This window comes from Streptomyces sp. NPDC049627, from assembly GCF_044465645.1.
In the GTDB taxonomy this organism is placed as follows: domain Bacteria; phylum Actinomycetota; class Actinomycetes; order Streptomycetales; family Streptomycetaceae; genus Streptomyces.
The window spans coordinates 282302-396262 of sequence record NZ_JBITLW010000009.1; the positions used below are offsets into that span (position 1 = coordinate 282302).

Here is a 113961-nt window from a genome sequence, read left to right on the forward strand (position 1 = left end):
TTGCCGCCGTCGATGAGGTAACCGACGTTGGTGATGCGTGGGATGTCCGGGTGGATGACCGCGTGGAGTTCGCCGTGGACCTGGACGTCGAAGCCGGCGGCCGTGAAGGTGTCGCCGTGGCCGACGGTGTGCACACGGCCCGGGAAGGCGGAGGAGATCTTCTCCGCGACCGACTCGAGGGTCCAGATCTCGGCGGCCGGGTTGTTCTCCATGGCGGCGCGCAGGCGCAGTTCGTCGAAGTGGTCGGGGTGCTCGTGCGTGACGAGGATCGCATCCGCGCCGAGCGCGGCGTCCTCCTCGCTGAATCCTCCGGGGTCCAGGACGAGCGTCTGCCCGTCCTTTTCCAGGCGGATGCAGGCGTGCGACTTCTTCGTGAGCTTCATGGGTCCATCCTGGCAAGCGCCCGTTGCGGATGCTCACTCCGGCGGCTTGCGGATGCTCACTCCTCGGGCGTGGTCTCTTCCCTTATGACCTTCTGGGCGACCTTGAACGCGCTGTTCGCCGCCGGGACGCCGCAGTAGACGGCCGCCTGCAGCAGCACTTCCTTGATCTCGTTCGGGGTGAGGCCGTTGCGCAGGGCCGCGCGGGTGTGGAAGGCGAGTTCGTCCGTGTGGCCGCCCGCGACCAGGGCGGTGAGGGTGACACAGCTGCGGGAGCGCCGGTCGAGGCCGGGTCTGTCCCAGATCTCGCCCCAGGCGTACCGGGTGATGAAGTCCTGGAAGTCCCCCGAGAACTCGTCCGCCTGCTCCAGCGCGCGGTCGACGTGTGCGTCGCCGAGCACCTCGCGACGGACCTTGATCCCGGCGTCGTACGGGTCCCGTCGTCCCGTCGGCTGCGGCGGCACGGCGGCCGGGGCTATCTCGGCGACGGGCGCGGGCTGCGGGGGCGCGGCCAGGACCGGCTTGACGGGGGCGGCCTGGATGGCGGCCATCTGGCCGGTGGTCGCGTCGTAGGCGGGCTGCTGCCAGGCGGTGGAGAAGTGCCGGACCAGCAGGTCGGTGACGGCGGCGGGCTGCTCGACCGGCACGAGGTGGGAGGCGCCGGGGACGACGGCGAGGCGGGCGTCCGGTATGCCGGCGACCAGGGTGCGGGCCTCGGCGGGGCCGGTGACCTGGTCGTCCGAGCCGACGAGGACGAGGGTGGGCACGGTGACGCCGCCCAGTCGGGGCCGTACGTCGAAGGCGGCGAGTGCCTCGCAGGCGGCGATGTAGCAGCCGGGGTCGGTGGTGCGGACCATCTGCACGGCCCACTCGGTGATGGCGGGCTGGGCGGCGGCGAAGCCGGAGGTGAACCAGCGGTCGGGCGAGGTGCGGGCGATCGGGTCGAGGCCGTTCGTGCGCACGATCACACCCCGCTGCCGGAACTCGTCGGCCGTGCCGAAGCGGGGCGAGGCGGCGATCAGGGCGAGCGAGGCGAGGCGCTCGGGGTGACGCAGGGCCAGTTCGATACCGAGGGCGCCGCCGAGCGCGCAGCCCGCATAGCCGAAGCGCTGCACGCCGAGGCCGTCGAGGGTGGCGAGCAGCCGATCGGCGAGATCGGCGACGGAGCCCGCCGGGTACGCGGGCGCCCCGCCGTGTCCCGGCAGGTCGAACCGGAAGACACGCCACTGCTGGGCCAGCTCGGGGACCTGCCGGTCCCACATGTGCCAGGTGGTCCCCAGAGAAGGCCCCAGGATCAGGACGGGCGCCTCTTCTGGCCCGTCAAAGCGGTATTGCAGGGTGTTCGACGGTGTCTCACTCACGCCTCAGACCCTCTCACGTATCACGGACGCCCCTATAGCGGGGGGACGCTGGCTACCGTCTTGACCAGATTTTGGAGACCTCTCGGGCGGCCTGTCGCTTGAGGCGTCGGAGCATCTCACGCCGGGCCTTGCCCTCCTGGGTGCGGCGTGCGCAGTACGCCCGGGTGCGCGGGTCGCAGCGCGACCGGGGGAACACGATGCGGTGCAGGGCCACGTTGGCCTGACGGTCGCCGCCGTGGTGAACCGGCGCGAGGTCCGACGGCGACCTGAGTTGACTCTTCGATCGACCCGCGCCGGGGCGAACCTCATCCAGTGGAACGGCACCGGAGCGCAGAACCAGCGCCGGCGAACTGGCGCGCGACGCGGAGGCGCTTTCCATCCCATGTTTCGACACGATGTCTACCCATCATGGGGCAGTTGCACTATGTTCCCGTCCGAAAAGCCGCCGATACATGTGATGACTGGCGGGCTTCCTAGTCAAGGAACGGGATCGTGGACATCACCAGAAGACAGCCCGATCGCCTCGCCGTCCTGGGCAGCGGGGCGATCGTGTTGCCGGGCCCGCTGCCGGCGAGCCGGGGCGGCGACGGCCGTACCTCCGGCCGGCACATGGGGGGATCGGGGCGACGGCACCTACGTAAACCCGATCCCTCCGGGCGACTTCAGCGACTGGGGCTGTGTCCGGGTCGGTTGGGCAGCTCCATGGTGGTGAACATCGGCAGCGGCCTGCACATCGAGGTCGCGGGCTCCACCGCCCAGGGAGCGGCGGTCGGCCAGGAGTTCGGCGGAAGCGCGAGCGTGAACAGCGAGACCCGCCCCCTCTCCTGACCGCGCGCCCGGCGGCCACCCCATCGAGCGGGCCGCCGGGGCACACACCCCTACGGGGGACACCTCAAGGGGCGGGTGCGGACCGCGACGTCGTCCGCTCGTCTGCCACGTGGTCATGGACGACACGTCGGCTGTCCTCGCGTCCAGTGCGGCGGCGAGGTGAAAGCGTGCCCCGGCCCGCAGGCGAAGACACCGACAACGAACCCCGCATGGGCCACCCCGTCCCCCGTCCTGTGCTTTGTCGAGCAGACGAGTGCCACGACGCGGGCACGATCCGCCGCTCTCCGGCGGCCGAACACCCCCTCAGCAGACCAAGGAGATTGCGTAATGGACCACTCCATGGACCGCAGGCGCTTCCTGACCGCCGCCGCACTGACCGCCGGAGCGGCCGCCCTCCCCGGCGGTCTCCTCCCGGAGCAGGCCGCGGCCGCCGTCCCACCGCAGATCACGGTCCCCGACCGCGGCATCTACGACACCTCCCCCGCCTCCTCCTGGACCGACGGCTTCCTCACCGGCAACGGCGCATACGGAGCCATCCTCCACGGGGCGGCCACGCTGGAGAAGGTGGTCTTCAACCACCACCGGCTGGTGTTGCCGAACGGAACCCGCACCGTGGAACCCCCCGTGATCTCCGGCCGCCTGGAGGGCGTGCGCGACAAGGCACTCGCCGGCGACTACTCCGGCGCCAACAGAGACTTCGCCTCCGGATGGTCACTGCGCTGGACGCAGACCTACCACCCCGCGTACGAACTGCGCATCGACACCCCGGGCATGACCACGGTCAACGACTACGGCCGGGTCAACGACTTCCGCACCGGCGAGGTCAGCTCCAGCTGGACCGACCAGTACGGCACCTGGACCCGCAGGGCCTTCGTCTCCCGCGCCGACAACGTGATCGTCCACGAGCTGACCCCCGCCCCCGGCCGTACGGTCGACACCACGCTGAGCGTCAACACCGCGCTCGACGGAGTGCCCACGAGCCTCAGCTTCGCCACCCGCGCCACCGTCAGCAACGGCAACGGCTACCTGAACCTGCGCGGCACCTACCCCTCCGGGCGAGGCGCCTTCGGCTACGAGGGCGTCACCCGGGTCGTCGCCTCCGGCTCAGGCGCCTCCGTCAGCGTCAGCGGCTCCACCCTCGTGGTGGCCAGGGCGACCAGAGTGATCCTGCTGACCAAGCTGGACCGCTACGAGTCCTCCACCGCGTGGGATTCCGAGCCGCTGCACGCCGAGCTGGCCGCGCTCGGCACCGACTACGCGACGCTGCGCTCCGCGCACACCGCCCTCCACACCGCACTGTACGACCGCTCCCGCCTCGACCTGGGGGTGTCCGACGCCGACCGCAAGCTCTCCGTCAGCGAGCTGATAGCCCGCCAGAACGCGGACCGGAGCGTCATCGACCTCGCCCTGCTGGAGCGGCTCTACGACTCCGGCCGCTACCTCTTCATCAGCTCCAGCGGCATCCTGCCGCCCCGGCTCACCGGCATCTGGACGGGGTCCTGGAACGGCGCCTGGGCCGACGACTTCACCACCGACGCCAACGTCAACCTCCAGGTCGCGGGCGGCAACATCCTCGACACCACCGACGTCATGAAGGGCTACTTCAGCCTGATCCTGGGCCAGCTCGACGACTGGCGCACCAACGCCACCAATCTCTACGGCGCCCGCGGCTTCCTGGCCCCGTCCCGCACCGACGGGGAGTACGGCCACATGCTCCACTTCAACAACAGCTCGTTCCCGGGCCACTGCTGGACCGGCGGTGCGGACTGGCTCCTCCACCCGTTGCTCGAGTACTACGAGGTCACCGGCGATCAGGCCTTCCTGCGCGACAAGCTCGGTCCCGCCCTGATGGAACTGGCCCTGTTCTACGAGGACTTCCTCACCCGCACCGACTCGGCCGGCAAGGCGGTCTTCGTGCCGTCCTTCTCCATGGAGAACTCCCCCGGCAACACAGGCGTGTGCCTGTCGATCAACGCCACCGGCGACATCATGGCCGGCAAGCACGCCCTGCAGGCCGCCATCGACGCAGCCAACACCCTCGGTGTGGAACAGGGCAGCGGCCAGGGAGTCGCCCGCTGGACCGCCCTGCTGCGCAAGCTCCCCGCCTACCGCGTCAACGGCGACGGCGCGCTCGCCGAATGGTCCTGGCCCACCTTGACCGACCGCTACAACCACCGGCACATCCAGCATCTGTACGGCGCCTGGCCGCTGCACGAGATCAACCCCGAGGAGGAACCCTCCCTCGTCCGCCCGGCGCTCAAGGCCCTGGAGAACCGCGGCGACCAGAACATCTCCGCCCATGGCAGCCTGCACCGCGCCCTGGCCGGAGCCCGGCTGAAGGACGGCGGCAAGGTCTACGACAACCTGAAGAAGATCATCGGCAACAACATGGTCTTCAAGTCGCTGATGACCTCCCACAACCCGAACCTGGACATCTACAACGCCGACGCCGCCCACGCCCTCCCCGGCGTACTCGCCGAGGCCCTGATCTACTCCCGCCCCGGCGTCCTGGAAATCCTCCCGGCCCTGCCCGACCAACTGGCCAAGGGCTCCATCACGGGCGTACGGGCACGTGGCCGCATCCGTATCCACACCTTCAGCTGGGACCTGTCGGCCCGCACCGCCACCCTGTCCGTCACCTCCGCCGTCAACCAGGACGTCACCCTCGTCAGCCGCCGGGGCATGACGGCGGTGACCACATCGGCGGCCGTCGTCTCCTCCTCACTGGGCACCCACGCGCGTAAGGTCTCGCTGGTCGCCGGGCAGCGCACGGACATCACCGTCTCCCTGCTCAGCGGCTGGTTCCGGCTGGTCAACCGGCGTAGCGGCAAGGTCCTGGACGTCTCCGGCGGCGGCACTGCCGACGGCGGGAAGATCATCCAGTACACATCGTCGGGCGCCGCCAACCAGCAGTGGCGGTTCCTGCCCAACGCCGACGGTTCCTTCCGCCTCGCCGCCCGCCACAGCGGCAAAGTCCTCGACAGCCCCGGCGGCTCCGGCCAGGGCGCCCAGCTCGTCCAATGGCAGGACACGGGTGCCGACAACCAGCGGTGGAAGCTCGTCGACGCGGGCAGCGGCTCCTACCGGCTCGTCAACGTCCGCAACGGCTGGTGCGCGGACGTCGAAGGCGGATCGGCGGCCGACGGCGCCCGCGTCATCCAGTGGCCCGCCGATACCGGAACCAACCAGCAGTGGCAGCTCGACGCGCTGTGACGCGACGGCGCGACGCGGTGATTCTTCCCGCCGGGCGGGGTCCGGTTCTTCCCGCAAGGCGGGGTCAAGCGCTTCGATGACCGAGCGGCCCTCCAGCTCGTCGGCAGCCAGAGCGCGCTCAATCTACTGGTTGTTGCGGCAGGGTTACATTCGAAGCGCTTCGATAATACGGTGTGTGCCCCAAGTCGAACGTGTGTCACGGAAGGGAGCGCAGGTGCAGGCACCGCTGTTACGCATCCTGGGGCCGATCGAGATCAGCGGCGGCGCACACTCCGGGCCGCTTCGCGGCGTCAAGCCGTGCGCACTGCTCACCGCGCTGCTGCTCAGGCCGGGGAGCGTGGTGTCCCTGGAGAACCTGATGGAGGCCCTGTGGGCGGGCGAGCCGCCGCGTTCCGCCGTCGCGAACCTGCGCTCGTACGCGCATCTCCTGCGCCGACGGCTCCCGGTGTCCACTCCGCTGATCAGCCACCAGGGCGGTTATGAACTCCGGGTCGCGCCGGACGCCGTCGACCACCTGGTGTTCGAGCGGCTCGCCGACCGGGGCCGCAGCGCGGTCACCGACGACCCGCCCCGGGCCGTCGAGCTGCTCAACGCCGCCCTGGCACTGTGGAGTTCGGACCACGCGGCCCCCGGCGTCGAGCGGTACGGCATGCTCGACGGCCCGCTGCGCACGCTGGACGCCGAGCGCATCCGCGCCACCGAGGATCTGGCCGATGCCTGGCTCGGCGTCGGCCAGCCGCACTCCGCACTGCGTACGGCGGGGCAGGTGCTCGCCGCGGAGCCGCTGCGCATCCGCAGCTGGCTGCTCGTCCTGAACGCCCACCACCACCTCGGCGAACCAGGACGTGTGACCGACGCGTTCGAGTCGGCGCGGACCGTCTTCCGCCGCGAGCTCGGCACCGAACCCGATGCCTGTCTGGGGCGGCTGCATCAGCAGCTGCTCGCGGGGTGAACGCCATGGCCGCCGCCTTCTCGACGGTCTGCCACATTCTGCTCGCCGTCGTCCTCGCCGCATCCGCCGTGGGCAAGGCACGGCCCGCCGGATTCCGTGCCTTCCTCACCACGCTCGCCGACATGGGCCTCGGTACCCCGGGCCTGCGCCGCCCGCTGGCCTACGCGACCGTCACGGCCGAAGGCGTGGCCGCGGGCCTGCTGTTGCTGCCCGGCACGCGGGCCGGTGTGATCGGGCTCCTCCTCTCCTCGCTGGTCCTTGCCGCGCTCACCCTTGGCGTGGCGCGGGCGGTACGGGGCGGGGGTCCGCCCGTGACCTGCGCCTGTTTCGGGCGGACCGGGCGCCCCCTCGGCGTACTCCATCTGGTCAGGAACACCGGACTGCTGCTGGCCGCCGTCGGCGCCCTGGTCGTCACCGGCTCCGGCCCGGTGCGAGCGGCGGGCGGCGAGCTGGTCGTGTCCGTGGCCGCGGGTGCGGTGCTGGCCGTCGTCGTGATCGGCCTGGACGACATCGCCGATCTGTTCACCGCGCCCACCGCCTCCACCACCCGCGCCGCCGACCGCCCGTAGGAGTCCCTGTGTCCCTCGGTCTCTCCGTACTCGGCCTGCTCCTCGGCCTGTTCAATCTCCTTCTCCTGTACGGCGTCATCCGCCGGCTCAAAGAGATCGAGGCCCGCCCGGCCGACGCGGCGCCCGCCCCGGTCACCGGCATCACCGACGCCCACCGGATGACCGCCGGCGCCATGGTGGACGTACCGGACGGCACCCGGCCCACGCTCGTCGCCTTCTTCGCACCGGGCTGCGAGCCCTGCGAGCAGTTGCTGCCGCTGGTCGTCACGAGCGCCATGGACGAGCCCGGGGGCAGCGACCGTGTCGTCGCCGTCCTCTCCGAGGGCACCGACGACGACAACGCGCGCTTCAGGAAGGCCCTGGAACCGGTGGCCCGGGTCATCGTCGGCGCCCCGAAGGATCCCTGGGTCGAGCCGTGGATCACCACGTTCCGGGTGGACGGGCTGCCCCTGGTCTGCGGTCTCGACGACACCGGCGACGGTGTGGCGATCCGCTGGTCGGCGGTGAGCGCGCCGGAGCTCATCGCCAAAGCGGGGATCGTGGGCCGGCCGGTCGTATGACGCACCCGGCACAGGACCAGGCACAGCCCCCCGTGTCCCGGCCCCGGGTCGCGGCCACGGCGCTGCGACTCGCGCTCGGCGCGCACCGCCGTGCCCTCGCGGCGACCCTGCTGCTCGCCGTCGTCGAGGCCACCGGCCCGGTCGTGGTGGCCTGGCTGACCAAGCGGCTGATCGACTCGCTCACCGGGCACGGGGCGCGCGAGGTCACCGCGACCGCCGCGGCTCTGGCCGCGATCGGCGTGCTGCTCGCGCTCCTGCCGTACGTCGACGATCTCTGCCAGGGCGTGCTCACCCGGGCCGTGGCGCTGACCGCGCAGGACCGGCTGTTCCGTGCGGTCAACGCCCACCCGGGCCTGGACCTCTACGAGGATCCGGTACGGCTCGACCGGCTCCGGCTCGCCCAGCAGTCCGGCCAGGACACCCCCGTACAGCTGGTGCAGTGCGCGCTGATCGTGCTGCGGGCGGGGTGGACGCTGGTGGGGTTCGCCGGGGTGCTGGCCGCCGTCAGTCCGGTCCTCGCGGGACTGGTGCTGCTCGGTGCCGTACCGAAGCTGGTCGCGGAGCTGCGGCTGGCCCGGGCGACGGCCGCGGCGTTCGCGGGCGTCACGGCCGGCGAGCGCCGCGAGGCGTTCTTCTCGACGCTGCTCGGCGGTACGACGGCGGCCAAGGAGATACGGCTGTTCGGCATCGGGGATGTGCTGCGGGAGCGCATGCTCGTCGAGCGGCGGGCCGTCAACCGGATCCGGCACCGGCTCGACGTGCGCCGTCTGAGCGTCAATTCCCTGCCCACTCTTCTCGCTTCGGGCATCGCGGGCGGGGGACTGCTGTGGGCCGTGGGACGGGTGTCGGCCGGGACCCTGACCGTCGGGGACCTGTCCGTGTTCCTCGCGGCGTTGGCCTCGGTCCAGGGCGGACTCGGCTCGGCGGTCACGGCGGTGGCCAACGGCCATCAGCATCTGCTGGTGTTCGCCGAGTACGTGGCCGTGGCCGAGGGCGGCGCACGGCCCGGCCCGGCGCGGCGGGTCGCGGGCCCCCTGCGCGACCGGATCGTCCTCGACGACGTGTGGTTCCGTTATGCCCCGGATCTGCCGTGGGTGCTGCGGGGCGTGACGCTGACGGTACGCGCCGGGGAGAGCGTGGGTCTCGTCGGCGTGAACGGGGCCGGCAAGAGCACGCTGGTCAAACTGCTCTGCCGGTTCTACGACCCCGAACGGGGGCGGATCCTGTGGGACGGGACGGATCTGCGGGAGTTCACGCCCGAGTCGCTGCGGGACCGGCTCAGTGTCGTCTTCCAGGACTTCGTCGCGTACGAGATGACGGCGGCGGAGAACATCGCGCTCGGCGATCCGGCGGTGGCCGTTCGCGCTCCCGACGGCGCACCCGGCCCGGAGGTCGTCGAGGCCGCGCGCGAGGCGGGTGTGCACCAGGTCCTCGCGGGTCTCCCGGCCGGGTACGACACGATGCTGACCCGGGGGTTCTTCGGGGCCAACGACCGGGACAGCGGTGTCGTGCTCTCCGGCGGACAGTGGCAACGGGTCGCACTGGCCCGGGCGTTGCTGCGGGCGGACCGGGACCTGTTCGTGCTTGATGAACCGACGTCAGGGCTCGATCCGGATGCTCAGGCCGAGGTGGCCGGTGTGATCCGGGGGTTGGGGCGGGGACGGGCCCGGCTGCTGATCTCGCACCGGCTCAGCGAGGTTCGTTCCGCGGACCGGATCGTGCTCCTCGACGGGGGTGCGGTGCGGGAGGAGGGATCGCATGAGGAGCTGATGAGGTTGCCGTCGGGACGGTACGCCGAGCTGTTCCGGGGGCAGGCGGCGGGGTTCTGGGAGGACTCGCCGGGGACGGAGCAGGAGGTGGCGGGGGCTGCGGGGGGCGGACCCGGCCGGGAGCAGGAGGTCGCGGGGTGAGGCGGGTGCTCGGCAGGTGGCTGATGCTCGTGACCGTCCGGGGGCACAGCATGGAGCCCGGCCTGCGGGACGGGGCGGTGGTCCTGGCCCGTCGGATCGGAGGCCGTACGGACGCAGGCGGGCGGCTTCCGGGGCGGCGCGGTGGCTCGGCGGGCCGACGGTTGCGCGTGGGCCAGGTGGTCGTCCTGCCGGTGCAGCTGCCGGACGGCGCCCGTGTGGTGGGGCCGGTCGCGGACGGGGACGGGCTGTGGGTGAAACGGGTCGCGGCGTTGCCGGGCGACCCGGTTCCGGCCGGGGTCCCCGGGTGTCCGGGCCGGGTGCCGCCCGGGCGGATGGCGGTGCTCGGCGACAACGCGGCGTTGAGCACCGACTCGCGGACCGTCGGCCTCGTACCCGTGGACGTGGTGGTCGCGGTGGTGCTCGGCACAAAGGCCCGGCCCCCCGCCGCGGGGTGCGACGAGGGGCCGGGCGCGACGGATGCCGCGGCGAGGCACCTGGGACAGCGGGAACCGCGTCAGTAACAGCAGGAGTAGAGCGTCCACGCGGTGCAGTTCGTGCCCGGCGACTGGCAGGTGCGGCGCCAGTTCCCCTTGGCGGAGGGGTACTGGGGACCGCAGCTCGTGTCGCGGCGGCACCAGTACTCGGTGGTGCTCGCCTCGGCCTCGGCGCGCGGTACGAGCCGGCCGAGGACCGAGTCCGCGAGTCGGTTCAGAGTGCGCATGACCAAACCCCCAATCGTGGCCGTCGCCCGTCACGACGGCGTTCGTCCATGACGCTACGGGGACGGCATACGCCTGCCATACATCGCCGATACGCGGACCGCGTACGCCCCTCCGTCGGCCGCGCCCCGATCTCAGACCCCGCTGCCCGCCACCTCACCGAGGCGCCCGTCCCGCACCCGCAGCACGTCCGTGCAGCGTTCCGCCACCGCCATGTCATGCGTGGCCACCACCAGCGTGCAGCCGTACTCGGCGGCCAACTCCGCTACCAGGTCCATGAGTTGCTCTCCGGTCGCCGAGTCCAGGCTCCCGGTGGGTTCGTCGGCGAGCAGCAGCCGAGGCCGGGCGATCAGCGCCCGCGCCACCGCGACCCGCTGCTGCTGGCCGCCGGACAGCTGCGAGGGCAGCGCCGACTCCCGTCCCTGAAGGCCCACCGCCGCGAGCAGTTCGCGGGCGCGTGCGTCCCGGTCGAAGCCGGCCCTGCGGGGCAGCACGGGAGCCAGCACGTTGTCCAGCGCGCTCAGGCCCGGCAGCAGATGGAACCGCTGGAACACGAACCCCACCGTGCGCCGGTACGCGGCGGCGGCCCGCCGCCCCAGCGCGGTGACGTCCTGGCCGTCCACCCACACCCGTCCCGCATCGGCCCGTTCGATGGCCCCGATGAGGTGCAGCAGTGTGGATTTGCCGGATCCGGAGGCGCCGACGAGGGCGACGCGGTGTCCGGCCGGGATGTCCAGGCTGATGCCGTCGACGGCCTTGATCAGCCCGTCACCGGTGCCGAAGCTCTTGTGCAGGTCCTCCACCAGGACCGACGCACCGTCCCCCATCGTGTCCTCTCCCTCTCCGTGTCCCTGTCCGTCCTTCTTGGTTCATCCCTCTTCGGCCAGCGGCCCCGCCGGCGACCGCCGTACCGCGAGGCCGGCCGCGACGACGCTGCCCGCCACGGCCGCCACCACTCCCGCCGCCGCGACCACGCTCACCGCCACCGGCAGCCCCGCCGGAATCGAGCCGGTGAAGGCCACGGTCAGTGCGAGCCCCGACGCGGCGCCGGGCACCGCGCCCGCGACGGCGATCACCGCACCCTGCGCGACGACCAGTCGCATGACCTCGGTGTCGGCCCAGCCACAGGCCCGCAGCATGGCGAACTCCCCGTCCCGTTCACAGCTGTCGAGATAGAGGACATCGGCCAGGGCGAACACCCCCAGGGCCGCGGTGAGTACGGCCGCGGCCACATCGACCCCGCGCACCTCGAGGGAGACCGCCTCGCCGAGGAGCGTGCCCTGGACCTCGCCCTGGAACGTCCACATGACCGCCGTGACCAGGGAGACCGCGGCCACCCCCACCGCGAGCGCCAGCGCGCCGAGCACCGAACGGGACGGCGTACGCAGCGCCCCGCTCACCGCGAGCCCGAGCACCGTACGTCCGCGCCCGGCGCGCCGGGCCCGCCGCGGCCCGGCAACCCCGCCCCGCAGCGCCTGTGCGGGATACGGCCGACCCGCACGCATCGCCGGAAGCGCCCCGGCCAGCAGAGCCGTGGCCACCACCAGCGGTACCGCCAACAGCGCGCGCCCCACGGTGACGTCGAGGCCGAAGGCCCAGCCCAGCGGAAACGAGGCCCCGGCCCCGGCGGCCCCCGCCACGGCTGCCACCAGGGCGACCTCACCGAGGACGAGTCCCGCGAGGCGGGCGCCCGTCCAGCCGGTGCAGGCGAGGACGGCCAGTTCGCGCTGCCGGGTGCGTACGGAGGCGGCCACGGCGTTGCCGAGGAACAGCGCGCACACGCCGAGTACCAGGCCGAAGAGCAGCACACTCTTGCGGTCGGCGGCCTCGACGAGTGCGACGGCCGTGCCCTTGGCGGTCCAGTTCTCCGTCAGCGCGAGCGCGGGCCGCCCGAACTTGCCCTTTCCCAGTGCCACTTGCTGCGGCGCCGGCGAGGAACCTGCCGTGATGTCCACGTCGAGCCCGGTGCGGGTGGTGATCGCCTCGGCGACCGCGCGAATACGCTCCCGGGACGCCTTGTCCGTTCCGTGCACACCGGCGACCCTGACCCGCACCGCGGAGATCGGGTCCTTCGCATGCGGGGAGTCGGGGCCGGTGACGGCCTGAACCGACTGGAGGGTGGTGAGCAGTTGCGGCGGGGTGGCGAGGTAGCCGCCCGGGTTGCTGTTGGGGGCGAGCGCCTGGCCGCCGAGTGCGGCGCGGGCGGCCTCGTCGGCGGCACGGGCGGCGGGCGGCCGATAGGTCTCCAGGGGCACTTCGGACAGTTTCGAGAAGCCCTTCAGGCGCTCGACGGCGTAGGTGCCGACCACCTTGAACTGCGGGAAGTGGTCCTGGCTCGCGTCGGTTCCGGGCAGCCTGGTCACCGGCCGGAACGCGGTGTCCTGAACGAACCACGCCGGCAGATCACCGCCGTACGTCGATTGCCGCCACAGCTCGGCGCTGTCCGACGCGACGGGCGCGGGCCGCAGCACTCCCCCGCCGGACGCATAGCGGGGGGCTCCGGACTGGAGGACGACGAAGGGGTTGACGTCGATCGTGCCGTCCGCGACCGACCGCCGGAACACGGTGTCGGCGTCGGCGCGCGTGGTCGCCCCGGGGCTGACGGGCAGCCCGGCCAGCAGACCGCGCAGTTCCTTCCCGCCACGCCCGGAGAGCTTCGGAAGCGCTCCCGTGACGCGTGAGACCGACGTGCTCAACTGCTCGTCCAGATAGGGCCGGTCGGTACTGATCAGCGGGATGTCCTCGGACCGCGACCCGCCCTGCGCGTCCATGGCGGGCTTCTCACCGTCCTTCAGATACCGGCCGGAGGCCATCGCCCGGTCCACCCCGACCAGCCGGGCCTCCTGCTCGGGATCGACGGCGGCGAGCAGCAGCGTCATCGACCAGTCGATGTCGACCACCGCACGGCGGGAGGTGGTGCGGTTGTGCACGTCCGTCCCGCTGGTGAAGGTGCCGTCCGCATGCCGCCGCACGACGACGAGTTCGCTGCGCTGGGCGGGGTCGAGCTGGTCATTGACCGCGCCACCGTCGGACGAGGAGACCGTACGAAGGGCACACAGCGGCTCGAACTTCCCCCCGGGCAGCACCTCCAGCGGAGGCATCTCACCCTCGTCGCAGGGGCTGTCTCCCTGGCTCAGCGCGTCACCGGCCTCGGTCAGGTGCCGTCCGCGGTACGTGTACAGACTCCTCCAGCTCGAGTCCTTGGCCGTCGATGCGGCATCCGGCAGCACGACCGGGTTGCTGGTGACATAGACGTACACCGAACCCGGGTCCTGGGCCTTGCTCAGCGACCGGTCCGTGGTCCAGGTATTGCGCAGCCGCAACAGCTGCCGGTCGGCCGCGGGGTCGAGCTGCCCGGTCACATCGACCTGGGCGTGCGTCCCGGCCTGCACATAGCCGAGCATCGCCACAGGAGCGGCGATCTCCACCCCGCGCAGGCCGGCGATCTCCCGCCACTGACCGGGAGTTATCCCACCGAACTGCCCGGACAGGAAATTGGGCCGCACCTGCCCGACGGACTCCTCGCGCCCGGTCCGCGCACCGGCGGGCCGCACGAGAATGTCGTACGCGGCACGGAAGTTGGCGTCGGCGGACGCCTTCACCGTCAGCCGTGAGGTCTCCACGGACCCGGTCAGCAGGGTGAACCCGGCCGTGGCCACCAGCACACCGACCAGCAACGTCAGCGTCCGCACGGACTGCCTGCGCAGCTGACCGGTGATCATTCCCCACATGGCGCCTCCATCGGCGCCACGCTAGGGAGCGGCCATACATGGGCGATACACGACGCCGGCAGCGAGCACGGCCTTCACGGGGTGCCGGTCGGGCTCAGCCCCGGACGGTGACCCCGAAGCGGGTGCGCATCCGCCGCATCTCCCACAGCGAGACGGCCGTCACCGACAGCGGGCCGCCCAGCAGGGAGCAGAACTGGAACACCGGCGGGCCCTTCGGCATGCCGCTGTCGATCAGGTTGAAGATCGCGAGCACCCACACCAGGACTCCGGTGATCACCGGCGGCAGCATCGGGTGGACGTGGGCGGTGTTGAAGGCGCTGCGGGCCGAGTACAGCGACGCCATGAAGAAGAAGGGAAACCCCCACACGATCACGGCCAGCGCCACGAGGGCGATGGCGTAGCCGAACCAGTCCCTCCGGTTGTCGAGTGCGCTCTGGGCCGCCACGTAGAGGACCCCCGCGATGACGACCACCGTCAGCACGTACCAGCCGACCGCCTTGAGCGGGGCGTGGAGCCGGGAGCGCAGCTGCGGCCGCAGGTGCGGGGGCGCGTAGAGGATGAACCCGAGGATGACCAGCGGTCCGGCGAGGATCAGCAGGACCGGGGTGATGACGAGGTTGGCGACGCTGTTCTCCCCCGCGTCCTGCCAGCGGTCCGCCTCCACGCCGTAGACCAGGACCAGTGCGAGGGTGGCGACGATGCCGAGCACCGTGCGGGCGGCTTGGACCCGGTCCACGGTGCGGTCCTCGATCCGGCCGTCGCCCTCCTGCACGAAGAGCCGGGTGGCGACGCGGTGTGCGGAGCGGATGACGGCGGCGACGAGGTAGGGCGCCGAGAAGAACCACAGGCGGCTGCGGCGGCGCCGAGCGGGGGCCGCGGGCGGGGGGCCGTAGGGGTATGGATTCGGGTACTGATTCGGATTCGGGTTCGGGTATGGATTCTGATTCGGATACGGGCTCGGAGCCGGTGCGGGCGGACCGTAGGGGCCGCCTTGCGGCTGACCGTACGGAGCGCCCCAGCCCTGGCCTCCGGGTCCGTTGCCGCCGGGTTGTCCCGGGCCGGTTCCTGGACCCCATCCCCCCGTTGCCATGCCTCTCCCGCCGTTGGTTTCAAGCCAGTTGCTGCGTCGCGTGGCGACTTCGCGGCAGTGTAGTTGCTCATGGGGCGCCCTCACCCCCCTCCGGCGAGGCACCGAGGCCTGTCAGGGCGCCCACCGGGTCGAGGTCGGGGGTGCCGCGGGGCCACCAGTCGTCGTGGCCCGGTTCCGACTCGTACGGATACCAGAGGCCGTCGCGGCCCAGGCGGAGCTGGACATGGCCGCGGGGGTGGGTGAGGCGGTTGCGCCAGGGGCGGAACGCGGGGAGGTCGGCCGCGAGAAGCAGGGGGCGGGCGCGGTCGAAGCGGCCGGCGGGCGGGTCCCAGGGGTCTTCGAGGACGGCGAGACCCTCCGGGCCGCCCTGGCGCCAGGCGGCGACCGCTCGCGCCAGCTCGGCGGGAGTGCGGTCGGCGGCGGAGGCGAGGGAGGAGTACAGCGCGCGGGTGGCGGCGGTGAGGCCGGAACCGGGGCGGGCGGCGGCGATCCGTACCGCGTCCTGCCACAGGGTCAGTTCGGCGACCGGGTCGCGCCCCGTGCTGAGCAGGGCGTGGGCGCGGGCGGCGGCGTCGGTCGCCAACTGGTCCAGTGCGAAGGGGTCGGGACCGCCCGGCGCCGCCGGGTAGACCGGGGGCTGTTCGGGATGGGCGGGTACCGGCAACGGGGCTGGGAGGGGCGGGAGTCGGCGCTCCAGCGCGAGGGCCTCGGTGGCCCGTACCCCCGGCAGCGGAGCCGGTCCCTGCTCCTGGGCGGCACGCGCGGCGCGGGCGGCGTTACGGCGGGAGAGAGCGTCGAGCAGCTCGCGTTCACCCCGGCCGCGCAGCAGGAGCAGCACGAAGGGGTCGGCGTCCAGCAGGCGTGCGGTCTGGTAGCACAGGGCGGCGGCGTGCTTGCAGGGGTGGCCGCGGTCGGGGCAGCTGCAGTGGGGGTCGAGGTCGCCGGGGCCGGGCAGGAGAGGGACGCCGCAGTCGGCGAGCGACTGGGGCATCTCCTTGTCGAGCAACGCGGCGATGTGGCCCGGCCTGTCGGCAGCGGCGTCCAGGAACCGCGCCCAGTCGGCGTCGTCGAGCGTCCGCAACCGCACCTGCACGCGGTACGGCCGCGGCCGGCTGCCCCGCACATACGCCAGGACGAGCCCCGGCGTCACCGTGATGGCCTCGACGTGCCCCTGCTCCGCGTAACCGCGTCCACGGGCGAGCCGCTTGGGATCGAGGGCACCCTCTTCCAGGGCCGTCACCCAGGCGTTCCCCCACCAGGTCTGGGCGAAGGGGGCGTCGTCCGACGACTGGGGCGATACGACGGGGAAGGCCGGGAAAGTGCGGCGGAGTTCACCGTCACGCCCCGGAGCCGCCATGGAGCGGGGCACGCGCGGAGTCGCGGCCGCGGGTGTGGTCGTGGGTGTGGTCGTGGGTCCTGTGTCGGTGAGGGGCGCGGGTGAGGGGTCGGGGCGTGTGGGCTCGGGGGGCGAGGAGTGGGTGTCCGCGGACGCTGCGGGCGCCGGGTGCGCCGAGAACTCCCGGGCCGCCGAAGACGCCGAGGACGGTGCGGAGGACGAGCCCGAGATGTCGGAGGCGCGCGACGCCCGTGGCGAGGAACCGGCGCCCTTGGGTGCCGAGGACGACGGTGGGTTCCGGCGCGGCCGAGCTGGAGCAGGCGTCGACGGGTCGTCTCGGTCCGGCGCGTCGTCCTCCGGCATCCGGAACGCGCCCGCGATCAGCTCCCGCACGGAACGCACCCGAAGATCGGCAGCGCGTCGCCGTACGCCGCTGCCGGCACCGGAACCGGCCGACGCCGGCCGCCCGGCCCCTGGCGTACCTTCAACTCCCCCACTCGTCTGGTGCGTCCGTGACTGCCGCGCCTCCTCACGGGCGGCCCGCAGCGCCTGGCGCGCGGCATCGGCGGGGCGGGCGCCGAGTCGACCCACCGCGGGATCATGGACGGCCGGTGCGGCCGTCTCGGCCCCTTCCGAGGGGTCCGCACCGGAGGCACCATCTGCACGGGAAGCACCGGAGGCACGGTAAGCACCGGCCGACGCCTCTCGCTCCCCGCCGCCCCCACCCGTCGACGTGCCGCCGGTCGATGCGGACGCCCCGGCCTCGGAGCCCGCAGCCTCCTTGCGTCCGTCCCCGGCCTCCGCCGGATCGCCCCGCCTGGCGGTCACCGCGCGCCGCAGCGCCGCCCGGGCCGCGTCGCCCGGTCGAGGTTCCGGGCGCGTGGGCCCGTCCGGTCGCGTCTCCTCCGGCTGTGGCTCCTCCTGCTGTGGCTCCTCCTGCCCGGGCGTCTCGGGCTCGGACACCGGGCTCGCCGGATCGCCCGGCCCCCGCCCATGACTCACGCCGCTCCCCGGCACGCCTTCCCGCCGGTCCCGCGCAGCCCGAAGGGCCCGGCGGGCCGCGTCGGCCGGTCGAGGTTCACCGAACCCCGCAGCCTCGCCACCGGCCGCACTCCCCCGCTCCACCGGCACGGTCATGATTCCCTCCGCAACGACACGAGGTCCGACAGCTCACGGTCCGTCAGTTCCGTGAGGGCCGACTCGCCGGAGCCGAGGATCGCGTCGGCCAGGGCCCGCTTGGACTCGAGCATCTCCGCGATGCGGTCCTCGACCGTGCCCTCGGTGATGAGGCGGTGGACCTGCACGGGCTGGGTCTGGCCGATGCGGTAGGCACGGTCGGTGGCCTGTTCCTCCACGGCCGGGTTCCACCAGCGGTCGAAGTGGACGACATGGCCCGCGCGGGTCAGGTTGAGGCCGGTGCCCGCCGCCTTCAGGGAGAGGACCAGGACGGGCGTCGTGCCGCTCTGGAAGCGGTCCACCATGCGCTCGCGGTCCGGGACCGGCGTGCCGCCGTGCAGCAGGTCCACCGGGACCGCACGGGCGGCGAGGTGGGAGGCGATCAGGCGGGCCATCCCCACGTACTGCGTGAAGACCAGCGCCGAGCCGTCCTCGGCCAGCAGCGTGTCCAGGAGTTCGTCCAGCAGCGTCAGCTTGCCGGAGCGGGCGGCCAGTCGCTCGGTGGCCGCCGCCGCGTCCTCCTTCAGGTACAGCGCGGGGTGGTCGCAGATCTGCTTGAGGGAGGTGAGGAGCTTGAGGACCATGCCCCTGCGGGCCATGCCCTCCGCCGTCTCGATGGCGAGCATCGACTCACGCACCACCGCCTCGTAGAGCGCCGCCTGTTCACGGGTGAGCGGGACCGGGTGGTCCGTCTCCGTCTTGGGCGGCAGTTCCGGGACGATCCCGGGGTCCGACTTCTTGCGGCGCAGGAGGAACGGGCGGACCAGGCGGGCCAGCCGGTCCACCGCCTCGTCGTCCTCGCCGTTCTCCACCACGCGCGCGTGCCGGGCGCGGAACGACTTCAGGGGGCCGAGCAGGCCCGGTGTCGTCCAGTCGAGCAGGGCCCAGAGCTCGGACAGGTTGTTCTCGACCGGTGTGCCGGTCAGCGCCACGCGCGCGGGCGTCGGGATGGTGCGCAGGGCCTTCGCCGTCGCCGAGTACGGGTTCTTGACGTGCTGCGCCTCGTCGGCGACGACCATGCCCCAGGAGTGCTGGGCCAGCGTCGGCGCCGCCGAGCGCATCGTGCCGTACGTCGTGAGGACGAAGCCGGCGTCCATGTCCTCCAGGGTGCGGTCCGGGCCGTGGAAGCGGCGGACGGGGACGCCGGGCGCGAAACGGGTGATCTCCCGCTGCCAGTTGCCGAGGAGCGAGGCCGGGCAGACCACCAGGGTCGGGGCCGTCCGGGCGCGCTTGAGGTGCAGGGCGATGACCGTGATCGTCTTGCCGAGCCCCATGTCGTCCGCGAGGCAGCCGCCGAGGCCCAGGGAGGTCATGAGGTCCAGCCAGGCCAGACCCCGGAGTTGGTAGTCCCTCAGCGTCGCCCGCAGTCCCGGCGGCGGTTCGGCCGGGCGCACCCCCGCCGTCAGCCGGTCACGCAGGGCGGCCAGGGCACCGACCGGCACGGCCTCGACCGTCTCGCCGTCGACCTCGGCACTGCCGGTCAGGGCGACGGACAGCGCGTCCACCGGGTCGAGCAGGCCCAGTTCGCGCTTGCGGGCCTTGCGGACGAGGGCCGGGTCGACGAGCACCCAGCGGTCCCGCAGCCGGACCACCGGGCGGTGCGCCTCCGCGAGCGCGTCCATCTCGCCCTCGGTGAGCGGGTCGCCGCCGATCGCCAACTGCCAGCGGAACTGGAGCAGTTCCTCGCTCTCGAAGAAACCGGTGCCGTCGGTCGCCGAGCCGGGAGCGGGTCGCACGACGGCCGCCGCGCTGAGGTCCTGCGCGAGGTCCCGGGGCCAGTGCACCGCCACCCCGGCCGCCGCGAGCCGGGTCGCCGCCACGCCCAGCAGGTCGCCCAACTCCTCGTCGGACAGGGCCAGCACGTCGGGCACGTCCTGCTCGGACAGCCGGTCAAGCGGGGCCCACACCCGTGCCGCACGCCGCACGGCGAGCGCCGCGTCCACCTGCGCACGGGGTCCGAACGCCGCGTCCGCCTCGCCGGACCACAGGGCGGCCGCGTCGGCCACGAGGGTGGGGTCGGCGAGGCTGTGCACCTGGACGATCGCCGCCCCGGCGCTGCGCACACCGTCGCCGCCGTCGTCGAAGAGGTCGTACGCCGACAGGTCCAGGCGGAGCGAGATGCGCACGCCCGCGTCCATGCCGGCGGCGACCTCGGCCGCCCAGTCGTGGGCGTCGGGCAGGCGCTGGGCCTCGCGGGCGGCGAAGGGCTTGCCCGAGGCGTGCGCAGCGGCGGGCGTGCGGGGCAGGGTGTCGGCGACGGCGTCCAGGAAGGAACGCATCAGCGCCTCCGGCTCGGGCAGCCGCAGGGGGCCCGAGCCGGTCAGCGGGACCGCATGTCCTTCGTACGGCAGGGCTGCGGCGACCGCTCGCAGATGCGCGATGTCGTCCGGGTCGAGCGGGCCGGCCCGCCAGGCGTCGTGGCCGGTGGGGGTGAGGCCGGGCAGCAGTCGGCCGCGGGCGGTGAGCCGCAGCGCGTGCAGGGCGGCGGCGCCCCAGCAGGCGGTCGCGGGGTGGGCGGCCGGGTCGCGCCGGGCGCGCACGAGCAGCGGCAGCGCCTCGCCGAGCGGCAACGACAGCGCGGGGGTGGTCCGGCGGCGGACTCCGGCGCCATGGCGGCGTACGACAGTGAGCTCCGTGTCTCCGTCGGGCAGCGGGCCGCCCTCCGGATCCCAGAAGGCCATCCGCCCCTCGCGGGGGAGGGACGCGGGCAGGAAGACCGCCGCGAGCCGGGCGGGGACGGCCTCCCCCGCGCGCTCGTCCACCGCGGTGCCGGCGCTGTGCGCGGCCCTGTCGCTCATACGTCCTGTCACCTCCCGCCCGTGAGTCGGATCAACCGTCTTCGACTCTACGGGCGGGGTCTGACAATCGGCCCCGGCGGCCGGTCCGGGCCGGGTGCGCCGGGAGGGTCGTCAGGGGACCGTGCGCGAGACGACGTACACGAACGGATTCTCCGGGTCGGCCATGCTCACCACGATGTCGTGCGTGGGAGCCGGGTTCTTCTGCTCGTGGACGACGCCGTACCAGGGGCCGGGGCCCTTGAAGTCCCAGCCGGTGATCTTCTGGTCCCGGGCGCCGATGGTGATGTCGTCCGGCTTCAGGTCGTTCCGGCCGAGGCCCATGGTCCCCAGGTAGGCGTCCAGGTTCTCGGCGGTGGTCTGGAACTGGACGTAGAGACGGCTGGTCCGCCAGTTGTTCGTCTCGTAGTACCCGACGTTGTACGCCGGAACCGGGATCGTCACCTGGTAGACGCGGCGCTGGACTCTCGACGGCCAGTGGGGGGTGAGGCCGGTCGCGGAGTACTTCTCCTCCTTGTCCTTGCCGCTTTCGCGGCTCTGGTTGGCGGAGATCACCAGATAACCGGCGGGCACGCCGATGAGCAGCACGATGATGAGCAGGGTGAGCGCCCTGCGGCGGATCATGTGGCGACGGTCCTCGGTCGGCTCCTGGGGCTCGTCCGGGGAGTCCGCCTGGCGGGGTACGGTCACGGTCACGCCGACCCCTGGGACGACCTGCGGGCCTCCGCGAACCGCGCATAGCGCTCGTAGCGCTCGACCCGGCGCCGGTTGGCGCGGCGGAAGCGGCGGGCGACCAGTCGGGCCAGGTCGGCGGCGCCGACCATGCCGGCCTCGGGGCCGAGCTGGGCCCGGGTGATGCGGGCCTCGGGGCGGTAGCCGCGGCCGGTGAGGTGGCGCTTGAAGGCGTCCCGCGCGGGACCGATCAGCAGGTCGTCCGCGGCCGACACACCGCCTCCGATGACGAAGCAGGACGGGTCCAGGGCGGCCGCGAGGTTGGCGATGCCGACGCCGAGCCACTGGCCGATGTCCTGCAGCAGCTCGATGCACATCGCGTCGCCCTCGCGGGCCAGCTCCGTGATCATCGGGCCGGTGATGTCGCCGATCTGGCCCTTGACGTGCTCGATGATCCCGTACGCCACCGGCGAGTCGGCGGCGGCCAGCTCCTTGGCCTCCCGCACCAGCGCGTTGCCGGAGCTGTACTGCTCCCAGCAGCCGCGGTTGCCGCACGGGCAGCGGTGGCCGCCGGGGACCACCTGCATGTGCCCGAACTCCCCCGCGACGCCGTACTTGCCTCGCTTGACCTGCCCGTCCTCCAGGATCGCGCCACCGATGCCGGTGCCCAGCGTGATCATGACGAGGTGGTCCTCGCCACGGCCGGCACCGAAGCGCCACTCGGCCCAGGCGGCCGAGTTGGCGTCGTTGTCGACCAGGACGGGTACGGCGAGCCGGCCGGCCAGACGGTCCCTGAGGGGCTCGTTGCGCCAGGACAGGTGGGGCGCGAACAGGACGCGGTTGCGGTCGGCGTCGACCCAGCCGGCCGCGCCGATGCCGACGGCGTGGACGTCGTGGCGGTCGGACAGGTCCAGGACCAGCTCGACGATCGTGTCCTCGACGACCTTCGGGCTCTTGGACTTGTCCGGGGTCTCCGTGCGGAGCTTCTCCAGGATGTTGCCGTCGGCGTCCACGACGCCCGCCATCACCTTGGTGCCGCCGATGTCGATGCCGACCGTTGGCACACGGGGGGCCGACAGGTGTGAGCGGCGCTCTCTGGGGCCCACGGTGCGGAGCACGGGGGCTCGCCTTGAGCCGATGGGGGCGGTGAAGTCGCGGTAGGTGCTCATCAGGCCCGATTCTGCCTCACGGCCGAGACGGGTGCCGTACCGGGAAACAATGGGGTGGTTCATGTCATACGCCGCCTGCGGGCCGTTTGTCGTTGTTCGCGCCCACGCGGCGGAGCCGCACGTCGATACAGCCCCGCGCCGCGTGAGCGGCGTTGCAGTCCACGGACGCCTAATTGTCCTGACATTGCAACGTACCGTACGGTCAGTTCACGACCGTACGAGCAGCTGGAACTCGAACGAATAGCGGCTCGGCCGGTACGTGTGCGTGCCGTACTCGACCGCCCTGCCCGTGTCGTCGAACGTCACCCGCTGCATCGTGAGCAGGGGGGCGCCCTCCTCCTCCGCGAGGCGCTCGGCTTCCGCGGCGGTGGCCGCGCGGGCGCCGATGGTCTGGCGGGCGCTGTGCAGGGTGATTCCTGCGGCGCGCATCAGGCGGTACAGGCCGGTGGCCTCCAGCTGTGCGGTGTCCAGGTCGATCAGGGCGGGCGGCAGGAAGTTGCACAGGTACGCCATCGGCTCGCCGTGCGCGAGGCGCAGCCGCTCGATGCGGTGCACGTCGCTGTCCTCGGCCACCCCGAGAGCCGCCGCGACCTCGGCGGACGCCGGGACGACGGTGTTGACGAGCACCCTGGTCGCCGGGCGCTGGCCGGCCGACTCGAGGTCGTCATAGAGGCTGCTGAGCTCCAGCGGCCGCTTGACCTGGCTGTGCACGACCTGCGTCCCCACGCCTCGGCGGCGCACCAGCAGGCCCTTGTCGACCAGCGACTGGATGGCCTGGCGAACGGTCGGCCGGGACAGGCCGAGGCGTGCGGCGAGTTCGATCTCGTTGCCCAGCAGGCTGCCGGGGGTGAGCGCTCCGTGCTCGATCGCGGCCTCGAGCTGCTGGGACAGCTGGAAGTACAACGGCACCGGACTGCTCCGGTCCACACTGAGCTCGAGTTCCACGGTCGGGTCCACTTCTGGTTTCGGCACGGGCCGAGCGTAGCTCTACGCGTTGTTGACGGGAAGTCGTGTAGTTTGATTGTCCGGACATACGCATTGACAGCTTACGCACTGAACCCCCACTTTGTTTCCATGCGCATCGGGGTCATCGGTACGGGCCGCATCGGCACGATTCACGCCCACACGCTCAGCCGCCACCGCGACGTCGGCTCGCTGATCCTCACGGACGCGGACGCCGCGCGCGCCCAGGCTCTGGCACACCGGCTGGGCGAGACGGCGGCGCCCGGAGTGGACGAGATCTTCCGGTGGGGCGTGGACGCTGTGGTGATCACCACAGCGACGTCGGCTCACGCCGAACTGATCGGTCGGGCAGCACGGTCCGGTCTTCCGGTGTTCTGCGAGAAGCCCATAGCGCTCGACCTGCCGGGCACACTGCACGCGATCGGCGAGGTGGAGACCGCCGGGACGATCCTGCAGATGGGCTTCCAGCGCCGCTTCGACGCGGGGTACGTGGGCGCGCGCGAGGCGGTGCGGTCCGGGCGGCTCGGGCGGTTGCACACCGTACGCGCACTGACCAGCGATCAGGAGCCGCCGCCGGCCGAGTGGCTGCCGCTGTCCGGCGGGCTGTACCGGGACACGCTGATCCACGACTTCGACGTGCTGCGCTGGGTGACGGGGCGCGAGGTCGTCGACGTGTACGCGGCCGGGGCGGACGCCGGGCCCGCGATGTTCCGTGAGGCGGGCGACGTCGACACGGCGGCGGTGGTGCTCACGCTGGACGGCGGCACGCTCGCCACGGCGACGGCGACGCGGCTGAACGGCGCCGGGTACGACGTCCGCATGGAACTCGCCGGGGAACTGGACCAGATCGTGGTGGGCCTCGACGACCGTACGCCGATCGCGTCCACCGAGCCGACCGGGCCGCCCGCGGCGGACAAGCCGTGGTCGGGGTTCCTGGAGCGGTTCGGGCCCGCGTACGAGGCGGAGTTGAACGCGTTCGTGGAGGTGGTGCGCGGGGAGCGGGCCAATCCCTGCGACGGGCGGGAGGCCCTGCAGGCCTTGCGGATCGCGGAGGCGTGCGAGCGGTCGCGGCACGAGCACAGACCGGTCGCGCTCGCGGAGATCGCGGGCGGGGGCGCGGCTACGACTCTGTGAGAACCGGACGCTACGCCCCGGCCGGACCCGACTCGACGCCCCGGCCGGACCCGACGCCCCTGCCGAATTCGACGCCCGTGCCCGACTCGACGCCCCGGCCGGACCCGACGCCTCCGCCGGACCCGACGCCCCTGCCGAATTCGACGCCCGTGCCGGACTCGACGCCCCGGCCGGACTCGCCCCCCGTGCCGGATCCGCCGGACCTGACGCCTCCGCCGGACCCGACGCCCGTGCCCGACTCGGCGCCCCGGCCGGACTCGACGCCTCGGCCGGACTCGCCCTCTGGTGCCGGACTCGCTCCCCGACCGGGCTCGACACCACCGGCCGTACTCGACAACCGCGTGCCCGGTCCGCTACCAGCGCACCGGCAGACTCCTCATCCCCCGGACCAGCATCCCCGGCAGCCACTCCCCCGGCGGGCCGTCCGGCGCGAGGCCGGGGGCGCGCTCCAGCAGGGACCGTATCGCCGTGCGGGCCTCCAGACGGGCCAGGGGGGCGCCCAGGCAGAAGTGGATGCCATGGCCGAAGGCGACGTGCCCTCGGGTGTCGCGGCGGATGTCGAAGGTGTCCGGAGCGGGATAGCGGCTCGCGTCCCGGTTGGCCGCAGTGAGGCCGACCATCACCGGTTCGCCCTTCTCGACGGGGACGCCTGCGATCTCCAAGGGCTCGGCCGCGTACCGAAACGACGCCGTCTCCACCGGGCCCTCGTGGCGCAGCATCTCCTCCACCGCACCGTCGAGGAGGGTCATGTCGGCGCGCAGCGCGGCGAGTTGGTCCGGGTGGATCAGCAGGGCGTGCACACCGCTGGTGATGAGGTTGACCGTCGTCTCGTGCCCGGCGATCAGCAGGATGAAGGCCATGCCCCGCAGTTCGTCCGGGGAGAGCCGGTCGCCGTCCTCGGCCGTGGTGCGGATCAGGTCGCTCAGCAGGTCATCGCCGGGACCGGCGCACCTCTTGTCCTCGATGAGGTCGGTGAAGTAGGTGCCGAGGCGGGTGAAGGCCTCTATCTCGTTGCCCGGGCTGGTGGGGGCGATCGCCTCCGTCGACATCTTGCGGAACTCCACGCGGTCCATCTCGGGCACGCCGAGCAGTTCGCAGATGACGGTGAGCGGCAGCGGGTGGGCGAGGGACTCCACGAGGTCGGCGCGGCCCTTCGGCAGCATGGCGTCGAGCAGGTCGTCGGTGAGCTGCTGGATCCTCGGCCGCAGCGCCTCCACGCGGCGCATCGTGAAGGCGCGCGAGACGAGCCCGCGCAGCCGGGCGTGCTGCGGCGGGTCGGTGGCCAGCAGGCTCTTCCCGATCAGCTCCTCGTCGAGCGACTTCAGGCCGATCTTGGTGCCGTCCTTGGACAGCCGAGGGTCGGCGAGCGCCGCGCGTGCCTCCTCGTGCCCGACGACGAGCCAGACCTCGGACTGCCAGCCGGGCAGCCGGACGCGGTGCACCGGGCCCCGCTCACGCAAGCGCGCGTACACCGGATGCGGGTTCTCGCGGAATCCCTCTCCGAACTCCCCCAGGTCGAGCACTTCGGCCATGTCACTCCCCCTCCGACACACCGACAACGCCCGGGCCCCCCGACTAGTGCCCGTCGCCCTCCACTTCCTCCAACAGCCCCGCGTCGTACGCCAACAGGGCGATCTGCACACGGTTGTTGAGGGCGAGCTTGGCCAGGATCCGGGAGACATGGGTCTTGACGGTGGCGACGCTCATGAAGAGCTCCGCGGCGATCTCGGCGTTGGACAGGCCCCGGCCCACCGCGACGGCGACCTCACGCTCACGGTCGTTGAGGGCGGCGAGCCGGTCACGCGCGCGTGTGCGGCGGGTGTCGGAGGCGGCGCCGGCCGCGTGGTCCATCAACTGGCGGGTCACCGTGGGTGAGAGGACCGGGTCACCGGCCGCGACGCGGCGCACCGCGTCGACGATCTCGGCGGGCGGGGTGTCCTTGAGCACGAACCCGGCGGCGCCGGCGCGCAGGGCGCGCAGCACCTGCTCGTCGGCGTGGAAGGTGGTCAGCAGCACCACCTGCGGGGCGTCCTTCCTGCCGCGCAGCCGCTCGGTGGCCGTGAGGCCGTCGACCGCCGGCATCCGGATGTCCATCAGGACCACGTCCGGGCGGACGCGGTCGACCAGCGTCTCGACCTCCGCGCCGTCGGCCGCCTCGCCGACGATCTCGATGTCCTCGGCGCCGCCCAGCATGAAGGACAGGCCGGCCCTGACCAACGGGTCGTCGTCGACGAGGAGGAGTCTGATCGCAGTCATGTGCCCCACGTAATCACGGTTGTACGGCGTGGATGTGCCGGACGGCCCGCAACAGCGCTCGCCGGTTCCGCAATTGAGCAGCATGCGGCCGGATCGGCGCGGTCACCCCCACGGCAACCAGGCCCGCACCTCGAACCCCCCGTCCGCCGCGGGCCCGTGCTCCAGCCGGCCGCCCGTCAGCGTGGCCCGTTCCGTCAGCCCGATCAGTCCCTGTCCGGAACCCGGCACGTGCGGGACGTCCCCCTCCGGCGCCGGATTGCGCACCGAGACGGACAGGCCCTCGCCCGGTGCGCCGGTCACCGTCACCGTGACCTCAGTGCCGGGTGCGTGCTTGCGGGCGTTGGTCAGGCCCTCCTGGGCGATGCGGTAGGCGGTGCGGCCGACGGAGGCGGGCACGGCGGCGGGGTCGGTGACGCGCTGGTCGAGGGTGACCTTCATGCCTGCCTCGCGGGACTCGGTGACCAGCGCTTCCAGCGCCGCGAGGGTCGGCTGCGGGCGGCCGGCGTCGTCGGGCTCGCCCGCCCGCAGGACGCCGATGATCTCCCGCAGGTCCTGGAGGGCCTCATGGGCGCTCTCCCTGATGACGCCCGCCGCCCGCGCGATCTCCTCGCGGGGTGCGTCGGGCCGGAACTCCAGCGCGCCCGCGTGCACGCTGAGCAGGGTGAGCCGGTGGGCGAGGACGTCGTGCATCTCCCGGGCGATGGCCTCGCGGGCGAGCCGCTGCGCCTGCTCGGCTCGCAGCCGTGCCTCCGTCTCGGCACGCCGGGCACGGTCGCGCAGGCTCAGCATGAGCTGCCGTTTGGACCGTACGAACATGCCCCAGCCGACCACCGCGCCGAGCAGAGGCACGGAGAAGGCGAGCGCGCCGAGGAAGGGCAGGCCGGGCTCGGGGCGCAGCCAGAAGTAGAGCGGGAGCAGCGCCAGATTGGCGCCCCCCACCCAGGCCACGTACCGGAAGGGGCGGTGCACGGCGAGGGTGAACAGGGCGATCAGGGCCACGCCGCCCGCGGTGTCGGACACCATGCTGATCGGGGTCATCGCCACGGCCAGCCCCAGCGGCCAGCGGCGCCGCAGCCAGACCGCGCCCAGCGAGAGCGCGCCGATCCACTGGTCGACGACGACCAGGGTGTGCGGGAGGTGGGGGTTGTCGGCGAGCGCGTCCGCGGCCAGCAGCCCCACCAGGACGGCCACCAGGAAGCAGCAGAAGTCGACCACCCAGTCGCGGGCTGTGCGCCGGGGCCGTCCGGAACGCTCGGCGTCGGGGTCGAGTTCCCGCAGCACGGCCGAGGGCAGCAGCCAGCGCCGCCCCTCGAACATCCGGGGCACGGCCTCCGGTTTGTCACCACTCACGGCCGACAAATCTACGCAGTGAAAGACCGCGTCACCTCGTCGCGCGCCTGATCGTCGACCAAAGTCGCACGACAGGAGACTTTCGGCGTGCGCCGCCTGCCCGGAACGTGTACTTCCGGCGGACATGGCTCGCCCCGCGGCCGATTGGCGTGGGGGGTCCGCGGGGCGAGAGTCGCAGGCATGAAACAGGTGCTGGAGATCCTCGGGTTCATCGCCCTGGTGCAGGGCATCGCCGGCCTGGTGCACGAGTTCACCGACTGGGACTGGGGTCTCGTGCAGCGGATCGGCTTCCTCGACGGCTACGAGATCTATGCGAGCGTCGCACTGCTCGTGCTGGCGTTCGCGTTGTTCGCCGCCGCCGAGAGCCGGAAGTCCGGTTGAGCGCGGACCGGACTTCCGGCGAGTCACGCCGTTCCTCGGAGCCGGTCGTGACCTTCCGGCTCAGCAGCCGTAGTTGATCAGGTCGAACGACTCGTAGTGGTCGGCCGTGTAGTAGTCCTCCTGGCTCTTCTCACCGGTGACGATCCGGCGAGCTCCGCGCGTGGGGGAGCCGGGCGTGATGACCGTGTACTCGTGGTAGTACCCGGACGGCTGGCTGGGCAGGATGCGTTCCCGGTTCGAGAAGACGGTGCCGTCCTGGTCGTAGGGGAACGGCCCGCCCTGCGCGATCAGGTCGAGCGTGTCGTGGGCCTGCGAGGGCAGGTTGCTGTAGCAGATACTGCCGACCGCGGCGGCCGCCGGGGTGGCGGTGACGGTACCGCCGACGAGGAGGGCGGAGAGGACGGCGGCTGCGGCGCCGATACGGCTGATTCGTGGGGGGAATCTCATGGCTTCATGATGACGCGCGTAGACAGTGGCATGTCAATGACAACACCGGAGATTTTCCCGGCAAGTCCGATGAGTTTTCGGGAAGTTAACGTGCGCCCCGGCGTCCTCACGCGATCTCCATCAGCGGCCGCGCGAGAACGCCGCGGACGGGTCGTCACGTGTTCTCGGGAAGCCCGAACGCGCTGTAGTCGGGGCGCCCCGCCAGGTCGTACGAGTGAATGGTCACGCCCCTGCTCGTGGTGCGACCTCCGGTGTGCGTGAACGCGGTGGGCACCGCGCCCTCCGTGAACAGGCGGTGACCCGAGCCCAGCACGACCGGGAAGGTCAGCAGATGGAGGGTGTCGACGAGGTCGAGGGCCAGCAGGGACCTGACCAGGGCGCCGCTGCCGTGGACCTGGAGCTCGCCGTCGGTGCGCTCCTTGAGGGCGGTGACCTCCTTGCCGAGGTCGCCGCTGATCACGCTGGTGCCGGCCCAGTCGGGGTCGGTCAGCGTCGAGGAGGCGACGTATTTCGGCAGCGCGTTGAGCTTGGAGGCGACCGGGTCGGCGGGATCGGTCATCTTCGGCCAGTAGGAGGCGAAGATGTCGTACGTACGGCGTCCGAGGAGGAAGGCGGCCGGGCGGGCGAAGACCTCGTTGATGAACTGGCCGAAGTCGTCGTCGGCGTAGGCGAAGACCCAGCCGCCCTGGTCGAAGCCGCCGCGGGTGTCCTCCTCCCGGCCGCCGGGTGCCTGGTAGACGCCGTCGAGCGTGAGGAAGAGGGTGGAAACGAGCTTGCCCATGAGGAGTGCCTCTTTTCCGGGGTGGGGTCTGCTGTCATCACCTCAGACCCCCTCGGCACCCGCAACTCATCGGTGGGCCGACTGCCGCCTCACCCCGCGTGCGTCGAGAACAGTCCGCCGGTCGGGCCCTGCTTGTCGCCGCCCTGGGCCTTCTTCAGGGCGTTGGCCAGGCTCTCGATGGTGAGGGACTGCAGGATGACCCTGCCGTTGCCCTCCAGGGTGGCCAGGGACAGGCCCTCGCCGCCGAAGACGGCGTTCATCAGGCCCTGACGGTTGAGGCCGCCGACGCGCTGGACGCCGTACTGGATGCCCTCCTCGAAGGCGACGACGCAGCCGGTGTCGACCTCGATACGGCCGCCGAAGTCGGCCGGGTTGAGGTCGATGAAGTTGCCGGCGCCGGCGATGATCACCGTGCCGTGTCCGGTGAACTTCTCCAGGACGAAACCCTCGCCGCCCTTCATGCCGGTGCGGCCGCCCTGGAAGGCGATGCCGAAGTCGACGGTGGACTCGGCGGCGACGAAGGCGTCCTTCTCGGCGAACCACGCGCGCGTGCCGTCCAGCTCCAGGGCCCGCATCTCACCGGGCAGTACGCCCGCGAAGCCGACGGTGCCCTCCCCGCCCTGGGAGGTGAAGTACTGGAACGCGATCGACTCGCCCGCGAGGACGCGCTGGCCGACCTGCATGGCAGTGCCCATGGCCTGGCGCAGCATGCCGCCCATGCCGCCACCACCGCCGCTGCCGTTGCCCTGAGGCCGGCCGCCGCCGTCGGACGGGCCGGTCAGGCGGGTCTCCATCGTCACGTTGGTGGTCTTGAAGAGGAACTTGCCCGCCTCGCAGTACACGGTCTGGCCGGGGCGGAGGCTGACGACCGCCATCTGCATGGCGTTGCCGACGATTTCTTGCTGAAGAGTCACGTGGGGGGAACGAGGGAACCGGAGCAAAGAGTTCCGACGAGTTCCGGCCCTCACCCTCCCTTGCCGGTCTTGGTTCGCCCGGTCTCCATGTCCGTTCGCCGCCAGCGCTTCGGCCCGGGCAGCGCTGGGATGGACCCATGACAACGACTTACGGAACCCTGTACGGCAAGGTGGCCCTGGTCACGGGCGGCAGTCGCGGCATCGGCGCGGCGACGGCTCTGCGGCTCGCGCGGGAGGGCGCGGATGTGGCCGTGAGCTATGTGAACGGCAAGGAGGCGGCCGACGAGGTCGTCCGGGCCGTCGAGTCGCTGGGGCGGCGGGCCGTGGCCCTGCGGGCGGACGCGGGTGACGCGGACGAGGCCGAGGGCGCGGTGGAGCGTGCTGCTGAGGTGCTCGGGGGTCTGGACGTGCTGGTGAACAACGCCGGTGTGGGCGTCCTGGGTCCGCTGGCGGGCCTGTCGCTCGCGGACGTGGACCGGGTGCTCGCCGTGAACGTCCGGGGCGTCTTCCTGGCGTCACGGGCGGCTGCCGCCCGCATGACCGCCGGGGGGCGGATCATCACGATCGGCACGTGTATGACCCAGCGTGTGCCGGGGCCCGGGGGCACGCTCTACGCCACCAGCAAGTCGGCACTGATCGGCCTGACGAAAGCCCTGGCGCGGGAGCTGGGGCCGCGCGGCATCACGGCGAACATCGTCCACCCGGGTCCCGTCGACACGGACCTGAACCCGGCGGACGGTCCGTATGCGGCCGGTCAGGCGGCGATGACCGCGCTGGGGCGCTTCGGGACGGCCGACGAGGTGGCCGCGATGGTGGCTTACCTGGCCGGGGCGGAGTACGTGACGGGGGCGGAGTTCGCGGTGGACGGGGGACATGCCGCGTAGGCCTCCGGCGGTTGAGCCGACTCACTGTGCGGGTGCGTGGGGGTGACCGTCGCTGGGGGCTGCCGCCCCCAGACCCCCGCTCCGGCCCTGAAGGGGCCTCGTCCTCAAACGCCGTACGGGCTGAATGCAACTGACCGGCGTCGAGAAGCGAAGCCCCTTGCGGGCGGGTGCTCGGTCGTTCAGCCGCCCAGTTCCTGGTGGCGCGCCGCCAGTCCCGCCGCCCCCTGCTCCGTCAGCGAGCCGTGCAGGCGGAGGCGGGAGATGCCGCCGTCGGGGAAGATGTCCACGCGCGCGTGCGTGCCGACGGCGGGCGTCGGCAGGAGGAAGCGGTGGTTGGTGTCGGGCTGGAGGCGGGTGCGCGGGAGGATCTCCGTCCACTCACCCTCCTCACCGTCCCGCACCGACACCGACGCCCAGCCCGCGCTGTTGCCCTTCAGGTACGCCGTGTCGATCTCGATCGCGCGGATCTGGGACTGGGCCACCAGCCGGTAGCGGATCCAGTCGTTGCCCTGGTCGCGGCGCCGACGCGTCTCCCAGCCGTCGTCCATCTTGCGGGAGCGGCCCGGCTGGATGGTGTTCGTGGCGGGCGAGTAGAAGAGGTTGGAGGCGTCCTCGACCTGGCCGCCGTTCTCCAGGGCGACCACGTCGAGGGTGCCCAGGACCGCCAGCCACTCGGGGTCGGGTGCGACCTCGCCGTAGACGCGCAGGCGGGCGATGCCGCCGTCGGGGTGCTGGTTGACGCGGAGGTGGGTGAAGCGCTGCTCGACCGCGATGGAGAAACCATTCGCCGCATGGCCGCCGACCGGCGTGCGCGGGACCAGCGTCGTCCACTTCACGTCGTCGGCGAGCAGTTCCCGGGGAGAGGGCGAGCCGGGTAGCGACGTGCCCTCGACCGACACCGCCTGCGGGTAGTTGCCGCGGAAGTGGGCCGTGTCGACGACGATCCCGCGGATCACGCCCGGCGCGCCGAGACGGACCAGCGCCCAGTCGTGGTCCTCGGCCGTGGGCCACGGGTGGTCGGCGGACGCGCCGCGGCGGCGCCTCGTCTCCCAGCCGTCCATGATCTTGCCCTTGTGCCCGAAGTGCTCGGGGTCGAACTCGGCCCGCTCGGGCACCAGCAGGTTCTCGCGCTGGGCGAAGAACTCGTCGTTGGCGGCGATGACACCGGCACCGAGCCGGCGGTCGGCGAGGTTGGCGTACTGGGTGAAGGGGAAGTCGGCGGTGCGGTAGTCCGCGTACGGGTCACCGCCTCCGTAGGGGTTCGCGTCGCCGGTGAAACTGGGTATCGCCGTCACGGTGATCAGGTCTGCCTTTCGGATCGGCCGCTGCGGGTGCGGGGGAGTCGGTCAGTGGGCGCGGGTGAGCAGTTGGCCCTTCGGTTCGGTGAACTCGCCGTCCGCGACGATGCGTTCGCCGCGCAGCCAGGTGGACTTCACCACGCCGTACAGGGTCTTGCCCGCGTACGCCGTCACACGGTTGCGGTGCTGGAGGGCCGCCGGGTCGACGGTGAACGTCTCGTCGGGCGCGAGGACGGCGAAGTCTGCGTCGCGGCCCGCCTCGATGGCGCCCTTGCGGTCGTCGAGGCCCACCAGCGCGGCCGTCCGCGCGGACATCCAGCGGACCACGTCCTCCAGGCCGTGCCCGCGCCTGCGGGCCTCGGTCCACACCGCCGCCAGGCTCAGCTGGAGGCCGGAGATGCCGCCCCAGGCCGTCGCGAAGTCGTCGGTCTTCAGGTCGGCCGTGGACGGGGAGTGGTCGGTGACCACACAGTCGATCGTGCCGTCGGCCAGCGCCTGCCAGAGCAGGTCCTGGTTGGCGGACTCGCGGATCGGCGGGCAGCACTTGAACTCGCTGGCGCCGTCGGGGACTTCCTCGGCGGTCAGGGTCAGGTAGTGCGGGCAGGTCTCGACGGTGATCCGTACGCCTTCCCGCTTGGCCTCGGCGATCAGCGGCAGCGCGTCGCTCGACGACAGGTGGAGGACGTGCACGCGCGCGTGGAGGCGCTTTGCCTGGGCGATCAGCTGGGCGATCGCCGTGTCCTCCGCGTCGCGCGGTCGCGAGGCCAGGAAGTCGGCGTACTTGGGGCCGCCCTGCTGCGGGGCGGCGTCGAGGTGGTGCGGGTCCTCGGCGTGCACGATCAGCAGGCCGCCGAAGGAGGCGATCTCGGCCAGGGACTGGGCCAGCCGGTCCTGGGACAGGTGCGGGAACTCGTCCACGCCGGACGGGGACAGGAAGGCCTTGAAGCCGAAGACGCCGGCCTCGTGCAGCGGGCGCAGGTCCTTGACGTTGTCGGGCAGGGCGCCGCCCCAGAAGCCGACGTCGATGTGCGCCTTGTCGGCGGCCACGTCCTGCTTGGTGCGGAGGTGGTCGACCGTGGTGGTCGGCGGGAGGGAGTTGAGCGGCATGTCGACGAGGGTGGTGATGCCGCCGGCCGCCGCCGCGCGCGTGGCGGTCCAGAAGCCCTCCCACTCGGTGCGGCCGGGGTCGTTGACGTGCACGTGCGTGTCGACCAGGCCGGGCAGCAGGACGTCGTCGCCGAGGTCCTCCAGCCGGGCGCCGGACGGGACTTCGGCGTCGTACGGGAGTACGGCCGTGATCTTGCCGGCGGAGACCGCGACCGACGCGGACCGCGTCCCTTCCGGAGTGATGACGCGCCTCGAGCGCAGCACCAGTTCAGCGTCGGACACCCGGACCCCTCTCTGCCGCCGTTTGCTTCCGCGTTTTACTTCCGCGTAACGGAATTCAACTTTCTGTTGAAGGAGTCTTCACTCCCGCTCTCGTGCCGTCAAGGGCACACTTCTCCACAGTGCACCCTGGGCGAACACTCTGGACGTTTCCACAAAGCGGAATTAGAATTCCAGCAAGCAGAACGTAGCTACGTACAAGCGGGGAGTCAACCGACTGACGGGTAGGCTTCTGCCCTCCCACCGGTCCCGAAAGGAACGTGCCGTGCCGACGTCCAGCGCCAGCACCACCGACTCCGCCAGGTCCAACGCCAGTGGTGGCGTTCAGTCCCTCGAGCGCGCCTTCGACCTGCTCGAGCGGATGGCGGACGCGGGCGGCGAGGTCGGCCTGAGCGAGCTGTCCGCGAGCAGCGGACTGCCGCTGCCCACCATCCACCGCCTCATGCGCACGCTCGTCGTGTGCGGCTATGTACGCCAGCAGCCCAACCGCCGCTACGCCCTCGGCCCGCGTCTGATCCGCCTCGGCGAGTCCGCCTCCCGGCTGCTGGGCACGTGGGCCCGGCCCTACCTGGCCCGGCTGGTCGAGGAGACCGGCGAGACGGCGAACATGGCCCTGCTCGACGGCGACGAGATCGTGTACGTCGCCCAGGTGCCGTCCAAGCACTCGATGCGCATGTTCACCGAGGTCGGCCGGCGCGTGCTGCCGCACTCCACGGGCGTCGGCAAGGCGCTGCTCGCGAACACCCCGGACGACGAGGTGCGCGCCCTGCTGTCCCGCACCGGGATGCCGGCCGCGACCGAGAAGACGATCACCACCCCGGACGGCTTCCTCGCCGCCCTCGCGGAGGTGCGGCGCAGCGGTTACGCGATCGACGACAACGAGCAGGAGGTCGGCGTCCGCTGCCTCGCGGTCTCCGTGCCCGACTCCCCCACCGCCGCCGCCATCTCGATCTCCGGCCCGGCCGGCCGCGTCACGGAGGCGGCGACGGAGAAGATCGTGCCGGTGCTGCAGCAGGTGGCCTCGGAACTGTCCGAGGCACTGGCGAGTTCGACCCCGACGGCGTAGTTCCCCCTGGCGCGCCTACCCTGAGGACAGGGGGCCGTCAGCGGAGCGAGGTGGCCACCATGCTGCAGGAGAACAAGCACTGGTCCTCGGGGAAGTGGCAGGTAAAGGAAGGGAGCGCCGACGAGTTCGTCGAGCGCTGGCGGGAATTCCTCACCTGGACCAAGGACGCGCACCAGGGGTTCCTCGGCGCCCGCCTGATCCGGGACCTCCGGAACCCGAACTCCTTCGTGTCCTTCGCCACCTGGCAGGACCTCGACTCGATGCGCGCCTGGCAGGGCGACCCCGAGTTCAAGGAGCACTTCGACGCCGCCTACGTCCTGTGCGACGACATGCAAAGCGGCGGGTACGAGGTCGTCGTCGACATCTGAGCGCGGGGCGCGATTCAGCGGCGCGGCGGCTCCCCGAACAGGTCCACCGCGTCGCGTACATCCGTAAGGCCGCGGGACAGCGCGCTGACGGACCCGATCGCCCCCGCGATCAACAGCAGCGACCTGCGCAGCCGCGGCATCTCCGGCACGCCGTCGATCGTCATCGCGGCCAGCGCGGCGAGTTCGTCCTCGGCGATCCCCCGGTCCGGGAACTCGGCCGGGTGCGCGGCGAGTTCGCGGCGCAGACGGGACACCGCCGTCCGCAGTTCCGCCACCCTCGGGTCCTCGTCGCTGCCCGTCACCAGCCTCTGTCCCAAGCTCCGCAACACAGCACTCCCCCTCGCACGCCGTTGTGCGCCAGCAGTCCCGCTTCCCCGTCGAGCACCCCTGACAACAGCCGGGCGCCGGGGACGCGGGTCAGTAAACCCACCCGGCGCGGGATGTGCCACCGTACGGACGGAAATTCAGCCCTGGGGGACCGGGCGCTCGCGCGGGCGTCAGGTATGCAGGACGCATGACTGAGAAAGAAGCACCGCCGGTCGCCGGTCTGCTCCTCGCCGCCGGCGGCGGACGGCGGCTCGGCGGACGGCCCAAGGCACTGCTCCGGCACCGCGGCCGCCCCCTCGTCGAGCACGCCGTCGGGGTGCTGCGCGCGGCCGGCTGCACCCGTGTGCACGTCGTGCTGGGCGCGCGGGCGGACGCCGTACGCGAGCAGGCCGCGCTCGGTGACTGCGTGCTGGTGGAGAACCCGGACTGGGCCGAGGGGATGGGCTCCTCCCTGCGTGCCGGGCTCGCGTCGCTCGCGGACACGGGGGCGCGGGCGGCGCTCGTCTCGCTCGTCGACCAGCCCGGCATCGGACCGGAGGCGGTGGCCCGGGTGCTCGCCGCGTACGAGGGCGAGCAGTCACTGGTCTCGGCCGCGTACGACGGGGTACGCGGGCATCCCGTGCTGTTCGGCGCCGCCCACTGGGCGGGCATCGCGGCGACCGCGACCGGCGACCGGGGGGCACGCACCTATCTGAAGGAGCGCGAGGAGGCGATCGGGCTCGTCGAGTGCGGGGACGTGGCCCGGCCGTACGACATCGACACGGCGGCCGATCTGGGCCACCTTGAGTGAGCGTGGTGGCACTGAGCGCCACCTTGCCTCGACTCAGAGAATCTCGATGTCAACAAACCATTGAACTTCCACCATGAGGAAACTAGTATCCACTGTTCAGAAGCGCCCGACCGCTCCGCGGGCGCTCCCCGCTGTATCCGGGAAGACTGGCACCCGGTGCCAACGCTCGTACGCAAGTCGCTTGTAGCTCGCTGAAGGAAGTGACGCTCATGTCCGCACCAGCGCCGTCCCCGCTGGCCATCGTCGACGCCGAGCCCCTGCCCCGGCAGGAGGAGGTCCTTAACGAGGCGGCCCTCGCCTTCGTGGCCGAGCTGCACCGCCGGTTCACGCCCCGGCGTGACGAACTCCTCGCCCGCCGTGCGGAGCGCCGCGCCGAGATCGCCCGCACCTCCACCCTCGACTTCCTCCCGGAGACCGCCGCGATCCGCGCGGACGACTCCTGGCGCGTGGCCCCCTGCCCGCCCGCGCTGCAGGACCGCCGGGTCGAGATCACCGGCCCCACCGACCGCAAGATGACCATCAACGCCCTCAACTCGGGTGCGAAGATCTGGCTCGCGGACTTCGAGGACGCCTCCGCTCCGACCTGGGAGAACGTCGTCCTCGGCCAGCTCAACCTGATCGACGCCTACACCCGGAACATCGACTTCACCGACCCGAGGTCCGGCAAGTCGTACGCCCTGCGCCCGAACGACGAGCTCGCGACCGTCGTCATGCGCCCGCGCGGCTGGCACCTGAACGAGCGTCACCTCCAGGTCGACGGGCAGCCGGTGCCCGGCGCCTTCGTCGACTTCGGCCTGTACTTCTTCCACAACGCCCAGCGCCTGCTCGACCTCGGCAAGGGCCCGTACTTCTACCTCCCGAAGACGGAGTCGCACCTGGAGGCCCGCCTCTGGAACGACGTGTTCGTCTTCGCGCAGGACTATGTGGGCATCCCGCAGGGCACCGTCCGCGCGACCGTCCTGATCGAGACGATCACGGCGGCGTACGAGATGGAGGAGATCCTCCACGAACTGCGCGACCACGCCTCCGGACTGAACGCCGGCCGCTGGGACTACCTGTTCTCCATCGTCAAGAACTTCCGTGACGGCGGCGCCAAGTTCGTCCTGCCGGACCGCAACGCGGTCACCATGACGGCCCCGTTCATGCGCGCGTACACCGAACTCCTCGTCCGCACCTGCCACAAGCGCGGTGCGCACGCGATCGGCGGCATGGCGGCGTTCATCCCGTCCCGCCGCGACGCCGAGGTCAACAAGGTCGCCTTCGAGAAGGTCCGCGCCGACAAGGACCGCGAGGCCGGCGACGGCTTCGACGGCTCCTGGGTCGCCCACCCCGACCTGGTCCCGATCGCCATGGAGTCCTTCGACAAGGTCCTCGGCGACAAGCCGAACCAGAAGGACCGGCTGCGCGAGGACGTCCGCGTCGAGGCGGCCGACCTGATCGCCGTCGACTCCCTGGACGCCAAGCCGACGTACCCGGGCCTGGTCAACGCCGTCCAGGTCGGCATCCGTTACATCGAGGCCTGGCTGCGCGGGCTGGGCGCGGTCGCCATCTTCAACCTCATGGAGGACGCGGCCACCGCCGAGATCTCCCGCTCGCAGATCTGGCAGTGGATCAACGCGGGCGTCGAGTTCGAGAACGGCGAGAAGGCCACCCCGGAGCTGGCCCGCAAGGTCGCCGCCGAGGAACTGGCGAACATCCGCGCCGAGATCGGCGAGGAGGCCTTCGCGGCCGGCCACTGGCAGCAGGCCCACGACCTGCTCCTGGAGGTCTCCCTCGACGAGGACTACGCGGACTTCCTGACGCTGCCGGCGTACGAGCAGCTCAAGGGCTGACGTCCTCCTGCGCGGACCTGTCCGAGTGGCCCAGGGACCTTCCCGGGGCCACTCGGTCGCGTACGGCCTGCTTCACGGCCGTCGGCTCCGGGAAGCCCTGTTCACGGCGGTCCCAGACCACCTCGCCGTCGACGCGGACGACGAAGACGCCGCCCTTGCCCGGCTTCAGGGCGAGTTCCGTCAGCTCGGTCTCGAAGGTCGTGAGCAGCTCCTGGGCCAGCCATGCCGCACGCGGCAGCCAGCGGCACTGGGTGCAGTACTCGATCTCGACACGGCCACTCATCCGAGGTGCACCGACCAATCCTGTTGGGCCGCGGGCTTGCCGTGCAGGTCGGGGACCTGCTTGAGCCATGCGGGGCGTCCTTGCTGGTTCCTCGCCGCGCGCTGGGCCTCCTCGGCGGCGAGTTCCTCCCGGGAGGGGAAGTCGGTGGGCAGCCAGGCCGAGGAGGCCTGTACGCGCGCGTGGAGGTAGGCGATGTAGGCCTCGCGGACCTCCCCGGGGCTCATGAAGCCCGGCTCGGCGCTCAGCCATGCGTCCGGGACCTGGGCGACGATCTCCCGCAGCAGTGCCTCGGTGACCTTCGGCGCCAGCTGCGCGTCGGCCGCGCGCACGTCGGGGGCACAGTGGCCGAGGGCGTGGTGACGGAAGTCGTAGACCTTGGCGGGGTCCGTGCCGTCCCAGCGGTGGTGGAAGACGAGCGCGGCGCCGTGGTCGATGAGCCACAGGCGCGGCGGAACGGTCCCCAGCGTGGGCCAGACCATCAGGTTGGAGCTGTGGACCGTACGGTCGACGTTCGCCGTCAGCGCGTCCAGCCAGACGATGCGGCCGGCCTCCAGCGGGTCCACGCGGAAGTGCCGGGCGACCTCGGGGGTGAAGTCCTTCGCGCCCGGCAGGTAGTCCATGCCGAGGTTGATCCCCGCGCTGGACGCGTGCAGTTCCCGGACCTCCTGGTGCGGCTCGCTGTCGGCGATCGCGGGATCGAAGTGGACCAGGACCAGCTCGGGGAAGCGCAGCCCCAGCGCACGGGCCAGTTCGCCGACGATGACCTCGGCGACGAGCGCCTTGCGGCCCTGCGCGGAGCCGGTGAACTTCACGACGTACGTGCCCAGGTCGTCGGCCTCGACGACTCCGGGCACGGAGCCGCCGGACCGCAGCGGGGTCACGTATCGAACAGCAGTCACGTCGCGCAGCACACCGGCCAGGGTAATTCAGATCATGTACGGGCCAGCGGGTTCGGCAGGGGCCGGTAGCGGGCGTCGGCGCCGTCGGCGTTCGTCCAGCGCAGGAGCAGGTTCGTCTTGCCGGGCAGGGTGGGTGCGGTGAGCAGGCCGGTGATCTCGGGGAGGTCGTGGCGGGCGAGTTCGCGGCGTACGGCGGGCCAGGGGTTCAGGGGCGGGTGGCGTTCGGCCAGGGCGCCGGCGACCTCCACGAGGTGGTTGACGACCAGGCAGTACACCAGCCGCTCCCAGGCCGCCGCCCGGGTCACGTCCGGCAGCAGCTTCACGCCCTCGGCATCCCGGAACAGGGCCTGTACCGGTGTGCCGTCGGCGTCGACGGCGACGAGCGTGTTCTGCAGATGCGCTTCGAGTACGACGCCGTGCTCGGCGAAGGCCGCGAGGGCGGGCGGTACGACCGCGCCGAGGTACGCCTCCCACCAGGCCGCCGGGTCCGCCGTACCGTCGAGCGGGCTGCCCTCGAAGCCCTCCACGAGGGCGGCGGCGAGCAGAGGGGTCGTGCCGGGCAGCAGCCGGCCGTGGAAGCCGTCGCGGACGAGGACGGCGAGTTCCTCGAAGGCGAAGCCGGCGGTGCGGTAGCCGCGGTCGCTCAGCCAGGCCGCCCGGCCGGTGACGAAGGCGGCCGTGGCCGCCGCGTCGGTGCGGCGCAGTTTCAGCAGGTCGTGGCGCCACAGCCGACGGATGTCGTTCGTGATCCGCACGTCGAGGCTGAACTTCAGGAACAGGTCGTGCTCGGGGACGTAGAGGGTGCGGATCGCGGCCGTCGGCCAGGCCTCGCAGTCGGTCGTGCCCAGCCGGATCAGCCGGCCGTCGGCGAAGGCCGGCGCCAGGTCGACCAGGTCGAGCTGCCAGGGGTGCGCGGGCAGCAGCCGGTAGCCGGGCGGGGCCTCGCCGAGGGCGTCCAGGGCGCGGCTGTCGCCCTCCTCGGCGACCGCGTCCTCGCGCAGGCCGAGCAGCGTCAGCGGGAAACGGGCGTGTGCTTCGGGGGCGTACGGCAGCCAGGCCGTGACCGGGCCGCCGCCGCGTGCCTTGGGGGCGGGGTGGTAGGGGTGGCCGGTGAGGAGGGACTGCTCGGAGCGCAGGTAGAGGTCGTCCGGAGGCACGGCACGCGCGCGTGCCGCGAGCAGCGCGGCCACCGCCTCCCGGCTGTCGAGCATCTCGGCGGGCAGCTCGTGGTTGGACGTCCCGGTGTGCCGGCGCAGCTCGTCGGCGACGAGTTTGACCAGTTCGGCGTGGTCGATGCGCTGCCAGGCGCCGGCCGCGCGCACCTCGGGCTCGGCGGGCCGCCGCTCGCCGCGCACGCGCAGCAGGCGGCCCGAGCCGGACAGCCGGTACACCAGCCGTTCGCCGGACCCCGGGTGCGGTTCGGCCACCTCGCGCAGCAGGCAGTTCAGCAGGGGTGTGACCGCGTGGGCGTCGGCGCGTGCCGCGACGTCGGCTGCGGGCGGGGGGTTGAGGTGCACGCGATCCACTCGTTCTCTACGGTCCGTATCTGCGGGGAGACGATCAGTATGTCTGTCGTCGGTGCCTGCCCCGACGCCCTACTCGTACCCGAGGAGCCCGCCCGTGCACCGTTCCCCCAGCGCCGAGGCCGAGGTCGCCGCCGAACTGGCCGAAGTGCGCCCCGATCTCGCGTCGCGGTACCAGGCCGAGCTCCCCGGGGCCCGGGCGGCCGTGCTGACCCGGCTGTGGCGCGCGCTCGCGCACGAGCCGCTGCCCTGGATCGACCGCCGTGAGCCGGGCCGGGAGGGCCTCACCCTGTACCTTGCCGACGGCCGCCGGCTGCACGGCCCGCACGCGGACCCGTACGCCACCGCCGCGTACGTCACCGCCGTCCGGCTCGACGAGACGGCGTACGACGATCCGGCCCGGCTGCTGACCGTCCTCTCCGTCCCGCACGGCACGCCCTTCGCGGCCGAACTCGGCCACAGTGTCGCCTCGTTGGCGCTGTCACGGGCCGGGCAGGAAGCTCAGCCGAAGGAGTGGCCCCGGCATGACTGGGAGTGGGAGCAGCGGGTGGTCGACGGGCATCCGTTCCATCCCAACTGCCGGTCCCGTCCGGGCTTCTCGGTCGCCGAGCAGCTGGCGTACGGGCCGGAGCACCGGCCGGTGGTCCGCCTGGGGACGGTGGCGGTGCGGGCGGGCGAGTGTCTGGTGACGGGCGCGTGGCCGGAGGGGATGCGGGACGGGGAGCGGCTGCTGATCCCGGTGCATCCGTGGCAGGCCGAGCATGTGCTCAAGCGTCCCTGCGACCCCTGTGACGGCGCGGTCGCCGCGCACCCCCTGATGTCCCTGCGCACGCTCGCCCTGCCCGGCGGACCGCACGTCAAGACCGCGCTGAGCGCCCGGCTGACGTCCTCCGTGCGGGACATCTCGGAGTACTCGATCGCCCTGTCCGCGACCCTGTCCGACTTCGCGGAGTCGCTCGCGGCGCGGACGGACGGGCTGCTGCACGTCACCCGCACCCTGGGGGCCGCCACAGCCCACTCGCCGGATCTGGCCGCCGTGGTGCGCGAGTCGCCGCAGGCGTACGCGGGGCCGGGCGAGCGGGTGATACCGGTGGCCGCGCTGGCCACCACCGTGCTGCCCGACTCCCCCGCCTGGCTGGCCGACTTCACGCGTCTCGCCCTCACCGTGGGGCTGCGGCTGCTGGAGCAGGGGGTGGCGCTGGAGGCGCACGGCCAGAACCTGCTCGTGGTGCTGTCCGCCGACGGCTCCCCGGTGCGTCTGGTCTACCGCGACCTCGCCGACATCCGCGTCGGTCCGGCCCGGCTGGCCCGGCACGGCATCCCGGTGCCGGAGCTGACCGGCCGTATCGTCACGGACGACGTGCCGGCCCTGCGCCGCAAGCTGTTCGGCTCGCTGGTGGCCGGGGCACTGGCGGGTACGGCCGGTTCGGGGGCGGCGTTGCGCGGGGCGCTGGAGGCGGTCGTACGGGAGCTGCCGGACACCGCGGATCTCGCCGCCCTGCGGGCGCGGCCGCTGCCCACGAAGGCGCTGACACTGATGCGGCTGTCGCCGGGGACACCAGGGGATCAGTGGGCCGAGTTGCCCAATCCGCTGGTCACCGAGGTCTTCTGACCTCGTTTCCGGCGTCGTTTCTGACGTCGTTTGAAGCGGAACACCTCTGATCAATAGGATCCGCCGATGATCAGAACACAACGGCTGGCGGCCGGGGTCTGCGCCCTGCTCGCCGCGCTCGCGGCCGGGATGGTCTTCCCGGCCGGGGCGGTCGCCGACGAGACCACCGCCACCGCTCCTAAAGTCGATCTCGTGATCGACGTCAGCGGCTCGATGCGGGCGAAGGACATCGACGGCCAGTCCCGGATGGCCGCGGCGAAGCAGGCCTTCAACGAGGTGCTGGACGCCACCCCCGAGGAGGTCCAGCTCGGTATCCGCACGCTGGGCGCCAACTACCCGGGCGACGACCGCAGGACGGGCTGCAAGGACACCGCGCAGCTCTACCCGGTCGGCCCGCTGGACCGCACCGAGGCCAAGACGGCGGTGGCGACCCTCACGCCCACCGGCTGGACGCCGATCGGCCCCGCGCTGCTGAAGGCGGCCGACGACCTCGACGGCGGCGAGGGCTCCAAGCGCATCGTGCTGATCAGCGACGGCGAGGACACCTGCGCCCCGCTCGACCCGTGCGAGGTGGCCCGGGAGATAGCCGCCAAGGGCATCGGGCTGACCATCGACACGCTCGGCCTGGTCCCGAACACCAAGCTGCGTCAGCAGCTGAGCTGCATCGCCGAGGCGACGGGCGGCACGTTCACCTCGGTCGAGCACACCGACGAACTCACCGACAAGGTGAACCAGTTGGTGGACCGCGCGGCCGACCCGGTGGTGACGCCGGTCGCGACGACGGGTGCGGAGCAGTGCGCGAAGGCACCGACCCTGAAGTCCGGCCTGTACAACGACCGCGAGGAGTTCGGGCAGCAGCGCTGGTACCGCGTGGACGTCGAGCCCGGCCAGGAGCTGCGCGCCTCGGTGAGCGTGTCGGCGGACCGGGCCGTGAACCCGTCGTACGGCGTGCTGCTGCGGGCGGTCACCGCCAACGGCCGGGAGATCGTGCGCGGTGAGGCTGCGGGCAACGGCCGTACGGATGTGGTGTCGACCGGTCTGCGCTATCCGAAGAAGGAGAGCGACGACGAGGACACCGCGACCGCCGAGGCCGTCTGTCTGCAGGTCACCCACTCCTTCTCGGCGGGCTCCGGCGTGAAGTCCACGCCCGGTCTGCCGCTGGAGCTGACCGTCGACGTCGTGGACGGTCCGTCGGCGTCGAGCGACGTGGCCTCCTTCGGTCTCGGGCGCGGCTGGTGGCTGCTGGGCGCGCTGATCCTCACCGGCTTCCTCGCCGGTCTCGTCTGGGGCTGGCTGTCACGCTGGCGGGTCGCGGTCTGGAGGACCAACTGATGCGGATCACACGTGTGCTGGGCGCCGCCCTGCTGACGCTGGGGCTGGCGGCGGGTCCGGCGGCCGCGGACTCCTCGCCGTCGCCGAGCGCGTCTGAGGACGGCGGCGCGCCGACCGAGGCGGGTACCTCCTTCCGTACGGCGGCCGAGATGGAGCAGGGGCAGACGGCCACGGCGAGCGCCTCCGCCGGTGACTACCTGTACTGGTCGTTCCCCGCGGACGCCGGACAGCGCCCGACCGTCAAGGCGACGGTGAAGCTGCCGGACACGCACGCCGCCCAGACCTGGCAGATCGACGTGTTCGACGGCCTGCGGCGCCGCCAGGCCTGCCAGTACGGGGCACAGACGCGCACCGCGGCGGCGGGAGCCGCCTCCGTGGAGCTGGCCTGCGTCCTGCGGACCGTCCGGGCCTGGACGGAACCGTGGGCGAACGACCCGCTGCCGGGGACGTACTACATCCGGCTGGCGGTCGTGGACCTGCCCACCTCCGACCTCGGCCTGCCGGTCGGCGCCGAGGTCCGGGCCGACTCCGAGGACATCGGCGGGGCGGCGGCGGTGGACGGGTCGCTGGCCGAGCCGCTGGTGCCGGGCGTTTCCATGGAGGCGCAGGGGGACGAGGACGATTCGTCCGCGTCGGCCGTGCTCTCCAGCATCGACCCCGAGGACGGCTGGTCGTCCGGCTGGTGGTCCGACCGCTGGGTGTGGACGGCGATCGGCGGCGTGCTGGCCGCGCTCGCGGGTGTCGGCGGGTATGCGCTGACGCGCGGCTCGGGGCGGCCTTCGCGGGTACCGCCAGGGACCTGACGCCCGGACACAGGGGGTCCGCTGTCTCCTCGACGGCGGACCCCTTCGCCTCGCCCGCGTCGGCCGTGCTCTCCAGCATCGACCCCGAGGACGGCTGGTCGTCCGGCTGGTGGTCCGACCGCTGGGTGTGGACGGCGCTCGGCGGCGCACTGGCCGCGCTCGCGGGTGTCGGCGGGTATGCGCTGACGCGCGGCTCGGGGCGGCCTTCGCGGGTACCGCCAGGGACCTGACGCCCGGACACAAGGGGTCCGCTGTCTCCTCGACAGCGGGCCCTTTCGTCATCCCTCCCGCAGCATCTTGGCGAGGGTTCCGTCACCGGTGACCTCGATACGGCCGTCCCGCACGCCGTCGGCCACCCTCAACTCCCCTCGCGCGACCGCCTCGCACGTCACGGAGTCCAGCGCCAACCGCGCATCCGGCTCCCGGGGAGCGGGCCCGTCGCCGTAGACCGGCCCGTCCTCGGCGCCGACGTACAGATGGAAGTACCCCTCCTCCAGCCGGACTTCGACCAGCCCCTCCCCCGCCCCTTCTTTCCGCAGAAACCGCAGCAGAGGCAGCGCGAACCAGTGCGCGCGCACGGCGTCGGTGGGCCGCCGCTCGCCGAGCTCGGCCTGCCCCCACTCGCCCAGCGCCTGGAGCACCGGCAGCAACTCCCGTCCGCGCGGGGTGAGTTCGTACACGTACGCCGCTCCGGGCGGCGGCAGCCGGCGCCGCGTGCTGATCCCGTCCCGTTCCATGTCCTTCAGCCGTGAGGCGAGTACGTCCGTGCTGACGCCCGGCAGATCGGCGTGCAGGTCGGTGTAGCGCCGCGGTCCGGCCAGCAGCTCCCGGACGATCAGCAGGGTCCAGCGGTCGCCGACGAGGTCGAGCGCACGGGCGGCGGAACAGTACTGGTCGTAGCTTCGGCGAGGTGGCATGCGACGCAGTCTAGACATGTTGTTGGACTTTCCAAGCTCGAACTTGGTAAAACCAAGCAACACACGAAACCGGAGAGGCGAGCGCGCATGGAGTTCCGGCAGTCGAACAAGCTCAGCGAGGTCTGCTACGAGATCCGCGGCCCGGTGATCGAGCACGCCGACGCGCTGGAGAAGGCGGGCCACAGCGTGCTGCGCCTGAACACGGGCAACCCCGCGGTCTTCGGCTTCGAGGCGCCGGAGGAGATCCTCCAGGACATGATCCGGATGCTGCCCCAGGCGCACGGCTACACCGACTCGCGCGGCATCCTCTCCGCCCGCCGTGCGGTGGCCCAGCGGTACCAGAACCTGGGCCTGGAGGTCGGCGTCGACGACGTCTTCCTCGGCAACGGCGTGTCCGAGCTGGTCTCCATGGCCGTACAGGCACTGGTCGAGGACGGCGACGAAATCCTCATCCCCGCCCCGGACTTCCCCCTGTGGACTGCGGTGACGACCCTCGCCGGCGGCAAGGCGGTCCACTACCTCTGCGACGAGCAGGCCGACTGGTACCCGGACCTGGACGACATGGCGTCGAAGATCACGGACCGCACCAAGGCCGTGGTCATCATCAACCCGAACAACCCCACCGGCGCGGTCTACCCCAAGGAGATCGTCGAGGGCATCCTCGACCTCGCCCGCCGCCACGGCCTGATGGTCTTCGCCGACGAGATCTACGACCAGATCCTGTACGACGACGCCGTGCACCACTCGGCCGCGGCCCTCGCCCCCGATCTGGTCGTCCTCACCTTCTGCGGCCTGTCGAAGACGTACCGGGTGGCGGGCTTCCGCTCCGGCTGGCTGGTGGTCACCGGCCCGCGGCAGCACGCCAAGGACTACCTGGAGGGCCTGACCATGCTGGCCTCCATGCGCCTGTGCGCCAACGCGCCCGCCCAGTACGCCATCCAGGCCGCGCTCGGCGGCCGCCAGTCGATCCGGGAGCTCACCGCCCCCGGCGGGCGGCTGCGCGACCAGCGGGACATCGCCTGGAAGAAGCTCAACGAGATCCCCGGCGTGTCGTGCGTGAAGCCGAAGGGCGCGCTGTACGCGTTCCCGCGCCTCGACCCCAAGGTGCACAAGATCCACGACGACGAGAAGTTCGTCCTGGACCTGCTGCTGAGGGAGAAGATCCAGGTGGTCCAGGGCACGGGCTTCAACTGGCCGACACCCGACCACTTCCGGATCCTGACGCTGCCGTACGCGGAGGACCTGGAGGCGGCCATCGGGCGGATCGGGCGGTTCCTGAGCGGGTATCGGCAGTAGTCGCCGGCTTGTGGATGTTCGCGGATTCGTGGTCGCGGAGAGTGGGGATGCCATAGGGTGCGGCCACTGATCGCTGGGATCGGGGGATGGGGGAACCCCAGGTGTTGTTGTCTCGCCGAAGCGCATCCCACGTGCCAACGTCCTTACGCGGCCGTGTAGCGCTGCTGCTCCTGCTGGTCCTCGTCGCCGGCAGCGAGTGGGTGCAGCGGCCGCTGTGGGAGCTCTACATCGACAAGTTCTACGTCGAGGAGCTCGGCAACGAGACCGTGCGCACGCTCGCCCAGGGGGTGTTCGTCCCCGCCTGGGCGTACTCCCCCGACTACTGGGACAGCATGACCTTTCTGGTCATCGCCGACGTCGGTGTCGTCTTCCTGTTCGCGGGGCTGTTCTTCCTCTCGTCGCGGCTCCTGGCCCGCAGCAGCGGCCTGCTCCGCTGCCTCGCCGTCGGAGTGCTCGCGGCCGAGATCGAGGCGCTCCTGCGGATGGGCATGCTCGAGGCCTTCGTCCCGGACGAGGACCTGGCACCGCCCGGCACCCTGCTGAAGAACCTGACGCTCTCGTCCCTCACCTTCGGCCTGGCGGTCGGCCTGCTGCTCGCGCTGCTGACCGTCGGGCTGCCCGGGACACCTGCCAGGAGATCCGTCGGCGCCGTGAAGGCGTCGCTCCGCCGGAGGAAAGAAGGAGGGCTCGGCATGACGACCCCACAGGTACGCATGCCGGTAGGGAGCGCCCCGGGTGACGTCACCCGGTATCTGTGCGCCGCCGCCTACGTGGACGAACGCTTCGCCGACCGGGTGGTGGAGGAAGTCCTGGCCGACGAGGCCAGTGCCGTGGCCCCCTCACCCGATGTCGACCTGGCGACGGTGGTACGCCACTGCCTGGCAGCACAGGACACCCGTTACCACCGCGATCTGCGGCTTGCGGGGGCGTTCGCCGTCGTGGCACTGCTCGCGCCGCTGTGGCTGGTGTACGTCATGGTGCTGCTGTCGACCACCCGACGCGCCCGTTCCAAGCCGAGCCTGGCCACCCGCGGCCACCACGAGCCGAGCAGCAGGATGCTGGTGGGCAGCGCCGTCACGGCCGCCGTCATGGTGCTGCTCGCCTTCTACTTCGGCTTCCTCTTCTCGTTGCTGCCCGTGCCCGGCTTCGTCGGCTGGCTGCTCGGCGCCTACCTGGGCGGCGTACCCGCCGTCCTCGCCTCGCTCGGCGCGGCCGCGTTCGCCTATGTGACGGTCGTGCGGCACGACCTCGACACCGACCGGCTGCTGCGCACCACCCTGACCCGCGAGGCGTTCGCCCGGCAGCCCCGGCCCTCGGTACCCCGGCGCAAGTGGATGGCCGAGCGGCTCACGGCCATCAGGGAGGCGCAGGCCGGCAACGTCACCGTCTACAGCGGATACACCCCGTTCATCGGCTACTCGGAGACCAGCTCCAAGTGGTCGATCGCCGTGCCGCTGCTGCCCGCCGAGAACCCCGTCGGCGTGCACCCGCGCTCCGCCGAGCCGGAGGCCTTCACCGTCGCCGAACTCGTCGACCACGTCCGCGCACGGCTGCGCGCGGTCGCCGAGCGCAGCGGCACCGACCCGACGGCGGAGTCCGGCGAAGAGTTTCTGAGCTCCCTCGTCCTCGAGGACCGGATCTTCGCGAGCGGCACGACCATCGGTGACGACGACCGGTTCGTCAAGGCCCGCAGCATCGCCCCGGTCGCACGGCTGTCGCCCGAAGAGGTCGAGCGGATCATGCTGCATCCCACCGGTGCCGTCCGCCACTATCTGGCGCTGCACGTGCCGATGTGGGGCGGTGACGTGGTGCCGAGCGTGTTCCTGCACTTCTCGACCGCGGGCAGGACCCTGCACCTGCACTGCGACAACCACGTGCTCGGCCCGGTGGCCGCGGACTACCACGTCGTGGACCGCCTGCGCGGCCCGCTCGGCCCCGATGCCAGACGCGGGCTGCTGCTGACCGCCCTGACCCGCACCGGCGGGGCCTTCGTCGCCGCTCCGCTGCGAGCCCTGCGCCACGCCCGCTTCGAGACACGGCACAACCGGCGCATGGTGGACGAGCTGACGGCCATGGAGCAGGACCCGGTCTTCGACTACGGCGCCCGGGTGAGTATCCGGGAGATGGCGCTGAGCCCCAACTACCACAACTACTTCCAGGTCGTGGACGCCTTGCGGATCACAGCCCTGGTGGAACGCCACACCCTCGCCGCGATCCGCGAGTTCCTCGACGCGAGGGGCTACGACATCAACGACTTCCGCAACCAGCAGCAGACCATCCTCAACCAGGGCCTCATCCAGCAGGGCGGGATGAGCATCATCGGCAACCAGGCGATCGGCACGGGCGCGACCGCCACGCAGAACGTCCCGCAGCAGCCCGGCCCGGCCGCGATGAGCGCCGCCGGCGGTTCCGACAAGTAGGGGGCCCTCCTCATGCGCGACGACGACGCACGACCCGACCCTCCCGTCAACGAGGGGGTCATGATCAGCGGCGGCACCCACTACGTCGGCAACCAGGCCGTGGGGCGTGGCGCCCAGGCGTTCTCCGGCTCGGTCTCCTTCCAGCAGCAGGACAGCGAACGAACGGCCGAACTCCTCACGCGTGTCGAGCGGTTGCTGGAGGAGTACCGCACGGAACTCGCCGATCCCGACGGCACCACCCGGGAACTGCGCCGCCTGCGCGAGGAACTGGCCGAGCCGCAACCGGAGCCCGGCGTCCTGCGGCGCGCTCTGGACCGCCTCAACGAGTTCGTCCAGCCCGTGGCCCCGCTCGTCGTCGCGGTCGGACAACTCGCGCAGTCGGTCCAGGGCCTCCCGGGGGTCTGACGCCGCCCAGGGAGCAGCCGGCCCGCAGGACAGCCATGAACAGCCGTCCGGCCCAGTCCGCCCTGCGGGCCCCGGGCACCGTGTGGGACGGTGCCGGGAGGCGAGCGGGAAGGGCGCGCACGTGGGTGATCTCCTTCTGGTCCGGCACGGGGAGACCGAGTGGTCGCGGTCCGGGCGGCACACCGGATGGACGGACGTTCCGCTGACCGAGCGCGGGCGGGAGGAGGCGCGGCGGCTGGCGCCGCTGATCCGGTCGCATCGGATCGGTGCCGCGTTCGTCAGCCCGTCGCAGCGGGCACGGGAGACCGCCGGGCTCATCGGGCTGCACGGCGCACGGGTCGACGCGGATCTGCGCGAGTGGGACTACGGCGGCTACGAGGGCGTCACCACCGTCGAGATCCAGCGCGAGCGGCCGGGATGGTTCCTGTTCACGGACGGGGTCGCGCCCGGGCCGCCCGACCACCCCGGGGAGAGCGCGGAACAGGTCGGGGAGCGCGCCGACCGGATACTGGGGAAGGTGGACGCGGCGCTCGACCGCACGGAGGGGTGCGCGGTGCTCGTGGCGCACGGGCACTTCCTGCGGGTGCTCACGGCCCGGCGGCTCGGGCTGCCGGCGGCGGACGGAGCGCTGTTCCAGCTGGCGACGGGGGCGGTGGGCCGGCTGGGCACGGAGCACGGGCGGCCGGTGATCGCGGGGTGGAATGTCAGACCCGGGTCGTAGCCTTTCCGGCAGATGGACCCACGCCTCCTGGGAGGTGGGGCCGGTTTCCCGCGTCCGGGAAGGAGCACGCCGTGACAAGACCACCGACCGCGGCCCAGCGGCGTGTCATCGACGCCGCCGATCCCGTCACCGGGCGGCTCAGGGGTACGGAGGCGCAGCTCGCGGCGCTGGTGAAGCGGGGGTTGGCCTTCCGGCATCCGCGGCCGCCGCACGATCACTTTCTGACGCCGGCCGGGCACCGGATACGGGAGGCCGAGCCGGCGGCACCTCCGGAGCCCGTGAGCTCCGCGGGCGGCGGTGTGTTCGCCGCGCGGATCGGCGGCGAGGAGGAGACGCCGAGGACGGGGCCGGCCCGGGTCCGCGAGGTGCACAGCGCCTGGCAGGGTCTGCTGGAGCTGCGCCGGATGACCAACCCGGACGGCGCGACGGACCGGCCGTGCGCCTGGGAGCGTACGCATCTGGTGCAGGCGGCCGCGCTCGCCCTGGAAGCGGCCGGACACCGGCCGGCCGGGCCGGAGGCGGAGGCGGACGGGTACCGGGTGCGGGCGACACCACAGCCTGAGGCGGTCGCCGTGCACGAGCCCCGCACCGATGCGCTGCATGCCTGCGCGGTGACCTTGGAGAAGGCCGGCTGGCAGGTCGGCGAGCACACCGAGCCTCGAACAAGAGCGCGGTATCTCCTGGCGTCACCGCGACGTATGTAGTGGCCACATGTCAGGATCGGAACAACCAAGAAGCGTGGCACGCGAAGGGGAAGTCGTGACCGAGCCGTTTTCCGTTCCGGTGACCGTCCGTGGATACGAGACGGATGTGCAGGGGCACCTCAACCAGGCCGTGTACCTCAACTACGCGGAGCACGCCCGCTGGTCCCTGCTCCAGGCCGCCGGTATCAGCCAGGCCGCCCTGATCAGCACAGGCGTGGGCCCGGTGGCGCTGGAGACGACGATCCGCTACAAGCGGGAGCTGCTCGCGGGCGACGAGGTGGAGGTGACGTGCGCCTTCGACTGGGGCAGCGGGAAGACGTTCCGCATCGAGCAGACGATCCGCAAGACGGACGGCACGGTGGCGGCCGAGGTCACGGGAGTCGGCGGCCTGCTGAACCTCAAGGAGCGCAAGCTGGTCGCCAATCCACAGGAGTACTTCAAGGAACTCGCCTCTGAGCCTTCCCTGTTCGGCTTGTAGAGCGACAGGACCGAGCACAACCATTCGCATGTTCCACGGGTCACACCATGCAGGAGCAACCACCCGCAATGGTTACCTGGGGGAAATATGCGATACGCACGCTCTGTCCTGTCCGCCGCCGCATTAGCGGCCCTGACGGTGGGGAGCACGGCCGCCCTGACGGCACCCGCCTCCGCCGCGCCCAACACCACACCGCAGAAGGTCTGCGGCAGCGCCTACAAGACCGTGAACTCGGCGGCCATCGGCTCGCTGGGCACCGTCTACCTGACGTACAACGCCTCCAACGGCAAGAACTGCGTGGCGACCATCCGCAACAACCCGGGGACCGCACTGGAGATGTCCGCGTGGGTCTTCGTCCCCGACACCGAGCAGGGGGACGACGACTGGGGGGTCTACACGTCGTACGCCGGACCGACCTACGTCTACGGCAAGGCCCACTGCGTCGACTGGGGCGGTCACATCAGCAACGTGTACGTGCAGGTGACGGGCTCCAACTGCGGCGCCCTGAAGGAGCAGCGGGTCACCTTCACCCGCTGATCCGGGCTCAGTAGGAGGGCGCGCCCTGGCAGGACTCACGGAGTTCTGCCAGGGCGCGCGGGTGTTGCCGTGTTTGCGCCTAAGCCGCGTCCCGCCAGATCGTCATGTTCGCGGTCACGAAGGCGGCTTTGAGGTAGGCAGTCGATTTCGTCTGGATCACGAGCAAGGCGATGTCCCCGGAGGAGTGCTTGACACAGATCTCGCTGCCGTTCGCCGTCGCGGCCAGCGGGAGCCGATGGCCTTCGGGGTCGGAGAGGGCGATGCGACACGAGTCGAGGGTGGCCCCGGGCTTCGTGTACAGCAAGGCGAACTCGCTGGTGTCGCTCTCCAGCGCGCAAGTCTGCTCACACACCATGCGGATGTCGCCCTTGCGGTCCTTGCGCAAGTCCTCCGGGTCCTCGAAGCTCACCGAGCTCTTCCCGTCCAGCCAGACGAGGGGGTACGGGGTGGCTTGCGGCGATCTGGACACGGCCGGGGACGGCCGCGACTCCGGTGCTCCGCCACCGGCTCCGCCCGTCGGCGCGGATACCGAAGACGAAGGCGACGCCGACTGCCGTACGGACTCCTGCGGACCGGACGTCGACGGTGCGCCCGCGACCCAGTCGCGGAACCTGTCCCCCGCGTCCGCGACCATCCACGCAAAGCCCGTCAGTACCAGGGCCCCGGCGGTAGTGGCCGCGATCGTGATCAGCGCGTTGCGCCGACCGCGCGCCCGCCGCTCGTCCGGCACCGTCGACCGCGGCTGCGGCTGCGTGACGGCCAAGGGCCGCGCCTGCACTCGTGTGGGGACTGGAACCGGGGCCACAACCGGGGACGGAACCGTCACCTCCGGCCCCATGAGCTCCCGCCACACGGTCGGCCCCGCACCCGCGTCGGCGTCCCGGCCCAGCCGCTCCCGGCACCACTCGACGACCTCCGCCAAGGTGGCCCGCTCCTCGGGATCGGCGGCCAGGCAGCGGGCGATCAGCGGACGGAGCTGCTCGGGCAGACGGGACAGGTCGGGATCGGAGTGCACGATCCGGTAGAGCACGGTGGCGGCGGGGCCGTCCCCGTACAACGGCTCGCCCAGCGCCGCGAACGCCGCTGTCTGGCCCAGCGCGAAGATGTCCGTCGCCGCCGTGACCTCACCCGCGGTCGCCTGCTCGGGAGCCATGAACTGGGGCGTACCGACGGCGGAACCCGTGGCCGTGTACGAAGTGGCGTCCGCGGCCAGCGAGATACCGAAGTCGATCACGCGCGGCCCGTCGGCGGCCAGCAGCACGTTCGACGGCTTCAGGTCCCGGTGCACGATGCCCGCACCGTGGATGGCCTGCAACGCCTCGGCCACCCCCGCCACCAGCCACAGCACGGCGGACACCGGCAGCGCACCGCGGCGGGCCACGGCCTCCGCCAGGGAGGGGCCGGGCACGTAGAGCGTGGCCAGCCAGGGCGGTACGCCGTCCGGGTCGGCGTCGATCAGCTCCGCGGTGTAGGCGCCGCGGACCCGCCGGGCGGCCTCCACCTCGCGGCGGAACCGGCGCCGGAAGTCCGGGGCGTCGACCAGCTCCGGCCGTACCACCTTGATCGCCACCGGTCGGCCGCCCTGTGTGTGCGACAGGTAGACCCTGCCCATGCCACCGGCGCCGAGCCGGGCGGCGAGGCGATATCCGGCCACGACGGGAGGGTCGTCCGCCTGCAGTGGCTGGAACACCTCGGTGGCGTGGTTCATCGGCCCGCTTCCCCCTCATCCCCTGAATCCCTGGTCAACTGTGAGTTGACCGAGGCAGAAGCCTAAGCGGAATTCGGGTGCGGGAAGTCCCGGACGCCTGGGATGCAAACAACGCATCTCCGGTTACCCGGGCACGGCCCGATCGCCGGGCCGTGCCCACGCTCATCTCATGGTGTGACAGGGGCCCGGCTCGCCGTCCCGGTGATCTCCTCCCCCGCCTCCATCGGATGGGTCACGTCCTGGGCGTCGCGTCCCCTGCCGAGGTGGTTGAAGACCAGGTTCAGCGCCACCGCCGCCACACAGCCCGTCGAGATGCCCGAGTCGAGCACGATCTTCGCCGTCTCCGGGAAGGCGTGGTAGAACTCCGGCGCCGTGATCGGGACGATGCCGACGGCCAGCGACACGGCGACGATCAGGACGTTGTTGTCCCTGTCGAGGCCGGCCCGGACGAGGGTCTGGATGCCGCTCGCGGCGACCGAGCCGAAGAGGACCACGCCCGCGCCGCCCAGCACCGGGCGCGGTACGACCGCGATGAGCGAGGCGGCCATGGGGCACAGGCCCATCAGCACCAGGAAGCCGCCGCCCACGGCGACGACGTACCGGCTGCGGATCCTCGTCATCGCCACCAGACCGATGTTCTGCGCGAAGGCGCTGCACATGAAGCCGTTGAAGAGAGGGCTGATCGCGGAGCCGAGGGTGTCGGCGCGCAGACCCGCCGCGATGGTCTTCTCGTCGGCCGGGCGCTCGACGATCTCGCCCAACGCCAGCATGTCGGCGGTCGATTCGGTCATCGACACCACCATCACCACACACAGCGAGATGATCGCGGCGAGCTGGAACTGCGGGGCGCCGAAGTGGAACGGCGTCGGGAAGCCGATGACGTCGGCGTCCGCCACGGGGCCGAAGTCCGTGACGCCGAACGGGATCGCGACGAGTGTGCCGATCACCAGGCCGAGCAGGACCGCGATCTGCTTCACGAAGCCCCGGGTGAAGCGGCGCAGCAGCAGCACGATCACCAGCGTCGCGCCCGCCAGGCCCAGATACGTCGTCGATCCGTAGTCGTCCGCCGCGGGATTCGGCCCCTGCGCCCAGCCGAAGGCCACCGGCAGCAAGGACACACCTATCAGCGTGATCACGGTGCCGGTGACGACCGGCGGGAAGAAGCGGACGGCCTTGCTGAAGAAGGGCGCGGCCAGGAAACCGAGGAGGCCCGCCACGATGACCGCGCCGAAGATGACCGGCAGCGCGTCGGACTTGTCGTCGGTGGAGGCGACAATCGCGGTCATCGGGGCGACACCGGCGAAGGTGACGCCGTTGACGAAGGGGAGCCGGGCGCCGATTTTCCAGATGCCCAGGGTCTGCAGGAAGGTGGCGAGACCCGCGGTGAACAGGCAGGCGCCAGTCAGGAAGGTCAGCTCGGTGCCGGAGAGGCCGATGGCCGCCCCGACTATCAGGGGCGGGGCGACGACTCCCGCGTACATGGCGGCCACGTGCTGCAGGCCCGTGGTGGCCATTTTGAGTGCGGGGAGTTTTTCGTCAACGGGGTGGGCGGTCACGGCGGTTCCTCCGGGTCAGCTAACACGTCGGCTCTGACGTGGGTTTCTTGGAGGTGGTGCGCGGTCGTGCGGGACCGGGGGACGGATCCCCTCATCAGGGGCAACGGAGACCGTTCCGGGGCGCACGCATCCACGCACGCCCCGGAGACGGCCGCCATGGACCCCGCTCGGGTCCACGGCCACCGGTCGGGAGCCGTCCCTCTCGACCGGAGATCTTCAACTGGTCAGGCCCGCGTCAGGCCTGCGCGGCGATCCTCGCCAGCCGCTGCGCCTCGTCCCGCGTCGAGCGGGCGATCGCGTCCTCGTCGGCCGTGAGCAGCCGTCCGTCCGCCACGATCTGCCGGCCGTTGACGAACGACGCCGTGACCGGGGCCGCCGCGCCGAAGACCAGCGCGGTCACCGGGTCGGCGATGGAGGCGTGGGCGAGGGTGTCCAGCTTCCACAGCACCAGGTCGGCCAGCTTGCCCGGCTCCAGCGAGCCGATCTCGGCGGCCCGGCCCAGGACCTGGGCACCGCCGTACGTCCCCAGCCGCAGGGCCTGCCGGGCGTTCAGCGCGGCCTCCTTGTGCGCGCCGAGGCGGTTGATCAGGAGGGCGTTGCGCAGTTCGGTGTGGAGTTCGCCGGACTCGTTGGACGCGGTGCCGTCGACGCCGAGGCCGACCGGGACGCCGGCCCTGAGCATGTCGGGGACGCGGGCGATGCCGGCCGCGAGGCGGGCGTTCGACGACGGGCAGTGGGCGACACCCGTCCTGGTGCGGGCGAAGGCGGCGATGTCGGAGTCGTTCATGTGGACGCAGTGCGCCATCCACACGTCCTCACCGAGCCAGCCGGTGGACTCGAAGTAGTCGGTCGGACCCATCCCGAACAGCTCGTGGCAGAACTTCTCCTCCTCCACGGTCTCCGAGCCGTGGGTGTGCAGCCGCACCCCCAGCCGACGGGCCAGCTCGGCGCCGTCGCGCATGAGTTCCGTGGAGACCGAGAACGGGGAGCAGGGGGCGACGGCGACCTGGGTCATCGCGTCGAAGGAGGCGTCGTGGTACTGCTTGACGGTCTCCTCGGTCGCGGCCAGCGCGCCCTCGAGCGTCTCGACGGCGAAGTCCGGCGGCAGCCCGCCGTCCTTCTCGCTGCGGTCCATGGAGCCGCGGGCGAGGGTGAAGCGGACGCCCATGTCACGCGCGGCGCCGATGATGGCGCCGGACAGGTCGCCGGAGCCCTGCGGGTAGACGTAGTGGTGGTCCATGGCGGTGGTCACGCCGCCGCGGGCCATCATCGCCAGCGAGCCCTGCGCGGCCGAGTGCGCCATCCGCTCGTCGATGCGCGCCCAGGTCGGGTAGAGCGCGACGAGCCAGTTGAAGAGGTTGTGGTCCGTCGCCAGGCCCCGGGTGATCCACTGGTAGAAGTGGTGATGGGTGTTGATCAGGCCGGGGGTGACCAGGTGCCCGGTGGCGTCGATGCGGCGTACGACGTTCTCCAGGCCCTCGGGGGCCTTGCCCGCGCCGAGCGACTCGATGCGGTTGTCCGCGATGACGATGTGGCCCGTGGCGTACTCGGTGTCGTTCGCGTCCACCGTCGCGATCGAACAGTTCTCGATGACGATGCGCTGGGCTGCTGCCATGATTCGTCCCTTTGAACGGGTGATGTGCTGATGTGGAGAGGGCACGGCAGGACCCTGGGGGATTTGAGTACCGCGGCCGGTGGCCTTCGAAGGCCTCGGAGCGGGCCTTCCGGCCGCGGGTGCCGAAATGGAGTTGTGGCTTACAGGTTGGTGAGGTCCGTCGGGATCCTCGCCTCACAGCCGTCCCGCAGGATGGTGGCCTCGATCAGGCCGTAGGGGCGGTCGGCGGCGAAGTACACCTCGTTGTCGTTCTTCAGCCCGAACGGCTCCAGGTCCACCAGGAAGTGGTGCTTGTTCGGGAGGGAGAAGCGCACCTCGTCGATCTCGCTGCGGTTGTTGATGATGCGCGCGCCCATCTGGTACAGCGTCTGCTGCAGCGAGAGCGAGTACGTCTCGGCGAAGGCCTGGAGCATGTGCTTCCTGGTCTGCTCGTAGGACTTCTCCCAGTTGGGCATCCGCTGCTCGTCGTCGGTCCAGTTGAACCGCCAGCGGCTGGAGACCTGGGTGGCCAGGATGCGGTCGTAGGCCTCCTGGAGCGTCGTGTACTTGTCCTTGACGTAGCCCCAGAACTCGGAGTTGGTCGAGTTCATCACGACCAGGTCCTTCAGACCGGAGATGACCTCCCACTTCTCACCGTCGTAGGTGATCTGCGTGAGCCGCGTCTCCTGGCCCTTGCGGACGAAGGAGTGCTTGACCTCGTCGGAGCCGATGAACTGGGAGTTGGCGTCGGAGGCCTCGATCCGCTCCCAGGCGTACTCCTCGATGCGGATCCGGGCCTGGTGGATCGGTTCCTGCGAGGTGACGAAGTGGCGGGCGAGATGGATGCCGAACTGCTCGGCGGACTCGATGCCGTACTCCTTGGCGAACGCGTACACCGTGTTCTTGGTGGTGTCGGTCGGCAGGACGTTGGCGTTGGAGCCGGAGTAGTGGACCTCGTCCATGTCACCGGAGAGGGCGACCGAGACGTTCAGGTCCTTGATGTGGTGGGTGGCGCCGTCCCGCGTGATCTTTACGACTCGGTTCTCGGCCTTGCCGTACTGGTTCTGTCCCAGGATCGTGGGCATGTCTGCTAGCTCCCTCGGTAAACGGAGTAGCCGAACGGGTTGAGCAGCAGCGGTACGTGGTAGTGCTCGCCCGGCTCGACGGCGAACGTGATCGCCACCTCCGGGAAGAACACTCCCCCTGCACCGCTGTCCCGATTCGCGGGGGCGTCCTGCTGCGCATCGGCTTGCTTCTTCTCGAAATACGGCTCTACGGCGAAGTCGAGCCGTACGTGTGTGGTCCCCTCCGGCAGGGCCGGGAGGTCCTTGCACCGCCCGTCCGCGTCGGTCGCGGAGCCGCCGAGTGCCTGCCAGTCCGCCTCGCGCCCGGAGCGGGCGGAGAGCTGGACGGCGACGGCCTCGGCGGGGCGGCCGATGCTGGTGTCCAGGATGTGCGTGGACACCGAGGCGGTGGTGCTGGTGCTCATGGTCAGGCGTCCTCTTCAGTCTTCTTCGACGATGCGGGCGAGCCGGATACGGTTGATCTTGCCCAGCTCGGTGCGGACGATCTCCCGCTCCTGCTCCGGCGAGTTGCCGATCCGTTCCTTGACCGCGTCGCGCATCTGCTCGCCGGTCCGGCCGGTGGCGCAGATCAGGAAGACGTGGCCGAACTTGTCCTGGTAGGCCAGGTTGAGTTCGAGCATCTCCGCCTTGAGCTCCTCGGAGGCGCCGGCCATGCCGCGCTGCTCCCGGGCGGAGGTCGGATCGCCCGGCTTGGGGCGGCCGATCGGCGGGTGCCCGGCCATCGCCTCTTCGAGGTCCTCGGTCGTCAGCCCGGCCATGGCGGCGTCGCTGGCGGCGTAGAGGTCGTCGGCGGTGGCATAGGGGCGGGCGGCGAGCAGCCGCTGCGCCCACGCCGTGGAGGCGCACGCCTCGTGGAGAGCGGCGTGGGCCGCGGGCTCCTCCAGGGCGTTGAACCGGGCCAGGCCCGGGGGCGTGGAATTCGACGTCACGGGAGCCTCCGTGGCCGCGAAGGGCCTTCGTGCTGAACGGGCGTGCCGATAGCTAACGCCCTACGACGACGAGACGTCAACACTTTGTTGAAAATTCGCGGTAACGAAACCCGGCGGACCGGGTCAGGGGTTCTTGTCCCGGTTCAGGTAGTTGTAGACCGTGAAGCGGCTCACCCCGAGCGCGCTCGCCACGGTCTCCACGCCGTGCCGCACGGAGAAGGCGCCGCGCGCCTCGAGTATCCGTACGACCTCCTGCTTGGCCTTGCGGTCCAGGTCGGCCAGCGGCTTGCCCTTCCGGCGCTCCATGACGGCCAGGATGTGGTCCAGGGAGTCGGCCAGCTGGGGCAGGCGCACGGCGACGACGTCGGCACCCTCCCAGGAGAGCACGACATCCTCGGGGCCGGCCTCGTCGGGCGGGAGGATCTCGCCGCCCATGGCGTCGACCAGCGGCTTCACGGCCGCGATGAAGGGCTCGTCCCCGGCGCCGGTCACTGCTCGCCCTCCCCGATCACATTGACCTGGAGCGAGACCCGGGTGGCACCGGCCTCCAGGCTCTTGCGGAGCAGGGCGTCCACCGCGGTGAGCACGACGTCGGCACCGCCCTCCGCCGTGTTGCCGAACGGGCCGACGTCCACCGCGTCGAGCTCGGCCGCCTCGATGACCTCGCGGGCCACCAGCGCGTGCGCGGGTGCCTCGTCGAGGTCGAAGGGCTCGGTCGTGAACTCCACTCTCAATCGCACGCGGTCAACCTAACGCGCGGGGCCGCCTTCCGCCGAGCCCTCTTGACAAGCTCGGACACACAACGGCAATCTTCCAGTACGCAGAAACTAACTTCCGCAATATGGAATCTCGACACGGAAGGGAGCGCCGGCGACATGGGATTCGCAGAGCAGCGCTTCAACGTCAACCTGTCGATCCTCTTCACGGAACTCCCGCTCCTGGAGCGCCCCGCGGCCGCCGCCGCGGCCGGCTTCACCGCGGTCGAGCTGTGGTGGCCCTGGATCGACTCCCCCACCCCCGAGCAGTCCGAGCTCGACGCCCTGAAGAAGGCGATCGAGGACGCGGGCGTCCAGCTCACCGGCCTGAACTTCTACGCGGGCCGACTGCCCGGCCCCGACCGCGGCACCCTGTCGGTCCCGGGCGAGGAGTCGGAGAAGTTCCGCGCCAACATCGACGTGGCCGCCGACTTCGCGCAGTCGCTGGGCTGCAAGGCGCTCAACGCCCTGTACGGCAACCGCGTCGAGGGCGTGGACCCGGCCGAGCAGGACGCGCTCGCGCTGGAGAACCTGACCCTCGCGGCCCGGGCCGCCGACCGGATCGGCGCGATCCTGCTGATCGAGGCCCTGAACAAGCCCGAGTCGCCGTTGTACCCGCTGGTCTCGGCGCCGGCCGCCGTCGGCATCGTGGACAAGGTCAACGAGGCGACGGGACTGGGCAACGCCCGCTTCCTCATGGACCTCTACCACCTGTCCATGAACGGCGAGGACCTGCCGCGGGTGATCGAGCAGTACGCCGCGAAGACCGGCCACGTGCAGATCGCCGACAACCCGGGCCGCGGCGCGCCCGGCACGGGCACGCTCCCCCTGGAGGAGCTGCTCGGCCGGCTGACGAAGGCGGGTTACGAGGGCTGGGTCGGCCTCGAGTACAAGCCGGGCGACCGCCCGAGCGCGGAGGCCTTCGACTGGCTGCCGGTGGAGCAGCGCGCCGCCCGCTGACGGCACCGCCCCCTGGGGCTGCCGACCGGCGCCCCTTCACAGACGTATCAGAGCAGTTCAGAGAGGCACCCCCATCATGAGCAACCTCCCCAAGATCGCCTGGATAGGCCTCGGCATCATGGGCTCCCCCATGTCCGAGAACCTGATCAAGGCGGGCTACGACGTCACCGGCTTCACCCTTGAGCAGGACAAGCTGGACCGCCTGGCCGCAGCCGGCGGCACCGCCGCCCCCTCCATCGCGGAGGCCGTGCGCGAGGCGGACGTGGTCATCACGATGGTCCCGGCGTCTCCGCAGGTCGAGGCCATCTCCTACGGCCCCGACGGCATCCTCGAGAACGCGAAGTCCGGCGCCCTGCTGATCGACATGTCCTCGATCACCCCGCAGACCTCCGTCGACCTGGCGAAGGCGGCCAAGGACAAGGGCATCCGTGTCCTGGACGCCCCCGTGTCCGGCGGTGAGGCCGGTGCCATCGAGGCCGTACTGTCGATCATGGTCGGCGGTGAGAAGGCCGACTTCGACCAGGCGAAGCCGATCTTCGACGCCCTCGGCAAGACCATCGTGCTGTGCGGTCCGCACGGCTCGGGCCAGACGGTGAAGGCCGCCAACCAGCTGATCGTCGCCGTGAACATCCAGGCGTGCGCCGAGGCCGTGGTCTTCCTGGAGAAGTCGGGCGTGGACCTGAACGCCGCGCTGGACGTCCTCAACGGCGGCCTGGCCGGCTCGACCGTGCTGACGCGGAAGAAGGACAACTTCCTGAACCGCGACTTCAAGCCCGGCTTCCGGATCGACCTGCACCACAAGGACATGGGCATCGTCACGGACGCCGCCCGCAACGTCGGCGCCGCCCTCCCGGTCGGTGCCGTGGTCGCCCAGCTGGTCGCGTCCCTGCGCGCGCAGGGCGACGGGGGCCTGGACCACTCGGCCCTGCTGCGGGCCGTGGAGCGCCTCTCGGGCGCCCAGGTCTGACCCACCCCAAGACTTCCGGGCGGCGCCTTCGCTGACACCTGTCCTGTCGCGCCCAGGCGGGGCGCCGCCCGGAATCCACTTCAACAAACTGTTGACGCTCAGATTCCCTCACTTCTAGGCTCCATCAAGCGGAAAGAGTTTTCCGCTGCCACCAGCACGGAAGTGCCACCGCACGGAAGGTCCACGATGTCGAAGCGCGTGCTCACGACCGAGGCCGGCGCCCCGGTCGCCGACAACCAGAACTCCGCCTCCGCCGGCGTCGGCGGCCCGCTCCTGCTCCAGGACCAGCACCTCCTGGAGAAGCTGGCGCGCTTCAACCGCGAGCGCATCCCGGAGCGCGTGGTGCACGCCCGAGGCTCCGGCGCGTACGGCCACTTCGAGGTGACCGACGACGTCACCGGCTTCACCCACGCCGACTTCCTGAGCGCGGTGGGCAAGCGGACCGAGGTCTTCCTGCGCTTCTCGACGGTCGCCGACAGCCTCGGCGGCGCGGACGCGGTCCGTGACCCGCGCGGTTTCGCGGTCAAGTTCTATACGGCCGAGGGCAATTACGACCTCGTCGGGAACAACACCCCGGTCTTCTTCATCAAGGACCCGATCAAGTTCCCCGACTTCATCCACTCGCAGAAGCGCGACCCGTTCACCGGCCGCCAGGAGCCGGACAACGTCTGGGACTTCTGGGCCCACGCCCCCGAGGCCACGCACCAGGTGACCTGGCTGATGGGCGACCGCGGCATCCCGGCGTCGTACCGCCACATGAACGGCTACGGCTCGCACACCTACCAGTGGACGAACGCCGAGGGCGAGGCCTTCTTCGTCAAGTACCACTTCAAGACCAACCAGGGCATCCGCTGCCTGAGCAGCGAGCAGGCCGCCGAGCTCGCGGGCAAGGACCCGAACTCCCACCAGACGGACCTGCTCCAGGCCATCGAGCGCGGTGTGCACCCGTCCTGGACCCTCTACGTCCAGATCATGGCGGCGGCCGAGGCGGCCGACTACCGCTTCAACCCCTTCGACCTGACCAAGGTCTGGCCGCACAAGGACTACCCGCTGCAGCGCGTGGGCCGACTGGTCCTGGACCGCAACCCGGACAACGTCTTCGCCGAGGTCGAGCAGGCCGCGTTCTCCCCGAACAACTTCGTGCCGGGCATCGGCCCCTCCCCCGACAAGATGCTCCAGGGCCGCCTGTTCGCCTACGCCGACGCGCACCGCTACCGCCTGGGCGTCAACCACACCCAGCTGGCGGTCAACGCCCCGAAGGCGACGACCGCGCAGAACTACGGCCGCGACGGCTTCATGGCCACCAACTCACAGGGGCGGTACGCCAAGAACTACGAGCCGAACTCCTACGACGGCCCCGTGGAGAACGGCCGCCCGCTGTCCGCCCCGCTCGCGGTGACCGGTTACACGGGCACCCACGAGGCCCCGCTCCACACCAAGGACGACGACTTCTTCCAGGCCGGCGAGCTGTACCGCCTGATGTCCGCCGAGGAGAAGTCCCGCCTGGTCGCCAACATCGCCGGCGGCCTGTCCCAGGTCTCCCGCGACGACGTGATCGAGAAGAACCTGGCCCACTTCCACGCCGCCGACCCGGAGTACGGCAAGCGCGTGGAGGAGGCGGTCCGCGCCCTGCGCGAGGACTGAACCACAGGCGGCCCGCGACCGCCGGACGGCCCGGATGAGGGGTGGCCGGACGGCAGGTGCGCGGGCAGGCCGGGGACCGCGGCGGCGTGCGAGCCAGTGCGGTGGTGAAGGAACCGATCCTCCTTCTTCGACCTGAGGGAAGGAGCGTCCGGACTCCGTCGCATCCGCCGCGGTCCCAGCCACACCTCCCCGGAGGGCCCCACCACTCCGTCCGGCGGCGCGAACGTCCTGTCGCGCCCAGCCTCGCGCTGTCGGACGGCCACAACCGAACACCTCACCGGCCGAAGGCGCCGGATGCGGACGGTCCCGCATCCGGCGCCTTCCGGTGTCACCGCGGGCTGTCCCTCCAGGGCCCGCCGCACACGCCTCTCCTTGGCACGGCGAGCAGGGCCTTGCCTGCGGCGAGGTGACGACCCTGCGGGCGGCATCTGCGGGATCGTCCACTGCAGCCCCTTGCGTACGCCCCGTCCGCCGGGCGTACGACTCCTTCGCGCCGACTACCCGCCACGTCAGCGGACCCGGGCGTCGATGTGGGCGAGCTGGACGGCCAGGATCTCCTCGAACGCGGCGCGGCGGTCCGCTCCGAGGGGGCGGACATCGCGGGCGAAGTGGGCCAGGGCGGGGAAGCGTTCGGGGTCGGCGCCGAGCACCGCGACGCGGAACAGCTCCATGCCCTGTTCGTACTCCTCGGGGGTGAGGGTGCCGATCCCGGCCTCGGAGGCGATCAGCGCGGCAAGGAGGATCACGATGCGGTGGTATCGCACCGGGACCTCCTCGTCGGGCAGGCCGGACGCCCGCAGGGCCTGCAGCAGTTCCTCCATGACCAATCGGGATCCGGTGCCGCCGGATGCATGGCGTCCCCACACCACGGCGAGTTGGGGTTGCTCGCCGAAGGCCTCGCGCAGGCGCAGGGCCAGGGCGGTGATGCGCTGCTTCCAGTCGCCCTCGGGGCGGTAGCCGTCCATGGCGGCCAGCAGGACTCGGTCGGCGACCGCGCGCAGCAGTTCGGTCTTGTTGCGGAAGTGCCGGTAGAGGCTGGAGGAGTCGGTCCCGAGTGCTGCGGCGAGTTTGCGCACGCTGAACGACTCGGCGTCGCTCGTGCGCAGCAGTTCCGCCGCCGTGTCGAGGATCTCCTCGGTCGACCATCGCCTTCGGCCAGTCATCTCGCCCCTCTCGTACGAACTCAGCCTAACGTATGCACTTACTGATGCACGCACCGCGTGCATAATGGGGGCAACGCACTGTCCGACCGCAACGACATGCCCGGCTTCCGGCCGGGACGAAAGCAGGAGACATGAGCGAGGCCACTGCCGCGGCGCGTCCGCCGGAGCCCGACTTCTCGGCGATCACGACCGAGGAACTGATCGCCTACCGCGACGCGGAGAACCACTTCCGGGCCTCCGGCGCGGCGCGCACGATCCTCGGCGAGCCTGCCCCCGGCACCGCGATCGATTGGCAGGAGATCGCGCTGCCCGGCCGCGACCTGCCGGTCCGGGTGTACCGGCCGGCCTCGGCGGGAGACGCCGCGACCGGGGCCCGGACCGACCTGCCACTCGTGGTCCATGTCCACGGAGGCGGCTTCGTGGGCACGGCGGTCCAGTGCGACTGGACCAACAGCCACCTCGCCGTCCGGCTACCCGCGCTCGTCGTCTCGGTCGAGCACCGTCTCCTCGCCCCGGACAGCCCGCTCGCGAACGCCGCCGAGGACGGCTGGGCCGTGCTCGACCACGTGCTGCGGCATGCCGAGCGGTGGGGGGTCGACCCGGCGCGCACGGCTGTCTTCGGCGAGAGCTGCGGCGCGCTGATCAGCGCTCTGACGGCCGTCCGGGCCCGGGAGGCCGGCCTGGAGCTCAAGGCGCAGGTGCTGGTCAACCCCGCGGTCGACGTGACCGCGACGATGTTCGACTACGTCTCGATCACCGAGTACGCATACAGCCCGACCCCTGTCCTGCCGCAACTGCGACTCTTCCAGCGGCTCGCCGTCCCACCGGGAGCCGACGCCCGCGCCGTCTCACCGCTGTACGTGGACGACCTGAGCGGGCTCGCCCCGGCGCTCGTGGTGGTGCCCACCCAGGACGCGGTCGCCGACCACGGCCGCCGCTACGCCGAGCGGCTGCGCGAGGCAGGGACGCCCGTGCGGCTTTCCGAGTACCCGGGCGCGAAGCACGCGTTCCTCGCCATGCCCGGCGTGGAACCACAGGCCGAGGCCGCCCAGGCGGAGATCGTCCAGTTCCTCCGCACGGCCCTGGCGAAGTGACGCAGGAGCCATGCCCACTCCGCCGGAGGCCCTCGGCCGCACAGGCCCGCACCACCACGCCTCACGACCACCGCACACCATGGAGGAAGACACAGTGCAGCGCATCGGCATCATCGGAGTGGGCGAGATCGGCCGGGCCATCGTCGAGGGCCTGCGCAACGGGGGCGGTGCGTCGCCGGAGGTCTTCCTCTCTCCCCGGGGGGCCCGAACCGCCGCCGAACTGTCCGAGCGCTACGGGGGCGTCCATGTGTGTGCCGACAACCAGGAGGTACTCGACCGCTCCGACGTGGTGATCATCGCCGTACGCCGCCAGGACCACCACGAGGCACTCTCCGGGCTGACGATCGCCGACGACAGGACCGTCGTCAATCTGATGGCCGGCGTCGCCACCGACGACCTGCGCCGGACCCTGGCCACCGGCGCCCCGATCGTCCGCGCCATCCCGCTGCCCGCCGTGCGCGAGCGCCGTTCCGTCACCGTGACCTGCCCCTCGCACCCGGTGGTGGACTCTCTCTTCGAACAGCTGGGCGGAGCGGTGCCCGTCGCGGACGAGAGCGCCTTCAACGTCTTCTCCGCACTGACGGGAACGCTCACCGTCCACTACGCCTACCTCGCCACCCTCACTTCATGGGCCACCGGCCACGGCATCGCCCCCGACGCCGCCGACCGGTATGTGCGCGGCCTCTTCCAGAACGTCGGACGCTCCCTGAGCGACGAGTCCCGCCCCCTGCACCGACTCGCCGCCGACCACGAGACACCCGGGGGGAACAACGAGCGCATCCGCACCACCTGGTTCGGTCCGGCCAACACCGCAGCCCTCAAGCAAGTCCTGGACAACCTCCTGGCCGATCTGACGTAGGAAGGTCCGGCGTCCCGGCTCGCCGCGCTCGTCCATGACCACGAAACCTCAAATCAACCTCTGAAGAGTGGCCGAGAGGCTTCAACCGCCCTCCGAGGCGGGCACATTGAGTTCATCGACGCGAGGGCCCGCCGGCACGGGGGCGGCGGGCCCTCCTACGGGGGAAACACACAAGGGCGGTCCGGCCTTTCGGCTGGACCGCCCTTCGTTGCTCGGGCGTCAGACCTTCAGCGTTCTGATCGAGGTCGGCGCATGGCCGGGCTCGGTCGCCAGTTCCTCGAACTCCACCACGTTGCTGATGTCGTTCGTCCCCGACATGGAGATGTTGGTGACGCGCTCCAGGATCGCCTCGACGACCACCGGGACCTGGTACTCCTGCGCGAGCTTCTTGGCCTGCTCGAAGGCCGCGCCCAGCTCGTTCGGGTCGGTCACCCGGATCGCCTTGCAGCCGAGGCCCTCGGCGACCTTGACGTGGTCGACGCCGTAGACGCCCAGCTCGGGCGAGTTGATGTTCTCGAACTCCAGCTTGACCTGGAAGTCGATGTCGAAGGCCCGCTGTGCCTGGCGGATCAGGCCCAGGTAGGAGTTGTTGACCAGCACATGGACGTACGGGATCTTGTGCTGCGCCCCGACCGCCAGCTCCTCGATCATGAACTGGAAGTCGTAGTCCCCGGACAGGGCGACGACGGGCGCCTCCGGGTCGGCCTTCGCCACACCCAGCGCGGCCGGGATGGTCCAGCCGAGCGGGCCCGCCTGACCGCAGTTGATCCAGTGCCGCGGCTTGAAGACGTGCAGCATCTGGGCGCCGGCGATCTGCGAGAGGCCGATGGTGGAGACGTACCGGGTCTCCGGGCCGAAGGCCTTGTTCATCTCCTCGTAGACGCGCTGCGGCTTGATCGGGATGTCGTCGAAGTGCGTACGGCGCTGGAGGGTCGCCTTCCGCTCCTGTGCCGAGGCCGCCCAGTCGGAGCGGTCGGGCAGCTTGCCGGCGGCCTTCAACTCCCTTGCCACCTCGACGAAGAGCTCCAGTGCGGCCTTCGCGTCCGACGCGATGCCGTAGTCCGGGGCGAAGATCTTGCCGATCTGGGTGGGCTCGATGTCGACGTGGACGAACGTCCGCCCGGCCGTGTAGACGTCCAGCTTGCCCGTGTGGCGGTTGGCCCAGCGGTTGCCGATGCCGAGGACGAAGTCGGACTCCAGGAAGGTCGCGTTGCCGTAGCGGTGCGAGGTCTGCAGGCCGACCATGCCGGCGTTCAGCTCGTGGTCGTCGGGCAGGACACCCCAGCCCATCAGGGTCGGGACGACCGGGGTGCCGGTCAGCTCGGCGAAATCCACCAGCAGTTCGGCGGCGTCGGCGTTGATGACACCGCCGCCCGCGACGATCAGCGGGCGCTCGGACGCGTTCAGCATCCCGATCGCCTTCTCGATCTGGGCGCGGGTCGCGGCCGGCTTGTAGGCCGGGAGGGGCTCGTACGTCTCCGGGTCGAACTCGATCTCCGTCAGCTGGACGTCGATCGGCAGGTCGATGAGGACGGGGCCGGGACGGCCGGAGCGCATCAGGTGGAACGCCTGCTGGAAGACGCCGGGGACCTGCGCGGCCTCCAGGACGGTCACCGCCATTTTCGTGACCGGCTTGGCGATCGAGGCGATGTCGACGGCCTGGAAGTCCTCTTTGTGGATCACGGCGGTCGGTGCCTGGCCGGTGATGCACAGGATCGGGATCGAGTCGCCGATCGCCGAGTACAGACCGGTGATCATGTCGGTGCCGGCGGGTCCGGACGTGCCGATGCAGACGCCGATGTTGCCCGGGTGGGTGCGGGTGTAGCCCTCGGCCATGTGCGAGGCGCCCTCCACATGGCGGGCGAGGGTGTGCTGGATCCCTCCGGAGGCCTTGAGCGCCGCATAGAAGGGGTTGATCGCCGCGCCCGGCACGCCGAACGCATTGCTGACGCCCTCGCGCTTGAGGATCTCGACTGCCGCTCGGGCAGCGGTCATACGAGCCATTGAGTACTCCTGCTTCGGCTGTCGGATTCGCACTCCCGTCGCGCCCCGCGGTGAGCAATTCCGTGACGTTGTCTCTTTCCGCGCCGCTTCCACATTGCGGAAATTATTTTCTACTATCTGGAAGCAATGTAGGTGGGCGGGTGAAGACCGTCAAGGGCCGGACAACCGGGCACGCACGGGAGGACGATGGGAACGCTGTCCCGATGCGAGGTCGTCCTGGAGTGGCCATGTCCGAGAGCGTGTCGGTGCGCTGCCCGGCCTGCCGGCGCGAGCACCTCTACGCGGCGCCCGTCTACCCGTGCGCGTGCGGGGCACCCGTCGCGCCGGCGCTCGACCCGCAGGGGACCGCGACGGCCGTCACCCATCGCGCCTGGGACGACGAATGGGCCGGGGTGCGGTGCGGGGCGTGCGACCGCGAGAGCCAGTGGCCCCGGCCGGAGGTGGGCTGCCCCTGCGGGACGGTGCTGCTGGTTCCGGTGGCGCGGGCGGACGCGGGCGAGACGCGGCCGAAGGCGCCGCCCGCCGCACGCCGCCCCTTCCAGCCCGTCACGATCCGCACCGCGCGCGACGCGGTCACGGCCGCCGCCGTCTATCTGCGCTGGCTCGGGTACCGGGACATCCGCCGCGCCGACCAGCGGCCGCCGACCGGCATCGGCATCGCCGCGCACGGCCTGCTCGCCCAGGTCGACCCGACCGTACGGCCGGCGTCACTGCGGGACGTGGAGTGCCTGTGGCTGACGGCCATGACGGAGTCCGCGGCCTGCGTCTACTTCTCCCTCGCCGGGTACGCCCCCGACGCGCGCACCCGCGCCGACGCCCTGGGCGTCCCCCTGTTCGTCCTCGACCTCACGGGGACGCCCCAGCCGGTCAACGGCTTGGCCGACGAGCTGGACGCCGAGGGCGCCGCCCGGTGACTCGCGACCGGCACCGAGAGGTGCCGGTCGGCCATCGGCTCTACGAGGTCGGATCCCTCTCGATCCGGTACCGGTCGCCATACACATGCCAGGTGAGCGGCGTGTTCAGGCTCAGGTTGCCCTCGTCGAGGAAGACGCGCTGGGCGGTGTCGACGCGGCTGGTGTCCTCGTGTGCGGCCTCCTTCTTCATCTCCTTCACGCGCGCGTCCAGGAACGCATGCAGGTACGTGGTCTCGTTGCCGCCGTCCGCCGGAGTCCTGGCGTGGCTGCGGGCGTCGGCCCGGATCGAGGCGAAGCCCTCCGCGCCGTGCATGACGATGGCGTCGTAGTAGGCGAACTGCCCCAGCTCCCGCAGGCCGTCGCGCTTGGCCCGGGAGACGGACGGGTCGAAGTACACCCGGTCCCGCTCGTGTTCCTGGGCCGCCTGGAACTCAGGGGTCTGCGCGGCCCTCGCCCAGGCGTCGGTGAAGCCGGGGTCGAGCCCTTCGTGCGAGTCGCTGCCGTCGACCTCACGCAGGGCGGGCAGATACGGGGCGAGCGGGTTGTCCGGTTCCTGTGCGGTGTAGTACTCGACGAGTTCCAGCATGTCGTGGGTGCCGGAGCAGAAGCCGATGATCCCGGCCGTGTAGCCGCGGCCGTCGCCGATGTCCTCGATGTAGCCGAACTGGGCCCGCCAGTCCAGCGACGAGTTCTCGGCACTGGAGACGAGCCGCATGGCGATCTCCTTCTTCGCCGGATCGTCGAGCCCCGCCGGTTCGACGGCGGCTTGGCTCACGCTCAGGAGCAGCATGGCCGGGAGGGCGGCGAGGGCGGCGGCCAGGGCGATGCGCAGCCTTGCGCTTCGCCGGGGCCGGCGTCGGGAGTCGGGTCGTGGTTGCCGTCGCAGTGAGGGAAGGCGCATGTGATTCTCCGCTTGTGGGGGTGGAGTCGGAGACTGTTAGGAACCTTTCCTTCCTATTGCTCGGCAACCGCTGTCTACAAGGGGTACGACAGAAAAAGGCGGAGGCGCCATGGGGCGCCCCCGCTCGAACGGCGTTCGTACGACTACGCGTTCACGACTCCCGCCCGCCGCGGTACCGCTCGGCGAGCCGCGCGAGCGCCACAGCCCCGAGGAGCAGTCCGAAGTCCCGCAGCGCGATGTCGTAGTAGTCCGGGATCGTCAGCAGGTTGACGATGATGCCGGCCAGCCAGCCGGCCACCAGCCACCCGCCGAAGCGCGGGGCCAGGGCCACGACGACACCGGCCAGGATCTCGATCACTCCTACCGCGTACATGGCCGCCTGGGCGCTGCCCGGAACGACGTCGTCGATCCAGGGTGCGAGATAGCCCGGCCAGTCCACGAGCAGGTTGGCGAACTTGTCCAGCCCGAACAGGATCGGCGCCACCGTGAAACCGATGCGCAGGACCAGGAAGGCCTGGTAGCCGGGGTCGGCGAGTGCGGCACGCCGAGGCACGGCGGTCGGGGCGCTGGTGGCTGCGGAGGCCATGTCGATCAGCTCCTTCTATAGATGACTTTCATTAACTATAGAAGCGCGCGACTCGTCTTTAGTCAATGGCCGTAGGTTTTACACTGGTGTTCGTGGATGCCTCGAAGGAAGTACCGGAGGCCGACGTCTCGGCCGTCGCCGCGCTCGACGAGCCGACGCGCAGGAGGCTGTACGAGCATGTGGTGCGCCGGCCGGACCCGGTCAGCCGGGACGAGGCGGCCGAAGCGCTCGGCCTGGCGCGGCAGACCGCGGCCTTCCACCTGGACCGGCTCGCCGCGGAGTCCCTGCTCGACGTGGTCTACGAGCGGCGCAGCGGGCGGACCGGCCCGGGCGCGGGCAGACCGGCCAAGCTCTACCGGCGCTCCACGCGCCAGTTCGCCGTCAGCCTGCCGGACCGGCGTTACGAACTGGCCGGGCGGCTCCTGGCGCAGGCGGTGGAGGAGTCCGAGGCGACGGGTGAGCCGGTGCGGGACGTACTGCACCGCAAGGCGGAGGAACTCGGCTCACAGCTGGGAGGGACGGCCGACGCGGCTCTCCTCGACCTGCTGGAGCGGCACGGGTTCGAACCGCGCCGCGAGGACGACACGATCGTCCTGGCCAACTGTCCCTTCCACGCGCTGGCCCGCGAGCACACACAGACGGTGTGCGGGATGAACCTCCATCTACTGCGCGGTGTGCTGCACGGCCTGGGCGAGGCCGGCTTCGAAGCCTGCCTCGCCCCTCGTGACGGCCGGTGCTGCGTCGTGCTGCAGCCGGCCGCCTGACCGTCTCACCGACCGGCGTACTTGTCCCGCAGCTCCACCTTGCGCACCTTCCCGGACACCGTCATCGGGAAGGAGTCGAGGATCTGCAACCGGCTCGGCACCTTGTAGTGCGCCAGCCGCCCGTCGCAGAAGGCCCGCAGCTCCTCCAGCGTCGGCGGGTGGGCGGGATCGCGCGGGATGACGCACGCCAGCACCTCCTCGCCGTACCGCTCGTGCGGCACTCCGACGACCTGGACGTCCGCGATCTTCGGGTGGCCGTACAGGAACTCCTCGATCTCGCGCGGGTAGATGTTCTCGCCGCCCCGGATGATCATGTCCTTGATGCGGCCGACGATCTCGACGTAGCCGTCCTCGCGCATGACGGCGAGATCGCCGGTGTGCATCCAGCGGCCGGCGTCGACGGCCTCGGCGGTCTTCTCGGGCTCGTTCCAGTAGCCGAGCATCACGCTGTAGCCGCGGGTGCACAACTCGCCTGCGACGCCCCGGGGTTGCGTGACACCGGTCGCCGGGTCGACGACCTTGACCTCGATGTGCGGCAGCACGCGGCCGACCGTGCCGGTGCGGTGTTCCAGGTCGTCGTCGCGGCGGGTCTGCGTGGAGACGGGCGAGGTCTCCGTCATGCCGTAGCAGATCGACACCTCGGCCATATGCATCTCGGTGACCACCCGCTTCATCACCTCCACCGGGCAGGGCGAACCCGCCATGATGCCGGTGCGCAGGGAGGAGAGGTCGTACGAGGCGAAATCGGGGTGGTTCAGCTCCGCGATGAACATGGTCGGGACGCCGTACAGGGAGGTGCAGCGCTCCTGCTGGACGGCCTCCAGCGTGGCCTTCGGGTCGAAGGACGGGGCCGGGATCACCATGCAGGCGCCGTGGGACGTGGCGGCCAGATTGCCCATGACCATGCCGAAGCAGTGGTAGAAGGGCACCGGAATGCACACCCGGTCCTGCTCGGTGTAGGCGATCATCTCGCCCACGAAGTAGCCGTTGTTGAGGATGTTGTGGTGGGAGAGGGTGGCCCCCTTGGGGAAGCCCGTCGTGCCCGACGTGTACTGGATGTTGATCGGGTCGTCGCAGGACAGGTCCTCGAACGGCACCGGCGTCCCCCGCGCGATCAGCGCCTCCCAGCTCGGGTCACCGATGAACACGGTCTCCCTCAGCTGCGGGCACTTGCCGCGCACCTGCTCGACCATCGCCCGGTAGTCGCTCGTCTTGTGGCTCAGGGAGGCGAACAGGAGCGAGATGCCGGCCTGGTTCAGGACGTACTCGACCTCGTGGGTGCGGTACGCCGGGTTGATGTTCACCATGATCGCGCCGATGCGGGCGGTGGCGTACTGGACGAGCACCCACTCGGGGCAGTTGACCGCCCAGATGCCCACCCGGTCGCCCTTGGCGACCCCGCTCGCGAGCAGCGCGTACGCCAGCCGGTCGACGTCCGCCGCGAATTCCGCGTACGTCCAGCGCCGCCCGGACGGTACGTCGACGAGCGCCTCGCGGTCCGGCCACGCGGCGACCGCGCGGTCGAGGTCGGCCCCGATGGTGTCGCCGAGCAAGGCGGTCCCGCTCGTGCCGTGCGTGTAGGAGAGGTCGCTCACCGGAAGTCCTCCTCGCGGTACTCGGCGTCCGATCCCGCGGCCGTGGCCTCGCGCAGCTCGATGCGGCGGATCTTGCCGGAGACCGTCTTGGGCAGCGGCGCGAACTCCAGGCGGCGCACGCGCTTGTACGGCGCCAGCACCTCCCGCGAGTGCTCGAAGAGCACCTTGGCCGTGTCGGGGCCCGGCTCCCAGCCCTCCGCCAGCACGACGTACGCCTTCGGCACCGCGAGCCGCAGCTCGTCCGGCGCGGGCACGACGGCGGCCTCGGCCACCGCCTCGTGCTCCAGCAGGGCGCTTTCCAGTTCGAAGGGGCTGATCTTGTAGTCCGACGCCTTGAAGACGTCGTCGGCGCGCCCGACGTAGGTGATGTATCCGTCGGCGTCCCGCGAGCCGATGTCCCCCGTCCGGTAGTAGCCGCCCGCCATCGCCTCCGCCGTACGGTCGGCGTCGCCGTGGTAGCCGGTCATCACGCCGACCGGCTTCGCCGAGAGGTCGAGGGCGATCTCGCCCTCCTCGGCGCCGGGCGCGCCGGTGACCGGGTCGAGGAGTGCGACGCGGAAGCCGGGGCTGGGGCGGCCCATGGAGCCGGTCTTCAGGGGCTGGCCGGGGCTGTTGGAGACCTGGACGGCGGTCTCGGTCTGCCCGAAGCCGTCCCGGATGGTCACGCCCCACGCCTCGCGCACCCGCTCGATGACCTCGGGGTTGAGCGGCTCACCGGCGGCGACGGCCTCGCGGGGCGGGGTGCGCAAGGCGCTGAGGTCGGCCTGGATGAGCATGCGCCACACGGTCGGCGGCGCGCAGAAGGTGGTGACGCCGGCGCGGTCCATCTCGGCCATGAGGCGGGCCGCGTCGAAGCGCGTGTAGTTGTGGATGAAGACGGTCGCCTCGGCGTTCCACGGCGCGAAGAGGTTGGACCACGCGTGCTTGGCCCAGCCGGGCGAGGAGATGTTCAGGTGCACGTCGCCGGGCTTGAGACCGATCCAGTACATGGTGGCCAGGTGCCCGATCGGGTACGAGGTGTGGGTGTGCTCGACCAGCTTGGGGCGAGCGGTGGTGCCGGAGGTGAAGTAGAGCATCAGCGGGTCGTCGGAGGCGGTCGGCCCGTCGGGGGTGAAGTCGGCGGAGGCGCCGTACGCGTCCTCGTACGCCTGCCAGCCCTCGCGCACCCCGCCGACGCCGATGCGCGTGTAGCCGCCGGGCACCTCGGCGAACTTGCCGGTGTCCTCGGCCCGCACCAGCACATGCCGGACCCGTCCGCGCTCCACCCGGTCGCGCAGGTCGGCCGGGCCGAGCAGCGGCGTGGCCGGGATGACGACGGCACGCAGCTTCATCGCGGCGAGGGCGGTCTCCCACAGCTCGACCTGGTTGCCGAGCATGACGAGGATCCGGTCCTCGGCGCGGACGCCGCGCGCCCGCAACCAGCCCGCGACCCGAGCGGAGCGCTCGGCCATCTCGGCGAAGGACACACGGACCTCACGGCCGTCCTCCTCGACGATGTGCAGCGCGGTGCGGTCGTTCCCGTCCGCGATGACGTCGAACCAGTCGAGCGCCCAGTTGAACCGCTCGGGCCGGGGCCACGCGAAGCCCTCGTAGGCGGTGGCGTAGTCCTCGCGGTGCTCGAGCAGGAAGTCCCGCGCACTGCGGAACAGCTCCGTCCCCGTCGTCATCTGTCCTCCTGGTTGACCGGACCTTGCCGGGCGGCTCTCTGTCATCGTGTAATCCGTGACGTGGGTCTCACTACCCCCGAACGGGGGTGTGCGCTCCGGAAGGCGCGGCGAAAGGGCGAGTACGTGGCAGTGGACGCGGCCGCATCCGTGGACATAAGGAGCGCGCTGGTGCGCCTGCGCCGCTCGACCGGCCTGCCGGTCGCCTTCGGCGGCCTGGTGGAGGCCGGGCGCCCGCGGATGCGCATCAGTGAACTGAACGGCACGGCGACCGCGTCCCTGAGCAGGCTCGCGGTGACCGCCGGCAACGGCCTGGGCGGCAAGGCCGTCGCCCTCGCCCGCCCCTGCGCGGTCACGGACTACTCGGCCTCACGGCAGATCAGCCATGAGTACGACGCCGCCGTCGCCGCGGAGGGGCTGCGTTCGGTGCTGGCGGTCCCGGTCGTCGTACGGCGCCGGGTGCGCGGTGTCCTGTACGGCGCGCTGCGCACGGCCCAGCCGCTGGGCGACCGCACGCTGACGGCGGCCGTGGCGGCGGCGCGGGACGTGGAGCAGGCGCTGGTGGTGCGGGACGAGGTGCAGGAGTTGCAGGAGGCGGCCGGGCCGCAGGCCGCGCCGGCCGACCGGGGCGCGGCGTGGGAGCAGGTCCGCGAGGCCCACGCGGCGCTGCGCGCTCTGGCCCCGCGCATCGGGGACCCCGCCCTGCGCGCGGAGCTCCTGGCCGCCTGCGGCCTGCTGACGGAAGGATCACCCCGCAACGGCGTGCAGCTGGCCCCCCGTGAGCTGGATGTGCTGGCGTGCGTCGCGGCCGGCGCGACGAACGCGGTCACCGCCGAGCGGCTCGGACTGGGGACGGAGACGGTCAAGGGCTATCTGCGGTCGGCCATGCGCAAGCTGGGCACGCACACCCGCGGTGAGACGGTGGTGGCGGCACGGCGGGCGGGGTTGCTGCCGTAGGGGCGCCGGCTCGGACGACCGTCATTCATTCGCCAGAGCCTTGAATTTCTCCATGCCGCAACCGCTGTAATTTGCCTCACCACGTCTTCACTCCGAATTTCAAAGATCTGTTGCCTAATATTGGCCCGAACACGACACACGGAGGGGAGCGGTGACCGTGCGACGGGACTTCAAGGAGCCTGCGAGATGCCGCCCCGACCAGGTCATCGGCAGGGAGGAGCTGTTCACCGCGGCGCGTGAGCAGCTCGGGCGGGGCGGCAGCGTGCTGCTTCACGGCCCGGCCGGAATTGGGAAGTCCACCGTCCTGCGGGCATTGGCCGCGGAATACGGCGGGGCGGCCCGCACCGTGTTGCGCTGCTCGCCCACCGAGTCCGAATCCCACCTCCCCTTCCTGGCCCTGGCCGACCTCCTCGGCCTGGTCCTGGACGAGGTGTCCGACCGGCTCCCCGCCGCCCAGCTCACCGCCCTGGAGGCGGCGCTCACCGGCCGCGGCGAGTCCACCCTGCAGCGCGACGGCCTCGCCCTGCGCCTGGCCGTCCTGTCCGCCCTGCGCGCGCTCGCCGAGACCGGGCCGGTCCTCGTCGTCGCCGACGACCTGCAGTGGCTCGACCCGGCCAGCGCCGAGCTCCTCGGCTTCGCCGCCCGCCGGCTCGGCGACACCCCGGTGCGGATGCTCTTCGCGGTGCGGACCGACGGCCAGGAGTACGACCGCCACCTGCGCGCGGCCCCGCCGGACACCCTCGCCGTACGGCTGGGCCCCCTCTCCCGCGCCCAGATGTCCGCCCTGCTCGACCACCGCGGCTTCACCGGCCTGCCCCGCTCCACGGTCCGGGACATCCACCGCACCAGCGGCGGCAACGCCCTGTTCGCCCTGGAACTGGGCCGCGCCCTCGCCGAGAACCCCACTCCGCCCCGCCCCGGCGAACCCCTGCCGGTGCCCACCTCGCTGCGCGCCCTGGTGCTCAACCGCCTGGAGATGCTGTCGGAGGAGGCCCGCCGCACCCTCCTGGTCGCCAGTGCCGGCGCCCGCCCCACCCTGGCGCTGCTGCACGCGGCCGGCCGTGCCAACGCCGAGGCCGAGACCGCCCAGGCCGCCGAGCTCGGGCTGCTGGCGACCGAGCCCGAGGGTCCCGCCGTACGGTTCGCGCACCCGATGGTCTCCGCCGCGCTCTACGCGGAGGCGCCCGCGCAGGAGCGCCGCGCCGCGCACACCGCGCTGTCGACGGCTGCCTCCGACCCCATCGAGCGCGCCCGGCACCTGGCGCTCGCGACCACCGGTACCGACCCGGAGGTCGCCGCCCGTCTCGCCGAGGCCGCCACTCTGGCCCGGGACCGGGGAGCGCCGTCGGTGGCCGCACAGCTCTGCCTGCTCGCCGCCCGGCACACCCCGGCGGACGGTACGGCCGGTGCCGGGACGTCGGCGACCGACGACAACGCGGCGGACGTGCCCGCCGCGGCCCGCGACGCCGGGCCGGTCCGAACGGCGGGCCTCAGCCCGGAGGCCCTGCGCCTTCAGGCCGTGGACGACGCGATCACCGCCGGCGAGCTGGACCTCGCCCGGGACATCGCCCGTGAGGTGCTCGCCCGCACGAGCGTGCCCGCGGAACGGGTGCGGGCCTGGATCGCGGTGATCGACACGGCGGGCCACGCGATGACGGAGGTCGACGCGATCTTCCCGCAGGCGCTGGCCGACGCGGGCGAGGACCCCCAGCTGCTCGCCCTGGTCCACTACCAGCTGACGTGGCGCGCGCTGCTCGTGAAGGGCGACTTCGACGAGGCCCGGGAGGAGGCCGCGTACGCGGCGGAGCTGGCCGCGCGGGCCGGCGACCGGTACACCGAGCTGATGGCGCTCGCCTTCCAGGCCCAGATCGAGACCCTCATGGGCCACCCGGACGCCCCCGCGACCATCCGGCGGGCGCTGGAGGAGCCCCAGGACCCGAGGGTGGCCTCCCATCACAACGGGGCCGGCTACTCCCGCTTCCGCTGGCTGATCATGAGCGACCAGCTGCCCGAGGCCCGCGCGGCGGTGACCGCGCTGCTGCGCGAGGTGCGCCGGCACGGGTGGGTCGAGAGCGAGGTGCACTTCCTGCGCGGAGTCGCCGAGACCGAGCTGCACTCCGGCCAGTGCGGGCGCGCCCTCGACCTGGCCCGCGAGAGCCTGCGGCTCGCCCGTGACACCGGGATCGGCGAGGTGGCCTCAGCGGTACTGACCTCGCTGGCGGAGGCCGCCGGCGGGGAGGTGGACCGGGCGCTGGCGCTGGCGCGGGAAGCGGTGGAGCACGCCGAGGAGGACGGCGACCAGATGTACGTCTCCCGCGCCCTGGCCGCCCTCGGCCACGCCCAGCTGGTGGCGGGGGACGCGCAGGGGGCAGTCCGTTCGCTGCGCCGGGTGCGCGAGGTGGAGCAGGGCCTCGGCATCACCGACCCGGCGCGCGGCCGCTGGCACGGCGACCTCGCCGAGGCCCTGGTGCGCAGCGGCGAACTCACCGAGGCGCAGGACGTCGTCGACGTCACGCGGGAGCAGGCGCTGCGGCTGAACCGCGAGAGCGTCCTGGCCGTCCTTGACCGGGCCGAGGCGCTGGTCCGCGCGGCACGGGGCGAACGCGACACCGCCGTCGCCCAGTTGACCTCGGCTCAGGACCGGCTCGGCAAACTGGGGTACGGCCTGGAGGAGGCGCGGGCCGCCTTCGCCCTGGCCCAGCTGCGCACCGGCGCTCCCGGCCCCACGTCGTACGACGAAGCGGCCCGGCTGTTTCGCCGCTGCCGTGCGCTGCCGTGGCTGCGGCAGGTCGAGGCGGCCGCCGAGGCACGCCCCGCGGAGGCTGTCCCCACCCCCGCCTCCGCGCCGGACGGCCTGGCCGGACTGGACGGGCTCGCCGCGATGGAACGCCAGGTCGCCGCGCTCGTCATGGAGGGCGCGACCAACCGGGAGATCGCCGGGCGCCTGTTCATCAGCGTCAAAACGGTCGAAGCCACCCTTACCCGCGTCTATCGCAAGCTGGGGATCCGATCGCGGGTCGACATCGTCAGACTCGCGGCGGGGCGCCGCACGTCCTGAGTCCGGGACGCCGCAGGTCCTGAGTCCGGGACGCCGTACGACGCAAGTTCACCCGTCTTTGTCGGCCGCGCGGGTTTGACGACCACGACCGAGGGTTTTCCCTGTGCAACTCCCTTAGGGGGTTCCCTCATTGGGCAGGGAAACCACCGGCATCTACCTTGTGGATGTGCCGATCGCCGGGCACACGGGGGTCGGTCCCGCGACCCCCGTGCTCAACCCCCCACCCGCGCGTCCCCCACCGGCAACCCCCGATGAGGAGTCTCATGTTCGGGCTCACCCGTGCCAGAACGACCACCGCCGTCGCGGTGACCGCAGCCGCCGCCGCGGCCGCGCTGCTCAGCGCCCCCACCGCTGAGGCCGCACCTCAGCCCATCGTCGGCGGCACGACGACCACGACGACCGCGTACCCGTTCATGATGCAGATAACGGACGCCTCGCAGAACCAGTTCTGCGGCGGCACGCTCGTCTCCGCGACCAAGGTCGTCACCGCGGCCCACTGCATGGCCGGCGAGACCACCAGCAGCGTCCGGGTCGTCGGCGGCCGCACCTACCGCAACGGCACGAACGGCACGGTCAGCCGGGTCAGCAAGATCTGGGTCCACCCCGACTACACGGACGCCACCAAGGGCAACGACGTGGCCGTGCTGACGCTTTCGACCTCGATGCCGTACACGACGGCCTCGTACGTCGACTCATCGGACACCGGTGTGTACGCGGCCGGCACCACCGCCCGCATCGTCGGCTGGGGCACCACCTCCTCGAACGGCAGCTCCTCCAACCAGCTGCGGACGGCGACCGTGCCGACCGTCTCCAACGCCGGCTGCGCGAGCTCCTACGGTTCGGACTTCATCGCGTCCGACATGATCTGCGCCGGATACACCTCCGGCGGCGTTGACACCTGCCAGGGCGACAGCGGCGGTCCCCTGCTCATCGGGGGCGTCCTGGCAGGGATCACTTCCTGGGGCGAGGGCTGCGCCCAGGCCGGTTACCCGGGTATCTACACCCGGCTGACCACCTTCTCGGACGAGGTGACCGAACAGGTCGAGTCGTAACCGGGATCGGCACCCAGAAGGTCTCCTGAGCACCCCTCAGGTGAAAGACCAGGGGGCGTTGCGGGCCTCCACGAGCGGCCCGCAGCGCCCCCTATCCATGTCCCTTGTCAGTGGGGCCTGTTTCAATGGCTGACGGATGGGGGTGATGGGCATGGTGTCCGCAGACCGTTTGGCCGCCTTCGCCGCGATGTCAGTGCTGGTGATCGTGATCCCGGGGCCGAGTGTCCTGTTCGTCATCGGCCGCGCCCTGGCGCACGGCCGCCGCACCGCCGTCGCGACCGCGCTCGGCAATGTCTTCGGCTCGTATCTGCTGGTGGTCGCCGTCGCGGTGGGGATCGGCTCGCTGGTGGAGCGGTCCGTGGCGATCTATCTGACGGTGAAGCTGGCCGGCGCGGCCTATCTGGTCTACTTGGGAGTGCAGGCGTTCCGGCACCGGGCGGAGCTGAAGGCGTCGGCGATACGGGCGCAGCCGGAAGGACCCGCGCGCGGCGATCTCCGTACGGTCCTCGACGGCGCCCTCGTCGGTGTCACCAACCCGAAGGGCGTGGTGTTCTTCGCCGCCGTGCTCCCCCAGTTCGTGGACCACTCGGCGGGCCGTGTCCCGCTGCAGATGCTGCTGTTGGGCCTGGTCCCGATCACCATCGGCCTGGTCACGGACACCCTGTGGGGCCTGACCGCGTCGGCGGCCCGCACCTGGTTCGCCCGCTCCGACCGGAGACTGTCGCTGATAGGCGGAGCGGGCGGATGCACGATGATCGGGCTCGGGGTGACGGTCGCGGTGACCGGACGGGCGGACTGACACCCACCGGGACATGACGACGGCTACGGGATGACGGTCCCGAAGCGGATGTCGTACGACGTCTGCGGGTGCATCACCTTCAGCATCCGCTCCCCTTCTTCGGTCACCTCCCCGCACTGGGCCTCGGTGAGCTCGGTGAACGGCTCGATGACGAGGGCGTCATCGAGGATCCGCCACACGCCCGCGAGGAAGCCGTCGACGAGGAGGGGGCAGTAGACGGTGTTCACCTGCCAGGTGCGGCCGTGGTGGACCGGCGGAATCACCCGGGTGCGGTCGGCGTGGGAGAGCAGGAGGTTGTCGAACTCGGGCAGGAAACGGGGCGGGGCCGGGGTGTCCGGATCCGGGCGCGGGGCGTCGGGGAGGTCGAAGAGTTCGACGCCGTTCTCGTCCTGGAAGGTGACGAGCTCGGGGCGGAGCCGCTCGAAGGCGTCGCGCATCCGGGTCAGTCCGGACCAGGTCTGCATGTCCTTCACGGAGGCCGGCCCGAAAGCGGCCAGATAGCGCAGGACCGTGGCCTCCGGGGAGGCGGCCGGCTCGGCGGGGCGGCCCAGCCAGTGCTCGGCCGTGGTGAGGGCGACCTGGGCGCTGCGGCCCCACATCCCCCGCGGAGTGACCTGGACGAGCGGGAGCTTGCAGCGGGCGGCGACGGCCAGGGACTGCGGGTCGGCCTCCGGCCACTCGGCACTGAGGACCTCGCGGAGCTGCTTCATGGTGCGGGGCTCGCTCTCGACGAGGTCGCGGGCGAGGGCGGCGAGCCGGTCCAGGTCGACGCCGACCAGGCCCTTGCGGAAGTAGTTGATCTCGCGGTCCCGGGCGGGCTGGACCAGTGGACGCAGGGTGAGGCTGTCGTCGGCGGTGTGCAGATGGATCGTCGAGCGCATGGTGACGATGCGCACCGCCGCTCGGTCGGCCAGCAGCGTCGAGAGCGCCTCGGGGGTAAAGCCGTCGAGCCGGGCGGCGAGCGCGTAGTACGGCGGCTTGACCTCCTGCGCCTGCAGGCCGACCAGATGCTCCACGGCCGCCAGGGCGGACATCGGCGAGCGGCGCAGCAGCAGTTGCCGGTCGAGGGTGGCGCGGTTGAGGGCCCGGGTGCCCAGCACGGGGCCGGCCGGGGTCTGCTTGGTGCTGCGCGTGGCCGACGTCTGCTTGGTGCTGCGCGTGGCCGAGGTCGGGTCCGTGCCGCGCTGGGGCGTGGTCCGCTTCGTCATGTTGGCCACGCTAGCGAGGCTTGCGGACACCTTCGGTCCGCAACTCTCCCGGGTTCCGCGTCGGGCCCGCCCCACCCATACCATTCGCCCCGTATATCCTGCTCCGAGATCACGCACCAGACGCCCCGACCGGGAGGCAGCCGCGATGTCCGAGCGACGCGCACGCCCCGCCTCGAAGAACTCCCTCTCGAAGAACCCCATGAAGTCGGTCTGGCGCCGGGCCCTCACGCCGCCGCAGCCATCGCAGCCGCCGGATCCCGATCCGCCGACGCTCCCCGCTGTTCCCGAGTCCTCCGAGGTGGCGAGCGTCGTGGAGGCGGCGCTGTACCAGGACGGCGTCCGCGTGTCCTCCCCCGCCACCCTCGCCGACACCTACCGCGAGCTGCGCGACCAGACGTCCGGCATGGCATGGATCGGCCTGGCCCGCCCCACCGAGGCCGAACTCCTCTCCCTGGCGGCCGAGTTCGACCTGCACCCCCTCGCGGTCGAGGACGCGATGGAGGCACACCAGCGGCCCAAGCTGGAGCGCTACGGCGACACGCTCTTCGTGGTCCTGCGCGCGGCCCGCTATCTCGACGCGCCCGAGGAGGTCGACTTCGGCGAACTGCATGTCTTCGTCGGCCCCGACTTCGTGATCACGGTACGGCACGGCGCGGCTCCCGACCTGTCGGCGGTGCGCCGGCGGATGGAGGAGACGCCCGAGCTGCTCAAACTCGGCCCCGAGGCCGTGCTCTACGCGATACTGGACGCGGTGGTCGACGGCTATGAGCCGGTGGTGGCGGGCGTCCAGAACGACATCGACGAGATCGAGACCGAGGTCTTCCGCGGCGATCCCGAGGTCTCCCGCCGTATCTACGAGCTCTCCCGCGAAATGGTGGAGTTCCAGCGCGCCACCCGCCCGCTGGTCGGCATGCTGCACGGCTTGATGGCGGGGTTCTCCAAGTACGGCACCGACGAGGAACTACAGCGTTACCTCCGCGACGTGGCCGACCACGTCACCCACACCAGCGAACGCGTCGACGGCTTCCGCCAGGCCCTCACCGAGATCCTCACCGTCAACGCGACGCTGGTGACGCAGCAGCAGAACGCGGAGATGCGGGCGTTGGCGGAGGCCGGGTTCGAGCAGAACGAGGAGATCAAGAAGATCTCGTCCTGGGCGGCGATTCTGTTCGCTCCGACGCTGGTCGGGACGATCTACGGGATGAACTTCACACACATGCCGGAGTTGGGCTGGGTGCTGGGATATCCCTTCGCGATCGCCCTGATGGGGATTGTATGTACCAGTTTGTACGTCATCTTCAAGCGGCGGGATTGGCTCTGAGTCATCACCGTGGAGGGCTGCTGTCCTGAACGCGTGCAGCTCCGAGAATGAGCCGCGCTCCGTTCGGGGCGGTTTCCTGCGATCGGGGGCGTTGGCGTGCGAGGGCAGGCGAGCACGCGCTCGGCGACCTGGGATCTCCGACGTCTCACCTGTGAGCACGGCCCCGAGCCGCGGCCGGCAGCCCAGCTCGCGACGCTCATCGTCGTGGCGGTCGAAAAGGACCGTGGCCATGTGCCGCGCCAAGCGCAGCACATGGCCTTGATCCACGGAACGGAACGTGCTCTACCTGTGCACCGGCCGCAACCCGTTGCCTTGCAGCCGCGCTCCGGCCGTCCTCGTCCGTGCCGGGCACGGCCCGAATTCAGTGGTGGGTCACCAGGCCAGCTGACCGTTGCGGTCACTGAAGGTCCCGGTCGGTCCGTCGGCCCCGATGGTGGCGAGTTCGACGATCGCGTCGGTCCCCTCGGTCACTGTCTGCGGTCCGCTGTGCCCGTTGAAGTCGGTCGCGGTGTAGCCGGGGTCGACGGCGTTCACCTTCATGTCCGGCCAGGACTTCGCGTACTGCGTGGTCAGCATGGTCACAGCAGCCTTCGACGCTGTGTAGAGCGGCGCGATGGCCCGGCCCTCGACGCGCTCGGCGTCGTGGGTCAGCGCGAACGACCCCATGCCGCTGGACACATTGACGATGACCGGGTTCGCGGACTTGCGCAGCAGAGGCAGGAACGCGTGCGTCACCCGTACGACCCCCATGACATTGACCTCGAACACAGCGCCGGCGTCAGCGGCCGTGAGCTGGTCGGCGGGGCTGTGCGACCCGAAGACACCCGCGTTGTTGATCAGGACGTCGATGCCGCCCTCGCGGGCCCCGATGTCGTCGGCGGCAGCGGCCACCGACGCGTCGTCCGTCACGTCGATCTGGACGAACCGGGCACCGAGTGCGTCGGCGGCGGCCTGGCCGCGCTGCGCATCGCGAGCACCGATGATGACGGTGTGGCCGGCCTCGATCAATCGGCGGGCGGTCTCGTACCCGAGGGACTTGTTGGCTCCGGTGATGAAGGTTGTTGTCATGCGTTCACTCTCGGCCCGTGCCGAGAGGACAACCAGTGCCCTCCGCGACGGTAGGACTGCCAGTACCAGGCACAACGGCTGTCCGGCGCACACAATGGTCGGGTGGACGAGACCCTGGGCACGGCACTGCGCCGGTGGCGCGACCGGCTTTCTCCCCTCGACATCGGGCGGACCTCGCGGCACGGACGCCGTGCGGTGGGTCTGCGCCGCGAGGAGCTGGCCGAGCTCGCGGGGCTGTCGGTCGACTATGTGGTGCGGCTGGAGCAGGGGCGCGCCACGAGCCCCTCGGCGCAGGTTGTCGCGAGCCTGGCCAGGGCCCTGCAGCTGCAACCCATGGAACGCGATCACGCCTACCGGCTGGCCGGCCTCCTCCCGCCACAGGAGGGGACGATCTCCACGCATGTTCCAGCCGGGGTCCAGCGGATGCTGGCTCGCCTCGGGGAGTTCCCGGTGGGCGTGTTCAGTGCCGACTGGACCTTGCTGTCCTGGACTCCCTCATGGTCAGTACTGATGGGCGACCCCAGCGCACGGACCCACGTCGAGCGGAACCTGGTGCGGGCGGTCTTCGTCCCCGGGCCCAGAAGGCTCGCGGCCTGGCCCGTGCTCCAGGACGGCGACGCCCTGAAGCTCGCCCTCGTCGCCGATCTGCGCACGGCTCTCGTCGACTACCCCCGCGACCGTGGACTGAACGACCTTGTCGAGGAATTGCGCTCCAGTAGTGCGGAGTTCACCCGGCTGTGGGAGGAGGGTGGGGTCGGTCCGCACGTGTCGGCCCGAAAGACCATCGTGCACCCCCAGGTCGGCGAGGTGATGTGCGACTGCGACGTCCTCACCGTCCCAGGCTGCGACATCCGACTCGTCGTCTACACGGTGGCCGCGGGTTCCGCCGATGCGGAAAAGCTGGAGTTCCTGCGGGTCACGAACGGCGTCCGCGCCGACGGCTCCTCCCCTTCGGGGCCGGGTCTGTTCTCCACGCCGTAACGGTCGGGCCGGCCGGACCCGCGCCGGCGGGACTACCGGGGTCGCAGGGCGTGGAGATCCGGCAGATGGCGTTCGCCGACGTGGGGCAGGGTGGTCTTCCGTCCTTGGGTGTCGCACAGACGTACGCGCTGCCTCGGTGGGGACGAGTCCGTCTCCACGACGATGTCCTGGATGTCGGGCCAGGCCCACTTCCGCACCCGCACCACCCCGACCACGGCGATCCCGCCCGCCCGCACGACCGTGCGGGCGCGCCACAGGGAGAGGGCCCACACGCCGTCGACGATGGTCAGAACTCCTATCAGGATCGCCGCGACCCAGCCCGGCAGGTCGTTGATGACCACCTCGAGCACCCCGCACGCCAGCATCAGCGCAATGAGCGCGAGCACCTTCAGCCGCGCGCGTCTGTCGGCGCGGTACTCCCGCAAGATCACACCCGTCACACCCGTCACGCCAGTCGCGGCCATGCCCCGCACCCCCCGCCGGCCTACTTGGCGGCCCAGTAGCCCAAGTTGTTCCGGTTCCCCTCCGCCGCCCGGCGCGGCGCGTCCGGCGATCCCAGTAGACCGTACGGCAGATACCCGGACCGGACACCGAGTTCCCACCCATGGACCTGGACGGCGAGGCAGGCCAGGGCGAGGGTGCCGAGGGGAAGGAGGGACCGGGGCGTGGGATCACCGGCATCGGCCTCGACGCTCTCCCGGTACGCGACCAGCCGGGCGACGAGGGCGTCCTCGAAGGCGTGCTGGTCGTCGTCGAGGAGTACACGGAGCAGCCGCTGGTCCGCGCTCAGCGCGTCGCCGACCTCGTCGAGCCGCCGGGCGGCCTCCGCGCGCTCCCCGGCGTCGGGCTTGCGCAGCGGAACCGTCGGCCAGTCGCGGGGCAGATGCCCGGCCGCCTCGGTGAGATAGGGGCACAGGGCGTCCATGGCGGCGAGGTCGGCGGGGTCGGAGACGGAGGTGTACCGGTTGTAGGGCACGCCGTCACGGATGGCGGGCGCGTAGTCGCCGCGCAGCAGCAGCCCGGTGACCCGCTCCCAGTCCCACACATACCCACTGACGACACACATCTCGAACATGTCGAGCCAGGTCCGCGCGGTGGGCGCCTCCTTGACGACGTCCCGGAAGGTGATCGGCCCGTCCCCGAACTCGTCGTCGTCCGGGTCCGTGCTGATCCGCTCCCCGATGAGGGGGAACCGGAGTTCCTGGTCCCCGTCCGGGAAGCACATGATGCTCAGCACTCCGTGGACACACTCCGCGGCGGTGACGGCGACGGTGCCGGCCGCGGCGTCGAGCCCCGGCTCCGTCACCGTTCGCGCGGCGACATGGTCGAGCAGTTCGTCCGCCATGGCCCGGATCAGCGTCGGCGAGATGCTGCCGTAGCGCAGCGAGTGCCACCGTGTGTAGGCCCGCCCCTCGATGTCGTCGAGCGCCTCGGCCAACCGCTGCTCGCCGACCTTATGGCATGTCACATCCCGCACGTGCCCCGCCCCTTCCTGAACTCCCCGACTGGACGAAGCACGTTATCAACGGCCACTGACAGCACTGGAGCCTCTTCTTTCGGATCGGCCTTGCTTCTTGCGCTTGGCGATCTGGTCGGAGGGCTGGGGGATCGCCGTCCGGATCCCGCGCCGACGGAGATGGGCGCGGATCGCCTCGGTACCCGTAAGACGAATGCGAGGGGTGGCAGCGGCCGTCGGTGGCGCGGTGGATTTTGGTGGTCAGCCCGCCGCGGGACCGTCCGAGGGCATGGTCCTCGGCGACGGCGTGGTGGGCGCCGCCGTCCTGCTGGACCGGCTCGGCATCCAGCCGCGGGCGGTGGCCTTCCTCGCCGAGGTCGTACAGCGGGGGCGTCCGGTACGCGGCCGGGCTGCACAAGCCGGTGCCGGGTGAAGATGCAGTGCGGATGGTCCGTGTGGGGCTGGAATCCGCGGCCACCGCCGCCGAGGGGTCGACGGCGACGAGGAGACCGCCCGCCGGCTTGAGGCCGGCGCCGAACTGCTCGGCGTCCGGTGCGTCCACCGCTCTCGGGGTGGCCGGGGAGTGAGCGGCGGGTCTCCGGATCACAGGAGCCTCCGGGCGAGTTTGTCCAGCAAGGCGGTCGCACGGCGCGCCTGGGCGTGAGCCCGCGGTCCAGCTGACGGGAGCCGTTCGAGCGGGCCCCGGCGACCGCGGCGGGGCGGGGCGCGGTTCGCTCCTTGTGTCGCGGCTCTTGTGTCACGGCGCTTGTGTGCTGCCACCACCCGGGCCAATCGGCAACCCCGCGCGCTACCCCATCCGGTGGCTTATCGCCCTCGCAGCGTTATTCATATCACCCTATTTCCTATCCATTCCTCTGTCCGGCTCCTGGTGCTGACCAGCCGTCACGAGGCCCTGAACCAAGTCGAGGAGAGTGGAGAAAATGACAACATCGCCGAGATGGCGATCTGTTCTTGCGCCGGCCGCCATGGCCGCCGCGCTCGCCACCGCCGCGCTGACGAGCGCGAGCACCGCCCACGCACAGGACCACACCACCCCGCACCCTCCGTACCCGGCAAAGCCCGCATACCCGGCGCACGCGCCGAAGCCCGCCTACCCGGCACACGCGCCGAAGCCCGCCCACCCGGCGCATCCGGGGAAGCCGGCCTACCCGGGGCATCCGGTGAAGCCGGCGAAGCCCGCTTACCCCGTCAAGCCGGCCAAGCCCGACTACCCGATGCATCCAGGGAAGCCGGCCAAGCCCGACCTGCCGACGAAGCCCGCCTACCCGGCCAAGCCCTCCAAGCCCGACGTCCCTGCCAAGCCTGACTACCCGGCCAAGCCCTCCAAGCCCGACCTGCCGACGAAGCCCGCCTACCCTGCGAAGCCGGTCAAGCCCGAGCTGCCGACGAAGCCCGAGCTGCCGACCAAGCCGACCAAGCCCGAGCTCCCCGTGAAGCCCGCGCTGCCGACCAAGCCGGAACTCCCGACCAAGCCCGCACTGCCGACCAAGCCGGAACTCCCCACCAAGCCCGCACTGCCGACCAAGCCAGAGCTCCCCACAAAGCCCGCTCTTCCCGCAAAGCCCGAGCTCCCGACCAAGCCGGAACTCCCCACAAAGCCCGCACTGCCGGCCAAACCCACCAAGCCAGAACTCCCGACCAAGCCCGCGCTGCCGACCAAGCCGGAACTCCCAGCCAAGCCCGCCCTTCCCGCAAAGCCCGAGCTCCCGACCAAGCCGGAACTCCCCACAAAGCCCGCATTGCCGGCCAAACCCACCAAGCCAGAACTCCCGACCAAGCCCGCGCTGCCGACCAAGCCGGAACTCCCAGCCAAGCCCGCCCTCCCCACAAAGCCAGAACTCCCCACCAAGCCTTCAAAGCCCGCTCTCCCCACCAAACCCGAGCTCCCGACCAAGCCGGAACTCCCCACCAAGCCCGCACTCCCCACAAAGCCGGAACTCCCGGCGAAGCCCGCACTCCCAGCCAAGCCGGAACTCCCCACCAAGCCCGCACTCCCGGCCAAGCCCACGAAGCCGGAACTCCCCACCAAGCCCGCACTCCCGGCCAAGCCCACCAAGCCGGAACTCCCCACCAAGCCCGCACTCCCGGCCAAACCAGAACTCCCCACCAAGCCCACCAAGCCGGAACTCCCGACCAAGCCAGAGCTCCCCTCCAAGCCCGCCAAGCCCGCCCTCCCGTCCAAGCCTGACCACCCCACCGTCCCGAAGAAGCCCGACCACCCCAAGCCGGAGCACCCCAAGCCCGACCACCCGAAGAAGCCCGAGCACGAGAAGAAGTCCGAGGACCCCGGGCACTCCGAGAAGCAGGAGTGGTGACGGCGGCAGGAAGAGGCTGACCACAGTCCCCAGGGACAGCAGAGGTCGGCAGGCGTGGCCGGGCCCGGGCATCCGGGTCCGGCCACGCCCATGTCAGCCCCGGGCCCCGGCCACGCCGCATCGGCCGCGGTGGACCCTCGCATGCCGTGCGCCGTCGGCGCCCGGGAACGGCATGCCCACTCCCGTACGCCGTCCGTCCCTGGAGTCGCCATGCCCGGTTCCGTGTCCCCGACGCCGGCCGCCACCGCGGCCGACGACGCCGCTCCGTCGTCCCTCACCGTGACGGGCCCCGCCCATCGGCTGCGTGTGACGCTGCTGATGGCAGGCAGCTGTCTGCCGATCCTGGGGGCCGTACTCATCGCCCCGGTGCTGCCGAGGATGATCGCCGGGGAGTCGGCGGTCGGCAGCCTCGTGGGGGCGGTGGGGGTACTGGGGCTGGCTGCGGCGCTGGTCGCGGCGAGTCTGTGGGCTGCCGGCTGGCAACGCCCCAAGGGGCGCGGGGAACTGCGCGACCCGCCACCACGGGCCCGCAGCCGAACGACAGCCCGTCGCGGCACTCACAGTAGGTCTTCAGCCCCCTCCGTCGGCGTCCCCCTGAGCGTCTCCCCCACCTCCGCCGCCTTCCGCCGCAGCCAGATGTGCGCCGCATCCTGCGCATGCACCGGATGCCACCACAACGCCACCTGCACCGGCACGGCCTCGAAAGGGCACGGCAGAACACGGACCCCCGCCGAGCCCACCGCCCTGCGGGCCAGCCGCTCCTGGATCATCGCGACCCGGCGGGTGCCCTCGATCATGTGCGGCAGCAGCTGGAACGTCTGGACCGAGACCTCCACGTGGGGGCTGATGCCGAGCATGCTCAGCTGGCGGGCGGCCGGGGCGTCGTAGGGGCGCTGGTAGACGGCCCAGGGCAGACGGGCCAGGTGGTCGAGGGTGAGGGTGTCGCCGACCTCGGGGTGGTCGTCGGCGATCAGGCACAGCCAGCGGTCCTGGTAGAGGTCGATGGCGGGGAAGCCGTCGATGACGCCGTGCGGCATCAGCAGTCCGTCGACCGTGCTCAGCAGGGCGGCCGTGTTCTCGGTGACGGAGGGCGCCGGGTGCTGGAAGGCGAGCCGGATGCCGGGCGCCTCGTGGTGGACGGCGCGGGCCAGGGCTGCGCCGAACACGGCCGCGCCGTAGTCGGAGGCGAGCAGCGTGAACTCGCGGGACTCGGCGGCCGGGTCGAAGTCGGCCTGGCTGGAGAAGACGCGCTCCAGCAGGTCGCACGCGGTGGCGCTGCGGTCCCGCAAGGCGACGCCGAGCGGCGTCAGTTCGTAGGAGTTGCCGGTCCGGGCGAGCAGCTCGTCGTCGAAGTGGCGGCGCAGCCGGGACAGTGCCGCGCTCATCGCCGGCTGGCTCAGTCCGATGCGTTCGCCGGCCCGGGTGACGTTGCGTTCCTCCAGCAGAGCGCGCAGGGCGACGACCAGGTTGAGGTCGAGTCGGGACAGGTTCACCGGCACCGCCTGGGAGCGAGAGGCATCCACTGTGTGGATGGTGTGCATCCACAAGATTGATTTCCGTGATCAGTCGATCGAGGTCAGAGTAGACCGCAACCCAGCGGGAGGACATCTCATGGCAAGACTCGTGCAACCGGCCGGCCCGTTCGCGCTCGGCACGTTCTCCGCTCCGGGCGGGGCCGCGTTCCCCGGTCTCGTGGCCCGCGAGCGGGTGCTGGACCTGCGCCAGGTCCTGGCCTGGGAACCGTCCGATGTGCGTGCCGTGCTGGAGCGCTGGGAGGAGGCCCGCCCCGTCCTGCACACCCTCGCGCACGAGGACGCCCTGGACTGGCGGCCGCTGGAGGGCCTGCGGGTGCACGCCCCCGTCGAACCCCGGCAGATCTTCCAGTCCGGTGCCAACTACCGGCAGCACGTGATCGACCTTGAGGTCGCGCACCGCTCCCCCGAGGACCCCCGCACGGTCGAGGAGGCGCGGGCCGAGATCGCCGCGGTCATGGACCGGAGGGCGGCCGAGGACCTGCCGTACGTCTTCATCGGCCTGCCCACCACCATCACCGGCCCGTACGACGACGTCGTCCTCCCCTCCTGGGCCGAACAGCCCGACTGGGAGCTGGAGTTGGCGGCCGTGATCGGCAGGCCCGCCCACCGGGTGTCCGTCGAGGAGGCGCCGGCGTACGTCGCCGGGTACACCATCGCCAACGACCTCACCGACCGCGCCACCGTCTTCCGGCGGGACATGAAGGCCATCGGCACCGACTGGCTGCGCTGCAAGAACGCCCCCGGATTCACCCCGCTCGGTCCCTGGATCGTCCCCGCCGAGTCCCTCGCGGACCCGGGCGACCTGCGGGTCACCCTCAAGCTGAACGGCGACACCATGCAGGACGAGTCCACCAAGGACATGCTGTTCGGCATCGCGCGGCTGGTGTCGTACATATCGCAGACCGCGCGGCTGCTGCCCGGCGACCTGGTGCTGACCGGCAGCCCGGCCGGCAACGGCATCCACTGGGGGCGGCTGCTGCGGGACGGCGACGTCATGGAGGGGTCGATCACCGGGCTGGGTGTGCAGCGCACCCGCTGTGTGGCGGAGGGCGCGGCATGATCCCGGACCGGTACGACCCCGAGGGGGCGATCGCCGAGGCCGCCGAGGCGTACTCCAACTGGGGGCGCTGGGGCGAGGACGACGTGCTCGGCACGCTCAACTTCCTCGACGAGGCCAAACGCCGGGAGGGTGCCGCCCTCGTGCGGCGGGGCGTGAGCTTCTCCCTGTCGCAGCGGTTCGACATGAACGGGCCGCAGAAGGGCTGGCGGCGGCGCACCAACCCCGTGCACACGATGCTCGACACCGGCACCGACGCGGCGCTCGGCAACCAGGGCTTCCCGCACGGCATCGGCGGCGCGGACGACGTGATCACGATGCCGCTGCAGTGCTCCACCCAGTGGGACGGGCTCGGGCACATCTTCGACCACGGCAACGCCTGGAACGGGCGCAAGGCCGAGAAGGTCGTCACCTCCGACGGCGACCTCGTCACCGGCATCGAGCACATGGCGCCGTACGTCGCCGGGCGCGGCGTCCTGCTGGACGTGGGCCGCGTGGTCGGCGGGGAGGGCGAGCTGCCGGACGGCTTCGCCGTGACCGAGGAGCATCTGACCGCGACCGCCGAGGCGCACGGCGTGAGTGTGGGCCGCGGTGACCTGGTGGCCGTACGGACCGGGCAGCCGGCCCGGGTGCGCCGGGACGACTGGGGCGACTACGCGGGCGGGCCCGCGCCGGGGCTGTCGTTCACCACGGCGGGCTGGCTGCACCGCACCGAGATCGCCGCGATCGCCACCGACACCTGGGGCTTCGAGGTTCGGCCGAACGAGTTCGAGGGCGCCTTCCAGCCGCTGCACCAGGTCGTCATCCCCAACATGGGGCTGCTGATCGGCGAGATGTGGGACCTGGAGGCGCTCGCCGAGGACTGTGCGGCGGACGGCGTGTACGAGTTCTGGCTCACCGCCGCTCCCCTGCCCATCACCGGGGCCGTCGGCTCCCCCGTCAATCCGATCGCCGTCAAATAGGCCCCGGCAGCCTGCCGGGTGCGTCCTTCCCCGCGACCGCGGCGGCGTATCCGCCCCCTGGCCACCCGCCAGTCCGCTCACTGGCGGGTGGCCGCTCACACCACCGACTTCGAGTATCCGCCGAGATCGTCCGGCCCGCACTCGGAGCGGACCAGCCGCATCCCTCACACCCTCGCATCCCTCACATCCCCGCACCCCCAGCCGCCCCATGCCGTGCGGCCCGACCTCGGGAGGGACCCCGACATGACCGACACCCCCTCGCCCACCGTCCTCGTCATCGGCGGAGGCACCGCCGGCAACGCCGTCACCGTCCTGCTGCGCCGCGCCGGCATCACCGTCGACCTGATCGAGGCCAGACCCGACTGGAACGCCACCACCGGCTCCGGCATCACCCTCCAGGGCAACGCCCTGCGGGTCCTGCGCGACCTGGGCCTGTGGGCGGAGGTGGAGGCCTGCGGATTCCCCTTCGGCACGCTGGGCATCACCGCCCCCGACGGCACGGTGCTGCACGTCGCGGAGGACATCAGGACCGGTGGCGAGGACCTGCCCGCCACCCTCGGCATGCAGCGGCCCCGGCTCCAGCAGATCCTCATCGACGCGGTCCGCGCCTGCGGCGCCACCGTGCGCCTGGGCACCACCGCCGAGTCCCTGGAGCAGGCCGCCGACGGCGTCTCGGTCCGCTTCAGCGACGGCAGCGAGGACCGCTACGACCTGGTCGTCGGCGCCGACGGCCTGGGCTCCGCCACCCGCGCCGCGATCGGCATCGCCGACAAGCCGGAACCGACCGGCATGGGCATCTGGCGCATCGCCGCCCCGCGTCCTGAGTGCGTGGACCGCACCGACCTCGCCTACGGCGGACCGGCCTACATCGCGGGCTACACCCCCACCGGCGAGGACACCCTCTACGCGTACCTCGTCGAGGGGTGCCGTGACCGCGCGTCCGTCGACGCGGCCGACCGCGCCGACGAGATGCGCCGGCTGGCGCAGGCGTACGGCGGGGCCTGGCCGGAGATCACCCGGCACATCACCGACTCCGCTCAGGTCAACTACACGTGGTTCACCCGGATGCTGGTCGAGGGCTCCTGGCACCGCGGCCGGGTCGTCCTCGTCGGCGACGCCGCGCACTGCTGTCCGCCCACGATGGCGCAGGGCGCGGCCATGTCCCTGGAGGACGCCCTCGTCCTCGCCGAGCTGCTCACGAGCGGACGGGCCTGGGACGACGAGCTGTTCCAGAGCTACTACGACCGCCGCATCCCCCGCGTGCGGACCGTCGTCGAGGCGTCCGTGCAGATCTGCCGGTGGCAGCTGGACGGCGTGCGTGACGCCGACGTCCCCGGGCTGATCGGCCGCACGATGAACGTCCTCAAGGAGCTGCCGTGACGGTGCCCACCGTGGACATCCACGCCCACCTCCTCCTCCCGGAGATCGAGGAGGCCGTCGCCGGTCACCCCGGACTGGCCGAGGCCCAGGAGCTCGACGCCCGCCGCAACGGCCCCGCGGCCCGCGCCGTGAACGGCCCCATGGTGGGCGCCCGGATGCCGAGGCTGACGGACGTCGCCGCGCGCCTGGCGGCCATGGACGAGGCCGGCGTCGACGTGCAGCTGGTGAGCCCTTCACCGGGCCACTACCACTACTGGGCCGGGCGAGAACTGGGGGACAGGATCTGCCGGTTGGCCAACGAGGGCACCGCCGCACATTGCGCCAAGGCCCCCGACCGCCTGCACGGCCTCGGCCTGGTCCCTCTCCAGCACCCCGGCCTCGCGCCGGACCTGCTCGACCACGCCCTGGAGCAGGGGCTGCGGGGCGTGGAGATCTCCTCGCACGCCCCGGGGCCGGGCGGGGCCCGGGAGGTGGAGCTCTCCGACCCGCGGCTCGCGCCCTTCTGGGCCCGCGCGGAGGAGAGCGGCGCGCTGGTCTTCCTGCATCCGTTCGGCTGCACGCTCGACGAGCGCCTGGACCAGTGGTACCTGTCCAACACGGTCGGCCAGCCCACCGAGAACGCCGTCGCCCTGTCCCACCTGATCTTCTCCGGCGTCCTGGACCGCCATCCGGGCCTGAAGCTGGTGGCCGCGCACGGGGGCGGCTATCTCCCCACCCACCTCGGCCGCTCCGACCACGCCTGGCGGGTCCGCCCCGACGCCCGGAGCTGCTCACGGGAGCCGAGCGGCTATCTGCGGCAGCTGTACTTCGACTCCCTCGTCCACGACCCGCACGTCCTGCGGGAGCTGGTCCGCGTCGCCGGCGCCGACCGCGTCCTGCTCGGCTCCGACTTCCCCTTCGACATGGGCACCGACGACCCGCTGCGCGCCCTGCGCGCGGCCGGCCTGGCCGACCCCGACTTCCACGCGGTGCGGGGCGGCAACGCCGCCGCCCTGCTCGACCTCGCCTGAGGAGGAACCCCCATGGCCCCACTGAGCAACCGTCTGCTCACTCACCTGCGGCATGTCGACCTCGCCGTACCCGACTACGACAGACAACTCGACTTCTACGCCGGCGTCTGGGGCCTGACCAAGGTCGCCGAGGACTCCGGGATCTCCTTCCTCGCCGCCGAGGGCAGCCCCGAGCAGTACGTCGTACGGCTGCGCAAGTCCGACGAGAAGCGCCTCGACCTCGTCTCCTACGGCGCGGACAGCCCGGCCGACGTGGACACGCTCGCCGAGCAACTCCTGTCCCAGGGCGTGCGGTTGATCTCCCGGCCGGGGCAGGTCGACACCCCCGGCGGCGGTTACGGCTTCCGCTTCTTCGACGTCGACGGCCGCACCATCGAGGTCTCCGCCGACGTCGGGGCCCGGCAGCACCGCCGTATCGAGGAGAAGGAGTCGATCCCGGTCCGGCTGTCGCACGTCGTGCTCAACTCCCCGGATCTGAACAGGACCCGTGCGTGGTACGAGGCCCACCTCGGCTTCCGGCTCTCCGACACGCTCAGCTCGCCGCACATGGGCGAGGTCATGCACTTCATGCGGATCAGCAATCAGCACCACTCGATGGCCATCGCGCAGGGCCCGCACACCTCCCTGCACCACGTCTCCTTCGAGATGCGCGGCCTGGACGAGTACATGCGCGGCTCCGGCCGGGTGATGCGGGCCGGGTTCCGCAAGATCTGGGGGCCGGGCCGGCACATGGCGGGTGACAACACCTTCACGTACTTCCTCGACCCGCACGGCAACACCGTCGAGTACACCACCGAGCTGGAGGAACTGGACGAGGACACCTGGCACCCCCACGTCTACGACTTCTCCCGGCCCGAGGTCACCGACCAGTGGGGCACGGCCAACCCGATGAACGAACTGGTCGCCAAGGAGTCGTTCAACGACGTCGACCGCGGCTGCTTCGTCGCCCCGCCGGTGTAAGGGGCGCCGACCCTTGCGCATCGCCACTTACCTGTACGAGGGACGCCGTCACTGCGGGGTCGTGGAGGACACCGTCGTGCGGGCCCTGCCCGACGGCACCTCGGTCCTCGACGCCCCCGGCGCCCGTCCCGTGGGCGACGCCGTCCCGCTGTCGGACGTACGCCTGCTGCCGCCGCTTCAGCCGCCGACCGTCCGGGACTTCGTCACCTTCGAGGAGCACGTCGAAGGCGTACGGCGCTCCGTGGACAAGGCCGCCGGGGTGCCGGAGCGGTGGTACGCGGCGCCGACGTTCTACTTCACCAACCCCTACGCGGTGTACGGCCCGCACGATGACATCCCGATGCCGCCCGGGTCGGCCGTACTCGACTTCGAACTCGAGGTCGCCGCCGTGATCGGCCGCGAGGGCCGCGATCTGACCCCCGAGCGGGCCCGCGACCACATCCTCGGCTACACGGTCCTCAACGACTGGTCCGCCCGCGACCTTCAGTCGGCGGAGATGAGGGTGGGGCTGGGCCCCTGCAAGGGCAAGGACACCGCCACCACCCTCGGCCCGTATCTCGTCACCGCCGACGAACTGGAGCCGTACCGCGATGCCGACGGCTTTCTGCGGCTGGCGCTCACCGCCTCCGTGAACGGCGAGGTCGTCGGCGAGGACCTGCTGTCCAACATGAGCTGGACCTTCGAGGAGATGGTCGCCTACGCCTCGCGCGGGACGTGGGTACGTCCCGGCGACGTGCTCGGCTCCGGGACCTGCGGCAACGGCGGCTGCCTGGCCGAGCTGTGGGGCGTGCGCGGCCGGCAGGACCCGCCGCCGCTGAAGCCCGGCGACACGGTGACGCTCACCGTGGAGGGCATCGGTTCCGTGTCCAACACCGTGGTCCCGGGCGTGGCACCGGTGCCGCTGCCGACGGGCCGCCGCCGCAGCCGGGAGCGCCCGTGACCGGCCCGCGTCCCCAGAGGCTGCTCGGCAAGGTCGTGGTCGTCACCGGCGCGGCCCGCGGCCAGGGCGCCGCCGAGGCCGAAGCGCTGACCCGGGAGGGCGCCCGCGTGATCGCCACGGACGTCACGGACGCGCCCGGCTGCCGCCGCCTCGACGTCACCAGCGACCGGGAGTGGGCCGAACTCGCCGCCGGGATCGAGGAGTCGTACGGCCGTGTCGACGGCCTGGTCAACAACGCGGGCGTCACCTGGCGTGCCCGTCTCGGCGACGTACGTCCCGGCGACTTCGACCGCGTGCATGCCGTCAACGTGACGGGCCCGCTGCTCGGCATCCAGCACCTCGCCCCGCTGATGCCGCCGGGCTCGGCCATCGTGAACGTCGGCTCGACGGCCGCGCTCACCGGGCACTACCCGGTCGCCTACACGGCGAGCAAGTGGGCGCTGCGGGGCCTGTCGAAGACGGCCGCGACGGAACTCGGCCCCCGCGGCATCCGCGTCAACACCATCCACCCCGGCTACGTCGAGACCGAGATGACCGCCTCCGCGGCCCCCGCCTTCCGGGAGGCGAACATCCGCGAGACGCCGCTCGGCCGTACCGGCACCGTCGACGAGGTCACCCCGCTCGTGGTGTTCCTGCTCTCCGCGGAGGCGTCCTTCATCACGGGCGCCGAGATCCCCGTGGACGGCGGCCTCACCGCGCACGGCGGCGTCAAGTCCCTTTCGGACGCGCTGCGTCCGTGAGCCGTCACCCGGTCTCCTGTTCCGCCCAGATGATCTTGCCGTCGGCCGTGTACCGCGCACCCCAGCGGTGCGACAGCTGCGCCACCAGAAACAGCCCACGGCCGCCCTCGTCCATGCTCCGGGCGTGCCGCAGCCGCGGTGCGGTACTGCTGGCGTCGGCGACCTCGCAGGTCAGGCGGGAGTCGCGGAGCAGGCGTAGGCGGATGGGGGGTTCGGCGTAGCGGATCGCGTTGGTGACCAGCTCGCTGACGATCAGCTCCGTCGTCATGGCCAGCTCCCCGAGGCCCCAGTCCGCCACCTGGCGGGTCGCCCGGGCCCGGACGTCGGCGACGGCGGCCGGGTCGACGGGCACGTCCCACGAGACGACATGTTCGGCACCGAGGGCGTGGGTGCGCGTCAGGAGCAGCGCGATGTCGTCGGGCTGCGGCACGGGCACGAGCTGCCGCACCGCGGACGAGCACAGGGCGCCGAGGTCGGGGGCGCGCCGGGACAGCAGGTCGCCGAGCCGGGCCATGCCCCGCTCCATGTCGCCCTCGGCCGCCTCGATGAGGCCGTCCGTGTAGAGGCCGAACAGACTGTTCTCCGCGAGTTCGATCTCGCAGGCCTCGAACGCCATCCCGCCCAGCCCGAGCGGCGGCCCGGCAGGGGGCTCCGGGAAGGAGACCTGCCCGTCGGGCGCGACGACGACCGGTGGCGGGTGTCCGGCGCGGGCCATCGTGCACCGCCGGGTGACCGGGTCGTAGACGGCGTACAGACAGGTCGCGCCGAGGAAGGCGGTCGTGCTGTGGTGGGCCGAACCGGCCCCGTCGGCGCCCTCGGGCATCTGGGCCCCCTCCCCGTACGGGTGCTCCTCGCTGAGCCGGAGCACCAGGTCGTCGAGGTGGGCCAGCAGTTCGTCGGGTGGCATCTCCATGTCGGCGAGGGTCTGTACGGCGGTGCGCAGCCGGCCCATGGTCGCCGCCGCGGTGATGCCGTGGCCGACGACGTCGCCGACGACCAGGCCGACCCGGGCGCCGGACAGCGGGATCACGTCGAACCAGTCGCCGCCGACACCGCCCGTCGGGTCCGCCGGCAGATAGGAGGAGGCCACCTCCAGCGCCGTACCGCCCGTGAGGGCCTGGGGCAGCAGACTGCGCTGCAGGGTGACCGCGGCCGTGTGTTCCCGGGTGTAGCGGCGTGCGTTGTCGACGCACAGCGCGGCCCGGGCCACCAGCTCCCTGGCGACCGGGACGTCGTCGGGCTGGAACGGCACGGGATTGAGCGACCGCAGGAACGTGGTGAGGCCGAGGGCGGTGTTGCGGGCCCGCATCGGCACGGAGATCAGGGAGTGCAGGCCGAACTCGCGCATGCTGGCCACGCGCGCGGGCTGTTCGGTGACCCACTGCTCGTCCGACGGATCGAGGACCGGGATGAGGATCGGCTCGCCGTCGACGATCAGATGCACGTCGTGCGGCGGAGGCACGAAGTCCACCCGGTCCCCGATCCGCGCCACGGCCTCCGGGGCGCCCTCGCGCACCGAGCTCAGGCCGGCCCGGCGCATCACCGGCCGGGCGGGCGCCGGTCCCGCGTCGGTGAGCCACGCTCCGTGCCCCTCGGTGCTGAGCACCGGCTCCAGCAGGTCCACGACGACGAAGTCCGCGAAGCGGGGGACGGCGAAGTCGGCCAGTTCCTGAGCCGTCCGCAGCACGTCCAGGGTCGTGCCGATCCGCGTGCCGGCCTCGTTGACCAGCGCCAGCAGCTGCCGCGCGTTCCACCGCTCGGTGACGTCCAGGACCATGTAGCAGACCCCGGTGATCGAGTCGTCCTGGTCCACGAGGGGGAAGAACGAGGTGGAGTAGGCGTGCCGGCGGTGCGGATCGGCCCAGCTCCAGCCGGAGTACTCGTAGTCGGTGACCGGGACGCCGGTGTCCATGACCTTGCGCATCAGGCCCTCGATGGTCTCCGTCTGAAGGCCCGGCAGCAGTTCGCTCAGCCGCCGCCCCAGCCGCTGCTCACGGGGTACGCCGCCGAAGCGTTCCAGGGTGTCGTTCAGCCAGACGTAGCGCAGCTGTGTGTCCATCACGGCCATGCCGACCGGCGCGCGGGTCAGGAAACCGTCGAGGATGGACTGGCCCACCGACCACTGCGGACGCCGCTCCCGCGCCGAGATCAGAAAGCACTCGTCGGTCCCGAGGCGGAAGGACGCGGAGACCCGCAGGTCGGCGTCGATGCGGCGGCCTTCGCGGTGCCGTAGCGGGATGAGCCCGCTCCACCCCATGCCGACGCGGCAGCGCTCCGCGATGCCCGCCACCCGCTTCGGATCGCCCGGCATCGCCAGCAGAGGCGCGGCCGGGCCGCCGACGATCTCCGCCGCCGGGTGGCCGAGGAGTTCCTCCGCGGCCCGGGTCCAGGCGAGGACCACGCCGTGTGCGGACACCACGGCCGCCGCGTCGGAGGACGCGTCGAAGGGCGCGCGGTGTCCTGCGGACGTGGGCGCGTCCGGTTCTTCTCGCGGAGCATCCATGGGTCCTCACGCAACGTCCATGGGTCCCATCCCGTACACGACCATGTTCCTGCTTGTCCGCCGGATGTGCACGGGCCGAGGGGCCCTTGTGACCGGAGCGGTGGGCACGGTGCGGGAGCGGAGGGAGCATGGAAGTGCCGGTCGTCCCAGCCGTGGTACCCGGGGGTGTATGGCCGAGGTCGGCGGGCCCTGCCGGCCGGTGGCGGAGGAGCTGGGATGAGAGCCGAACCTTTCGAGTCCAACCGTGACGAGTACGGCCCCGATGCGGCCCGCCCGATCGGCCTGCTGGACGTGCTGAGCGTGGCCGCGGTGGTCGTGGACGCCGACGGGCGCATCGTGTTCTGGACCCCGCAGGCCGAGGAGCTCTTCGGCTACACCTCCGAGGAGGCCCTCGGCACCCACGCGGCGCGGCTGTTCATCCACCCCGAGCACCTGCCGGCGGTGGCGAAGCTGTTCGCCGAGGTGCTGGAGACCGGCCGGAGCTGGGCCGGTGCCTTCCCCATCCGGCACAAGGACGGCAGCACCCGGCTCACGGAGTTCCGCAACATGCGGCTGCTGGACGATCTCGGGGACGTCTACGCCCTGGGCATCGCGGCCGACCACTCGCTGCTCCAGCGCGTCGAGACCGACCTGGCGCTGTGCGAGCGGCTGATCAACCAGTCCCCGATCGGTCTGGCCCTGCTCGACCCCGATCTGCACTTTCTGCTGGTCAACCCGGCGCTGGAGCGCATCGACGCCACCCCGGCCGAGGACCACATCGGCCGCCGGCTGCGGGAGACCCTGCCGCTGCCCGACATCGACACCATCGAGTCCGCGCTGCGCCAGGTGCTCACCACGGGCACCCCACTGCTCGACCAGTACCACGTGGGCCGCCCGCCCGCCGACCCCGAGCACGAGCACGCGTGGTCGCTGTCGTTCTACCGGCTGGAGGATCCCGGCGGGCGGGTCCTGGGCGCGGCGATCTCGTTCGTCGACGTCACCGAGCGGCACCGGGCGTCCGCCGAGGCCGACCGGGCGCGACGGCGCCTGGCCCTCATCGCCGACGCCTCCACTCACGTCGGGACCACGCTGGAGGTGGAGCAGACCGCCCGCGAACTCGCCGAGGTCGCCACGCCCGAGCTGGCCGACGTGGTCGCCGTGGACATCCTGGACTCCGCGCTGGCCTGCCGCCGCAAGCGCAAACCGGACAACGGCCCCGAGCTGTTCCGCGCCGTCGCCCTGAAGTCGGCGTATCCCAGCGTGGCCCTGCGCGCCGCCGACCCGCCCGGTGACCTCGCCGCCTACGAGGGCGACCGCCTGGTCACCCTGTGCGTCCATACCGCCCGTCCGGTGCTGGTGCGCCATGTCGGACCGCACGATCTGCCGCGCATCGCCCGGGACGAGGAGGCCACCTCGCTGCTGGCCCGCGCCGGTGTCCACTCGTATCTCGCCGTGCCGCTGATCGCCCACGGCGAGGTGCTGGGCGCCCTGGACCTCAAGCGCACCCGCAACCCGGTGCCGTTCGACGACGACGATGTCGTCCTGGCCAGTGAGCTGGCCAGCCGTGCCGCCGTGGCCATCGACAACGCCCGCTGGTTCCAGAGCGTGCGCAACACCGCCCTCACCCTCCAGCGCAGCCTGCTGCCCGACCATCCGCCGCACCACCCCGGCCTGGAGCTCGCCTCCCGCTACCAGCCCGCCCAGGCCACCAGCGAGGTCGGCGGGGACTGGTACGACGTCCTGCCGCTGGCCGAGGACAGGACCGCCCTGGTCGTCGGCGACGTCATGGGCAACGGCATCGACGCCGCCGCCACCATGGGCCGGCTGCGCACCGCCACCGTCGCCTACGCGGACCTCGACCTCGATCCGGGCGCCGTGCTCCAGCACCTGGACAAGATCACCTGCGATCTGGAGCACTACATCGTGACCTGCCTGTACGCCGTGTACGACTCCCGCACGCGGCGGTGCCACATCGCCAACGCCGGACACATGCCCCCCGCGCTGGCCCGCCCGGGACGGCCGCCCGAACTGCTCGACCTGCCCGCCGGGGCCCCGCTCGGCGTGGGCGGCATCCCGTTCGAGACCACCTCGGTGGACCTCGGTCCCGGCGATCTGCTGGTCCTGTACACCGACGGCCTCGTCGAGACCCGGCACCACCCCATCGACGACCGCCTGAACGTCCTCCTCGGCTTCCTCGACGAACCCCGCAGGCCCCTGGAGGAGATCTGCGACCTCCTGCTGTACGGCCTGCGCCACCCCGACGACCACGACGACGTCGCCCTGCTCGTCGCGCGGGTCCTGTAGCCGGGCCCGCCTTGCCCGCGCCGAGCGCCCGGCGCACGCTGTTCGTATGGGTACGCAGAGCGGCCCCACGCTCATCAACTCGGTCCAGCGGGCGTTCCGCCTGCTGGAGGTGGTGAGCGCGCACGAGAACGGCGCACCGGCGAAACAGCTCGCACGGGAGACCGGCCTGCCCCTGGCCACGACGTATCACCTGCTGCGCACGCTGGTCCACGACGGATACGTGCGCAAGCTCGACGACGGCGGGTTCATCCTGGGCGAGCGGCTCCAGACGCTGCACACGGCGGGCCGGGCGCAGGCGCTGCTCAGCCGGGTCCGCCCCACGCTCGCCGCGCTGCGGGACGAACTGCACACCGCCGCCTACCTCACCTTCTACGAGGAGGGGGAGATCCGGGTCGCCGAGATCGTCGACGGCCCGCGGGCTCCCCGGGTCGATCTGTGGGTGGGGTTCGAGGACGCGGGGCACGCCACGGCGCTGGGCAAGTCGGTCCTGCGCGAGCTGGACGAGGAGTCGCGCAACGACTACCTGTCGCGGCACGCGCTCGCCGACCTCACGCCCAGGACGATCACCGACACGCGTGACCTGCTGCGGCGGCTCGACGCCTCACCGATGGCCCCGGCCGTGACGGACATGGAGGAGTACTCTCTCGGCACGGTCTGCGTCGCGGTGCCCGTCTACAGCGGGACGACCCTCGGCTCGCTCGGCGTCTCACTGCGGGCCGACCGGCGCTCCCGGCTGGAGGAGATCAGGACGCGTCTGATCCCGACCGCGAGCCGCGTGACCAGGGGCCTGTCGCTCACTATCTGAAAACGCCCTCCTTGTCCCGTCCGGATCGAACCGATTTCCTTATATAAATCGGATATTTCGTGGGCCCATGCCCCCGCACACAGGTGAGGACAGCGGACAAGACATGAGCGACGCCCTCCACCACGGTCGTGACCACTGGCCGAGGCGACTGGTCGCGGCTGCGCCCGTACTGCCCATCCTGATCGTCTCGGCCTTCGCGCTCGTCGATCTCATCGGCGGATCGGGGATGACCTGGGTGCCGCTGCTCGCCACGGGGCCGGCGCTGGCCGCCACCACCTGCGGGCCGCGCGGTGTCCTGTACGTGGGGCTGTTCGCCGCCGCCCTGAGCGTGACCCTCGGCATCCGCGGCGGCGCTCGTGGCAGCGAACTGGCGATCGCCTTGGCCGCCCTGCTGGTGGTCACCCTGGCGTGCGGCCTGACCAGCGCGCTGCGCGGGCGGCGCGAGCGGGTGCTGGCGGCGGTCCGCTCCGTCGCCGAGGCCGCCCAGCACGCGTTGCTCCAGCCGATACCGGCGACGGTCGGGCCGTTCCGGGTGGCCGTCCGCTACAGCGCCGCCGCGGCGGAGGCCCGGATCGGCGGCGATCTCTACGCGCTCGTGTCCACGCCGTACGGGGTCAGGCTGATCGTCGGCGATGTGCGCGGCAAGGGGCTGCCGGCCGTGGGGACCGCCGCGCTGGTACTGGGCGTCTTCCGGGAGGCCGCCCACGACGAGCCCGACCTCCTCGCCGTCGTCGCCCGGATCGAGCGGAGCCTTGCGCGCAACCTGGGCAGCGACGACTTCGTCACCGCCGTGGTCGCCGGGTACCCCGGGGAAGGGCAGCTGGAGCTGGTCAACTGCGGCCATGCGCCACCGCTGCTGGTGCGCGACTCGGCCGTCGTACCGGTCGAGCCGGACCACCCGGCCCCGCCCCTCGGGCTGCGCACCCTCGCCGGTGAGACCCCTGCCCTGCAGGTACTGCCCTTCGCCGACGGCGACCAGCTGCTGCTGTACACCGACGGCGTCACGGAGGCCCGCAACCGCGACCGCGAGTTCTACCCGCTGGCCGAGGGGCTGGCGCGGCACGTCTCGGACGAGCCGACCCACACCGTCACCGCCCTCCACGACGAACTGCTGACCCACGCGGGCGGCCACCTGCACGACGACGCGGCCCTGCTCCTGCTGCGCATACCGCACCAGGTGCCCGCACCCCCCTCAGGAGCGCGGGGCCGTGTCGATATGCGGCTCCGCCGCGTGGGCGCGACCAGCCACGACGCCGCGGCGGACGAAAGACGGTAGAACGCGGCACTCTCCCCACGGCCCTCCCAGCGGAGCGCCCCCGTGCTAGAAATGAGTCATGGCCGGAATCCTCGGCCGCCTGCGCTCGCTGTTGAGCGCACGTACCGTCGCCCGGCAGGTCTTCGTGCTGCAGGCGTCGATCGTCGTGCTCCTCGTCGTCGCCGCGGTGGTGGCCCTCGTGCTGCAGGTCCGCGCCGACAGCAAACGGGAGGCGGGCAACCGGTCCCTCGCCGTGGCCCAGTCCTTCGCGCAGGCGCCGGGCATCGTCGAGGACCTGGCGGATCCGAATCCGGCCGCGGTGCTCCAGCCGCGGGCGGAGGCGGCGCGCGAAGCCACCGACGTGGACTTCATCGTCGTGATGACCAGGGACGGGATCCGCTACACGCACCCCAACCCCGATCAGATCGGCAAGCACTTCATCGGCACCATCGCCCCGGCCGCGGCGGGCGGCGTCGTACGGGAGACGTACACCGGAACGCTGGGGCCGTCCGTGCGGGCCGTGGTTCCCGTGACCGACGACGGCGGCCGCGTCGTCGGGCTGGTGGCCGCCGGAGTGACGCTGGACAGCGTGGGCGGGTTCGTCGATCAGCATCTGCCGGTGGTGCTCGGCTCGGCGGCGGTCGCGCTCGCCGTCGCCACCGCCGGGACCGCGCTGGTCAGCCGGCGGCTGCTGCGGCAGACCCACGGTCTGGGCCCCGCCGAGATGACGCGCATGTACGAGCACCACGACGCCGTCCTGCACGCCGTGCGGGAGGGCGTGCTGATCCTGGACGGCAAGCGGCGGCTGGCCCTGGCGAACGACGAGGCACGCCGACTGCTCGGGCTGGCGCCGGACGCGGAGGGCCGGCGCTGCCCCGAGCTCGGTATCGGGCGCGACCTCGCCCAGCTGTTCGCCTCCGGGCGGGACGCCACCGACGAGGTGCACCTGGCCGGGGGCCGGCTGCTCGCCGTGAGCCAGCGGGCGACCGACCGGGACGGCGGTCCGCCCGGCAGCGTGGCGACGCTGCGCGACACCACCGAACTGCGGACGCTGACCGGCCGGGCGGACGTGGCACAGGAGCGGCTCAAGCTGCTGTACGACGCGGGTCTGGAGATCGGCACGACCCTGGACGTCACGCGTACCTCGCAGGAGCTGGCCGACTTCGCGGTGCCGCGGTTCGCGGACTTCGTCAGCGTCGATCTGGCGGATCCGGTGCTGCGCGGCGAGGAGCCGAAGGCGGGGCGCACGGACATGCGCCGGGTCGCCTTCCGCGGCGTGCGGGAGGGCAGTCCGCTCTATCCCCTCGGCACGCTGATCCACTTCGCGGCGGCCAGCCCGCAGGCCTTCGGCTTCGGCACGGGCCAGACCGTGCTGGAGGCGGACATGCCCGCCTTCTCCGGCTGGCAGGATCAGGATCCCGAGAACGCCCACAGCATCGTGGACTTCGGGATCCACGCGATGCTCACGGTGCCGCTGCGCGCCCGTGGCGTGATCATGGGCATGGCCACCTTCTGGCGCGCCGACCGGCCCGAGCCCTTCGAACCGGACGACGTCTCCCTCGCCGAGGAGCTGGTGGCGCGGGCCGCCGTCAGCATCGACAACGCCCGCCGCTACACCCGCGAGCACACCTTGTCGGTCACGCTCCAGCGCAGCCTGCTGCCCCGGGCCCTGCCCGGTCAGAGCGCCCTGGACGTCGCCTACCGCTATCTGCCCGCGCAGGCGGCGCAGGGCGGGGTCGGCGGGGACTGGTTCGACGTGATCCCGCTGCCGGGGGCGCGGGTGGCGCTGGTCGTGGGGGACGTCGTAGGGCACGGACTGCACGCGGCGGCCACCATGGGACGGCTGCGCACCGCGGTCCACAACTTCTCCACCCTGGACCTCCCGCCCGACGAACTCCTCGGCCACCTGGACGAGCTGGTCGCCCGGATCGACCAGGACGAGGGCGACGTCCTGCACGACGGCGAGCGGGCCCCGGTCACCGGAGCGACCTGCCTGTACGCCGTCTACGACCCGTCCGCCGGGCTGTGCACCCTCTCCCGCGCCGGCCACCTCGAACCGGCTCTCGTCCACCCCGACGGCCAGGTCGAGTTCCCCGCCGTCCCCGGCGGGCCGCCGCTGGGCCTGGGCGCCGGCCTGCCCTTCGAGGCGACGGAACTGCGGCTGCCCGAGGGCAGTGGCCTGGTCCTGTACACCGACGGGCTGGTCGAGGACCACGGGCGGGACATCGACGAGGGACTGGAGCGGCTGCGCGGGGCGCTCGCCGCGGCGCCTCCCACGCACGGCCGGACGCCGGAGGAGACGTGCAAGGCGGTCCTGGAGGCCCTGCTGCCCGAGCGACCGCGCGACGACGTCGCCCTCGTCGTCGCCCGGACGCGGTTGCTGCCCGCGGACCGCACGGCGGCCTGGGACGTCCCGGGCGACCCCTCCGCCGTGGCCAGGGTCCGGGCGGCGGCCACCCGGACCCTGGACGACTGGGGGCTGGCGGAGGAGGCGTTCACGACCGAGCTGATCCTCAGCGAGCTGGTCACGAACGCGATCCGCCACGCCACCGGCCCCATCCGCGTCCGCCTGATCCGCGACCGCGCCCTGATCTGCGAGGTCTCCGACGCCAGCAGCACCGCCCCGCATCTGCGCAGCGCCGCCACGACGGACGAGGGCGGCCGGGGGCTGTTCCTGGTGGCGCAGTTCGCCGAGCGGTGGGGGACGCGGTACACGGGCCACGGCAAGGTGATCTGGACGGAACAGCCCCTGGGCGGCTGAGTCCTGCGGCGGCTCAGTCCCCGTGCGCCTCCAGCGCCGCCCGCACCCCCGACTCCAGGGCGCCCTCGATCCATGACGGCTTCACCGAGGTGTGGTCCCCGGCGAAGTACAGCGGACCCTCGGGGCTGCGGATGGCGGCCAGGAGTTCCGTGTGCTGGCCCGGGAGGAGCACGGACGCCTCGCCGTACGCGTACGGGTCGCGCAGCCAGCTCTGCGTGCGCCCTGCGCCGGTGTAGAAGACCTCGACGCGCTGGCCGTAGACCTGTTGCAGGCCCCGCAGCGCATGCGGGTAGCGGGCGTCCTCGTCGAGGGAGTCCCAGCGGGAGGCGTCGTCGGCCCAGCTGTAGGAGGCCAGCACGACACCTCCCTTGCTGCCCTCGACCGGATGGGAGGGGTTGATCATGAACCGGTTGGAGTTGTCGGAGACCGAGCCGCCGCCGATGATGTGCGCCGCCTCGGGCTGCTCGCGGGTGGCCCAGCGGTTGGCGGCGTAGTGGGCGCGCTGCGCGTCGCTGATGTGGCCGTGCGGAACGGAGGGGTGGGCGCCGAGGAGGCTGCCGTCGGCGGGGGCCCTGCCCTTGCGGTAGTCGTCGTAGAGGCCGGGCCGTACGGCGTCGAGCTCGCGCTTCCAGTCGGCCTCGCCGAACTCCCACCAGCGGCGGCTGAATTCGAGCAGCACCTTGGTCGCGCTGTCGTAGTGCAGCTCGGCGACCGCACGCCGTTTCTTGTACGACATCAGCGGGCTGACCTGCACCTGCCTGAGCCCTGAGAACGGCACGGTGACGATCGCGAGGTCGCCGGTGAACTGCTCGCGCACGACCTTGCCGTCGCGTCCCTCGGAGACGGTGTCGATCCAGACGTGCGGGCCGTCGGCGCGGACGTGGGAGGTGTCGTCGGAGCCGGGCCGGTCGGGGTCCCAGTACTCGATGTGGGTCGCGCGCCGGTCGAGGCGCAGGACGTCGGCGACCTGCTTCAGCAGCGCGTCCGGGAGGGTCGCCGTGCCGCCGACGAGCTCCCAGAACTCGGTGTCGGGGCTGATCAGGGACTGGCTGATGAAGCTGTGGATGAAGGACAGCGGCAGCCGCGAGGTGAGGTTCTCCAGCGTGCCGATCAGGTCGATGGTCCGTTCGTCGAAGCCCGCCTTCTCGGTCAGGAACCGGTACATCGACCAGTCGCCGTACTTCTGCACGACCCGCGCCCAGCCCCGCACCCGCTCGGGCATCGGCTTGTCGACCCGCTTGCCGTCCGGTCCGACGGTGCTGAACTCGTCGCGTACGGGATCCAGGGCGCGGCGCAGGATGGCCGAGGAGGGGGTGTCCCAGTACGCGCGCGGGACGCCGAAGGAACGGTTGATCCTGCGGGGCGACCTCGCGTACTCGGAGCGGCGCACCCGGATGCCGTTGACGTGCAGCCAGGCGTGGTTGACGGGCTTGCCCTCGCCGTCGACGTCGACGAGGTGGAACCGGCGGCGTTTGACGCCGAGTTGGTCGATCAGCTGCATCACCAGCGGATGGCTGCCGGGGATGCGCATGGCGCCGGCCTCCGCGTACTGGGCGGGATCGGCGAACGCCTGCGCCGCGTGCTCGTGCCCACCGGTGCGGAAGGTCTTGATGCGGCCGCCGACGCGGTTGCCGTTGGCCTCGACGAGCGTGACGTGGTGCCCGGCCCGCTTCAGCAGCCAGGCGGCGACCAGGCCGGCGGGTCCGGCGCCGATGACGACGACTCTCTTCGCCGTCTTCGTCTTCGCGCGCGGGAGCCCGGAGTCGAGGATCTTCCGGTACGTCGGCACCAGCGGCCGGTCCTGGTCGTCGACCACCAGGAGGGCGCGGGCGACGGCCAGGCAGGTGTCCCAGTCGGCGGTGGACCGCGGCCGGTGCGGGGCCTGTTGGGGGACGGCGGGTGCGGCGGTGGCCGCGGTGGGAGTTAACGCGACCAGAGCGGCCGTACCGGCGGATGCGGTCGTGAACTGCCGTCGTGAGAAGGGAGTTGAGCCGACAGGTGCGCGGTGATTGTCCATGCGCCCTGGATACGGGGGCGGGAGGGAGGCCGGTGGAGCAACCGTCGGTTCATCACCTGAACGGGCAAGCGCATCAAGGTGCAGCCGCGCCCGGCGCGCGTCCGCGCGCGGGTTTGTGAAGCGCGTATGACGAAACCATTGACGGGGACATGGCCCACTTTTATCTTCGTGCCCACATCACGATCGGAATCACGAACTCCGTTCGAAATACCGGACAGGGACGGTCTCGCATGCCCCGGATGTCTCATCCGCTCTTCAGGAAACGCCGCAGATCGCTGATCCTCTGCGTGCTCACCGCGCTCCTGGCCCTGATGGCGACCACACAGCCGGCGGCCGCTGCGGACGGCCGCCCGTACACGAACCCGCTGAAGTCGTTCAAGGGCGCGGATCCCTGGCTGCAGTACCACGAGGGCAACTACTACCTGATCACCACGACGTTCACCGGCATCCTCGGCATCCGCAAGTCGCCGACTCTCGCGGGCCTCGCCACCGCGCCCAACATGCAGGTGTGGTCGGACACGACGCCCACCCGCAACACCAACATCTGGGCGCCGGAGATGCACCTGTTCAACGGCCACTGGTACGTGTACTACTCGGCCGGCCAGAGCGGTGTGGCCTGCTGCGACTCGCAGCGCACCCACGTGCTGGAGAGCGCCGGCACCGACCCGATGGGGCCGTACACCTACAAGGGTTCGCTCACCGGCACCAATCTCACGCCGGGCGGCTGGCTGATCGACGCGAGCGTGCTGCAGGCCGGGGGCAAGCTGTACCTGGTCGGCAGCGGGTTCATCAACGGCAGTTCACAGAGCCTGGTCATCGCCCCGCTGAGTAATCCGTACACCCTGGCCGACAGGACGTTCACCATCATCTCCAGCCCGACTCTGGACTGGGAGCGCTCGGGCAGCCCCGTCAACGAGGGTCCCGAGCCGCTCTACCACAACGGCCGCACCTTCCTCACCTACTCCGCGAGCTTCTGCGGGACCCCCGACTACAAGCTCGGCCGGCTGGAGCTGACCGGCTCGGACCCGCTGAACCCCGCGTCCTGGACCAAGAAGCAGACCCCGGTCTTCCAGCGCAGTGACGCGAACGGCGTCTACGGCCCCGGCCACAACGGCTTCTTCACCTCGCCCGACGGCACCGAGAACTGGATCGTCTACCACGCCAACTCGGCGTCGAACGGCGGCTGCGGCAACGGCCGTACCACCCGCGCCCAGAAGTTCACCTGGAACGCCGACGGCACCCCGGACTTCGGCACCCCCGTCGCCCTCGGCACCACCCTGCCCGGCCCGTCCGGCGAGACGGCGGCCACGCCGACGTCGTACACCCTCGTCAACCGCAACAGCGGCAAGTGCCTGGACGTGAACGGCGGCAACACCGCCGACGGCACCAACATCTTCCAGTGGACCTGCAACGGCGGGGCCAACCAGAAGTGGAAGGTCGAGGACCTCGGCGACGACACCAACCGGCTCGTCAACGTCGCCACCGGCAAGGTGATGGACACCGCCGAGTGCTCCGCCGCCGACGGCGCCGACATCCGGCAGTGGTCCTGGCTGAACAACAAGTGCCAGCGCTACCGGCTCGTCTTCACCGCGAGCGGCGACCACGTCCGGATCGTCAACGAGTCCACCGGCAAGGTCGCCGACGTCGCCGACTGCGGTACCGCGAACGGCACCGACGTACGGCAGTGGACGTGGCTGAACAACAACTGCCAGCAGTGGAAACTCGTCCCCACCACGTGATCACGCCCGTCCTCATGCCAAGATCGTTCCGTGGTCGACTTCCTGCTCGAACGTACGGTTCCACTCCCCCTGGACGAGGCATGGCGCCGCCTGACGGAGTGGCCCCGGCACGGTGAGGCGGTCCCCCTGACCCGTGTCTCGGTCGCCACCCCCGGGCCCACCCACGAGGGCACCCTCGTCGTGGCCCGCTCGGGGGTCGGTCCGCTCTCCTTCGACGACCCGATGGAGGTGACCGTGTGGCAGCCGCCGGAGGACGACTCACCGGGCCTGTGCCGGCTGGAGAAGCGGGGCCGGGTGGTCAGAGGCTGGGCCGAGATCGAGGTCCGGCCCGGGCCGGGAGGGCGGGCGCGCGTGGTGTGGCGGGAGGAACTGGGGGTGCGGTGGCTGCCGGGGGCTTTCGACGGTGTGCTGGAGCGTACGGCGCGGTATGTGTTCGGGCGGGCGGTGAACCGGCTGCTGCGCACAGCCTGACCGGGCGATGTCAGTGCCCTGGTGTCGAGGCGTCCTTGGCAGCACTGCACGAGGAGGTCTTCGAGGAGCTCTACGGCAGCGACGACGCGTACGGCTCGATCGAGGAGCTGTGGGCCGACGAGGAGTTCATGGGCGAGGAGGGGACCCACTCGATCCTCGACATCCAGCGAGTCGTCGGCACGACGGCCGCGCCGTCGGAGCTCGACCCCGAGGACCACATGACCCTGCGTCCCCTGGCGCCCGACCGGATCCTGCACCACTTCGGCAGTGACCGGCCGACGCCTGGACGGTTCCAGGAACCGGTCGACGAGTCGTACGCGGACCTGCTCCGCCGCGCGCCGCACGAGCGCGGCGAGTCACTCCTCCACGAGAGCCGGATGCGGTGGACCGGTCTGTACGTCGTCCTGTACACCGGTGACGAGCCCAGCCACCTCGGGGTGTTCGGGCATTCGGGCGACTGAGCCCCTCAGGCCACCGAGCCGATCCGACCCGCCGGGGTCGACGTGGACGTCGCGTCGTGGTGGATCGGCGTGTGCGCACCCGTCAGGGACACCCCGCTTCCCCCGCGCCGGTTCGCGACGATCTCCGACGCGATCGACAGGGCCGTCTCCTCCGGCGTACGGGCGCCGAGGTCGAGGCCGATGGGCGACCGGAGTCGGGCCAGTTCCAGCTCGGTCACGCCGACTTCCCGCAGCCTCTCGTTGCGGTCCAGATGCGTCCGGCGGGAGCCCATCGCGCCGACGTACGCCACCGGGAGGCGCAACGCCAGCTGAAGCAGAGGAACATCGAACTTGGCGTCGTGGGTGAGCACGCACAGGACGGTCCTGCCGTCCACCTCCGTGCGCTCCAGGTACGTGTGCGGCCACTCCACGACGATCTCGTCCGCCTCCGGGAAGCGGGCGTCGGTCGCGAAGACCGGGCGGGCGTCGCACACCGTCACGTGGTAGTTCAGGAACTTGCCGATCCGCACCAGCGCCGACGCGAAGTCGATCGCACCGAAGACGATCATGCGGGGCGGCGGCACCGAGGACTCGACGAGCACCGTGAGCGGGGCTCCGCAGCGCGAGCCCTGTTCGCCGATCTCCAGGGTTCCGGTGCGGCCCGCGTCCAGGAACGCGCCCGCCTCCGCCGCGACCGTGCGGTCCAGCTCGGGGTGGGCGCCGAAGCCGCCGTCGCGGGAGCCGTCGGGGCGGACCAGCAGGGCCTGCCCCATCAGCTCCGAGGGCCCCCGCACGATCCGCGCCACCGCCGCCGCTTCCCCCTGGGAGGCCGCGGCGAGCGCGGATTCCAGCACCGGGCGGGCCGGATCCCCGACCCGTACCGGCGTGACGAGGATGTCAATGATGCCGCCGCAGGTGAGGCCGACGGCGAAGGCATCCTCGTCGCTGTAGCCGAAGCGTTCCAGGACCGTCTCGCCGTCCTGCAGCGCCTGTTGGCACAGCTCGTAGACCGCGCCCTCCACACAACCGCCGGAGACCGACCCGATCGCCGTGCCGTCGGCGTCCACCGCGAGCGCGGCGCCGGGCTGGCGGGGTGCGCTGCCGCCGACCACCACCACGGTGGCCACGGCGAAGTCACGTCCCTGCTCGACCCACCGGTTCAGCTCCTCGGCGATGTCCAACATCTGTCGGTCTCCTTGAACAGCGGTTGTGTGGAGGGCGGTACGTGCACCGGCTAGTGCACGCCCATCCAGCTCTCAATGGGATTGAGGGCGAAATACACCAGGAAGATGCCTGTCAGCGCCCACATGAACGCCCCGATCTCGCGAACCTTCCCCTGAGCGGCCTTGATGGCGACGTACGAGATGACGCCGGCCGCGACGCCCGCGGTGATCGAGTACGTGAAGGGCATGATCACTACGGTGAGGAACACCGGAATCGCGGTGGCCCGGTCGGACCAGTCCACGTGCCGCGCGTTCATCATCATCATGGCGCCGATCACGACCAGGGCCGCCGCGGCGACCTCGCCCGGCACGATCGCCGTCAGCGGGGTGAAGA

General features: G+C 71.6%; 101 protein-coding genes (2 of these 101 only partly in view). 54 read left to right on the forward strand and 47 right to left on the reverse strand.

Annotation, left to right across the window (positions count from 1 at the left end; all coding sequences use genetic code 11):
- Positions 1–383 carry the 5' portion of an MBL fold metallo-hydrolase gene (locus tag ACIBU0_RS25590; protein ID WP_398822265.1) on the reverse strand. 253 nt of this gene lie to the left of the window's left edge, so the window shows 383 of its 636 coding nt (coding positions 1–383); it begins with the start codon at positions 381–383; its stop codon lies off the left edge, out of view.
- A gap of 56 nt (positions 384–439) precedes the next feature.
- On the reverse strand, positions 440–1741 hold the full coding sequence (gene pcaC / locus ACIBU0_RS25595) for a 4-carboxymuconolactone decarboxylase (protein ID WP_398822268.1): 1302 nt from the start codon (positions 1739–1741) through the stop codon (positions 440–442).
- A gap of 492 nt (positions 1742–2233) precedes the next feature.
- On the opposite strand from pcaC, the gene ACIBU0_RS25600 reads away from it, so the two are divergent.
- From ACIBU0_RS25600 to ACIBU0_RS25630, 7 genes are all read left to right on the forward strand, one after another.
- On the forward strand, positions 2234–2569 hold the full coding sequence (locus ACIBU0_RS25600; protein ID WP_398822271.1) for a hypothetical protein: 336 nt from the start codon (positions 2234–2236) through the stop codon (positions 2567–2569).
- Between the two features lie 327 nt (positions 2570–2896).
- Positions 2897–5782, forward strand: coding sequence for a glycosyl hydrolase family 95 catalytic domain-containing protein (locus ACIBU0_RS25605; RefSeq protein ID WP_398822275.1), 2886 nt, complete (start codon positions 2897–2899; stop codon positions 5780–5782).
- Positions 5783–5996: 214 nt separating this feature from the next.
- Positions 5997–6734, forward strand: coding sequence for a BTAD domain-containing putative transcriptional regulator (locus tag ACIBU0_RS25610; protein ID WP_398822278.1), 738 nt, complete (start codon positions 5997–5999; stop codon positions 6732–6734).
- A gap of 5 nt (positions 6735–6739) precedes the next feature.
- Positions 6740–7303, forward strand: a complete 564-nt coding sequence (locus ACIBU0_RS25615) for a MauE/DoxX family redox-associated membrane protein (protein WP_398822280.1) — start codon at positions 6740–6742, stop codon at positions 7301–7303.
- A gap of 8 nt (positions 7304–7311) precedes the next feature.
- Positions 7312–7863, forward strand: coding sequence for a hypothetical protein (locus tag ACIBU0_RS25620; RefSeq protein WP_398822282.1), 552 nt, complete (start codon positions 7312–7314; stop codon positions 7861–7863).
- Complete coding sequence (locus ACIBU0_RS25625) at positions 7860–9773, forward strand: ABC transporter ATP-binding protein (protein WP_398822285.1); 1914 nt, start codon at positions 7860–7862, stop codon at positions 9771–9773. The genes ACIBU0_RS25620 and ACIBU0_RS25625 overlap by 4 nt, the downstream gene beginning before the upstream one ends.
- Positions 9770–10294, forward strand: a complete 525-nt coding sequence (locus ACIBU0_RS25630) for a S26 family signal peptidase (RefSeq protein WP_398822288.1) — start codon at positions 9770–9772, stop codon at positions 10292–10294. The genes ACIBU0_RS25625 and ACIBU0_RS25630 overlap by 4 nt, the downstream gene beginning before the upstream one ends.
- Here the strand turns inward: ACIBU0_RS25630 and ACIBU0_RS25635 are convergent.
- The 9 genes from ACIBU0_RS25635 to ACIBU0_RS25675 form a co-directional block, all read right to left on the reverse strand.
- The gene (locus tag ACIBU0_RS25635) at positions 10288–10494 is read right to left on the reverse strand and encodes a hypothetical protein (RefSeq protein WP_398822290.1); all 207 of its coding nucleotides are present in this window, start codon (positions 10492–10494) and stop codon (positions 10288–10290) included. The genes ACIBU0_RS25630 and ACIBU0_RS25635 overlap by 7 nt on opposite strands.
- Positions 10495–10626: 132 nt before the next feature.
- Complete coding sequence (locus ACIBU0_RS25640; RefSeq protein WP_398822293.1) at positions 10627–11319, reverse strand: ABC transporter ATP-binding protein; 693 nt, start codon at positions 11317–11319, stop codon at positions 10627–10629.
- Between the two features lie 42 nt (positions 11320–11361).
- Positions 11362–14223 carry an FtsX-like permease family protein gene (locus ACIBU0_RS25645; RefSeq protein WP_398822296.1) on the reverse strand — a complete coding sequence of 954 codons (2862 nt, stop codon included), beginning with the start codon at positions 14221–14223 and terminating at the stop codon, positions 11362–11364.
- Between the two features lie 94 nt (positions 14224–14317).
- Complete coding sequence (locus tag ACIBU0_RS25650) at positions 14318–14995, reverse strand: hypothetical protein (protein WP_398822298.1); 678 nt, start codon at positions 14993–14995, stop codon at positions 14318–14320.
- Between the two features lie 385 nt (positions 14996–15380).
- Positions 15381–17786 carry an SWIM zinc finger family protein gene (locus ACIBU0_RS25655; RefSeq protein ID WP_398822300.1) on the reverse strand — a complete coding sequence of 802 codons (2406 nt, stop codon included), beginning with the start codon at positions 17784–17786 and terminating at the stop codon, positions 15381–15383.
- Positions 17783–20623, reverse strand: a complete 2841-nt coding sequence (locus ACIBU0_RS25660; protein WP_398822303.1) for a DEAD/DEAH box helicase — start codon at positions 20621–20623, stop codon at positions 17783–17785. The genes ACIBU0_RS25655 and ACIBU0_RS25660 overlap by 4 nt, the downstream gene beginning before the upstream one ends.
- A 111-nt stretch (positions 20624–20734) precedes the next feature.
- Positions 20735–21316 carry a sugar kinase gene (locus ACIBU0_RS25665; protein WP_398822306.1) on the reverse strand — a complete coding sequence of 194 codons (582 nt, stop codon included), beginning with the start codon at positions 21314–21316 and terminating at the stop codon, positions 20735–20737.
- A complete protein-coding gene (locus ACIBU0_RS25670) occupies positions 21313–22461 on the reverse strand; it encodes an ROK family glucokinase (RefSeq protein WP_398822309.1) in 1149 nt (382 codons plus the stop codon). Before ACIBU0_RS25670 ends, ACIBU0_RS25665 begins: the two co-directional genes overlap by 4 nt.
- 207 nt (positions 22462–22668) lie before the next feature.
- The gene (locus ACIBU0_RS25675) at positions 22669–23406 is read right to left on the reverse strand and encodes a GntR family transcriptional regulator (protein WP_398822788.1); all 738 of its coding nucleotides are present in this window, start codon (positions 23404–23406) and stop codon (positions 22669–22671) included.
- A 129-nt stretch (positions 23407–23535) separates the two neighbouring features.
- Between ACIBU0_RS25675 and ACIBU0_RS25680 the strand changes: the two genes are divergently transcribed.
- Complete coding sequence (locus ACIBU0_RS25680; protein WP_398822312.1) at positions 23536–24558, forward strand: Gfo/Idh/MocA family oxidoreductase; 1023 nt, start codon at positions 23536–23538, stop codon at positions 24556–24558.
- A gap of 353 nt (positions 24559–24911) precedes the next feature.
- Here the strand turns inward: ACIBU0_RS25680 and ACIBU0_RS25685 are convergent, their stop codons facing one another.
- The 3 genes from ACIBU0_RS25685 to ACIBU0_RS25695 all read right to left on the reverse strand — a co-directional run bounded on the left by ACIBU0_RS25685 (position 24912) and on the right by ACIBU0_RS25695 (position 28131).
- Positions 24912–26090 carry a cytochrome P450 gene (locus ACIBU0_RS25685; protein ID WP_398822315.1) on the reverse strand — a complete coding sequence of 393 codons (1179 nt, stop codon included), beginning with the start codon at positions 26088–26090 and terminating at the stop codon, positions 24912–24914.
- 43 nt (positions 26091–26133) lie between these two features.
- The gene (locus ACIBU0_RS25690) at positions 26134–26814 is read right to left on the reverse strand and encodes a response regulator (protein ID WP_398822318.1); all 681 of its coding nucleotides are present in this window, start codon (positions 26812–26814) and stop codon (positions 26134–26136) included.
- A gap of 102 nt (positions 26815–26916) precedes the next feature.
- Positions 26917–28131: a sensor histidine kinase gene (locus ACIBU0_RS25695; protein WP_398822791.1), complete on the reverse strand. Its 1215-nt coding sequence runs from the start codon at positions 28129–28131 to the stop codon at positions 26917–26919.
- 213 nt (positions 28132–28344) lie between these two features.
- On the opposite strand from ACIBU0_RS25695, the gene ACIBU0_RS25700 reads away from it, so the two are divergent.
- Positions 28345–28545, forward strand: a complete 201-nt coding sequence (locus tag ACIBU0_RS25700) for a hypothetical protein (RefSeq protein WP_398822321.1) — start codon at positions 28345–28347, stop codon at positions 28543–28545.
- Positions 28546–28605: 60 nt separating this feature from the next.
- Here ACIBU0_RS25700 and ACIBU0_RS25705 read toward each other — a convergent pair whose 3' ends face one another.
- The 3 genes from ACIBU0_RS25705 to ACIBU0_RS25715 all read right to left on the reverse strand — a co-directional run bounded on the left by ACIBU0_RS25705 (position 28606) and on the right by ACIBU0_RS25715 (position 30687).
- Positions 28606–28992, reverse strand: a complete 387-nt coding sequence (locus ACIBU0_RS25705; protein ID WP_398822324.1) for a ribonuclease domain-containing protein — start codon at positions 28990–28992, stop codon at positions 28606–28608.
- 154 nt (positions 28993–29146) lie between these two features.
- On the reverse strand, positions 29147–29773 hold the full coding sequence (locus ACIBU0_RS25710) for a dihydrofolate reductase family protein (protein WP_398822327.1): 627 nt from the start codon (positions 29771–29773) through the stop codon (positions 29147–29149).
- An 89-nt stretch (positions 29774–29862) separates the two neighbouring features.
- A complete protein-coding gene (locus tag ACIBU0_RS25715; RefSeq protein ID WP_398822330.1) occupies positions 29863–30687 on the reverse strand; it encodes an AIM24 family protein in 825 nt (274 codons plus the stop codon).
- A 137-nt stretch (positions 30688–30824) separates the two neighbouring features.
- Between ACIBU0_RS25715 and ACIBU0_RS25720 the strand changes: the two genes are divergently transcribed.
- Positions 30825–31571, forward strand: a complete 747-nt coding sequence (locus ACIBU0_RS25720) for an SDR family oxidoreductase (RefSeq protein WP_398822333.1) — start codon at positions 30825–30827, stop codon at positions 31569–31571.
- A 179-nt stretch (positions 31572–31750) separates the two neighbouring features.
- Here the strand turns inward: ACIBU0_RS25720 and alc are convergent, their stop codons facing one another.
- Entirely contained in the window at positions 31751–32866 is a 1116-nt protein-coding gene (alc, locus tag ACIBU0_RS25725; RefSeq protein WP_398822336.1) for an allantoicase, read from the reverse strand.
- Positions 32867–32917: 51 nt separating this feature from the next.
- The gene (allB, locus tag ACIBU0_RS25730) at positions 32918–34258 is read right to left on the reverse strand and encodes an allantoinase AllB (protein ID WP_398822339.1); all 1341 of its coding nucleotides are present in this window, start codon (positions 34256–34258) and stop codon (positions 32918–32920) included.
- 262 nt (positions 34259–34520) lie between these two features.
- On the opposite strand from allB, the gene ACIBU0_RS25735 reads away from it, so the two are divergent.
- Both ACIBU0_RS25735 and ACIBU0_RS25740 read left to right on the forward strand, forming a co-directional pair.
- Complete coding sequence (locus ACIBU0_RS25735) at positions 34521–35321, forward strand: IclR family transcriptional regulator (protein WP_398822342.1); 801 nt, start codon at positions 34521–34523, stop codon at positions 35319–35321.
- A 59-nt stretch (positions 35322–35380) separates the two neighbouring features.
- Positions 35381–35689 (forward strand): antibiotic biosynthesis monooxygenase family protein, encoded by a 309-nt coding sequence (locus ACIBU0_RS25740; protein ID WP_398822344.1) that lies wholly within the window; start codon positions 35381–35383, stop codon positions 35687–35689.
- Between the two features lie 14 nt (positions 35690–35703).
- On the opposite strand, the gene ACIBU0_RS25745 is transcribed toward ACIBU0_RS25740, so the two are convergent.
- On the reverse strand, positions 35704–35991 hold the full coding sequence (locus tag ACIBU0_RS25745) for a DUF5955 family protein (RefSeq protein ID WP_398822347.1): 288 nt from the start codon (positions 35989–35991) through the stop codon (positions 35704–35706).
- A 212-nt stretch (positions 35992–36203) separates the two neighbouring features.
- Between ACIBU0_RS25745 and ACIBU0_RS25750 the strand changes: the two genes are divergently transcribed.
- Both ACIBU0_RS25750 and aceB read left to right on the forward strand, forming a co-directional pair.
- A complete protein-coding gene (locus ACIBU0_RS25750) occupies positions 36204–36806 on the forward strand; it encodes an NTP transferase domain-containing protein (protein ID WP_398822350.1) in 603 nt (200 codons plus the stop codon).
- 209 nt (positions 36807–37015) lie between these two features.
- Positions 37016–38638, forward strand: coding sequence for a malate synthase A (aceB, locus tag ACIBU0_RS25755; RefSeq protein ID WP_398822353.1), 1623 nt, complete (start codon positions 37016–37018; stop codon positions 38636–38638).
- On the opposite strand, the gene ACIBU0_RS25760 is transcribed toward aceB, so the two are convergent.
- Genes ACIBU0_RS25760 through ACIBU0_RS25770 form a run of 3 tightly spaced genes read right to left on the reverse strand, consistent with a single transcriptional unit; the run spans position 38628 to position 41346 of the window.
- Entirely contained in the window at positions 38628–38921 is a 294-nt protein-coding gene (locus tag ACIBU0_RS25760; RefSeq protein ID WP_398822356.1) for a SelT/SelW/SelH family protein, read from the reverse strand. The genes aceB and ACIBU0_RS25760 overlap by 11 nt on opposite strands.
- Positions 38918–39832, reverse strand: a complete 915-nt coding sequence (locus ACIBU0_RS25765; protein ID WP_398822359.1) for a HipA family kinase — start codon at positions 39830–39832, stop codon at positions 38918–38920. Before ACIBU0_RS25765 ends, ACIBU0_RS25760 begins: the two co-directional genes overlap by 4 nt.
- Before the next feature lie 20 nt (positions 39833–39852).
- Positions 39853–41346, reverse strand: coding sequence for an IucA/IucC family protein (locus ACIBU0_RS25770; protein ID WP_398822362.1), 1494 nt, complete (start codon positions 41344–41346; stop codon positions 39853–39855).
- Between the two features lie 94 nt (positions 41347–41440).
- Between ACIBU0_RS25770 and ACIBU0_RS25775 the strand changes: the two genes are divergently transcribed.
- The 4 genes from ACIBU0_RS25775 (at position 41441) to ACIBU0_RS25790 (ending at position 45320) form a co-directional block, all read left to right on the forward strand.
- The gene (locus ACIBU0_RS25775; protein WP_398822365.1) at positions 41441–42955 is read left to right on the forward strand and encodes an IucA/IucC family protein; all 1515 of its coding nucleotides are present in this window, start codon (positions 41441–41443) and stop codon (positions 42953–42955) included.
- Positions 42956–43021: 66 nt separating this feature from the next.
- On the forward strand, positions 43022–44287 hold the full coding sequence (locus ACIBU0_RS25780; RefSeq protein WP_398822368.1) for a VWA domain-containing protein: 1266 nt from the start codon (positions 43022–43024) through the stop codon (positions 44285–44287).
- Positions 44287–45090: a hypothetical protein gene (locus ACIBU0_RS25785; RefSeq protein ID WP_398822371.1), complete on the forward strand. Its 804-nt coding sequence runs from the start codon at positions 44287–44289 to the stop codon at positions 45088–45090. Before ACIBU0_RS25780 ends, ACIBU0_RS25785 begins: the two co-directional genes overlap by 1 nt.
- 65 nt (positions 45091–45155) lie before the next feature.
- Positions 45156–45320, forward strand: coding sequence for a hypothetical protein (locus tag ACIBU0_RS25790; RefSeq protein WP_398822812.1), 165 nt, complete (start codon positions 45156–45158; stop codon positions 45318–45320).
- Between the two features lie 48 nt (positions 45321–45368).
- Here ACIBU0_RS25790 and ACIBU0_RS25795 read toward each other — a convergent pair whose 3' ends face one another.
- The gene (locus tag ACIBU0_RS25795; RefSeq protein ID WP_398822374.1) at positions 45369–46007 is read right to left on the reverse strand and encodes a winged helix-turn-helix transcriptional regulator; all 639 of its coding nucleotides are present in this window, start codon (positions 46005–46007) and stop codon (positions 45369–45371) included.
- Positions 46008–46094: 87 nt separating this feature from the next.
- Between ACIBU0_RS25795 and ACIBU0_RS25800 the strand changes: the two genes are divergently transcribed.
- From ACIBU0_RS25800 to ACIBU0_RS25830, 7 genes are all read left to right on the forward strand, one after another.
- Positions 46095–47303 (forward strand): pyridoxal phosphate-dependent aminotransferase, encoded by a 1209-nt coding sequence (locus ACIBU0_RS25800; RefSeq protein ID WP_398822377.1) that lies wholly within the window; start codon positions 46095–46097, stop codon positions 47301–47303.
- Between the two features lie 131 nt (positions 47304–47434).
- Complete coding sequence (locus ACIBU0_RS25805; protein ID WP_398822380.1) at positions 47435–49723, forward strand: hypothetical protein; 2289 nt, start codon at positions 47435–47437, stop codon at positions 49721–49723.
- Positions 49724–49735: 12 nt separating this feature from the next.
- Positions 49736–50128 carry a DUF5955 family protein gene (locus tag ACIBU0_RS25810; protein WP_398822383.1) on the forward strand — a complete coding sequence of 131 codons (393 nt, stop codon included), beginning with the start codon at positions 49736–49738 and terminating at the stop codon, positions 50126–50128.
- A 121-nt stretch (positions 50129–50249) separates the two neighbouring features.
- Positions 50250–50849, forward strand: coding sequence for a histidine phosphatase family protein (locus ACIBU0_RS25815; protein ID WP_398822386.1), 600 nt, complete (start codon positions 50250–50252; stop codon positions 50847–50849).
- A 71-nt stretch (positions 50850–50920) separates the two neighbouring features.
- Positions 50921–51553 carry a hypothetical protein gene (locus ACIBU0_RS25820; RefSeq protein ID WP_398822389.1) on the forward strand — a complete coding sequence of 211 codons (633 nt, stop codon included), beginning with the start codon at positions 50921–50923 and terminating at the stop codon, positions 51551–51553.
- 55 nt (positions 51554–51608) lie between these two features.
- On the forward strand, positions 51609–52031 hold the full coding sequence (locus ACIBU0_RS25825) for an acyl-CoA thioesterase (RefSeq protein ID WP_398822392.1): 423 nt from the start codon (positions 51609–51611) through the stop codon (positions 52029–52031).
- 87 nt (positions 52032–52118) lie between these two features.
- Entirely contained in the window at positions 52119–52568 is a 450-nt protein-coding gene (locus ACIBU0_RS25830) for a spore-associated protein (protein ID WP_398822394.1), read from the forward strand.
- Positions 52569–52647: 79 nt separating this feature from the next.
- On the opposite strand, the gene ACIBU0_RS25835 is transcribed toward ACIBU0_RS25830, so the two are convergent.
- The 8 genes from ACIBU0_RS25835 to ACIBU0_RS25870 form a co-directional block, all read right to left on the reverse strand.
- A complete protein-coding gene (locus ACIBU0_RS25835; RefSeq protein ID WP_398822397.1) occupies positions 52648–54276 on the reverse strand; it encodes a serine/threonine-protein kinase in 1629 nt (542 codons plus the stop codon).
- Between the two features lie 167 nt (positions 54277–54443).
- Positions 54444–55832: a nucleobase:cation symporter-2 family protein gene (locus ACIBU0_RS25840; protein ID WP_398822400.1), complete on the reverse strand. Its 1389-nt coding sequence runs from the start codon at positions 55830–55832 to the stop codon at positions 54444–54446.
- A 235-nt stretch (positions 55833–56067) separates the two neighbouring features.
- Positions 56068–57447, reverse strand: a complete 1380-nt coding sequence (locus ACIBU0_RS25845) for an 8-oxoguanine deaminase (RefSeq protein ID WP_398822403.1) — start codon at positions 57445–57447, stop codon at positions 56068–56070.
- A gap of 140 nt (positions 57448–57587) precedes the next feature.
- A complete protein-coding gene (pucL, locus tag ACIBU0_RS25850) occupies positions 57588–58511 on the reverse strand; it encodes a factor-independent urate hydroxylase (RefSeq protein ID WP_398822406.1) in 924 nt (307 codons plus the stop codon).
- A gap of 5 nt (positions 58512–58516) precedes the next feature.
- Entirely contained in the window at positions 58517–58915 is a 399-nt protein-coding gene (gene uraH / locus ACIBU0_RS25855) for a hydroxyisourate hydrolase (RefSeq protein ID WP_398822409.1), read from the reverse strand.
- Positions 58916–58930: 15 nt separating this feature from the next.
- Positions 58931–59440 carry a 2-oxo-4-hydroxy-4-carboxy-5-ureidoimidazoline decarboxylase gene (uraD, locus tag ACIBU0_RS25860; RefSeq protein WP_398822412.1) on the reverse strand — a complete coding sequence of 170 codons (510 nt, stop codon included), beginning with the start codon at positions 59438–59440 and terminating at the stop codon, positions 58931–58933.
- 123 nt (positions 59441–59563) lie between these two features.
- Positions 59564–59932 carry a helix-turn-helix domain-containing protein gene (locus ACIBU0_RS25865; RefSeq protein WP_398822415.1) on the reverse strand — a complete coding sequence of 123 codons (369 nt, stop codon included), beginning with the start codon at positions 59930–59932 and terminating at the stop codon, positions 59564–59566.
- On the reverse strand, positions 59929–60180 hold the full coding sequence (locus tag ACIBU0_RS25870; protein ID WP_398822418.1) for a hypothetical protein: 252 nt from the start codon (positions 60178–60180) through the stop codon (positions 59929–59931). The genes ACIBU0_RS25865 and ACIBU0_RS25870 overlap by 4 nt, the downstream gene beginning before the upstream one ends.
- A 135-nt stretch (positions 60181–60315) precedes the next feature.
- Here ACIBU0_RS25870 and ACIBU0_RS25875 point away from each other — a divergent pair, with 135 nt between their 5' ends.
- The 3 genes from ACIBU0_RS25875 to ACIBU0_RS25885 all read left to right on the forward strand — a co-directional run bounded on the left by ACIBU0_RS25875 (position 60316) and on the right by ACIBU0_RS25885 (position 63766).
- Complete coding sequence (locus ACIBU0_RS25875; RefSeq protein ID WP_398822420.1) at positions 60316–61155, forward strand: TIM barrel protein; 840 nt, start codon at positions 60316–60318, stop codon at positions 61153–61155.
- Between the two features lie 76 nt (positions 61156–61231).
- Positions 61232–62122 (forward strand): 2-hydroxy-3-oxopropionate reductase, encoded by an 891-nt coding sequence (locus ACIBU0_RS25880; protein ID WP_398822423.1) that lies wholly within the window; start codon positions 61232–61234, stop codon positions 62120–62122.
- A 186-nt stretch (positions 62123–62308) separates the two neighbouring features.
- On the forward strand, positions 62309–63766 hold the full coding sequence (locus ACIBU0_RS25885; RefSeq protein WP_398822426.1) for a catalase: 1458 nt from the start codon (positions 62309–62311) through the stop codon (positions 63764–63766).
- A 509-nt stretch (positions 63767–64275) separates the two neighbouring features.
- Here the strand turns inward: ACIBU0_RS25885 and ACIBU0_RS25890 are convergent.
- Positions 64276–64929, reverse strand: a complete 654-nt coding sequence (locus tag ACIBU0_RS25890) for a TetR/AcrR family transcriptional regulator (RefSeq protein WP_398822429.1) — start codon at positions 64927–64929, stop codon at positions 64276–64278.
- Positions 64930–65060: 131 nt separating this feature from the next.
- Between ACIBU0_RS25890 and ACIBU0_RS25895 the strand changes: the two genes are divergently transcribed.
- Together ACIBU0_RS25895 and ACIBU0_RS25900 are read left to right on the forward strand one after the other, a co-directional pair.
- On the forward strand, positions 65061–66023 hold the full coding sequence (locus ACIBU0_RS25895) for an alpha/beta hydrolase (protein WP_398822432.1): 963 nt from the start codon (positions 65061–65063) through the stop codon (positions 66021–66023).
- 79 nt (positions 66024–66102) lie between these two features.
- Positions 66103–66882 (forward strand): NAD(P)-binding domain-containing protein, encoded by a 780-nt coding sequence (locus tag ACIBU0_RS25900; RefSeq protein ID WP_398822794.1) that lies wholly within the window; start codon positions 66103–66105, stop codon positions 66880–66882.
- 219 nt (positions 66883–67101) lie between these two features.
- Here ACIBU0_RS25900 and gcl read toward each other — a convergent pair whose 3' ends face one another.
- Positions 67102–68886, reverse strand: a complete 1785-nt coding sequence (gene gcl, locus ACIBU0_RS25905; RefSeq protein ID WP_398822435.1) for a glyoxylate carboligase — start codon at positions 68884–68886, stop codon at positions 67102–67104.
- 227 nt (positions 68887–69113) lie between these two features.
- Here gcl and ACIBU0_RS25910 point away from each other — a divergent pair, with 227 nt between their 5' ends.
- Entirely contained in the window at positions 69114–69800 is a 687-nt protein-coding gene (locus tag ACIBU0_RS25910) for a hypothetical protein (protein WP_398822438.1), read from the forward strand.
- Positions 69801–69840: 40 nt separating this feature from the next.
- On the opposite strand, the gene ACIBU0_RS25915 is transcribed toward ACIBU0_RS25910, so the two are convergent.
- Both ACIBU0_RS25915 and ACIBU0_RS25920 read right to left on the reverse strand, forming a co-directional pair.
- Entirely contained in the window at positions 69841–70701 is an 861-nt protein-coding gene (locus ACIBU0_RS25915) for a chitosanase (RefSeq protein ID WP_398822441.1), read from the reverse strand.
- 151 nt (positions 70702–70852) lie between these two features.
- On the reverse strand, positions 70853–71287 hold the full coding sequence (locus ACIBU0_RS25920) for a hypothetical protein (RefSeq protein ID WP_398822444.1): 435 nt from the start codon (positions 71285–71287) through the stop codon (positions 70853–70855).
- Positions 71288–71373: 86 nt separating this feature from the next.
- Between ACIBU0_RS25920 and ACIBU0_RS25925 the strand changes: the two genes are divergently transcribed.
- On the forward strand, positions 71374–72051 hold the full coding sequence (locus ACIBU0_RS25925; protein WP_398822447.1) for a helix-turn-helix transcriptional regulator: 678 nt from the start codon (positions 71374–71376) through the stop codon (positions 72049–72051).
- Positions 72052–72056: 5 nt separating this feature from the next.
- Here the strand turns inward: ACIBU0_RS25925 and ACIBU0_RS25930 are convergent, their stop codons facing one another.
- Both ACIBU0_RS25930 and ACIBU0_RS25935 read right to left on the reverse strand, forming a co-directional pair.
- Complete coding sequence (locus ACIBU0_RS25930) at positions 72057–73646, reverse strand: AMP-binding protein (protein WP_398822450.1); 1590 nt, start codon at positions 73644–73646, stop codon at positions 72057–72059.
- A complete protein-coding gene (locus tag ACIBU0_RS25935) occupies positions 73643–75313 on the reverse strand; it encodes an AMP-binding protein (RefSeq protein ID WP_398822453.1) in 1671 nt (556 codons plus the stop codon). Before ACIBU0_RS25935 ends, ACIBU0_RS25930 begins: the two co-directional genes overlap by 4 nt.
- 123 nt (positions 75314–75436) lie before the next feature.
- On the opposite strand from ACIBU0_RS25935, the gene ACIBU0_RS25940 reads away from it, so the two are divergent.
- The 4 genes from ACIBU0_RS25940 to ACIBU0_RS25955 all read left to right on the forward strand — a co-directional run bounded on the left by ACIBU0_RS25940 (position 75437) and on the right by ACIBU0_RS25955 (position 81176).
- A complete protein-coding gene (locus ACIBU0_RS25940; RefSeq protein ID WP_398822456.1) occupies positions 75437–76267 on the forward strand; it encodes a response regulator transcription factor in 831 nt (276 codons plus the stop codon).
- 151 nt (positions 76268–76418) lie between these two features.
- Complete coding sequence (locus tag ACIBU0_RS25945; protein ID WP_398822459.1) at positions 76419–79325, forward strand: ATP-binding protein; 2907 nt, start codon at positions 76419–76421, stop codon at positions 79323–79325.
- Between the two features lie 263 nt (positions 79326–79588).
- Positions 79589–80377: a S1 family peptidase gene (locus ACIBU0_RS25950; protein ID WP_398822462.1), complete on the forward strand. Its 789-nt coding sequence runs from the start codon at positions 79589–79591 to the stop codon at positions 80375–80377.
- Between the two features lie 151 nt (positions 80378–80528).
- Positions 80529–81176, forward strand: a complete 648-nt coding sequence (locus ACIBU0_RS25955) for a LysE family translocator (protein ID WP_398822465.1) — start codon at positions 80529–80531, stop codon at positions 81174–81176.
- A 23-nt stretch (positions 81177–81199) separates the two neighbouring features.
- Here the strand turns inward: ACIBU0_RS25955 and ACIBU0_RS25960 are convergent, their stop codons facing one another.
- A complete protein-coding gene (locus tag ACIBU0_RS25960) occupies positions 81200–82384 on the reverse strand; it encodes a winged helix DNA-binding domain-containing protein (protein WP_398822468.1) in 1185 nt (394 codons plus the stop codon).
- Positions 82385–82529: 145 nt separating this feature from the next.
- Between ACIBU0_RS25960 and ACIBU0_RS25965 the strand changes: the two genes are divergently transcribed.
- Positions 82530–83705, forward strand: a complete 1176-nt coding sequence (locus ACIBU0_RS25965; RefSeq protein WP_398822471.1) for a magnesium and cobalt transport protein CorA — start codon at positions 82530–82532, stop codon at positions 83703–83705.
- A 372-nt stretch (positions 83706–84077) separates the two neighbouring features.
- Here the strand turns inward: ACIBU0_RS25965 and ACIBU0_RS25970 are convergent, their stop codons facing one another.
- Positions 84078–84773 (reverse strand): SDR family NAD(P)-dependent oxidoreductase, encoded by a 696-nt coding sequence (locus ACIBU0_RS25970; RefSeq protein WP_398822474.1) that lies wholly within the window; start codon positions 84771–84773, stop codon positions 84078–84080.
- Between the two features lie 102 nt (positions 84774–84875).
- Here ACIBU0_RS25970 and ACIBU0_RS25975 point away from each other — a divergent pair, with 102 nt between their 5' ends.
- A complete protein-coding gene (locus ACIBU0_RS25975) occupies positions 84876–85754 on the forward strand; it encodes a helix-turn-helix transcriptional regulator (protein WP_398822477.1) in 879 nt (292 codons plus the stop codon).
- A 32-nt stretch (positions 85755–85786) separates the two neighbouring features.
- Here ACIBU0_RS25975 and ACIBU0_RS25980 read toward each other — a convergent pair whose 3' ends face one another.
- Both ACIBU0_RS25980 and ACIBU0_RS25985 read right to left on the reverse strand, forming a co-directional pair.
- Complete coding sequence (locus ACIBU0_RS25980) at positions 85787–86218, reverse strand: PH domain-containing protein (protein ID WP_398822480.1); 432 nt, start codon at positions 86216–86218, stop codon at positions 85787–85789.
- 20 nt (positions 86219–86238) lie between these two features.
- Positions 86239–87231 carry an immunity 49 family protein gene (locus tag ACIBU0_RS25985; protein ID WP_398822483.1) on the reverse strand — a complete coding sequence of 331 codons (993 nt, stop codon included), beginning with the start codon at positions 87229–87231 and terminating at the stop codon, positions 86239–86241.
- A gap of 202 nt (positions 87232–87433) precedes the next feature.
- On the opposite strand from ACIBU0_RS25985, the gene ACIBU0_RS25990 reads away from it, so the two are divergent.
- Entirely contained in the window at positions 87434–87643 is a 210-nt protein-coding gene (locus tag ACIBU0_RS25990; RefSeq protein WP_398822814.1) for a hypothetical protein, read from the forward strand.
- 508 nt (positions 87644–88151) lie between these two features.
- Positions 88152–89546: a hypothetical protein gene (locus ACIBU0_RS25995; protein WP_398822486.1), complete on the forward strand. Its 1395-nt coding sequence runs from the start codon at positions 88152–88154 to the stop codon at positions 89544–89546.
- 557 nt (positions 89547–90103) lie between these two features.
- On the opposite strand, the gene ACIBU0_RS26000 is transcribed toward ACIBU0_RS25995, so the two are convergent.
- A complete protein-coding gene (locus ACIBU0_RS26000) occupies positions 90104–91039 on the reverse strand; it encodes a LysR family transcriptional regulator (RefSeq protein ID WP_398822797.1) in 936 nt (311 codons plus the stop codon).
- Between the two features lie 118 nt (positions 91040–91157).
- Between ACIBU0_RS26000 and ACIBU0_RS26005 the strand changes: the two genes are divergently transcribed.
- From ACIBU0_RS26005 to ACIBU0_RS26035, 7 genes are all read left to right on the forward strand, one after another.
- Positions 91158–92141 carry a fumarylacetoacetate hydrolase family protein gene (locus ACIBU0_RS26005; protein ID WP_398822489.1) on the forward strand — a complete coding sequence of 328 codons (984 nt, stop codon included), beginning with the start codon at positions 91158–91160 and terminating at the stop codon, positions 92139–92141.
- Positions 92138–93100, forward strand: a complete 963-nt coding sequence (locus ACIBU0_RS26010; RefSeq protein ID WP_398822492.1) for a cyclase family protein — start codon at positions 92138–92140, stop codon at positions 93098–93100. The genes ACIBU0_RS26005 and ACIBU0_RS26010 overlap by 4 nt, the downstream gene beginning before the upstream one ends.
- Positions 93101–93343: 243 nt before the next feature.
- Positions 93344–94480: an FAD-dependent oxidoreductase gene (locus ACIBU0_RS26015; protein WP_398822495.1), complete on the forward strand. Its 1137-nt coding sequence runs from the start codon at positions 93344–93346 to the stop codon at positions 94478–94480.
- Entirely contained in the window at positions 94477–95490 is a 1014-nt protein-coding gene (locus ACIBU0_RS26020) for an amidohydrolase family protein (RefSeq protein WP_398822498.1), read from the forward strand. The genes ACIBU0_RS26015 and ACIBU0_RS26020 overlap by 4 nt, the downstream gene beginning before the upstream one ends.
- 12 nt (positions 95491–95502) lie before the next feature.
- Positions 95503–96450: a VOC family protein gene (locus ACIBU0_RS26025; protein WP_398822501.1), complete on the forward strand. Its 948-nt coding sequence runs from the start codon at positions 95503–95505 to the stop codon at positions 96448–96450.
- 13 nt (positions 96451–96463) lie between these two features.
- A complete protein-coding gene (locus tag ACIBU0_RS26030; protein WP_398822504.1) occupies positions 96464–97390 on the forward strand; it encodes a fumarylacetoacetate hydrolase family protein in 927 nt (308 codons plus the stop codon).
- Complete coding sequence (locus ACIBU0_RS26035) at positions 97387–98130, forward strand: SDR family NAD(P)-dependent oxidoreductase (RefSeq protein ID WP_398822507.1); 744 nt, start codon at positions 97387–97389, stop codon at positions 98128–98130. The genes ACIBU0_RS26030 and ACIBU0_RS26035 overlap by 4 nt, the downstream gene beginning before the upstream one ends.
- A gap of 4 nt (positions 98131–98134) precedes the next feature.
- On the opposite strand, the gene ACIBU0_RS26040 is transcribed toward ACIBU0_RS26035, so the two are convergent.
- Complete coding sequence (locus ACIBU0_RS26040) at positions 98135–100633, reverse strand: SpoIIE family protein phosphatase (RefSeq protein WP_398822509.1); 2499 nt, start codon at positions 100631–100633, stop codon at positions 98135–98137.
- 216 nt (positions 100634–100849) lie between these two features.
- On the opposite strand from ACIBU0_RS26040, the gene ACIBU0_RS26045 reads away from it, so the two are divergent.
- From ACIBU0_RS26045 to ACIBU0_RS26060, 4 genes are all read left to right on the forward strand, one after another.
- Positions 100850–102916 (forward strand): SpoIIE family protein phosphatase, encoded by a 2067-nt coding sequence (locus ACIBU0_RS26045; RefSeq protein WP_398822512.1) that lies wholly within the window; start codon positions 100850–100852, stop codon positions 102914–102916.
- Between the two features lie 46 nt (positions 102917–102962).
- Positions 102963–103721, forward strand: coding sequence for an IclR family transcriptional regulator (locus ACIBU0_RS26050; RefSeq protein ID WP_398822515.1), 759 nt, complete (start codon positions 102963–102965; stop codon positions 103719–103721).
- A 103-nt stretch (positions 103722–103824) separates the two neighbouring features.
- Complete coding sequence (locus ACIBU0_RS26055; protein ID WP_398822518.1) at positions 103825–104997, forward strand: PP2C family protein-serine/threonine phosphatase; 1173 nt, start codon at positions 103825–103827, stop codon at positions 104995–104997.
- Between the two features lie 58 nt (positions 104998–105055).
- The gene (locus ACIBU0_RS26060; RefSeq protein WP_398822521.1) at positions 105056–107737 is read left to right on the forward strand and encodes a SpoIIE family protein phosphatase; all 2682 of its coding nucleotides are present in this window, start codon (positions 105056–105058) and stop codon (positions 107735–107737) included.
- 13 nt (positions 107738–107750) lie between these two features.
- Here ACIBU0_RS26060 and ACIBU0_RS26065 read toward each other — a convergent pair whose 3' ends face one another.
- On the reverse strand, positions 107751–109754 hold the full coding sequence (locus tag ACIBU0_RS26065; protein ID WP_398822524.1) for a flavin monoamine oxidase family protein: 2004 nt from the start codon (positions 109752–109754) through the stop codon (positions 107751–107753).
- A 239-nt stretch (positions 109755–109993) separates the two neighbouring features.
- Between ACIBU0_RS26065 and ACIBU0_RS26070 the strand changes: the two genes are divergently transcribed.
- From ACIBU0_RS26070 to ACIBU0_RS26080, 3 genes are read left to right on the forward strand one after another with little or no spacing between them, the layout of a single operon-like run.
- Positions 109994–111493: a family 43 glycosylhydrolase gene (locus ACIBU0_RS26070; protein WP_398822527.1), complete on the forward strand. Its 1500-nt coding sequence runs from the start codon at positions 109994–109996 to the stop codon at positions 111491–111493.
- 30 nt (positions 111494–111523) lie between these two features.
- Positions 111524–111964, forward strand: a complete 441-nt coding sequence (locus ACIBU0_RS26075; RefSeq protein ID WP_398822530.1) for an SRPBCC family protein — start codon at positions 111524–111526, stop codon at positions 111962–111964.
- Between the two features lie 35 nt (positions 111965–111999).
- On the forward strand, positions 112000–112425 hold the full coding sequence (locus tag ACIBU0_RS26080) for a hypothetical protein (protein ID WP_398822533.1): 426 nt from the start codon (positions 112000–112002) through the stop codon (positions 112423–112425).
- A 5-nt stretch (positions 112426–112430) separates the two neighbouring features.
- On the opposite strand, the gene ACIBU0_RS26085 is transcribed toward ACIBU0_RS26080, so the two are convergent.
- Together ACIBU0_RS26085 and ACIBU0_RS26090 are read right to left on the reverse strand one after the other, a co-directional pair.
- Entirely contained in the window at positions 112431–113588 is a 1158-nt protein-coding gene (locus ACIBU0_RS26085) for an XdhC family protein (protein ID WP_398822536.1), read from the reverse strand.
- 50 nt (positions 113589–113638) lie between these two features.
- Positions 113639–113961, reverse strand: the 3' end of a protein-coding gene (locus tag ACIBU0_RS26090) for an NCS2 family permease (RefSeq protein ID WP_398822539.1). Its footprint extends 1135 nt past the window's final position; only the last 323 of its 1458 coding nucleotides appear in the window; the start codon falls outside the window, past its right edge — the gene reads right to left on this strand; its stop codon occupies positions 113639–113641.

Excerpts from the sequence above, each read along its gene's own strand:
- ACIBU0_RS25605 (WP_398822275.1), top strand. The coding sequence starts at position 2,897 with ATGGACCACTCCATGGACCGCAGGCGCTTCCTGACCGCCGCCGCACTG.
- ACIBU0_RS25615 (WP_398822280.1), top strand. The coding sequence starts at position 6,740 with ATGGCCGCCGCCTTCTCGACGGTCTGCCACATTCTGCTCGCCGTCGTC.
- ACIBU0_RS25625 (WP_398822285.1), top strand. The coding sequence starts at position 7,860 with ATGACGCACCCGGCACAGGACCAGGCACAGCCCCCCGTGTCCCGGCCC.
- ACIBU0_RS25635 (WP_398822290.1), bottom strand. The coding sequence starts at position 10,494 with ATGCGCACTCTGAACCGACTCGCGGACTCGGTCCTCGGCCGGCTCGTA.
- ACIBU0_RS25640 (WP_398822293.1), bottom strand. The coding sequence starts at position 11,319 with ATGGGGGACGGTGCGTCGGTCCTGGTGGAGGACCTGCACAAGAGCTTC.
- ACIBU0_RS25645 (WP_398822296.1), bottom strand. The coding sequence starts at position 14,223 with ATGTGGGGAATGATCACCGGTCAGCTGCGCAGGCAGTCCGTGCGGACG.
- ACIBU0_RS25655 (WP_398822300.1), bottom strand. The coding sequence starts at position 17,786 with ATGACCGTGCCGGTGGAGCGGGGGAGTGCGGCCGGTGGCGAGGCTGCG.
- ACIBU0_RS25660 (WP_398822303.1), bottom strand. The coding sequence starts at position 20,623 with ATGAGCGACAGGGCCGCGCACAGCGCCGGCACCGCGGTGGACGAGCGC.
- ACIBU0_RS25670 (WP_398822309.1), bottom strand. The coding sequence starts at position 22,461 with ATGAGCACCTACCGCGACTTCACCGCCCCCATCGGCTCAAGGCGAGCC.
- ACIBU0_RS25680 (WP_398822312.1), top strand. The coding sequence starts at position 23,536 with ATGCGCATCGGGGTCATCGGTACGGGCCGCATCGGCACGATTCACGCC.
- ACIBU0_RS25685 (WP_398822315.1), bottom strand. The coding sequence starts at position 26,090 with ATGGCCGAAGTGCTCGACCTGGGGGAGTTCGGAGAGGGATTCCGCGAG.
- ACIBU0_RS25690 (WP_398822318.1), bottom strand. The coding sequence starts at position 26,814 with ATGACTGCGATCAGACTCCTCCTCGTCGACGACGACCCGTTGGTCAGG.
- ACIBU0_RS25695 (WP_398822791.1), bottom strand. The coding sequence starts at position 28,131 with ATGTTCGAGGGGCGGCGCTGGCTGCTGCCCTCGGCCGTGCTGCGGGAA.
- ACIBU0_RS25700 (WP_398822321.1), top strand. The coding sequence starts at position 28,345 with ATGAAACAGGTGCTGGAGATCCTCGGGTTCATCGCCCTGGTGCAGGGC.
- ACIBU0_RS25705 (WP_398822324.1), bottom strand. The coding sequence starts at position 28,992 with ATGAGATTCCCCCCACGAATCAGCCGTATCGGCGCCGCAGCCGCCGTC.
- ACIBU0_RS25710 (WP_398822327.1), bottom strand. The coding sequence starts at position 29,773 with ATGGGCAAGCTCGTTTCCACCCTCTTCCTCACGCTCGACGGCGTCTAC.
- ACIBU0_RS25720 (WP_398822333.1), top strand. The coding sequence starts at position 30,825 with ATGACAACGACTTACGGAACCCTGTACGGCAAGGTGGCCCTGGTCACG.
- ACIBU0_RS25740 (WP_398822344.1), top strand. The coding sequence starts at position 35,381 with ATGCTGCAGGAGAACAAGCACTGGTCCTCGGGGAAGTGGCAGGTAAAG.
- ACIBU0_RS25750 (WP_398822350.1), top strand. The coding sequence starts at position 36,204 with ATGACTGAGAAAGAAGCACCGCCGGTCGCCGGTCTGCTCCTCGCCGCC.
- aceB (WP_398822353.1), top strand. The coding sequence starts at position 37,016 with ATGTCCGCACCAGCGCCGTCCCCGCTGGCCATCGTCGACGCCGAGCCC.
- ACIBU0_RS25760 (WP_398822356.1), bottom strand. The coding sequence starts at position 38,921 with ATGAGTGGCCGTGTCGAGATCGAGTACTGCACCCAGTGCCGCTGGCTG.
- ACIBU0_RS25780 (WP_398822368.1), top strand. The coding sequence starts at position 43,022 with ATGATCAGAACACAACGGCTGGCGGCCGGGGTCTGCGCCCTGCTCGCC.
- ACIBU0_RS25785 (WP_398822371.1), top strand. The coding sequence starts at position 44,287 with ATGCGGATCACACGTGTGCTGGGCGCCGCCCTGCTGACGCTGGGGCTG.
- ACIBU0_RS25795 (WP_398822374.1), bottom strand. The coding sequence starts at position 46,007 with ATGCCACCTCGCCGAAGCTACGACCAGTACTGTTCCGCCGCCCGTGCG.
- ACIBU0_RS25800 (WP_398822377.1), top strand. The coding sequence starts at position 46,095 with ATGGAGTTCCGGCAGTCGAACAAGCTCAGCGAGGTCTGCTACGAGATC.
- ACIBU0_RS25810 (WP_398822383.1), top strand. The coding sequence starts at position 49,736 with ATGCGCGACGACGACGCACGACCCGACCCTCCCGTCAACGAGGGGGTC.
- ACIBU0_RS25830 (WP_398822394.1), top strand. The coding sequence starts at position 52,119 with ATGCGATACGCACGCTCTGTCCTGTCCGCCGCCGCATTAGCGGCCCTG.
- ACIBU0_RS25835 (WP_398822397.1), bottom strand. The coding sequence starts at position 54,276 with ATGAACCACGCCACCGAGGTGTTCCAGCCACTGCAGGCGGACGACCCT.
- ACIBU0_RS25845 (WP_398822403.1), bottom strand. The coding sequence starts at position 57,447 with ATGGCAGCAGCCCAGCGCATCGTCATCGAGAACTGTTCGATCGCGACG.
- pucL (WP_398822406.1), bottom strand. The coding sequence starts at position 58,511 with ATGCCCACGATCCTGGGACAGAACCAGTACGGCAAGGCCGAGAACCGA.
- uraH (WP_398822409.1), bottom strand. The coding sequence starts at position 58,915 with ATGAGCACCAGCACCACCGCCTCGGTGTCCACGCACATCCTGGACACC.
- ACIBU0_RS25875 (WP_398822420.1), top strand. The coding sequence starts at position 60,316 with ATGGGATTCGCAGAGCAGCGCTTCAACGTCAACCTGTCGATCCTCTTC.
- ACIBU0_RS25880 (WP_398822423.1), top strand. The coding sequence starts at position 61,232 with ATGAGCAACCTCCCCAAGATCGCCTGGATAGGCCTCGGCATCATGGGC.
- ACIBU0_RS25885 (WP_398822426.1), top strand. The coding sequence starts at position 62,309 with ATGTCGAAGCGCGTGCTCACGACCGAGGCCGGCGCCCCGGTCGCCGAC.
- ACIBU0_RS25890 (WP_398822429.1), bottom strand. The coding sequence starts at position 64,929 with ATGACTGGCCGAAGGCGATGGTCGACCGAGGAGATCCTCGACACGGCG.
- ACIBU0_RS25895 (WP_398822432.1), top strand. The coding sequence starts at position 65,061 with ATGAGCGAGGCCACTGCCGCGGCGCGTCCGCCGGAGCCCGACTTCTCG.
- ACIBU0_RS25900 (WP_398822794.1), top strand. The coding sequence starts at position 66,103 with ATGGAGGAAGACACAGTGCAGCGCATCGGCATCATCGGAGTGGGCGAG.
- gcl (WP_398822435.1), bottom strand. The coding sequence starts at position 68,886 with ATGGCTCGTATGACCGCTGCCCGAGCGGCAGTCGAGATCCTCAAGCGC.
- ACIBU0_RS25910 (WP_398822438.1), top strand. The coding sequence starts at position 69,114 with ATGTCCGAGAGCGTGTCGGTGCGCTGCCCGGCCTGCCGGCGCGAGCAC.
- ACIBU0_RS25915 (WP_398822441.1), bottom strand. The coding sequence starts at position 70,701 with ATGCGCCTTCCCTCACTGCGACGGCAACCACGACCCGACTCCCGACGC.
- ACIBU0_RS25920 (WP_398822444.1), bottom strand. The coding sequence starts at position 71,287 with ATGGCCTCCGCAGCCACCAGCGCCCCGACCGCCGTGCCTCGGCGTGCC.
- ACIBU0_RS25935 (WP_398822453.1), bottom strand. The coding sequence starts at position 75,313 with ATGACGACGGGGACGGAGCTGTTCCGCAGTGCGCGGGACTTCCTGCTC.
- ACIBU0_RS25950 (WP_398822462.1), top strand. The coding sequence starts at position 79,589 with ATGTTCGGGCTCACCCGTGCCAGAACGACCACCGCCGTCGCGGTGACC.
- ACIBU0_RS25955 (WP_398822465.1), top strand. The coding sequence starts at position 80,529 with ATGGTGTCCGCAGACCGTTTGGCCGCCTTCGCCGCGATGTCAGTGCTG.
- ACIBU0_RS25960 (WP_398822468.1), bottom strand. The coding sequence starts at position 82,384 with ATGACGAAGCGGACCACGCCCCAGCGCGGCACGGACCCGACCTCGGCC.
- ACIBU0_RS25965 (WP_398822471.1), top strand. The coding sequence starts at position 82,530 with ATGTCCGAGCGACGCGCACGCCCCGCCTCGAAGAACTCCCTCTCGAAG.
- ACIBU0_RS25970 (WP_398822474.1), bottom strand. The coding sequence starts at position 84,773 with ATGACAACAACCTTCATCACCGGAGCCAACAAGTCCCTCGGGTACGAG.
- ACIBU0_RS25980 (WP_398822480.1), bottom strand. The coding sequence starts at position 86,218 with ATGGCCGCGACTGGCGTGACGGGTGTGACGGGTGTGATCTTGCGGGAG.
- ACIBU0_RS25995 (WP_398822486.1), top strand. The coding sequence starts at position 88,152 with ATGACAACATCGCCGAGATGGCGATCTGTTCTTGCGCCGGCCGCCATG.
- ACIBU0_RS26005 (WP_398822489.1), top strand. The coding sequence starts at position 91,158 with ATGGCAAGACTCGTGCAACCGGCCGGCCCGTTCGCGCTCGGCACGTTC.
- ACIBU0_RS26010 (WP_398822492.1), top strand. The coding sequence starts at position 92,138 with ATGATCCCGGACCGGTACGACCCCGAGGGGGCGATCGCCGAGGCCGCC.
- ACIBU0_RS26015 (WP_398822495.1), top strand. The coding sequence starts at position 93,344 with ATGACCGACACCCCCTCGCCCACCGTCCTCGTCATCGGCGGAGGCACC.
- ACIBU0_RS26025 (WP_398822501.1), top strand. The coding sequence starts at position 95,503 with ATGGCCCCACTGAGCAACCGTCTGCTCACTCACCTGCGGCATGTCGAC.
- ACIBU0_RS26040 (WP_398822509.1), bottom strand. The coding sequence starts at position 100,633 with ATGGATGCTCCGCGAGAAGAACCGGACGCGCCCACGTCCGCAGGACAC.
- ACIBU0_RS26045 (WP_398822512.1), top strand. The coding sequence starts at position 100,850 with ATGAGAGCCGAACCTTTCGAGTCCAACCGTGACGAGTACGGCCCCGAT.
- ACIBU0_RS26050 (WP_398822515.1), top strand. The coding sequence starts at position 102,963 with ATGGGTACGCAGAGCGGCCCCACGCTCATCAACTCGGTCCAGCGGGCG.
- ACIBU0_RS26055 (WP_398822518.1), top strand. The coding sequence starts at position 103,825 with ATGAGCGACGCCCTCCACCACGGTCGTGACCACTGGCCGAGGCGACTG.
- ACIBU0_RS26060 (WP_398822521.1), top strand. The coding sequence starts at position 105,056 with ATGGCCGGAATCCTCGGCCGCCTGCGCTCGCTGTTGAGCGCACGTACC.
- ACIBU0_RS26065 (WP_398822524.1), bottom strand. The coding sequence starts at position 109,754 with ATGGACAATCACCGCGCACCTGTCGGCTCAACTCCCTTCTCACGACGG.
- ACIBU0_RS26070 (WP_398822527.1), top strand. The coding sequence starts at position 109,994 with ATGTCTCATCCGCTCTTCAGGAAACGCCGCAGATCGCTGATCCTCTGC.
- ACIBU0_RS26085 (WP_398822536.1), bottom strand. The coding sequence starts at position 113,588 with ATGTTGGACATCGCCGAGGAGCTGAACCGGTGGGTCGAGCAGGGACGT.